111 protein-coding genes, 1 tRNA gene, 1 other RNA gene and 1 pseudogene (1 of these 114 cut by a window edge) are annotated in these 113,410 nt (G+C 63.4%); 48 read left to right on the top strand and 66 right to left on the bottom strand.

The annotated features are described in order from the left end of the window. Positions 1-906, bottom strand: partial view of a type I DNA topoisomerase gene (topA, locus tag INT29_RS14270; protein WP_193072026.1) — the start only. 1,956 nt of this gene lie to the left of the window's left edge; the window shows 906 of its 2,862 coding nt (coding positions 1-906); its start codon is at positions 904-906; the stop codon falls past the left edge of the window. Positions 907-1,041: 135 nt separating this feature from the next. Then, on the bottom strand, positions 1,042-2,643 hold the full coding sequence (locus INT29_RS14265) for a class I SAM-dependent methyltransferase (protein ID WP_319020914.1): 1,602 nt from the start codon (positions 2,641-2,643) through the stop codon (positions 1,042-1,044). Positions 2,644-2,698: 55 nt separating this feature from the next. On the opposite strand from INT29_RS14265, the gene INT29_RS14260 reads away from it, so the two are divergent. After that, complete coding sequence (locus INT29_RS14260) at positions 2,699-4,975, top strand: DEAD/DEAH box helicase (protein ID WP_193072025.1); 2,277 nt, start codon at positions 2,699-2,701, stop codon at positions 4,973-4,975. 28 nt (positions 4,976-5,003) lie between these two features. Here the strand turns inward: INT29_RS14260 and INT29_RS14255 are convergent, their stop codons facing one another. The 9 genes from INT29_RS14255 to INT29_RS14215 all read right to left on the bottom strand — a co-directional run bounded on the left by INT29_RS14255 (position 5,004) and on the right by INT29_RS14215 (position 13,430). Next, entirely contained in the window at positions 5,004-5,321 is a 318-nt protein-coding gene (locus INT29_RS14255; protein WP_101570698.1) for an Rv3654c family TadE-like protein, read from the bottom strand. Next, the gene (locus tag INT29_RS14250) at positions 5,318-5,740 is read right to left on the bottom strand and encodes a TadE family type IV pilus minor pilin (RefSeq protein WP_193072024.1); all 423 of its coding nucleotides are present in this window, start codon (positions 5,738-5,740) and stop codon (positions 5,318-5,320) included. Before INT29_RS14250 ends, INT29_RS14255 begins: the two co-directional genes overlap by 4 nt. 1 nt (position 5,741) lies before the next feature. Next, positions 5,742-6,062: a DUF4244 domain-containing protein gene (locus INT29_RS14245; protein WP_193072023.1), complete on the bottom strand. Its 321-nt coding sequence runs from the start codon at positions 6,060-6,062 to the stop codon at positions 5,742-5,744. Positions 6,063-6,295: 233 nt separating this feature from the next. Continuing rightward, positions 6,296-6,898, bottom strand: coding sequence for a GNAT family N-acetyltransferase (locus INT29_RS14240; RefSeq protein WP_101570704.1), 603 nt, complete (start codon positions 6,896-6,898; stop codon positions 6,296-6,298). A gap of 119 nt (positions 6,899-7,017) precedes the next feature. Continuing rightward, positions 7,018-7,638 carry a type II secretion system F family protein gene (locus tag INT29_RS14235; RefSeq protein WP_193072022.1) on the bottom strand — a complete coding sequence of 207 codons (621 nt, stop codon included), beginning with the start codon at positions 7,636-7,638 and terminating at the stop codon, positions 7,018-7,020. A 5-nt stretch (positions 7,639-7,643) separates the two neighbouring features. Next, complete coding sequence (locus tag INT29_RS14230; protein WP_193072021.1) at positions 7,644-8,321, bottom strand: type II secretion system F family protein; 678 nt, start codon at positions 8,319-8,321, stop codon at positions 7,644-7,646. Further along, entirely contained in the window at positions 8,321-9,490 is a 1,170-nt protein-coding gene (locus INT29_RS14225; RefSeq protein ID WP_193072020.1) for a TadA family conjugal transfer-associated ATPase, read from the bottom strand. The genes INT29_RS14230 and INT29_RS14225 overlap by 1 nt, the downstream gene beginning before the upstream one ends. After that, positions 9,487-10,494, bottom strand: coding sequence for a septum site-determining protein Ssd (gene ssd, locus INT29_RS14220; protein WP_193072019.1), 1,008 nt, complete (start codon positions 10,492-10,494; stop codon positions 9,487-9,489). The genes INT29_RS14225 and ssd overlap by 4 nt, the downstream gene beginning before the upstream one ends. 245 nt (positions 10,495-10,739) lie before the next feature. Next, positions 10,740-13,430: a hypothetical protein gene (locus tag INT29_RS14215; RefSeq protein WP_193072018.1), complete on the bottom strand. Its 2,691-nt coding sequence runs from the start codon at positions 13,428-13,430 to the stop codon at positions 10,740-10,742. A 326-nt stretch (positions 13,431-13,756) separates the two neighbouring features. On the opposite strand from INT29_RS14215, the gene acs reads away from it, so the two are divergent. Further along, entirely contained in the window at positions 13,757-15,691 is a 1,935-nt protein-coding gene (gene acs / locus INT29_RS14210; protein ID WP_101570717.1) for an acetate--CoA ligase, read from the top strand. A gap of 181 nt (positions 15,692-15,872) precedes the next feature. Next, positions 15,873-16,280, top strand: coding sequence for a phage holin family protein (locus tag INT29_RS14205; RefSeq protein ID WP_101570719.1), 408 nt, complete (start codon positions 15,873-15,875; stop codon positions 16,278-16,280). Between the two features lie 77 nt (positions 16,281-16,357). On the opposite strand, the gene INT29_RS14200 is transcribed toward INT29_RS14205, so the two are convergent. The 3 genes from INT29_RS14200 to nth form a co-directional block, all read right to left on the bottom strand. Further along, positions 16,358-17,848 carry an HNH endonuclease gene (locus INT29_RS14200; protein ID WP_193072017.1) on the bottom strand — a complete coding sequence of 497 codons (1,491 nt, stop codon included), beginning with the start codon at positions 17,846-17,848 and terminating at the stop codon, positions 16,358-16,360. A 77-nt stretch (positions 17,849-17,925) separates the two neighbouring features. Then, positions 17,926-18,708 (bottom strand): NUDIX hydrolase, encoded by a 783-nt coding sequence (locus INT29_RS14195; protein WP_101570723.1) that lies wholly within the window; start codon positions 18,706-18,708, stop codon positions 17,926-17,928. After that, complete coding sequence (nth, locus tag INT29_RS14190; RefSeq protein ID WP_193072016.1) at positions 18,705-19,445, bottom strand: endonuclease III; 741 nt, start codon at positions 19,443-19,445, stop codon at positions 18,705-18,707. The genes INT29_RS14195 and nth overlap by 4 nt, the downstream gene beginning before the upstream one ends. Positions 19,446-19,691: 246 nt before the next feature. Here nth and INT29_RS14185 point away from each other — a divergent pair, with 246 nt between their 5' ends. Continuing rightward, complete coding sequence (locus INT29_RS14185) at positions 19,692-20,369, top strand: Crp/Fnr family transcriptional regulator (protein ID WP_101570727.1); 678 nt, start codon at positions 19,692-19,694, stop codon at positions 20,367-20,369. Between the two features lie 163 nt (positions 20,370-20,532). Next, positions 20,533-20,667 carry a hypothetical protein gene (locus tag INT29_RS20440; RefSeq protein ID WP_257930094.1) on the top strand — a complete coding sequence of 45 codons (135 nt, stop codon included), beginning with the start codon at positions 20,533-20,535 and terminating at the stop codon, positions 20,665-20,667. Between the two features lie 199 nt (positions 20,668-20,866). Here INT29_RS20440 and INT29_RS14180 read toward each other — a convergent pair whose 3' ends face one another. The 15 genes from INT29_RS14180 to INT29_RS14110 all read right to left on the bottom strand — a co-directional run bounded on the left by INT29_RS14180 (position 20,867) and on the right by INT29_RS14110 (position 37,672). Then, positions 20,867-21,631 carry an MBL fold metallo-hydrolase gene (locus tag INT29_RS14180; RefSeq protein ID WP_193072015.1) on the bottom strand — a complete coding sequence of 255 codons (765 nt, stop codon included), beginning with the start codon at positions 21,629-21,631 and terminating at the stop codon, positions 20,867-20,869. Further along, on the bottom strand, positions 21,628-22,605 hold the full coding sequence (locus INT29_RS14175; RefSeq protein ID WP_193072014.1) for a hypothetical protein: 978 nt from the start codon (positions 22,603-22,605) through the stop codon (positions 21,628-21,630). The genes INT29_RS14180 and INT29_RS14175 overlap by 4 nt, the downstream gene beginning before the upstream one ends. Next, entirely contained in the window at positions 22,595-23,068 is a 474-nt protein-coding gene (locus tag INT29_RS14170) for a RidA family protein (protein ID WP_101570734.1), read from the bottom strand. Before INT29_RS14170 ends, INT29_RS14175 begins: the two co-directional genes overlap by 11 nt. Before the next feature lie 41 nt (positions 23,069-23,109). Continuing rightward, entirely contained in the window at positions 23,110-23,265 is a 156-nt protein-coding gene (locus INT29_RS14165) for a hypothetical protein (protein WP_180958932.1), read from the bottom strand. 243 nt (positions 23,266-23,508) lie between these two features. Further along, positions 23,509-25,848, bottom strand: a complete 2,340-nt coding sequence (locus tag INT29_RS14160) for a transglycosylase domain-containing protein (RefSeq protein WP_101570736.1) — start codon at positions 25,846-25,848, stop codon at positions 23,509-23,511. A 55-nt stretch (positions 25,849-25,903) separates the two neighbouring features. Next, on the bottom strand, positions 25,904-26,860 hold the full coding sequence (locus INT29_RS14155; RefSeq protein WP_101570737.1) for a metallophosphoesterase: 957 nt from the start codon (positions 26,858-26,860) through the stop codon (positions 25,904-25,906). Positions 26,861-26,913: 53 nt separating this feature from the next. After that, positions 26,914-27,825, bottom strand: a complete 912-nt coding sequence (locus tag INT29_RS14150) for a metal ABC transporter permease (RefSeq protein ID WP_193072013.1) — start codon at positions 27,823-27,825, stop codon at positions 26,914-26,916. After that, on the bottom strand, positions 27,825-28,694 hold the full coding sequence (locus tag INT29_RS14145; RefSeq protein ID WP_193072012.1) for a metal ABC transporter ATP-binding protein: 870 nt from the start codon (positions 28,692-28,694) through the stop codon (positions 27,825-27,827). The genes INT29_RS14150 and INT29_RS14145 overlap by 1 nt, the downstream gene beginning before the upstream one ends. Positions 28,695-28,696: 2 nt before the next feature. Next, the gene (locus tag INT29_RS14140; RefSeq protein ID WP_193072011.1) at positions 28,697-29,725 is read right to left on the bottom strand and encodes a metal ABC transporter solute-binding protein, Zn/Mn family; all 1,029 of its coding nucleotides are present in this window, start codon (positions 29,723-29,725) and stop codon (positions 28,697-28,699) included. A gap of 269 nt (positions 29,726-29,994) precedes the next feature. Then, the gene (locus INT29_RS14135) at positions 29,995-31,047 is read right to left on the bottom strand and encodes an aspartate-semialdehyde dehydrogenase (protein ID WP_193072010.1); all 1,053 of its coding nucleotides are present in this window, start codon (positions 31,045-31,047) and stop codon (positions 29,995-29,997) included. Next, on the bottom strand, positions 31,044-32,372 hold the full coding sequence (locus tag INT29_RS14130) for an aspartate kinase (RefSeq protein WP_101570747.1): 1,329 nt from the start codon (positions 32,370-32,372) through the stop codon (positions 31,044-31,046). Before INT29_RS14130 ends, INT29_RS14135 begins: the two co-directional genes overlap by 4 nt. A 268-nt stretch (positions 32,373-32,640) precedes the next feature. Beyond that, positions 32,641-32,874, bottom strand: coding sequence for a helix-turn-helix domain-containing protein (locus INT29_RS14125; RefSeq protein WP_193072009.1), 234 nt, complete (start codon positions 32,872-32,874; stop codon positions 32,641-32,643). After that, complete coding sequence (locus INT29_RS14120) at positions 32,874-33,560, bottom strand: DUF2975 domain-containing protein (RefSeq protein WP_193072008.1); 687 nt, start codon at positions 33,558-33,560, stop codon at positions 32,874-32,876. The genes INT29_RS14125 and INT29_RS14120 overlap by 1 nt, the downstream gene beginning before the upstream one ends. Positions 33,561-33,785: 225 nt before the next feature. Then, positions 33,786-34,391: a recombination mediator RecR gene (gene recR / locus INT29_RS14115; RefSeq protein ID WP_101570751.1), complete on the bottom strand. Its 606-nt coding sequence runs from the start codon at positions 34,389-34,391 to the stop codon at positions 33,786-33,788. Then, entirely contained in the window at positions 34,388-37,672 is a 3,285-nt protein-coding gene (locus INT29_RS14110; protein ID WP_193072007.1) for a DNA polymerase III subunit gamma and tau, read from the bottom strand. Before INT29_RS14110 ends, recR begins: the two co-directional genes overlap by 4 nt. A gap of 116 nt (positions 37,673-37,788) precedes the next feature. On the opposite strand from INT29_RS14110, the gene INT29_RS14105 reads away from it, so the two are divergent. From INT29_RS14105 to INT29_RS14070, 8 genes are read left to right on the top strand one after another with little or no spacing between them, the layout of a single operon-like run. Then, on the top strand, positions 37,789-38,457 hold the full coding sequence (locus tag INT29_RS14105) for a DUF1707 domain-containing protein (protein WP_096158358.1): 669 nt from the start codon (positions 37,789-37,791) through the stop codon (positions 38,455-38,457). Further along, positions 38,454-38,645: a hypothetical protein gene (locus INT29_RS14100; RefSeq protein WP_125177998.1), complete on the top strand. Its 192-nt coding sequence runs from the start codon at positions 38,454-38,456 to the stop codon at positions 38,643-38,645. The genes INT29_RS14105 and INT29_RS14100 overlap by 4 nt, the downstream gene beginning before the upstream one ends. Before the next feature lie 31 nt (positions 38,646-38,676). After that, positions 38,677-39,726 (top strand): GNAT family N-acetyltransferase, encoded by a 1,050-nt coding sequence (locus INT29_RS14095; RefSeq protein WP_096158356.1) that lies wholly within the window; start codon positions 38,677-38,679, stop codon positions 39,724-39,726. 38 nt (positions 39,727-39,764) lie between these two features. Next, positions 39,765-40,382, top strand: a complete 618-nt coding sequence (locus INT29_RS14090) for a DUF4178 domain-containing protein (protein WP_096158355.1) — start codon at positions 39,765-39,767, stop codon at positions 40,380-40,382. After that, complete coding sequence (locus INT29_RS14085; RefSeq protein ID WP_096158354.1) at positions 40,382-40,960, top strand: DUF2617 family protein; 579 nt, start codon at positions 40,382-40,384, stop codon at positions 40,958-40,960. The genes INT29_RS14090 and INT29_RS14085 overlap by 1 nt, the downstream gene beginning before the upstream one ends. Further along, positions 40,957-41,298 (top strand): hypothetical protein, encoded by a 342-nt coding sequence (locus INT29_RS14080; RefSeq protein WP_009883168.1) that lies wholly within the window; start codon positions 40,957-40,959, stop codon positions 41,296-41,298. Before INT29_RS14085 ends, INT29_RS14080 begins: the two co-directional genes overlap by 4 nt. 48 nt (positions 41,299-41,346) lie before the next feature. Further along, positions 41,347-41,772: a DUF350 domain-containing protein gene (locus INT29_RS14075; protein ID WP_096146605.1), complete on the top strand. Its 426-nt coding sequence runs from the start codon at positions 41,347-41,349 to the stop codon at positions 41,770-41,772. Further along, a complete protein-coding gene (locus INT29_RS14070; protein ID WP_096160270.1) occupies positions 41,769-43,397 on the top strand; it encodes a polyamine aminopropyltransferase in 1,629 nt (542 codons plus the stop codon). The genes INT29_RS14075 and INT29_RS14070 overlap by 4 nt, the downstream gene beginning before the upstream one ends. On the opposite strand, the gene INT29_RS14065 is transcribed toward INT29_RS14070, so the two are convergent. The 3 genes from INT29_RS14065 to INT29_RS14055 form a co-directional block, all read right to left on the bottom strand. After that, entirely contained in the window at positions 43,394-43,804 is a 411-nt protein-coding gene (locus tag INT29_RS14065; RefSeq protein WP_096160271.1) for a DUF4190 domain-containing protein, read from the bottom strand. The two genes, INT29_RS14070 and INT29_RS14065, sit on opposite strands and share 4 nt — an antisense overlap. A gap of 125 nt (positions 43,805-43,929) precedes the next feature. Then, on the bottom strand, positions 43,930-44,532 hold the full coding sequence (locus tag INT29_RS14060; protein WP_009883174.1) for a TIGR03085 family metal-binding protein: 603 nt from the start codon (positions 44,530-44,532) through the stop codon (positions 43,930-43,932). After that, positions 44,529-45,458 (bottom strand): Sir2 family NAD-dependent protein deacetylase, encoded by a 930-nt coding sequence (locus INT29_RS14055; protein ID WP_096160272.1) that lies wholly within the window; start codon positions 45,456-45,458, stop codon positions 44,529-44,531. The genes INT29_RS14060 and INT29_RS14055 overlap by 4 nt, the downstream gene beginning before the upstream one ends. Before the next feature lie 42 nt (positions 45,459-45,500). On the opposite strand from INT29_RS14055, the gene INT29_RS14050 reads away from it, so the two are divergent. From INT29_RS14050 to INT29_RS14010, 9 genes are all read left to right on the top strand, one after another. After that, positions 45,501-45,953: a flavodoxin family protein gene (locus INT29_RS14050; protein ID WP_009883176.1), complete on the top strand. Its 453-nt coding sequence runs from the start codon at positions 45,501-45,503 to the stop codon at positions 45,951-45,953. A gap of 121 nt (positions 45,954-46,074) precedes the next feature. Further along, positions 46,075-46,494 carry a hypothetical protein gene (locus INT29_RS14045; protein WP_096160273.1) on the top strand — a complete coding sequence of 140 codons (420 nt, stop codon included), beginning with the start codon at positions 46,075-46,077 and terminating at the stop codon, positions 46,492-46,494. Positions 46,495-46,513: 19 nt separating this feature from the next. Next, positions 46,514-46,873 carry a winged helix-turn-helix domain-containing protein gene (locus tag INT29_RS14040; RefSeq protein WP_009883178.1) on the top strand — a complete coding sequence of 120 codons (360 nt, stop codon included), beginning with the start codon at positions 46,514-46,516 and terminating at the stop codon, positions 46,871-46,873. 52 nt (positions 46,874-46,925) lie between these two features. Next, positions 46,926-48,353, top strand: coding sequence for an amidase (locus tag INT29_RS14035; protein WP_009883179.1), 1,428 nt, complete (start codon positions 46,926-46,928; stop codon positions 48,351-48,353). Between the two features lie 67 nt (positions 48,354-48,420). After that, positions 48,421-49,239: a helix-turn-helix domain-containing protein gene (locus tag INT29_RS14030; protein WP_009883180.1), complete on the top strand. Its 819-nt coding sequence runs from the start codon at positions 48,421-48,423 to the stop codon at positions 49,237-49,239. A gap of 178 nt (positions 49,240-49,417) precedes the next feature. After that, positions 49,418-50,425: an iron-siderophore ABC transporter substrate-binding protein gene (locus tag INT29_RS14025; protein ID WP_226829582.1), complete on the top strand. Its 1,008-nt coding sequence runs from the start codon at positions 49,418-49,420 to the stop codon at positions 50,423-50,425. Positions 50,426-50,443: 18 nt separating this feature from the next. Then, complete coding sequence (locus tag INT29_RS14020; protein WP_009883182.1) at positions 50,444-51,484, top strand: FecCD family ABC transporter permease; 1,041 nt, start codon at positions 50,444-50,446, stop codon at positions 51,482-51,484. Further along, the gene (locus tag INT29_RS14015; protein WP_069599617.1) at positions 51,481-52,566 is read left to right on the top strand and encodes a FecCD family ABC transporter permease; all 1,086 of its coding nucleotides are present in this window, start codon (positions 51,481-51,483) and stop codon (positions 52,564-52,566) included. Before INT29_RS14020 ends, INT29_RS14015 begins: the two co-directional genes overlap by 4 nt. Then, positions 52,563-53,366 carry an ABC transporter ATP-binding protein gene (locus tag INT29_RS14010; protein WP_096146599.1) on the top strand — a complete coding sequence of 268 codons (804 nt, stop codon included), beginning with the start codon at positions 52,563-52,565 and terminating at the stop codon, positions 53,364-53,366. Before INT29_RS14015 ends, INT29_RS14010 begins: the two co-directional genes overlap by 4 nt. 28 nt (positions 53,367-53,394) lie before the next feature. On the opposite strand, the gene INT29_RS14005 is transcribed toward INT29_RS14010, so the two are convergent. Genes INT29_RS14005 through INT29_RS13995 form a run of 3 tightly spaced genes read right to left on the bottom strand, consistent with a single transcriptional unit; the run spans position 53,395 to position 55,692 of the window. After that, entirely contained in the window at positions 53,395-54,066 is a 672-nt protein-coding gene (locus INT29_RS14005; protein ID WP_096146598.1) for a DNA alkylation repair protein, read from the bottom strand. A gap of 9 nt (positions 54,067-54,075) precedes the next feature. Beyond that, on the bottom strand, positions 54,076-55,260 hold the full coding sequence (locus INT29_RS14000; RefSeq protein WP_096146597.1) for an RNA polymerase sigma factor: 1,185 nt from the start codon (positions 55,258-55,260) through the stop codon (positions 54,076-54,078). A gap of 24 nt (positions 55,261-55,284) precedes the next feature. After that, positions 55,285-55,692: a YciI family protein gene (locus INT29_RS13995; protein WP_009883187.1), complete on the bottom strand. Its 408-nt coding sequence runs from the start codon at positions 55,690-55,692 to the stop codon at positions 55,285-55,287. Between the two features lie 275 nt (positions 55,693-55,967). On the opposite strand from INT29_RS13995, the gene INT29_RS13990 reads away from it, so the two are divergent. The 4 genes from INT29_RS13990 to INT29_RS13980 all read left to right on the top strand — a co-directional run bounded on the left by INT29_RS13990 (position 55,968) and on the right by INT29_RS13980 (position 59,140). Then, entirely contained in the window at positions 55,968-56,669 is a 702-nt protein-coding gene (locus INT29_RS13990) for a hypothetical protein (protein ID WP_096146596.1), read from the top strand. Between the two features lie 238 nt (positions 56,670-56,907). Continuing rightward, positions 56,908-57,441, top strand: a complete 534-nt coding sequence (locus INT29_RS13985; RefSeq protein WP_009883189.1) for a type 1 glutamine amidotransferase domain-containing protein — start codon at positions 56,908-56,910, stop codon at positions 57,439-57,441. 124 nt (positions 57,442-57,565) lie between these two features. Further along, positions 57,566-58,015: an LGFP repeat-containing protein gene (locus tag INT29_RS20205; protein ID WP_226831500.1), complete on the top strand. Its 450-nt coding sequence runs from the start codon at positions 57,566-57,568 to the stop codon at positions 58,013-58,015. Between the two features lie 42 nt (positions 58,016-58,057). After that, the gene (locus INT29_RS13980; protein ID WP_226842043.1) at positions 58,058-59,140 is read left to right on the top strand and encodes a SpoIID/LytB domain-containing protein; all 1,083 of its coding nucleotides are present in this window, start codon (positions 58,058-58,060) and stop codon (positions 59,138-59,140) included. A gap of 19 nt (positions 59,141-59,159) precedes the next feature. Here INT29_RS13980 and INT29_RS13975 read toward each other — a convergent pair. Together INT29_RS13975 and INT29_RS13970 are read right to left on the bottom strand one after the other, a co-directional pair. Beyond that, positions 59,160-59,600 (bottom strand): annotated as a pseudogene (locus INT29_RS13975) (LLM class flavin-dependent oxidoreductase); the annotation flags it as partial. Between the two features lie 379 nt (positions 59,601-59,979). Beyond that, positions 59,980-60,067, bottom strand: a tRNA-Ser gene (locus INT29_RS13970). A 161-nt stretch (positions 60,068-60,228) separates the two neighbouring features. On the opposite strand from INT29_RS13970, the gene ffs reads away from it, so the two are divergent. Together ffs and INT29_RS13960 are read left to right on the top strand one after the other, a co-directional pair. After that, positions 60,229-60,324: signal recognition particle sRNA small type (ffs, locus tag INT29_RS13965), an RNA gene on the top strand. Between the two features lie 181 nt (positions 60,325-60,505). Next, positions 60,506-61,963, top strand: a complete 1,458-nt coding sequence (locus INT29_RS13960) for an Ig-like domain-containing protein (protein WP_096146593.1) — start codon at positions 60,506-60,508, stop codon at positions 61,961-61,963. Here the strand turns inward: INT29_RS13960 and INT29_RS13955 are convergent. Further along, positions 61,953-62,981, bottom strand: a complete 1,029-nt coding sequence (locus INT29_RS13955; protein WP_096168475.1) for an iron-siderophore ABC transporter substrate-binding protein — start codon at positions 62,979-62,981, stop codon at positions 61,953-61,955. The two genes, INT29_RS13960 and INT29_RS13955, sit on opposite strands and share 11 nt — an antisense overlap. Before the next feature lie 193 nt (positions 62,982-63,174). Between INT29_RS13955 and INT29_RS13950 the strand changes: the two genes are divergently transcribed. Next, positions 63,175-63,513: a helix-turn-helix domain-containing protein gene (locus tag INT29_RS13950; RefSeq protein WP_009883194.1), complete on the top strand. Its 339-nt coding sequence runs from the start codon at positions 63,175-63,177 to the stop codon at positions 63,511-63,513. An 18-nt stretch (positions 63,514-63,531) separates the two neighbouring features. On the opposite strand, the gene INT29_RS13945 is transcribed toward INT29_RS13950, so the two are convergent. The 5 genes from INT29_RS13945 to INT29_RS13925 all read right to left on the bottom strand — a co-directional run bounded on the left by INT29_RS13945 (position 63,532) and on the right by INT29_RS13925 (position 67,339). Further along, entirely contained in the window at positions 63,532-63,819 is a 288-nt protein-coding gene (locus INT29_RS13945; protein ID WP_101638777.1) for an SHOCT domain-containing protein, read from the bottom strand. Positions 63,820-63,937: 118 nt separating this feature from the next. Continuing rightward, on the bottom strand, positions 63,938-64,612 hold the full coding sequence (locus INT29_RS13940; RefSeq protein WP_101638776.1) for a response regulator transcription factor: 675 nt from the start codon (positions 64,610-64,612) through the stop codon (positions 63,938-63,940). Continuing rightward, entirely contained in the window at positions 64,609-66,009 is a 1,401-nt protein-coding gene (locus INT29_RS13935; RefSeq protein WP_101638775.1) for a sensor histidine kinase, read from the bottom strand. The genes INT29_RS13940 and INT29_RS13935 overlap by 4 nt, the downstream gene beginning before the upstream one ends. A 92-nt stretch (positions 66,010-66,101) precedes the next feature. Further along, a complete protein-coding gene (locus INT29_RS13930) occupies positions 66,102-66,683 on the bottom strand; it encodes a ClpP family protease (RefSeq protein WP_069599611.1) in 582 nt (193 codons plus the stop codon). Beyond that, complete coding sequence (locus INT29_RS13925; protein ID WP_009883199.1) at positions 66,680-67,339, bottom strand: ClpP family protease; 660 nt, start codon at positions 67,337-67,339, stop codon at positions 66,680-66,682. Before INT29_RS13925 ends, INT29_RS13930 begins: the two co-directional genes overlap by 4 nt. 182 nt (positions 67,340-67,521) lie before the next feature. Between INT29_RS13925 and INT29_RS13920 the strand changes: the two genes are divergently transcribed. Both INT29_RS13920 and INT29_RS13915 read left to right on the top strand, forming a co-directional pair. Beyond that, positions 67,522-67,809 carry a hypothetical protein gene (locus INT29_RS13920; protein ID WP_226823736.1) on the top strand — a complete coding sequence of 96 codons (288 nt, stop codon included), beginning with the start codon at positions 67,522-67,524 and terminating at the stop codon, positions 67,807-67,809. 191 nt (positions 67,810-68,000) lie between these two features. Beyond that, entirely contained in the window at positions 68,001-68,813 is an 813-nt protein-coding gene (locus INT29_RS13915; protein ID WP_009883201.1) for a YidC/Oxa1 family membrane protein insertase, read from the top strand. Between the two features lie 84 nt (positions 68,814-68,897). Here INT29_RS13915 and INT29_RS13910 read toward each other — a convergent pair whose 3' ends face one another. The 4 genes from INT29_RS13910 to INT29_RS13895 all read right to left on the bottom strand — a co-directional run bounded on the left by INT29_RS13910 (position 68,898) and on the right by INT29_RS13895 (position 73,778). Further along, positions 68,898-71,450: an ATP-dependent Clp protease ATP-binding subunit gene (locus INT29_RS13910; protein WP_009883202.1), complete on the bottom strand. Its 2,553-nt coding sequence runs from the start codon at positions 71,448-71,450 to the stop codon at positions 68,898-68,900. 89 nt (positions 71,451-71,539) lie between these two features. Further along, positions 71,540-72,361, bottom strand: coding sequence for a DUF3152 domain-containing protein (locus INT29_RS13905; protein WP_319020912.1), 822 nt, complete (start codon positions 72,359-72,361; stop codon positions 71,540-71,542). 59 nt (positions 72,362-72,420) lie between these two features. Beyond that, a complete protein-coding gene (locus tag INT29_RS13900) occupies positions 72,421-73,089 on the bottom strand; it encodes a VOC family protein (protein ID WP_193072006.1) in 669 nt (222 codons plus the stop codon). Beyond that, the gene (locus INT29_RS13895) at positions 73,077-73,778 is read right to left on the bottom strand and encodes a VOC family protein (RefSeq protein WP_193072005.1); all 702 of its coding nucleotides are present in this window, start codon (positions 73,776-73,778) and stop codon (positions 73,077-73,079) included. The genes INT29_RS13900 and INT29_RS13895 overlap by 13 nt, the downstream gene beginning before the upstream one ends. Before the next feature lie 221 nt (positions 73,779-73,999). Here INT29_RS13895 and INT29_RS13890 point away from each other — a divergent pair, with 221 nt between their 5' ends. Genes INT29_RS13890 through INT29_RS13865 form a run of 6 tightly spaced genes read left to right on the top strand, consistent with a single transcriptional unit; the run spans position 74,000 to position 81,750 of the window. Then, on the top strand, positions 74,000-75,709 hold the full coding sequence (locus INT29_RS13890) for a TIGR04028 family ABC transporter substrate-binding protein (RefSeq protein WP_193072004.1): 1,710 nt from the start codon (positions 74,000-74,002) through the stop codon (positions 75,707-75,709). Further along, entirely contained in the window at positions 75,706-76,791 is a 1,086-nt protein-coding gene (locus INT29_RS13885; protein ID WP_193072003.1) for an ABC transporter permease, read from the top strand. Before INT29_RS13890 ends, INT29_RS13885 begins: the two co-directional genes overlap by 4 nt. Next, positions 76,788-77,663 carry an ABC transporter permease gene (locus INT29_RS13880; RefSeq protein ID WP_193072002.1) on the top strand — a complete coding sequence of 292 codons (876 nt, stop codon included), beginning with the start codon at positions 76,788-76,790 and terminating at the stop codon, positions 77,661-77,663. Before INT29_RS13885 ends, INT29_RS13880 begins: the two co-directional genes overlap by 4 nt. Beyond that, the gene (locus INT29_RS13875; RefSeq protein WP_193072001.1) at positions 77,660-79,351 is read left to right on the top strand and encodes a dipeptide ABC transporter ATP-binding protein; all 1,692 of its coding nucleotides are present in this window, start codon (positions 77,660-77,662) and stop codon (positions 79,349-79,351) included. The genes INT29_RS13880 and INT29_RS13875 overlap by 4 nt, the downstream gene beginning before the upstream one ends. A 10-nt stretch (positions 79,352-79,361) precedes the next feature. Further along, entirely contained in the window at positions 79,362-80,405 is a 1,044-nt protein-coding gene (locus INT29_RS13870) for a putative FMN-dependent luciferase-like monooxygenase (protein ID WP_193072000.1), read from the top strand. A 1-nt stretch (position 80,406) separates the two neighbouring features. Beyond that, positions 80,407-81,750 carry an alkylhydroperoxidase domain protein gene (locus INT29_RS13865; RefSeq protein WP_193071999.1) on the top strand — a complete coding sequence of 448 codons (1,344 nt, stop codon included), beginning with the start codon at positions 80,407-80,409 and terminating at the stop codon, positions 81,748-81,750. A 6-nt stretch (positions 81,751-81,756) separates the two neighbouring features. Here the strand turns inward: INT29_RS13865 and INT29_RS13860 are convergent, their stop codons facing one another. Both INT29_RS13860 and INT29_RS13855 read right to left on the bottom strand, forming a co-directional pair. After that, on the bottom strand, positions 81,757-82,425 hold the full coding sequence (locus tag INT29_RS13860; RefSeq protein WP_193071998.1) for an SAM-dependent methyltransferase: 669 nt from the start codon (positions 82,423-82,425) through the stop codon (positions 81,757-81,759). Continuing rightward, a complete protein-coding gene (locus INT29_RS13855; protein WP_193071997.1) occupies positions 82,425-83,390 on the bottom strand; it encodes an NAD(P)/FAD-dependent oxidoreductase in 966 nt (321 codons plus the stop codon). The genes INT29_RS13860 and INT29_RS13855 overlap by 1 nt, the downstream gene beginning before the upstream one ends. Positions 83,391-83,472: 82 nt before the next feature. Between INT29_RS13855 and INT29_RS13850 the strand changes: the two genes are divergently transcribed. Further along, entirely contained in the window at positions 83,473-84,102 is a 630-nt protein-coding gene (locus tag INT29_RS13850) for a helix-turn-helix domain-containing protein (RefSeq protein WP_413463165.1), read from the top strand. A 108-nt stretch (positions 84,103-84,210) separates the two neighbouring features. On the opposite strand, the gene INT29_RS13845 is transcribed toward INT29_RS13850, so the two are convergent. Beyond that, entirely contained in the window at positions 84,211-84,630 is a 420-nt protein-coding gene (locus tag INT29_RS13845; protein ID WP_101570839.1) for a DUF779 domain-containing protein, read from the bottom strand. Further along, entirely contained in the window at positions 84,630-86,153 is a 1,524-nt protein-coding gene (locus tag INT29_RS13840; RefSeq protein ID WP_193071996.1) for an aldehyde dehydrogenase family protein, read from the bottom strand. Before INT29_RS13840 ends, INT29_RS13845 begins: the two co-directional genes overlap by 1 nt. A 184-nt stretch (positions 86,154-86,337) precedes the next feature. Between INT29_RS13840 and INT29_RS13835 the strand changes: the two genes are divergently transcribed. Continuing rightward, a complete protein-coding gene (locus INT29_RS13835) occupies positions 86,338-87,375 on the top strand; it encodes a protein kinase domain-containing protein (protein ID WP_193071995.1) in 1,038 nt (345 codons plus the stop codon). 71 nt (positions 87,376-87,446) lie between these two features. After that, the gene (locus INT29_RS13830) at positions 87,447-87,905 is read left to right on the top strand and encodes a GNAT family N-acetyltransferase (RefSeq protein WP_101570845.1); all 459 of its coding nucleotides are present in this window, start codon (positions 87,447-87,449) and stop codon (positions 87,903-87,905) included. A 59-nt stretch (positions 87,906-87,964) separates the two neighbouring features. Here the strand turns inward: INT29_RS13830 and INT29_RS13825 are convergent, their stop codons facing one another. Together INT29_RS13825 and INT29_RS13820 are read right to left on the bottom strand one after the other, a co-directional pair. After that, positions 87,965-88,540, bottom strand: a complete 576-nt coding sequence (locus tag INT29_RS13825) for a GNAT family N-acetyltransferase (protein ID WP_193071994.1) — start codon at positions 88,538-88,540, stop codon at positions 87,965-87,967. Between the two features lie 41 nt (positions 88,541-88,581). Next, complete coding sequence (locus tag INT29_RS13820) at positions 88,582-88,926, bottom strand: GNAT family N-acetyltransferase (RefSeq protein WP_193071993.1); 345 nt, start codon at positions 88,924-88,926, stop codon at positions 88,582-88,584. 58 nt (positions 88,927-88,984) lie between these two features. Between INT29_RS13820 and INT29_RS13815 the strand changes: the two genes are divergently transcribed. Then, complete coding sequence (locus tag INT29_RS13815; RefSeq protein ID WP_193071992.1) at positions 88,985-89,194, top strand: hypothetical protein; 210 nt, start codon at positions 88,985-88,987, stop codon at positions 89,192-89,194. Positions 89,195-89,218: 24 nt separating this feature from the next. Here the strand turns inward: INT29_RS13815 and INT29_RS13810 are convergent, their stop codons facing one another. Continuing rightward, positions 89,219-90,289 (bottom strand): AI-2E family transporter, encoded by a 1,071-nt coding sequence (locus INT29_RS13810; RefSeq protein ID WP_193071991.1) that lies wholly within the window; start codon positions 90,287-90,289, stop codon positions 89,219-89,221. Between the two features lie 107 nt (positions 90,290-90,396). On the opposite strand from INT29_RS13810, the gene INT29_RS13805 reads away from it, so the two are divergent. Together INT29_RS13805 and INT29_RS13800 are read left to right on the top strand one after the other, a co-directional pair. Further along, positions 90,397-92,991, top strand: coding sequence for a M3 family metallopeptidase (locus INT29_RS13805; protein ID WP_193071990.1), 2,595 nt, complete (start codon positions 90,397-90,399; stop codon positions 92,989-92,991). After that, entirely contained in the window at positions 92,966-93,712 is a 747-nt protein-coding gene (locus INT29_RS13800; protein WP_226842041.1) for a queuosine precursor transporter, read from the top strand. The genes INT29_RS13805 and INT29_RS13800 overlap by 26 nt, the downstream gene beginning before the upstream one ends. 255 nt (positions 93,713-93,967) lie before the next feature. Here INT29_RS13800 and INT29_RS13795 read toward each other — a convergent pair whose 3' ends face one another. From INT29_RS13795 to tgt, 3 genes are all read right to left on the bottom strand, one after another. Further along, positions 93,968-94,321, bottom strand: a complete 354-nt coding sequence (locus INT29_RS13795; protein ID WP_193071989.1) for a hypothetical protein — start codon at positions 94,319-94,321, stop codon at positions 93,968-93,970. Between the two features lie 118 nt (positions 94,322-94,439). After that, positions 94,440-94,901 carry a VOC family protein gene (locus tag INT29_RS13790; RefSeq protein WP_193071988.1) on the bottom strand — a complete coding sequence of 154 codons (462 nt, stop codon included), beginning with the start codon at positions 94,899-94,901 and terminating at the stop codon, positions 94,440-94,442. Between the two features lie 201 nt (positions 94,902-95,102). After that, on the bottom strand, positions 95,103-96,395 hold the full coding sequence (gene tgt / locus INT29_RS13785) for a tRNA guanosine(34) transglycosylase Tgt (RefSeq protein WP_374701020.1): 1,293 nt from the start codon (positions 96,393-96,395) through the stop codon (positions 95,103-95,105). A gap of 21 nt (positions 96,396-96,416) precedes the next feature. On the opposite strand from tgt, the gene mmuM reads away from it, so the two are divergent. After that, positions 96,417-97,367 (top strand): homocysteine S-methyltransferase, encoded by a 951-nt coding sequence (gene mmuM / locus INT29_RS13780; protein ID WP_193071987.1) that lies wholly within the window; start codon positions 96,417-96,419, stop codon positions 97,365-97,367. On the opposite strand, the gene INT29_RS13775 is transcribed toward mmuM, so the two are convergent. Next, complete coding sequence (locus INT29_RS13775) at positions 97,342-98,760, bottom strand: FAD-binding oxidoreductase (protein ID WP_226842039.1); 1,419 nt, start codon at positions 98,758-98,760, stop codon at positions 97,342-97,344. The genes mmuM and INT29_RS13775 overlap by 26 nt on opposite strands. Beyond that, positions 98,757-99,842: a histidinol-phosphate transaminase gene (gene hisC, locus INT29_RS13770; RefSeq protein ID WP_101570864.1), complete on the bottom strand. Its 1,086-nt coding sequence runs from the start codon at positions 99,840-99,842 to the stop codon at positions 98,757-98,759. Before hisC ends, INT29_RS13775 begins: the two co-directional genes overlap by 4 nt. Before the next feature lie 216 nt (positions 99,843-100,058). Between hisC and INT29_RS13765 the strand changes: the two genes are divergently transcribed. Then, a complete protein-coding gene (locus INT29_RS13765) occupies positions 100,059-101,534 on the top strand; it encodes a malate:quinone oxidoreductase (RefSeq protein ID WP_101570866.1) in 1,476 nt (491 codons plus the stop codon). 140 nt (positions 101,535-101,674) lie between these two features. Here INT29_RS13765 and INT29_RS13760 read toward each other — a convergent pair whose 3' ends face one another. The 3 genes from INT29_RS13760 to INT29_RS13750 form a co-directional block, all read right to left on the bottom strand. After that, complete coding sequence (locus tag INT29_RS13760; RefSeq protein ID WP_101570869.1) at positions 101,675-102,499, bottom strand: bifunctional allantoicase/(S)-ureidoglycine aminohydrolase; 825 nt, start codon at positions 102,497-102,499, stop codon at positions 101,675-101,677. 72 nt (positions 102,500-102,571) lie between these two features. Next, complete coding sequence (locus tag INT29_RS13755; RefSeq protein ID WP_193071986.1) at positions 102,572-103,879, bottom strand: DUF6986 family protein; 1,308 nt, start codon at positions 103,877-103,879, stop codon at positions 102,572-102,574. Between the two features lie 105 nt (positions 103,880-103,984). Continuing rightward, positions 103,985-105,364, bottom strand: coding sequence for an NAD-dependent malic enzyme (locus INT29_RS13750; protein WP_193071985.1), 1,380 nt, complete (start codon positions 105,362-105,364; stop codon positions 103,985-103,987). Positions 105,365-105,605: 241 nt separating this feature from the next. On the opposite strand from INT29_RS13750, the gene INT29_RS13745 reads away from it, so the two are divergent. Beyond that, positions 105,606-106,391 carry an IclR family transcriptional regulator gene (locus INT29_RS13745; protein WP_193071984.1) on the top strand — a complete coding sequence of 262 codons (786 nt, stop codon included), beginning with the start codon at positions 105,606-105,608 and terminating at the stop codon, positions 106,389-106,391. A gap of 251 nt (positions 106,392-106,642) precedes the next feature. Here INT29_RS13745 and aceE read toward each other — a convergent pair whose 3' ends face one another. The 4 genes from aceE to uraD all read right to left on the bottom strand — a co-directional run bounded on the left by aceE (position 106,643) and on the right by uraD (position 111,375). Further along, positions 106,643-109,414 carry a pyruvate dehydrogenase (acetyl-transferring), homodimeric type gene (gene aceE / locus INT29_RS13740; protein WP_193071983.1) on the bottom strand — a complete coding sequence of 924 codons (2,772 nt, stop codon included), beginning with the start codon at positions 109,412-109,414 and terminating at the stop codon, positions 106,643-106,645. A 67-nt stretch (positions 109,415-109,481) separates the two neighbouring features. Beyond that, a complete protein-coding gene (pucL, locus tag INT29_RS13735) occupies positions 109,482-110,366 on the bottom strand; it encodes a factor-independent urate hydroxylase (RefSeq protein WP_101570948.1) in 885 nt (294 codons plus the stop codon). Positions 110,367-110,560: 194 nt separating this feature from the next. Next, complete coding sequence (gene uraH, locus INT29_RS13730; RefSeq protein ID WP_101570876.1) at positions 110,561-110,884, bottom strand: hydroxyisourate hydrolase; 324 nt, start codon at positions 110,882-110,884, stop codon at positions 110,561-110,563. After that, positions 110,881-111,375: a 2-oxo-4-hydroxy-4-carboxy-5-ureidoimidazoline decarboxylase gene (gene uraD, locus INT29_RS13725; protein WP_101570878.1), complete on the bottom strand. Its 495-nt coding sequence runs from the start codon at positions 111,373-111,375 to the stop codon at positions 110,881-110,883. Before uraD ends, uraH begins: the two co-directional genes overlap by 4 nt. A gap of 250 nt (positions 111,376-111,625) precedes the next feature. On the opposite strand from uraD, the gene INT29_RS13720 reads away from it, so the two are divergent. Both INT29_RS13720 and bcp read left to right on the top strand, forming a co-directional pair. After that, entirely contained in the window at positions 111,626-112,825 is a 1,200-nt protein-coding gene (locus INT29_RS13720) for a glycerate kinase (RefSeq protein ID WP_226831242.1), read from the top strand. 40 nt (positions 112,826-112,865) lie between these two features. Beyond that, positions 112,866-113,333 (top strand): thioredoxin-dependent thiol peroxidase, encoded by a 468-nt coding sequence (gene bcp, locus INT29_RS13715; RefSeq protein WP_193071981.1) that lies wholly within the window; start codon positions 112,866-112,868, stop codon positions 113,331-113,333. The last annotated feature ends 77 nt before the right edge of the window (positions 113,334-113,410 follow it).

Below are 113,410 nucleotides of genomic sequence, written 5' to 3'. Positions count from 1 at the left end.
TTCCTGCTGCAGGGTCGAGGTCGTGAACGGAGCGGCCGGTTTGCGTGAGTACGGCTTCGATTCGACGGCCGTGACCGTCAGCGCGTCCTTCGCGGTGCCGTTGAGTTCTGTGGCCAAGGACTCGGCCCTGGCCTGGTCGACGACAATGGCCGAAGAGTTCTTCAGTTCGCCCTTGTCGTTGAAGTCGCGGCCCGAGGCCACACGTGAGCCGTCGAGGGTCGACAGATTCGCTGCAAATGGGCTGGTGCCGTCGGGCAGTCCCAGGTCGACGTCGAGGTCCCAGTAGTCGGCGGAGACGAAGGCCATGCGTTCGCGTTCGCGTTCGACGACAAGGCGCGTCGCCACGGACTGGACACGGCCAGCAGAGAGGCCAGCACGGATCTTGCGCCACAGGACCGGTGAGATCTCGTAGCCGTAGAGCCGGTCGAGGATACGGCGAGTCTCCTGCGCGTCGACGAGTGCGGTGTCGATCTCACGGGTGTTCTCCAAAGCCCGTTCGATGGCCTCGGGGGTGATCTCGTGGAAGACCATGCGCTTGACGGGGATCTTCGGCTTGAGGACTTCGAGAAGGTGCCAGGCAATGGCCTCACCTTCGCGGTCCTCATCTGTTGCGAGATAGAGTTCGTCGGCGTCTTTGAGGAGGCGCTTGAGTTCGGTGACCTTCTTCTTCTTGCCCGGGTCGACACGGTAGTAAGGGTCGAAGTTGTTGTCGACGTCGACAGCAAACTTGCCGTACGGACCCTTCTTCATGTCTGCCGGGAGTTCGGACGGGGTGGGAAGGTCGCGGATGTGGCCGACCGACGCCTCAACGTCGTAACCCTCTCCGAGGTACCCAACGATCGTTCGCGCCTTCGTCGGGGACTCGACGATGACGAGACGGCGGGGCTGCTTCTCGGTTGTGGTCACGCTTTCACATTCCTCTCACGGCGCCGGATGATCGAATAAACGGACGATCCGGCCCAATGTAACACTGATGATCGTGCACGACCTGCATCGGGTTGATGCAGTGAATCTCTACGGCAACGGTATTCGATCCTACCGTTATTCCGTCTTCCCACCGTTCACAGGCAGCACTGCGCCAGCGGCGACGAGCTGTCTCACCTGAGCAATGAGCTGGTCTTCGAGCGCGGTCGGGTTGACGTCGAGCAGCTGTGCCAGAGCCACCGCGGTCTGCCGCAGAGACAGGCTGCCGTCGGCAACCGAGACGAAACCGGCTAAGGCCGTATCGAGGTCGAAGACCTGCCCGAATCCGATCCCCTGCTCCAACGTGATCGAGCTCGGATCCGATTCCCCGGGCACATGGTGGCGGTGTTCGACGAGGTCCGGGGATCGGGTGAAGACCGTCTCCGCGATCTCCTCGGCCCCAGCCGTGGCCAGCCACGACTTCAGCTCAAATGTGGTCGCGACGAACTGTCCGAGTCCATGCGGATTGTTCGCAATCGCCGAGGTGGTCCTGACCTTGGTCTTGAACGTGGAGGATGCCTGTTCTGACTTGTGCATGATGACGTAGCCGAAGACGACTTCGCTCACCTCGCGTGTATCGAAGTCGTCCATCCAGGCTGCGGTTGCCTCGTTCCAATCCTGGCCGGCACGAGGAATTCCGCCGTCTCGAATCCACGTCTCCGCATAGGCGACGGGGTCGAGGGCTTCACGTTCGATGACGAGCACTGAGGTGTCCGGGTCGGTAACCCAGGCTTCCGGCCCTGCATCCACCGCCGAGGTGGTCTCCCAGTTCCCGAGGCACACGGACCGTCCTTTCGGTTGGAGATGGTCGGGAATCGCGGTGAACAGGGACCGCACCAACCGGTCGCCGGTCATTCCACCGTCCCGGTACTCGAAGTTGGTCACGGTGGTGCGCGGGGTGATGACGAAGGGAGGATTGGACACGAGCAGGTCGACTGGCTCGGTGAGTGGTTCGAGCATGGACCCTGCCCGGAATTCGATGTTGTCCACGCCGTTGAGTCTCGCGCTGAGTCCGGTCAGGTGCAGGGCTCGCTGTGAGATGTCGGTGGCGATGACGCGGTCGCTGTGGCGGGCCAGAAGCAGAGCTTGGATTCCGCATCCGGTGCCGATGTCGGCGGAGAGTCTGACGTGCTCGCGGGGTGTCAGTGACACGAGTGTGCGTCCTGCCCCTCCGAGGCCGAGCACGAAGTCGCCGTCGAGGACTTCGGGATTGATGAGTGTCCCATGGTCACTGACGAGGTAGAGATTTTCGTCACCGTGACGCAATCCCCGAGGGACGCCGACCGGCAAGTCATAAGGGGTGACCGCGAACGGAGCGGACACGCGTCCATTATCCCCCACCTCGGCGCGGGTGCTGGTTTCGGCGTGGTTGCTCGTCTCGAGCAGTCCACTGTGGATGGCGACTCCGAACGCGTCCTCACCGAGTGCGGCACGCGCCGCTTCGGTGCTGACCGAACGATGGAAGTGAAAGAGCATGGCAAGCGCCGCCAGGTGCTGGTCAAAAGTCGTCTGTGTCTCGGCTGCTTCGAACACCTTCTGGCAGTGGTGGATCGCGGGGGCGGCGTTGTTGCGCACCAGCGCGGAGGCGATGGGTCCACCCCAGAACTGTCGGAGTCGCGGCTCTGTGTATCCAGCCTTGTAGAGTCGGTCTGCCACGAGGGTCATGTCTTGTTCACTCACACACAGATCCTAACGACTGTGCCCCGATGTGTCCGACTGAGCCATAATTGGGGCCATGGCCTCTTCTGCTCTTCTCGACATCGTCACCGGTTTCGGTGCCCGGGATGACCGGATCGTCCACGTGCGCGATATTCCACAGCGGTTCGAACATGAGTCGGACTGGCCGGAGTGGATCGATGAGGAACTCAAACACGCCTGTCATGCCATCGGCGTCGATCAGCTGTGGGACCACCAGTGCGAGGCAGCACAGGCCGCGCGAGACGGATCCGATGTCGTCATAGCCACCCCCACCGCCTCGGGGAAATCCTTGGGATTCTGGCTTCCGGTCCTCGAAGCCATTCAGAGCACCCGCACGAAGCTGCGCACCTCCTCGGCTATCTACATCGCACCGACGAAGGCGTTGGCCGCCGATCAGATGGCGAACTTGGAGAAGCTCATCGTCCAGGGAATGCGGCCGGCGACCTACGACGGTGACACGCCTCAGGAGTCCAAGGACTGGGCCCGGCGGCATGCGAACATCATTTTCACCAACCCGGACATGCTTCATCGTGGGATACTGCCGCAGCATGAACGGTTCTCGCGGCTGTTCAAATCACTGCGCTTCATCGTCATCGACGAGGCCCACCGCTACCGGGGAGTCTTCGGCTCTCATGTCGCACTGATCCTGCGGCGTCTGCTGCGCATCGCCGCCCATTATGGGGCACACCCAGTGGTCATTGGAGCTTCGGCGACGATGGCGAACCCAGATGAGGCGTTCTCCAAGCTCACCGGACGCGAAGTGCACGCAGTCAGTCAGGATTCGTCTCCTCGAGCCCAGGGCAGCTTCGCTCTCTGGGAACCACCGGTCTCTCCGGGAGGCGAGCGCCGCAGCGGACTGGTCGAAGCCGCCGATATCCTCACCGATGCAATGTGTGCAGGGTATCGCTCGATTGCGTTCATCGCCTCCCGTCGCGGCACGGAGGCCCTGGCCTCGACCGTCCGTGACCAGGTCAGTCAGGTCGATGGCTCATTGAAGGACAAGGTCGCGGCCTATCGCGGCGGCTATCTAGCCGAGGAGCGCAGACTTCTCGAATCCGCACTGCGGTCGGGTCGTCTGCTGGCGGTTGCGTCGACGAATGCCCTTGAGCTCGGAATCGACATCTCCGGCCTTGACCTCGTCATCATCTCCGGCTGGCCCGGTACCTTGGCGTCACTGTGGCAGCAGGCGGGACGCGCCGGTCGTGCGGGACAGCGGTGGATGGCCGTGTTCATCGCCCGTGACGACCCGCTGGACACTTATGTTGTGAACCATCCTGAGGTCATCTTCGATGCTCCCGTCGATGCGGGAGTCATCCATCCCGGGAATCCGCATGTTCTGGGAGGGCACCTGTGTGCTGCGGCTGCAGAGGTGCCGTTGCGGGAAGCCGATCTTGTCCATTTTCCGTCCAACTCCGCCGAGGTGCTCGCTGATCTGGTCGAGCGAAAGCTCCTGCGCGCACGCCCTACCGGATGGTTCTGGGCCAAGGATGAACCGGCAGCGAACATGTCTGATATTCGTGGCAGCGGTGGCGGCCAGTTCCGTCTGGTCGAGGCCAGCACCGGTGCACTCTTGGGCACTGTCGATGAGTCCGGGGCCTTCACCGGCGCCCATCCCGGCGCGGTCTACACGCATCAGGGTGCCGATTTCACTGTCCTCGATCTTGATCTCGAGGATCATGTTGCATTCGTGGAGCGCGCCGAGGTCGATTACACGACGCAGGCCCGGTCGCAGACCGAGATCGACATCGTCGGCACCGATCAGCAGCGGGCTCTGCCGTCTGGAGTCACGGTGTGCAGCGGGACTGTCGGCGTGAAAGATCATGTCGTCGCGTACCGGATGCGGGCCAAGCGTGGCGGGGCGATCATCGCCGAACACGAGCTCGATCTGCCCGAACGTTCCTTGGAGACCAAGGCAGTGTGGTGGACGATTCCACAGACCCTGTTGGATGAAGCTGAGATCGTCGCCGCTGACCTGCCCGGCGCCGTTCATGCGGCCGAGCATGCCTCCATCGGCCTATTGCCGCTGTTTGCCGGCTGCGACCGCTGGGACATCGGCGGTGTCTCCACCGCCCGGCACGCTGACACCGGAATGGCCACGGTCTTCGTCTACGACGGTCTTGCCGGTGGTGCCGGATTCGCCGAACGCGGCTATGAGGTCATCGAAGGATGGCTCGGAGCGACACGCGATGCAATCTCGGCGTGCGATTGCGCCGATGGCTGCCCGTCGTGCGTACAGTCACCGAAGTGTGGAAACGGCAATGAACCCTTGGAGAAGGATGCAGCTTTGCGGCTGTTGCGCACCATCTTGGACTGACCAGCTCCTTCATCTCTGACCATCTGTTCTACTTCCCGGCCACGGCCTTCTCCTTCACTTTGGGGAGGGGACCGGGGATGTCGACTTCAACCTGAATATAGGCGCTCTGCTCAGACGTTGAGGCTCGACAGTCGGTGACGGCTGCCCCGTTGCGCTTCGCGACCTCCTTCGCGATGTCGCAGGGTTCACCGGCAGCGAGTCCGCGAACTGCGTCTGCTGCTGCGAGCACGGCCAGATCGGCGGCACTCTGCGCCGTGCTGTGGGCCGCGAAGGCTTGGCTGAGTCCACCGATGGCGGTGACGAGGACCAGGATCATCGAACACAGTCCGGCAACGATATTCGTCACGGCAGTCCGCCTGACGTGTGAGGACCCAGCGCCTCACTGGTAGTGGAGCGGTCGCCCTCAGTTCGCGCCGTTGCCTCGGCCTCGACCTCGTTGATGAAGATGATTGCCGCGGGAAGTTCGATGGTGACGGTCACCGTCGAATATCCGCCTTCGGAACGGACCAGCACTTCGGAGGCCTGTCCGGCGTGCTTCTTCGCTTCGGTCACGACCGCTGCCTGAGGCTCGCCGCGGGCGATTTCCCGGGCCGCAGATCTGGCTGCGTCGAAGGCTCTCAGCTGGGAGAAGCCGACGGCGGCTGCTCCTGTGAGCACGATGATGAGAAGCACGATGGCGGGCATGACGACAGCGAATTCGGCCGTGGCCGTACCCGCATCCCGGTGCTGCTTTCCTCGTCGGTCACAGGAACATCCGGTCGCCACGTCAGGCTCCGAGTCCGAGCGCTGTCTGGATCACGCCGGTGACGAGTTCTTTGATCGGTTCCGATTTCAGAATGACGACCAACAGCGCTGCGAATCCGCAGGCTGCGAGGGTGGTGATCGCATATTCTGCGGTCGTCGCTCCTGCGTCGGGGCCCCATGGTTCTGGGGAGTCGTCCTCTCGCCACGATTCTGCGCTGTCGATGGCGCCTGCAGACGTATCTGGGTCGGTGTCGGTGCTGGTGTCGGTACCGACGCCGCGCGCATCGCCCCATTGCGGGTACAACGGCCCGTCACAGTCCTTCGCCTTAGTTCCTGTGCTCATAGTCTCCTCCTCGTTGAAGCCCCCGTTCGCGGTCTGCGAAGGGAATTTCAGTGTTGGAGGGGACGCGGGCTCACGTCCAGAGCCGACAATCAGGCTGTGGAAACAGGTTCAGCGTCCACAGCCGATACACGCTCGAGTCGAGCCAGACTCCACAGGCTGGCGCACTCGAGTCGGTTCGATCGACTGAGCCTCAACCTGCGAAGCACGGAGTGTGTGGATCAGACGGCCAAGGGTCAGCCTCTGCCTGCCCACTCCTCCTTGAGGATCGCCATCAGGACTTCATCGTGACGGCGACCGTTGAAGAAGACAGCCTCACGACGGCGCCCTTCTTCGACGAATCCGGCCTTCGTGTATGAGGCGATACCGCGAGTGTTGAACGCCCATGTCTGCAGCTCGATACGATTGAGTCCCAACTGCAGGAAGCCGTATTTGATGCCCAAACGCACAGCATCGGAGCCATAGCCGCGGCCGTGGAACTCGGGTCCGAGGATGATGGCCAGGGTGGCGGACTGGTTGACCGAATTCCGGCCGAAGAGTGTCACGTGGCCGACGAATTCTTCGGTCTCGAGCAGTTCGATGCTGAAGCCGACTGCGTTCGTGTCCTTGTTCGCGCTCCACAGCGAGAACTCTTCGGACACTCCGCCTTCGGGACGCGGGAGGACTGTGTGGTTCTGAAGGACCACGATCGAGGGGTCGAACCACCACTGTTCGAGGTAGGGAAGATCCTCTTGCTGGAGCGGACGAAGCCGTACGTGCCGACCTGTGAAGAGGTTGTCAGCGTATGCTTCAGCTTGTTCGACGTTGGACAGTTGATCGAAGGGCGTTACCGGTGCCATCCCCCGACCTTAGCAAGGTCAGCTGAACGGCCGGTCGACGGTCGCTTGAAACAGCCGAAATGGGCACACGACGGGTGGGGTCAGCGAGCGCAGTCGAAGCGTGAAGTCGGCAGGTTGTGTCAGAAGAAGACGGTCGTCAGATCCGATAGCAGCGAAATGACAACGGGAACGACCGATAGCAGCAGGAATGACGGCAGGATGCAGACTCCGAGCGGCACGACAAGTTTGACGCCCAAGGCCGCAGCTGCCTCCTGTCGTCGCCGGCGGGAGGAGTCCCGCAGTTCCTTCGCGACAGACTCGATGAGTGGGGCCGGACCGACGCCCGTGTGTTCAGAGAATTCGAAGACCTCGAGAACGGGAACAAGTCGGTCATCATCGGACAGGTCTTGGCCTCCGATCGTCATGGATCGCGAGATTCGCCCCAGGCGTGATCGGTCGTCTGTCGCCTCGGCGGTCAATGCCAGTGCAACCGGGATCGGCAGCCCGGAGGTGAGGCAGATGGCCACGAGGTCAAGGTCGAAGGCGAGCAGGTCATCGTCTACCCGAGAAACCGGCCGGGTATCAAGCTGCGAATTCCTGCGGGGTTCATCTGCAGCAGTGCGGTCGACGCCATCTCGACCAGAGGAACCGCCAACTCGTACACCCTGCCCGTCGAGCAGACGTCTCAGCCGCCCGTCGGACCTGCCCGACCACAGCAGGGCTCCGATCGCGATGAGTGCGCCCACCAGGACTGCGGTCATATCGTTCAGCGCTCCGCCCGAATCATCATTCGCCTCATCCACCAGCGACCAAGAAAGTAGAGGGCGAATCCACCCCCGATACTCAACCGCCCCGGCAGGCCCGAGAAGAGTTCACCTGGTTGGACGCCGATCAGCAGGCCGAGACCGATACCGATCAGTGGCAGCCAGCTGAGCACGCGGACTGTCGCGCGAGGTCCGGCCATGGCGATACGTCTTTCCCGATCGGCGTCGAGGGCACTGCGCTGTGCCTTCGCATACCGGAGAATCATGTCGGCTGCGGGTGCACCGGACCGTTCCGACACGGTCCACACGGACGACATGCCGGCAAATATTGCGGCCGCTGCCGCTGGCAGTGCCGCTCCCCTGGTGGCAATGGCTCGTCCGGGCTCTTCCCCCAGAGAGATCGCACGTGAGATCGGTGCCAGTTGTGCATTCTGCCTGCTCAGAGTCGCCATCACTGCCTGCGGAGTCATGCCCACCTTGAGCAGATGCGCACAGTTCTCCACCGCTGAAATCGCCCATAGTTTCTCCTGCTCTGGGTCCTCTTTGGTTTGTCGTCGACCCCGGCTGGAGTCGTCTCGGTCCTGACGTGGGCGGAGCAGATCCTGCAGTCGCGCTGCCGGATCCAGCGGTGCGCTGAGGATGATGCTCAGTGCCATCAGCACTCCGAGGGCGGCGATCATCAGGCTGCCTTCTGCTCGAGCACTGCTTCGAATCGGCTCAGCGCACGACGATTGAACGTTCCCTCGGACAGCGGAGAGGGACGACCCCAGACGGGTTCCATCGTGACCCCGCTGCTGTTCTCCCGGATCGGGATTGCCAGTTCCGTGATTCCTCGATCCGCTCCGATTCGTCGCAGGTGGATGACGAGGTCGATGGCGGTGGAAAATTGTGAGAACACGGCTTGTGGACTCATGTTCGCCAAGGCTCCCAGTGCTGCCACGCGGCTGGGTACGGCTTCGGCCGTGTTCGCATGGATTGTGGCGCTGCCGCCCTCGTGGCCGGTGTTCAGTGCCGTGAGCATGTCCCGAACCTCGGCTCCGCGACACTCTCCGACGACGAGGCGGTCGGGGCGCATCCGCAGGGCGTTGCGGACGAGGTCCGTCAACGTCACCTCACCACCGCCTTCGACATTGGCTTGGCGCGCGGCGAGCTGGACCACGTGGGAGTGTCCGACGATGAGCTCCCGAGAGTCCTCGACGATGACGATGCGGTGATCCGAGTCGACAAGCCCCAGAAGCGCGCCGAGGAGGACCGTCTTTCCGGTTCCTGTGCCACCGGAGATGAGGATGTTGGCGCGAGATCGGACCGCTTCGATGAGGAGTTCGTGCACCTCGTCGGGAATGAATCCGCCCGCGCACAGTTGGTCAAAGGTGAAACCAGCGTGCCGGGGAACGCGGAAGGAGATCGTGGTGTGCTCACCGGAGATCGGTGGCACGATCGCGTTCATGCGCACCCCGTCGGGCAGTCTGACATCGACGAACGGCGAGGAATCATCGAGACGCCGGCCGCCCAGAGCCGCCAAGCGCACGGCCAAGGACCGTACTTCGTCCTCGGAGCCCAAAGACAGGTCGAGTAGCTGGGGGCCCGTTCCGGTGTCGGCGAAGATCTCACGTGGTCCGTTGACGAAGACATCGGTGGTGTCGGCAACTTCGAGCACCGATTGGAGGGGGCCGGCACCTGAGAGTTGCGCGGACAGTCGGTTCACAAGTTCGAGGAGGGCGCTGGAACCGAGCACCCGACCGGTCCGTTGAACCGCCTCGGCGACGGCTGCTGTGGTCACTGGTCCCGGATTGTCGAGCAGAGTCTTGCGCACCTCCGCCACGAGCGTGGCGTCGAGCCATTCGCTCAATCCACCCACTCCCCCAGGAGTCGGTCGACGAGCTTTCCCAGCCGTGCCCCGCCCGGTATGCCCTCGCCGCGGTCGACGGCCGCGGACAGACCGCGGTCGTCGCGGATGCTGCCGGCGAGGTCGAGGCCGATGGATTCCGCGAGGAGCTCGGCATCGAGCCCTCCGGCGCCGGTGTCACGAACGACGAGACGAACGTCAGGATGGGATTGGGACAGTCGTTTGGCGACTTGAGATGCCGCCACTGCCGACCTGACCCGTGCCGGGGAGACAAGGAGAACATGATGGCAGCGGCGAGTCCACTGCGGTGGGGCGTGGCGTGGCAGATCCACGATGACGAGTTCGAACGCCTGCCCGGCAGCGGCCAGGAAGTCATCGAAGACATCCGGGTCGAGATCGAGGATGTCGTCCCGGCCCCAGGACAGGATCGCCAGGCCCTCGTGGCGTGGCAATGCCTGACTCAGAGTCGAGGGGCGAAGCTGTCCGCGTGAAGCGCTGAGATCGGCCCAACGGGGTCCGGGGACCTGCTCTGCTCCGAGCACCAGATCGAGTCCACCGCCCAGGGGATCGGCGTCGACGAGGACGGTGCTCACATCCGGTCCGGCGCGGCGGGCGAGAGCACACGAGAGCACCGAAGCGCCCGCTCCTCCGCACCCGGCGACAACTCCGACAGTCACACCAGGTGTCACAGGTGGTTCGACGGCTGCGATCATGCGTCCGCTCAGCCATTCGGCGGCAGAGGGCAGAACCGCCAATTGTTCGACGCCGAGGTGGGCCGCACGTTTCCATGCCGAGCTGGGTTCATCCCCGTCAAGGACGACGAGGATGCGGTCCGCATGGTCGGTGGGCGGGGCTTCGCGAACGTCCTCGCCGAGGAGAATGAGCGAAGCGTTCTGCCAACCGCCCGAATCCGGAGGCAGAACCTTGAGTGAGATGCCGATGCTTTCGGCCACTCGTGCGCATTCGTCGGTGATGGCGCCGAGGTCGGTGATGAGTGCTACCTGCATGTTCACAGCGTGGTCCTGCCCTCCTCGTTGAGGACAGCACGGATAGACAGCCTGTGGACAGAACACAGAAGGGGCGGCTCCTGTGCGCTTAAGTCACAGGAGCCGCCCCTGTCTGGTCGGCTTGAGCATCTGGCCTGGCCATGTGCCCCACGGGCGCGGTTCGGCGCTTTCAGCTCAGTTGGTCAGACGTCGTGTGCTCGGATCATTGTCCACAAGCCCGAGCACACGAGTCGACCGATATGGAATCAGCCCCGCTGGACACCTTCGGTGTTGCGCAGGAGTCCTTCACGACCGTCGGAATCACGGACCTTGAACCACGAACCGTTGTCCTCGAGCCCGAGGAACCAGTCTCCCGGGTAGATCGTGAACACCGGCATACCGGTGGTCGCATCCACGGCTTCGCGCGGTTCGGGAACGGCGAACCAGAACGCTTGGATGACGGTCTGGCCATTTCCGTGGTTGGCCCCGCCCTGATCAGCGTCATTCCGGTTCTCACCCGCCCCGTCCTCGCGGTCGTCAGGATTATTGCCGGGCTGAACTGCGCTCTGGACGACAGTCTCGTCCTCGTCGACCGTGGAGGTGTTCGACGACGAATTCGATGAAACGTTCGCAGCTCCGAACTGTGGAGCTGAGGGCGCATTCTCGGCGTTGTCTCCGGCACGTCCCCTTGCTTCTCCGGTGTCCGAGCCGCTGCCGCTGTGACCGTTATTGCTGCGGTCGTCATTGCTGTGACCGCCGACGGGCACATACTGCGTCGGTTCGTCAGCTTCCGGATGAGTCTGACGTTCCGAATCGGACTCTGCAACGCTGGTTGCGGCGGATCCGTTGACGACAGTGGCGTCGCCTCCTGTCGTGCTGCCCTCGCTGCGGTCGGCATTCGCAGAGTCGGCTGAATCGGCTGAGTCAGTCGAGCCGTTCGAATCGTTCTCCGGCTTCAGCGCTACTCCCTCGGAGGCACGAACGTTGGTGTCCGAGTCGTGAGCGTTGACCTTCGTGGCGAACGAACTGCCCTCCGCAGGAGAAGCAGAATCGTCGCCGATCAGTGCTGAGGACTCTTCCGGAGACGATGTCGCGGTCTCACCTGCAACATGATCGGTTTCGCTGTCGGTCTGTGCGCCAGTTGCCTCGGAATCGGTGTCCGTGCTCGGGGCGGCATGCCGTCCGCGCCGACGTTCCGATTCAGAACCGTTTTCGGAATCCGAGCTCCGGTCCGAATCCGAGCTCGCGGATGCTGCTCCGGCAACAGCTGCACCGGCGCCCAAGACGCCTGCACCTGCGACAGCAGCAGTCGTGCCCGCTCCCGACGAATCGTTGTCACCGCTGTCAGACTGTGGGGCGCTGACGTTTGAACTGTCAGCAGGCACCGGAGCCTGAACTGCTGTTTCACCGTCATTGCTCCACGGCGACTCTTCACGATGAGCACCGAAGCCAAAAGTCTGCGTCGGTTCACTCTGAGTGTGCTGTGGGTCTTGTGGGTGCTGGTCGCCCAGGTAGGTCTGACCTGACCCGGTGTTCTGCACTGCCTGGTCCGCCGAGTCATCGGCAGCCGCTGCAGAGTCAAAAGACGACTCCTGCGCCTGCTGCTCGGGTGGAGCATATGGACTGTTGCCACCGGTTCCGATCGGCTGACCGAACTGGTCTTGTCCACCGGGCTGGCCGTTCTGCTCCGGCGCAGCGAACTGCCCCGACTGGCCTGGCTGGCCGAACTGCCCTTGCTGATCGTGCTGGCTGAACTGATTCGCTCCACCCTGCTGACCGGGCTGTCCGAACTGATCGGCGCCACCTGGCTGACCGGGCTGTCCTGGCTGTCCCCCTGCGCCGAACTGGTTCTGTCCATCGTACTGTCCGGGGCCGCCTGGCTGTCCCGGATGCATAGGGGCACCTGGCTGACCCTGCGAACCGATCGGACCGTTGGGCTGGCCGCCATTGGGCTGGCTACCGTAGGGCGCACCGAACCCACCCGGGCCGTTGTGGGCACCTGGCATATTCGCTACTGGGGCTGGGTGCGGCACGCTCTTGGTCACCGGGCGTGCCTTCGGATGCGCGGCAACGTCCTCGCGAATCACGAACTCCTTGTTGAAGAAGGGGAGCATTGTGAATACGCCCGCAAAGAAGGCAATCAAAGCTGCGAAGAACGCGAGGTACGCTCCGACGTGCCAGAACTGAACCGAGGTCAGCAGATGAACGAATGCGAAGGTGAACGCAGCACCGGAGAGAACCGAGATCGCCTGATCAAGACTGAGGGAACCGACCTTGAGACTGCCGTTGCCGAATTTGCCGACAAGGACAGCAGCCACGATCAACCAGATTCCGAACACATCGAAAGTCAGGGTGCCCATAGCGTCGATGGACCACTGCCACATCGACCACGAGACGAATCCAGCGGTCTTGAACGGCACGAAGAGAACAACCAGCGAAAGAAGTCCCGCGAAGAGCAGGAACAGATCGCGCAGGGTCAGCGGACCGAGAAGACCCGGTCCGGTGCGAGGACTCTTCTGAACGCCAGGCCCCGCAGAGCCGAACTGACCAGGCGCAGAACCATAGGGTCCCGGTCCTCCCGAACCATATGGCCCCGGCGCTGAGCCGTAGGGACCGGGTCCTGGAGCTGAACCGTAAGGGCTCGGGCCGGTGTTCTGCGGGACTGGACCCGAACCGTAGGGTCCTGGTCCGGCTGAACCGTAAGGCCCTGGGCCTCCTGAACCATAGGGTCCCGGTCCACCTGAACCATAGGGACCTGGGCCAGCCGAACCCACAGGACCACCGCCGTACCCTCCGGGCCCGGACGACTGAGATTCATGGCCGGCACCGAAAGCAGGTCCTGATCCGTACGCCGGCCCCTGGCCGAACGGTGGTTGGTTACTCGGCCCGGGGTTCTGCGCGTGCGGATCGTGCCACTGCTGTGGTCCCGATCCGGTGGGGTGCTGCGGCGAACTCATCGATTGCTCCAGTCGCTCGTGGGGACAGGGTCGTCAAACTTCATGTGTCTGTCTAGTTTCCATCCTGACAGACTCCGACCCCATCCTTGCAGAACAGGACCCCCTGCGCACTCCTTCTGTGCCGCCTGTCAGCTGTCGTTGAATATCAGGATGGGCCTCGCTCCCGTTTCACTCGGCTCATAGAGTGTGCCGTATAGCACAGGCTCTGTGCGATTGCTACCCCCGCAAACCACCGTTCATCGAACGGACGACGGTGCCCCCGGGGCCCTTCTCGGGTATACAGTGCAACTAGAATTTTCGATCCATCAATGAAGCCGGAGGGAAAAATGACCGACAGCACAGCAGAATCCGAAACCTTTGCCCCATCTGAAGAGTTCGTTGCTGCCGCCAATGTCAAGGCCGACGAATACGAACGTGCCGATGCCGATTACCTGAGCTTCTGGGCCGAGCAGTCTCGTGACCTCGTTGACTGGAACGAAGACTTCGGCGAAGTGCTCGACTGGACTGACCCTCCATTCGCCAAGTGGTTCATCGGCGGCAAACTCAACGTGGCCTACAACTGCCTCGACCGCCACGTCATCGCGGGCAACGGCGATCGCGTTGCCATCAACTTCGAGGGGGAACCCGGCGACTCCCGTTCCTTCACCTACGCAGAACTGCTCGCCGAAGTGTCCAAAGCGGCCAACGCCCTCACCGACCTCGGGGTCAAAGCCGGAGATCGCGTGGCAATCTACCTGCCCATGATCCCTGAAGCGATGATCTCAATGCTCGCCTGCGCCCGCCTCGGCGCAGCCCATTCTGTTGTCTTCGGCGGCTTCTCTGCCGACGCGCTGCGCTCACGCATCATCGATGCCGAGGCACGCGTGGTCATCACCGCGGACGGCAGCTACCGCCGCACCAAGGCCACCAGCCTCAAACCCGCCGTCGACGAAGCTATGTCGCACGGAGACACTCCCGTCGAAACCGTTCTCGTGGTCCGCCGCACCGGTCAGGACGTCGAAATGGTCGACGGCCGGGATCAGTGGTGGGACGAGACCATGGAAACCATGAGTCCTGAACACGAATGCGAGTTCTTCGATTCCGAGAACCCGCTGTTCATTCTCTACACCTCGGGAACGACAGGTAAGCCGAAAGGCATTCTGCACACTTCAGGCGGATACCTCACTCAGGTGCTCTACTCCATGAAGGCCGTCTTCGACATCAAGCCCGAATCCGATGTCTTCTGGTGCACGGCCGACGTCGGCTGGGTCACCGGACATTCCTACGTCACCTACGGTCCGTTGGCCGCTGGCGTCACGCAGATTGTCTACGAAGGCACACCCGACACTCCTCACCAGGGCCGCTGGTGGGAGATCATCGAGAAGTACAAGGCAACGATCCTCTATGCCGCACCGACGGCGATCCGCACGTTCATGAAATGGGGCGAGGAGATCCCAGCCAAGTACGATCTCTCCAGCCTTCGCCTGCTCGGCAGCGTCGGCGAACCGATCAACCCGGAAGCCTGGCGCTGGTACCACCGCGTCGTCGGCGGTGAGAATTGCCCCATCGTCGACACCTGGTGGCAGACGGAGACCGGCGCGCATATGATCGCTCCGCTTCCCGGTGTGATGTCGACGAAGCCAGGATCCTCGCAGCGTCCCATTCCCGGCGTCTCCGTCGATGTCGTCGACGATGAGGGCAACAGCCCCGCCGGCCCAGAGGGCGGGCTGCTCGTCATTCGTCAGCCGTGGCCGTCCATGCTGCGCGGTATCTGGAAAGATCCCGAGCGCTTCAAAGAGACCTATTGGTCACGCTTCGAGGACACCTATTTCGCAGGGGATGGTGCCAGGCGCGATGAAGATGGTGACATCTGGTTCCTCGGGCGTGTCGATGACGTGATGAACGTGTCGGGGCACCGTCTGTCGACTACTGAGATCGAGTCCTCCTTGGTTGCTCACCCCTATGTCGCCGAGGCAGCTGTGGTCGGAGCTGCCGACGATACGTCCGGTCAGGCCGTCGTCGCGTTCGTCATCGTGGGCAACGATGTCGAGGACTCTCCGGAAACGTCCGAGACGCTGCGGAAGCATGTCGGCAAGGACATCGGGCCGATCGCGAAGCCGAAAAAGGTTCATATCGTGTCCGAACTGCCGAAGACACGCTCCGGCAAGATCATGCGCCGCCTGCTCAAAGACGTCGCCGAACACCGCAAGGTGGGAGACTCCTCGACCCTGGCCGACTCCTCGGTCATGGACCTGATCGAAGAATCTGTGTCGAAGGACTGATCCTGCTGCATTAAGGCGACACTGAGGCAAACCCGCCGGTGAGAACGGATGCTCGCAAAGAGCCGTTCCGGATTCATCTGGCGGGTTTTTCTCGTTTTACTGCCCGTATTTCTTTGGTCACCGGGCGCGTTCAGACTACTCTTAAGAAAGATTGTCCAAGTTTTTGTCGATAGGAGCACTCATGGCTGAGAGGTCGATCAGCGAACTGATCAAAGGCATCGGCGACGATTCCAAAGCGATCGCCGAGGAAGAAATTGCGCTGGCCAAGGCTGAAGCCACAGCCGGGGCGAAGAACTTGGGCATTGGATCGGCACTTGCTGTCGTGGCCCTGTTTTTCTTGTTCTTGTCATCGTTCATGGTGATTTTCGCCGGGGCCGCCGCATTCCACGAGGGCCTGGGTTGGCCGTGGTGGGGAAGCTTCCTCATTGTCTTCGGCATCCTCGCGGTGCTCGCCATCATCCTCGTTCTGATTGCCCTGCCGCTGTTCAAGAAGGGCAACCCGGTTCCGGGCACAGCGATCGATTCGGCCAAGTCGTTGTTCGCCTCGGTCAAGCGCGCACTGAAGAACCCTTCAGGTCCGCGTTACTGACAGATCTCGCAACAAAGCACAGCAGAACAGCTCCACACTCGGTGGCGTCGGGCTCGGCCCGGCGCCACCGAGTGCATTCACTCGGCAGGCATTGTGATGATGTACGCGCAGATCTTTTCGCCGAACAGGAATTCGACCGGGCTGCTCTCGCGACGTGATCGTGGCTTGTCATGTGGCTGTCTTCGTTTTTTCGGCGGGCCGTGGGCCCGGCTGGTTTCCGGGCGACGTCGTCGCTTCGTCACGTCGAACTCACCCTCGGCTGCCTCAACCTCACCAGGTTTGCTCTCGGCTGCCTCAACCTCACTGTCGACTGCAGAGGACTTGCCGGCGCGGGAGTCGATGGGTTTGGTCCGGGTCTCGTAGCGGTTGCCCGTCGGGGTCTTCACAATCAGCTTCTCGGGAGTCGCTAAGTGCTTCCGACCGTTGAGTTCCTTGACGAAGTTACAGGCGGCGCACAGGCCCGAGGCGTTGTCCCAATCCGTATCGCCGCCGGCGGCGAAGGCTCTGGCATGGTCGGCGTGCTTGATCTGTGCATCGCACCACGGTGAGCGGCAGACGTCGTCACGAATGACGATCATGCGTCGCAGCAGCCCGGGGAACTCCCTACGCCGGGAATCCATGCGCACCAGCTGGCCGTCGTCGGGGCGTGCATAGAGCCTGCGCAGGAAGACGGCCGCTTCGTTCCCTGCCACGAACTTCCGGGCGGCTCCAGCGGGTACGGGGCCGAAACCCGGAAGCCAGGCCGGCTCCTCGCCGGCGCACACCAAGCTGTCATCATTCATCACAAGATGGATCTCGGTCGGAACCGCGGCGGCACACTCCTGGCCAGTTGTCCGCTCGACGAGCAGGTCCGCTATCACCTGGGACTGTGAGCGTTGGCCTGCATCTCCCGTCCCAATCAGGGAGGCCGCCGACTTCTTCAGGTTTGTGTACACGGCCACGGCCTGGAGCATGGGCAGCAGTGCACTGAGATAGGCCATGTTGCCTGGGGCCGGACGAACCGAGACTGCCCGTTCCTCAGTGCATTTCTCAAGGTGCTCAACGGCGGCCTTCTGGTCGACCTGCTGTGCCAGAGCCCGGACTTCGTTGCCCAACCGCCCGACTCCCACCTCGGCGAGGCGATCGGCCATCCGCTCGTCGATCTGTCGACGTTTGTCCCGGGGAAGCCCATCGGTTTCCTTCGCAACGGCACGAGCCTTCTCTTCGGATGTGCGGCCGGATTTCAGCGCCGAATAAGTCTGGGGCAGATCGATGAGCAGGGAGCGCGAGAATTTCAGCAGCGTGCTGCCTCGGGCTCGGGAGACTTTGCGGGCGAGTGCGATCTCTGCGCCGACACTCTTGCCCTGCATTCTGCTTGGCACTCCGTCTTCGGCTTCGCTGTTGCGTCGGTGCATGTCGAAGGTCAGGGTTTCCCTGGCTTGGGCAGCGGTCGCGGCAGACGTCAGTTCCTCGAGTGCAGTGATCCGAGCGATCGCCTCAACCTCGCTGAGGGCCGGAGGCAGATTCGACAGCACCTCATGCCACCGGTGGATCTCGGTGGTGACGTCGGGAACCGTCTCTGCTTCCATACCAAACAGGCTAGTACTCGCCAATGACACGACATTTGCCGCGAGCCCTCACCGCCGAAACGAAGGAAGCACCGGCCTCAGAAGTCGATATCGATATGGACGTCGCGGTCCCAGTCCGTCGCCCAGCCGAGGTGATCGAGAGCGAAGTCGAGGATGCCCGCTGTGAAGCCCCACACCTTGAGCACTCCGACGTCGAAGGCCGGAGTGGTGAGCTTCAGATCCGGCCGGGAGAACGTGCCCCGATTGGCCGGTGCCACCAGGTCAGCGGCAGAGATTCGGTAGACGGAATACGACTCTGACTTGTCCATCACTCGCACCGCCCCCGGCTGCGCCCAGTACCCGATGACAGGGGTGACCTGGAACTTGCTGACGGGAATGTAGAGCGAGTCCATCTGCCCGAGCACCTCGACCGTCGAGGGCACAATCCCAGCTTCCTCCTGCGCCTCACGCAGTGCCGCAGCGGCCAAGGAGTCGTCTTCCGGGTCCCGCCCGCCACCGGGAAAAGCCACCTGCCCGGGATGGTTGCGAAGCGTGCTGGCCCGCTGGAGCAAGACGATATCGACATCGTCGACGCCGAAGTCAGCCAAGCGTGATGACTCGGCTCGGCCGGCGTCTGTGCGCGGTTGCCCTCCCCTGCCGAAGAGCATGAGGACGGCGGCATCATGCACCGAACCGTCGTCGGGAGCCTGAGCGAGTCGCAGCCATTCGGGTGAACCATTCGAGGCAGCCAGGTGTTCCAGTTGGGTTCGCAGCGTCTGATCGTGTGCGACGGAGTCATGCCCGCTCATCCCTTGCCCAGAGGTTCCCTGCCCGGTCAAACTCTGTCCCACCTGCGAATGCTCATACGCTTCGGCGCTCATGCTTCAGGCGCCATTTCGAATCGGAGCATCGCGCGCGCCTTCTCCGGCTCCAGTTCCCCGGTCCCGAACGAGGGACACAAAGCCATCAGTGGGCAGACTCCGCAGGCGGGTCTGCGCGAGTGGCAGATGCGCCGTCCGTGGAAGATGACGCGGTGGGAGAGCAGGGTCAGTTCTTTCTTCGGGAACAATGCCGCGATGTCGTGTTCGGCCTTGACCGCATCAGTTTCGTCGGTCCAGCCGAGCCTGCGTGCCAATCGCCCCATGTGCGTGTCCACGGTCAGGCCGGGGGTGTCGAACGCGTTGCCGAGCACCACATTCGCGGTCTTTCGTCCGACACCGGCAAGCTTGACCAGCTTGTCCAAGGAGTTCGGAACCTCGCCGTCGTAGGTGTCGACGAGTTCGTTGGCGAGTTTGACGATGTTGCGGGACTTCGCCCGGTAGAAGCCGGTCGAGTGGATGAGCTCCTCGACCTCGATGAGGTTGGCCACCGCGAGGCTGTGCGCATCAGGGAAGACAGAGAACAGTCCCGGTGTCACCGCATTGACCCTGATGTCTGTGGTCTGCGCGGAAAGGACCGTGGCGATGAGGAGTTGGAACGGGGTCTCGAAGTCGAGCTCGCATTTCGCATTCGGGTACACCTCCGCGAGGATGCGATGAATCTTCCTGGCCCGTCGGGTCTTGCCCAATGGGGTTTCCTTGGCGAACTTCCGCGCGCTCTTCTCTGCCACCGTCAACACGACTCACCATCCTAATCCGTGCCCCGGATTTCCGCAGTTGCGTGCCTCACATCGCCGAGGTGGCCCTACACTGACCCGGCGAACGGGAACGTTCGCACGCAACCGTGGCCCACCTCGGCGAGGGCGGAAGAAACGCAACCAAAACCCCTTGTTTTGCACTAATGCCGCAAACTCCCGCGCCTTTGCTGGTATCAGCACCGTTGACCAGGTAGATTTATCTGTGATTACCACGACAAGGAGGACACAGTGGATATTGAAGTTGTGCGGGGCGCAACGCTCTTCGCAGGTTTGGACGATGAATCGACGAGCGCTTTGATGAAGTTCATGAACCCGCGGAGTCTCCGTCGGGGAACCGTGCTCTTTCACGAGGGCGATGCCGGTGACGAACTTTATATCGTCTCCAGTGGCAAGCTCAAGATCGGCCGCGAGTCCTCCGACGGCCGCGAAAATCTGCTCTCGGTCATCGGGCCGGGCGAGATCATCGGTGAGCTCAGCCTCTTCGATCCGGGTCCACGCTCGACCTCCGTCACCGCTGTCTCTCAGTCCGAGCTGCTCAGCCTCAAGCACGAGGACCTCACGACCTGGCTCGATGAGCGTCCCCGGGCCGCAATGAACCTGCTCAAGGCTCTCGCACAGCGTCTGCGCCGTACGAACGAGACCGTGGGCGACCTCGTGTTCTCCGATGTCCCCGGTCGTGTTGCCAAGGCTCTGCTGGACCTCGCGTCTCGCTTCTCGAAGCCGGCACCGGACGGTGTCCTCGTCGCACACGATCTGACGCAGGAAGAGCTCGCACAGCTCGTCGGCGCCTCACGTGAGACCGTGAACAAGGCCCTCGCCGACTTCGCAGCTCGCGGCTTCATTCGCCTCGAGGCTCGTTCCGTCGTCATCCTCGACATGGAGCGCATGCGCAACCGCGCCCGCTGATCACTGCGCGAATGCGGCTGAGATCTCAAGCCGCGGTCGCACGACAAGGAACTCCCCAGCTTTATGGCTGGGGAGTTCCTTGTTTTAAGAGTCGGCGAGAAGGTTTTATGAGTCGGTCAGAAGCCGGGAGGTTGTTGCCCTCCGGAAAAGGACGATCACACTGATGACTGCGATTATCCCGGCGACGGACATGATCGTGAAGTCGAGGGGCAGCACAGTGAAGCGTTCGTCCGACCATTCGGTTCCAGTGGCACCGACGCTGCACCTGATCCCCGGCGGGAAGAAGCTCGTGTCATAACCGAGTCCATGCTCGAGAGGTATGCCCTCTGGCGTGGCGGGACACCATGGCTGATCAGGGCTGCCGCGGTTGCTCAGCGAGTATCCGAGGCCCCACGTGTGGAAGAGCGTGAGCACGATGGCAGGCACGCTGAGCCCGAGATACAGCCGCGGACTGGCCCAGATTCGCCGTCTTGACCGTCGCTTCGTCCGACCGCCGCTCATCCGTCCTCGGGCATGAGCGCGCCGAGGTAGTTCAGCTGCGCCCGCACGATCTGCTCGGCTGCCCCACGGACGCTGGGATCAACGTCGTGGTAGACGATGTCGCAGACCGCAGATGCGGTCCTCGCTCCTTGCGCCAGGGCTGCCTTGACCTGGTCGATCCGCTCAAGCCGGTGGCTTCGGTAGTAGGCGAGAACCTCGGCGGGAGACTCGATCGTGGGGCCATGAGCCGGCTCGATGCTCACGAACACACCGTCACCGTGGAATCGGATCAGCCGGTCGAGTGACTCAAGGTAGTCGCTCAGAGACCCTTCCGGGTGGGTGACGATCGTCGTCCCCTCCCCCAGCACTGTGTCGCCGCTGTAGAGCACGTGATCGTGGATGAGGCTGATGCTGTCTATCGTGTGCCCCGGCGTCGACACGACCTCCATCATATCGGCCGTGTCAGTGCCGAATACGATCATGTCACCATCGGCTACAGGAGAGCTCAGGCGGGAGAACTTCTCAAGGACTGCGTACACGGGCACGTCCGGTGCCCATGCCTCCACGCTGCCCAGCATCTCCGAGTGGTCGGCATGCTGATGGGTGAGGATGATGGCTGAGAGCTTCCGCTCACCGATCTGAGCCAGAAAATTTTCCCGGTGCTCAGCCAGCTCGGGGCCCGGATCGATGAGTACTGCCGAAGTGTCGTCGGCTGAGGTGATGACGTAGGTGTTGGTGCCCGTCAGCGTCATCGGGGATGGGTTGTTCGCGCGGATCCTCATGATTCCTCGGTCTCTTCCTCGCCGGTTTCGGCATTGTTATCATCGTCGCTCTGGGATAGGAACCCTGGACTCTGGTCGTTCTCGTCATCGCCGACGGCGACCGCATAGTCACGCAGAGTGCCTTTTCGGTAGAGGTCGCGTCCCGGGTGGATGACGACTCGCCATTCACCGTCGTCATCGGTGACCTCGGGCCGCAGCGGATGCAGGTCACGGACCTGGGCCATGGCGGCTCCCACGCTGGGCACATCGACCAGGCTTTCGGCGATGATGCGTGTGCTCGCGCTGATCTTATCGGGGTCCCCACCGGCCTCGGCGAGGATGTCTGCTGGCCGTTTCCACCCGCCCGAGGTCTCATTCGGAGAGAGGAAGTCGATGTCCTGGCCGAAGGGCACTGTGGCCACAAAATAGGTGGTATCGAAGCGATGCAGCTGAGTTGGCGTGTTGATCCACCGCAGCCAGGGTTTGCAGAGATCCGGACGCAGCTTGAGATCACGTTCGCGCAGGATCTGAGACCAGGAGATTTCGCTGGAGAACAGCCGTGAGCGTGTTCCGCGCCAATCGGTCTGGGGTGCGGCGACAATGTCACGGTCGACGTCTTCGGCCAGCAGGACCCCCGTTGCGGCGAACGAGATGCGGGCCGCTGCTGAGAAGTGGTGCAGTGCCCGTGACTTGTTCTCGATGCTCAGAGTCCGTGCGCAGCGAGCCGAGTTCCATCCGGCCAGCGGCAGGTTGCGCAGGTCGCCGAGACGCAGATTGCTGACCGGGTAGGCCCAGCGGTTACGGTCTTCGACTCCTCTGGCATCAAGTTGTCGGGTGATGAAGGTTTCCAAGCCTTCGAGGGAGTCCCTGATCAGCACGATCGCCGAGGCGGGGCGTGGTGCTTCGGGGACCGGGAACCGCCCGTCGGACTGCCATTGGTCCAAGAGCCAACGCAGCTCCGACGAGACGGCCAGGGTACGTCCGTTAAACGGCATCGTCCTCGACCTCGACGACGACCTCGACCTCGACGGGGGTGCCGAGAGGAAGAGTGTTCACACCAACGGCGCTGCGCGTGTGCTGGCCGCGGTCGCCGAAGATCTCACCGTAGAGTTCGGAGACTCCGTTGATGACGGCTGGCTGCTGTGTGAAGTCATCGGCCGAGTTCACGAACCCGGTGACCTTGACGATGCGGACGATCTTGTCGAGGTCGCCGATGACGCCGGCAACCGCTGCGAGAGCGTTGAGTCCTGCGGTCCGTGCCAGGTCGTACCCGGTCTCTAGATCGACATCCGAGCCGATGTGGCCTATCGCGGGAAGTTTCCCATCGACGACGGGCAGCTGGCCCGAGGTGTAGACGTAGTTGCCGGTGCGCAGCGCCGGTACGTAGACGCCGGCGGGTGCGGCGACATCGGGCAGGGTGAGACCGAGTTCAGCAATGCGGTCTAGGGTCTTCGACATGGTAGGTCCTTCGATGAGGGTGTTTCAAGTCAGTTGGGTGCTCAGGCTTTGGGGCGCTTGAGGTAGGCCACGAGCCCGTTGTTGTCGGGACCCGGAATAACCTGAACGAGCTCGTAGCCGTCTTCGCCCCACTGGTCGAGGATCTGCTTCGTCGCATGGACGATGAGCGGCACTGTGACGTATTCCCACTTGGTCATGATTCTCCTTGAGTATCTGTGTGCCCGCGTCCCCGATGCGTCACCGGAGCGAGCGTCTGCATGGACGAAACGCCGATCGTTCTGCACGAGCGCGACCGGCGATCTTCGTCGTTTCCAACACTAGCCGAGAACCCGCAGCCCCACAGCCAGCCGTGCCACAGTGTGAAAGCCCACAGTGACGAGAACGGGGTGGAACGATCGTAAAGATCGTCCCACCCCGTTGTCTCTCAGGATGCCCGGCACTCAGTTGCCGCCGAGGCCCGGTGCTTCGTCCTCGTCGCCGCCACCGCCGCCGTTACCGCCGTCTCCTCCGCCACCGGTGCCGCCTCCGCCGTTGTTGCTGCCGCCGCCACCGCCGCCGGTTCCACCGCCGCCGTTGCCGCCGCCACCGTTCTGGCTGCCGGTGCCACCGCCGCCGGTGCCACCTCCGCCGCCGGAGCCTCCACCGCCCATGTACTTACCGCTCGGCTTGGGGAAACCGGTGTTGCCCTTGGTCTCCTTCACAGCCTGGCTCATATATGCCTGCCAGGTCTTACCGGAGATCGTGGCACCGTAGACGAAGCCGCGGACCGCACCCTGACCGTTAGTCCGCCAGTCGCGAGTGCCCACGGGGTCACCGGTCCACACGGCGGTCGACAGTGTCTTGGTGAAGCCAAGCAGCCAGGTGTGTCCGACATCGAAGTTCGTAGTACCAGTCTTGGCTCCCGCCGGAACGCCGATCTTCAGCTGACTTGTGGTGCCTCCGTTGAACGTCTGCGTCAGAGCGTAGGCAACGCCCTTGGCGACCTCCTTATCGAGGACTCGCTTGCAGCCTTCACCGGGCACATCGATGCTCTTGCCGTTACGGTCCTTGATCGAAGTGATCGGCTTCGGACCGCAGAACTCACCCTCGTTGGCGAAAGCGGCGAATGCCGCTGCCATGGCGATCGGGGTGGTCTCTGTTGTACCCAGGATCGACGACGGTGACAGCGCCTGAATAAATCCCTGCTTGTTCTTGAAATCGAGTTTCTCGCCGCTGCCGTAGCGAATGCCCAGGTCCATGGCTGTGTCCATGATCTTGCACATGTTGAGCTGGTTGCCCATTGCTGCGTAGCCGGTATTCACGGAGTGCTTCGTGGCTTCCAGCGCGGTCATCGAGCCCTTGCCCTCACCGTCCCCAGCGTTATTCGGGTCCCAGTCACCGCCCATGTTCGGGCAGCCATCGTACTTCCATGAACTCGCTGGGAAGTTACGCTTCGTGGCGTTGACTGTGGTGTTGAGGCCCTTGCCGGATTTCAGCCACGTGGCCAGCACGAAGGGCTTCCACGTCGAACCGACCTGGAAACCGCCCCCGCCGTTGTGCTTCCGGTCGACGGTGTAGTTGATGGACGTCTTCTTGTTCTTATCCTTCTTTTTGACATCACCGACCGTGTATTCGCGGTTCTCGGCCATGGCGATGACTTCGCCCGTGCCCGGTTCAATCGTCACCAGAGCATGTCCGGCACCGGACGGATCGCCCACGGGGACACGGCTCTTGATCTGCTTGTCCGCGATCTTCTGAATGTCAGGATTGAGGCTGGTCTTGATCGTCAGTCCGCCGCGCTGCAGGAAGGCGAGGCGTTCTTCAACGGTCTTGCCGAAGGTGTCGTCGTTCTTGATGACGTTTTCAACGTAGTCGCAGAAGAATGCCGCGTTGTTCTTCGCCGCCGAACAGCCGTTGGGAGTCTTGTGGATGTCGAGGTCGAGGTCGGTCTTGACCGCCTTGTCGTATTCCTTCTGAGTGATGTGCTTGTATTTGAGCATCTGTCCCAGCACCGTATTGCGGCGTTTGAGCACCTGGTCAGGGAACCGCTGCGGGTTGAAGGCCGAAGGGTTCTGCACAATGCCGGCGAGCATCGCAGACTGCTGAATATTCAGGTCCTTCGCGTCGATGCCCCAGTATTTGTGGGCCGCCGCCTGGACTCCATACGCGTTAGGTGAACCGGAGTAGTTGTTAATGTTCATGTAGCGATTGAGAATGTCCTTCTTCTCATACTTCTTCTCAACTGCAACAGCGAGCTTGGCCTCACGCAGCTTACGTGCGTAGCCGGCCGTGCCCTCTGACTCCTTGGCCGCAGACACGCCCTCTTTGTTCTCTTTGGCATGGGCGTTCTCTGCCAGCACGTTCTTCACATACTGCTGAGTCAGCGTTGAACCGCCCTGCGTCGTCGAGGACACCATATTGTGCACCGCTGCACGGGCGATGCCCTCGATATCGACACCGCCGTGTTCGAAGTACCGATAGTCTTCGACCGCGATCGTGGCGTTCTGCATGTTCTTCGAGATCTTGTCGAGGGGCACCTCGACGCGGTTCTGCCAGTAGAACTCCGCAATCTCCGACCCGTCGGAGGCAAGCATCGTCGATTTCTCCCCCAGATCCTCTACCTCCAGGGTCGCGGGAAGAGAGTTGAAGATCTCGACGGCACTGTTTGCGCTGGCAGTAGCTACACCGACTCCGGGGATGGCAAGACCAGCTGCGACGATTCCTGCCACCGCACTCACTGCGACGAACTGGAGGAACGCACCGGCCTTGGTCGGATTCGGATTTGACTCAGGAGACACCATGCCAACCAGTTTAACTAATATGAGTTGTGCAAATTCTCAAAAATCGTTGAGAACGTCAGGCTCTGGGAACCAAGGTCAGGAGGCTGACCTCGGGACGGCAGGCGAAACGCACCGGTGAGAAGGGCGAGAATCCCAATCCTGCGGATATTTCGACGAGAGATTTCCGGTAGGGAAACAGACCTCTCGCGCGTGTCCGATCGAGGTCGCAGTTCGTTACCGGTGCACCCCAGAACGGCACTCGGATCTGTCCCCCGTGAGTGTGCCCGGTCATGATGAGGTCGGCCCCCGCCGAGGCGAACGCCTCCAATGTGCGCGAATACGGCGCATGGGTCACGCCCACCTTCACGCCCGCCTCGGCGGCAAACCGCGGAGACGCAAGACTCTCGCCATTTGCGGCGACGTCGTCGCTGAACCCCTCCTCGGGGCTGACCCGGATCCTGTCGCGGTCGATGTGGGCGTCACCCAACCCGCAGAAATCTATTCGGGTCCCACGGATATTCATGGTCGCCTCGGCGTTGTCGAGGAAGTGCCATCCCCGGGACGCAGCGGGCGTGTCACTGCCTTCGAACCCGCGGATAAGCGCTTTGACATCAAGATCGGGCTCGACGCGGTGTTTCACCTCAGAGGGTGAGCGCAGGTACTTGGCTGGATTCTTGGCCGTGGGTGAGAAGAAGTCGTTGGACCCGAGGACGAAGACGCCGGGAACATCGAGGAGTCCGTCGAAGACGTCGAGGACGTCCGGCACGATATCGGCAGAGAGGTTGTCCCCGGTGTTGACGACGATATCTGGCTCCAGGCGTGTCAGCGCCTTGACCCAGGCGGCCCGGTGTTTCTGCCAGGGGGCCAGATGCAGATCAGAGACGTGCAGCATCTTGATGCGCTCTGCCCCGGCAGGCAGGATCGGCAGGGTGTGGCGTCGGATGGCGAAGAGGTGCGGTTCGATGACCGCACCCCAGATGCCGGCCGCCGCGGGGATCGCGAGGGCTCCGGCGAATAGTGCACGCTTCTTCATTCGTCCAACTCTAGTCGGACTCAGGGTCTGCACTCGCCCAGTTGGGACCGGGCTCAACTGGGGAACGCCACCGGCTTCTCATGCTCATCGGCGGCACGCGCCGTGCGGCGACGATGCAGATGCTTCATCCGGCGCTGCCCAACGAGACGGCAGACGACGTAGATGAGGAAGGAGATCGTGGTGACGAACGGGCTGATCGGCACGACCGGAGAGCCGAGTGCGATGAGGATTCCACCGACGGAGGACGAGACGGCGAAGATGACGCTGAGCACCGGAACCCACACCGGGGATGCCGAGAGCTGGGTGGCCGCCGCGGCCGGAGTGATGAGCAGAGCCAGCACCAGAAGGACGCCCACGACCTGCACGCTCAACGCCACGGCCAGGCCGAGGACAAGCATGAACACGATCGTCAGCCCGGACACCGGCACACCTTTGGCACGTGCCACCTCGGGGTCGAGGCTGGCGAACATGAGGGGCCGCCAGATCACAACGAGGACGAGGAGCACGATCAGCGAACACACGACGAGAGTCATGATCTGGCCCGGCGTGATTGCCACGATCTGGCCGGTCAGCAGCCCGAATTTGCTGGCGGCACGGCCATCGTAGAGAGCGAGGAACAAGATCGCGAGGCCCAAGCCGAAGGGCATGAGCACACCGATGATGGCGTTCTTCTCTGATGCTTTGGCCCCTCCCACGCCGATGATGAGCGCGGCGATGATCGAGCCGATGATGGATCCGCCCACCACGTCGAAACCGATAAGAAGAGCGAACGCGGCACCGGCGAATGAGAGTTCGGAGACTCCGTGGACGGCGAAGGGAATGTCGCGGGCCATCACGAAGACGCTGATGAGACCCCCAACGACGCCGAGCAGTCCGGCTGCGATGAGCGAGTTGGACAGCAGCGCCACCAATTCGCTGTAGTCCTCGAAGGTGAACAGACTGCCGAAGATCTCCTGAGCCGTCATCAGATCGCACCTCGTTCCGTGCTCATCTCATCCTCGTGGATGTGGTGGTCAACGCATTCGGCTTCGCCGCCGACGACGATGAGTCGCCCGCCCACGCGGACCACCTCGACCGGGGAACCATAGAGCCGGGTCAGCGATTTGGTGGTCATCACCTCGGCGGGAGTGCCGACGAGGAAGTGGCCGCCGACGATGTAGAGCACCCGGTCGACGTAGGGCAGTATCGGATTGATCTCGTGGGTGACGAAGACGACGGCAGTGTTGCGTTTGAGTCGCTGCTCATGGAGCAGGCTGGCCACAACCTTCTGATGATGGATATCTAAGGACAGCAAGGGTTCGTCGCACAGCAGCACTGAAGGGTCGTTGGCCAGGGCTTGAGCCACGCGCAGGCGCTGCAGCTCACCGCCGGAAAGCGTCCCGGCCGGAGCGTCTGCATAATCGCAGGCACCGACTGACTCAAGAAGTTCATCGACCTGTTGGCGACGTCGCTTCAAGAACCGACCTGGCCCCCAGCGGTGGCCGTCGATGCCCATCCGGACCAGATCGCGACCGCGCATCGGGGTGTGCGGATCGATTCCGCGCTGCTGGGGAATGTAGCCGATGGCCGAGTTTCCCGCGTGGACGTGCCTGCCGTTGACCTCGGCCGAGCCGGTGGACAGCGCATGCTGGCCCAGCAGCACCTTGAGAAGCGAGGTCTTTCCTGTCCCGTTCGGGCCCAACACCGCTACGAACTCCCCCGGTGAGACATCGAGGTCGAGGTCGTGCCAGAGCACACGCTCTCCGAACCGCAGCTCGGCATCGCGCAGTCGGATCACCGGTGGGTGCTCGGCACCTGCGGTTCGCTGGGGAGAAACGTCGTGATCAAGGGCCATTCTCAGTGTTCATGTCCTTCGAGCGCAGTGGAGATTTCGGTGATGTAGTCGCCCATCCAAGCCGCATAATGCGCACCGGCCGGCATCGTCTCACCGAGGTCGACGACCGGAACATCGGATTCCTCAGCCGTGGATTTCAGCTGCTCTGCCTGTGGACCTGCCGCCTGAGTATTGTACCCAAGCAGCAACGCGTCACCAGATGAGATCTGTTCCTCGGCCTTCTTCAGAACCAGCGGCGGCACATCATTGCCCTCCTCCACGGCTTCGAGGAACTCATCGGAGGTGATGTTCTTCAGTCCCATGTCCGCAAACAGCCACAGCGGCACGGGCTCAGTGGTCGCAACCTCATCACCCTCATGCTGGTCCCGAGCGTCATCGATCTGTGACTGCAGTTTCTCCAGCGTCTTCGTGTAGTCGTCTGCGTTGGCTGCGAAGTCATCCTTGTGTTCGGGATCCGCCTCGCCGAGGTGGGTCGCGACCTCGTCAACCAGCTTCGTCATCGTGGGGACCGAATACCAGAGATGTTCGTTGAACTCCCCGTGTGCGTGATCGTGGCCTTCGTCGCCATGATCGTGGCCTTCTTCTTCGCCATGATCATGGACGTGGCCGCCACCGCTGGCTTCCTCATCACCGTGCTCATGCGATTCGTTGCCGACACCTTCAGAACCGGGCAGTCCGGAGATCGAGACTGTGTCGATGGTGTCGACCTCGACGTCGGATGCTTCAAGCATCGTGGTCATGAACGAGTCATAGCCGCCGCCGTTCTGGACGACCAGATCGGACTTCGACAACATCAGCCGGTCATGTGTCGTCGCCTCATAGGAGTGCGGATCCTGATTAGGATCGTCGATGACTGCACTCACCTTCGCGAAGTCGCCCGCCACCTGGGACACGATGTCGGCGTAGACGTTGGTTGAGGCGACGACCGAGAGCTCTGTGGACCCAGAGGCCTGCCCTCCGCACCCGCTCAGTGCGGCAACAGTGCTCAGAGCGATAGCCCCGGACATGATGCCGAGTAGGGAAGAGCGCATGAAGTGCCTTTCAGAGAGTGAGCGAAGATCGGTATGTCAACGACGTTCACATTACTCAGCCCGAAGGCTCACCACTAATATAAATATTTATATATAGCAACTTGTTTATGTGTACCGCTGTCGGGGGTCGATCAACGCCGATCTCGAAAAGATCGTCGCCGGCGACGATGAATTCCGACTCCGCGTTGATCGCCAGCTGCGCACCGGGCCGCGCAACGTCGAACCGCCCGGGAGCATCGGCTCCCGGGCGGTTCGTTTCAGCTCAGAGCTCAGGCCGCCTGTGACTCGACCTTCTTCGCCAGCAGCGCCGCGATCTGAACCGTGTTCAGAGCAGCACCCTTGCGCAGGTTGTCGTTGGCAACGAACAGGACGAGACCCTTGCCTGCCGGGGCAGACTGGTCGGCGCGGATACGGCCCACGAAGCTTGAATCCTTGCCTGCCGCCTTCAGCGGTGTGGGCACATCATCAAGCTCGACCCCGGGCGCCTCGGTGAGCACTTCCGTGGCCTGGGCAGGGGTGATCTCGGAGTCGAACTCCGCGTGGATGCTCAGGCTGTGTCCTGTGAACACGGGAACGCGCACGCAGGTTCCTGCCACGAGGAGATCGGGCTTGCCCAGGATCTTGCGGCTCTCGTTGCGCAGCTTCTTCTCTTCGTCGGTCTCAAGTTCACCGTCATCAACAATGGACCCGGCCATGGGCAGAACGTTGAACGCGATTGGTTCGACGTAGTTGTCCGGGGCAGGCAGGTTCACGGCACTGCCGTCGCGAGCTAGCTTGCGGGAGTCGGCGACGCCGGCCTCGAGCTGACCGGCAAGTTCCTCGACTCCGCTCACGCCTGAACCGGACACTGCCTGGTAGGTGCTGACGATGAGTCGCTGGAGGCCAGCGACGGAATCGAGCGCCTTGAGGACCGGCATTGCGGCCATCGTGGTGCAGTTCGGGTTGGCGATGATGCCCTTGGGTAGTGTGTCGAGGGCCTCCGGGTTGACCTCGCTGACGACCAAGGGAACGTCAGGGTCCGAGCGCCAGGCCGAAGAGTTATCGACGACGATGGCGCCCACTGCCGCGAATCGCTCCGCCTGGGCACGGGATGTGGCTCCACCGGCGGAGAACAATGCGATGTCGAGCCCGCTGGGGTCCGCCTCGGCGGCATCTTCGACGGTGATCTTCTCACCGTTGAACTCGATGACCTTGCCCGCTGACCTCGCCGAGGCGAAGAGCCTCAGGCTGTTGATCTCGAATCCAGGATTGTCTGCCAGCAGGTCAAGCATGACGCCGCCTACCTGGCCTGTTGCTCCGATAACTCCGATATTAACGCTCATCGTCCGGTACCTCCGTAAACCACTGCTTCGTCGTCTTCACTGTCGAGTCCGTACGCGGCATGCGCGGCACGGACGGCGTCGTCGAGGATGTCTGCTCGTGTGACGACGCTGATGCGGATCTCCGAAGTGGAGATCATGTCGATGTTGACCTGGGCGTTGCTCAGGGCCTCGAACAGGATGGCGGTCACGCCGGGGTGAGAGCGCATGCCCGCACCGACGACGGAGAGCTTGCCGATCTGGTCGTCGTAGCGCACCTGGTCGAAGCCGATCGAGGCCTTCACCGCGTCCAGGGCTTCGAGCGCCTTGGCGCCGTCATCCATCGGCAGGGTGAAGGAGATGTCCGTCTTGCCGGGCTCGCGCGTGGAGATGTTCTGGACGATCATGTCGATGTTGATCTCCGTGGTGGCCATGGTGGTGAAGATCTCGGCGGCCTTGCCGGGAACGTCGGGAACGCCGACGATCGTGACCTTGGCTTCCGAGCGATCATGGGCGACTCCGGAAATGATTGCCTGTTCCATGTTGGACTCCGTTTCTGATACCGCTGGTGCCGGGGCCTTCGATCCCTTTGCCGGCCGGAAGGCTTCAGGAATGGGTGAGTCGGTCACCCAGGTGCCTTGATTTCGTGAGAATGAGGACCGCACGTGCACCGGCACGTTGTAGCGGCGGGCGTATTCGACGCACCGTAGCATGAGGACCTTGGCGCCCGAGGCCGCCATCTCCATCATCTCCTCGTAACCGATCTCATCGATCTTGTGTGCGCTCGGCACGATGCGGGGGTCGGCGGTGAAGACACCGTCGACGTCGGTGTAGATCTCACACACGTCGGCACCCAATGCCGCCGCAAGGGCAACCGCAGTTGTATCCGATCCGCCGCGTCCCAGTGTGGTGATGTTCTTCGCTGTCTGGCTGACCCCCTGGAACCCGGCCACGATGGCGACATATCCCTGATCGAGTGCCGAGCGGATGCGACCTGGCGTGACGTCGATGATGCGCGCTTTGCCGAACTGCTCATCGGTGATCACACCGGCCTGCGAACCGGTGAATGACTGTGCTTCCTCGCCGAGGTTGGCAATCGCCATGGCCAGTACTGCCATGGAGATGCGCTCACCTGCAGTGAGCAGCATGTCGAGTTCACGGGCTGGGGGCATCGGAGAGACCTGTTGGGCCAAGTCGATGAGATCGTCGGTGCTGTCTCCCATGGCCGACACCACGACAACAACTTCGTGACCGGCCTGACGGTTCTCGACAATTCGCTTGGCCACCCGCTTCACCGATTCCGCATCGGCTACCGAGGACCCGCCAAACTTCTGGACGACTATGCTCACTGCAGTCTCTTCCTTATCGCTGATAAGTTCCGTGCCGGGCGATCGATTCCATGATTCCAAACATGGTTGCCTCGTGCTTGCATCGATCAGGATTTCAGCCGTGTCGGCTCTCCGGCACCTCGACCATTGTATGAGGTCAGCCGCTTCACTTCACCTTCGCCCATCATTCAGACACCGCTCAGGTCCTCAAGATTCACGTGGCGGATCAGCCGAAATCCCCGCGCTTTCGGCGATCTCGGGTGGGCGCCGATGATGCAGCCTGCTCGTCTCATTCGGGTCTGACGTTGACGGTGAAAAGGTCGCCAGGCTGACAATCCAGCACTTGGCACAGTGCGATGAGCGTGGAGTATCTGATGGCTTTGGCGCGGTTGTTCTTGAGCACCGATAAGTTGGCTAAGGACACGTCGACGAGCTTCGACAACTCGGTGAGGCTGAGCCCTCTCTGTGTCAGCAGTGAGTCAAGATGACAGACGACGTGCAGCGATTCGAATTCCTCGACCATCAGACGAGTCCCTCGAGCTCTTCCTGGGCCTTCTGCCCCGACTTGAAGCAGCGGCGCAGAAGCTCAAGTCCGCCGAGTATTCCCATCACAATGAAGGCCTGCACAGTTGATATACCAGGGCCGACATCCTTGGCGATATCGAGATCACGAGAAACCAGGTTGCTACCGAGAACCATAGCGATGAAATACACCAGCCATCCGCTGGCGATGCACCATTCGAGAACCCCCAGCGCCTTAATCGAGCGGGTGGTAAATGGATCGCCTTTGGCGATATCCCTGATCACCGGCACAATCGTTATCGCGCCGGCGAGGAGTCCGAGAATGAGGCCGATCTTCGCGACGAGGAGAAAGACTATCGCCTCGGTGGCGAGATCGGTCGTCGACGCAGTGATCTGAGTCAGGCCGCTCAGTGTTGCAGTGGCTCCGGGGAAGTCCAGTGCCGCCACAGTCTCGGATTCGAATTCGAGCGGCAGCTTGATTTGCCGATGGACCAGATCGGCAATCAACTCTGTCACGGCATAGATCACGTAGAAACTGATCGCCATCCCGACCCAGAGTTCGTAACCCGACCCCAAGGCCTTCCGCTCGGCAGCGCTGTCTCCCCGCTTCATCCCGCCCTTGGGGTTTCCGATGACGGTATCGTCTGGTTCCTCGGGCGGTTCGTCGCCTCCGTTTTCCTGTGTCATGATCCTGCCTTGTCTCTTCGGCAAACCTCTGTGGACCTCCGAACCGTCGGCCCGAATCCACCGCATCGATTTGCAAATAGTTATCGCTAGTCGATATATCGATAAACAATATATTTCACGATAATCGATATGGCGTCAAGGACGGGGCTCGAACGATCAATGACAGAAGGAGACGCTCCCTGACGACAGGAAAACGATCAGCAGAGGCGGGGCTCTGGAGTCAGCTCAGTCCATTTCGCGACGGCCGGAGAACGCGCGGCCCAAAGTGACCTCATCGGCGTATTCGAGGTCGCCGCCGACCGGCAGTCCCGAGGCCAGCCGCGTCACAGTCACACCTAGCGAGTTGAGCAGCCGCACAAGGTAAGTGGCCGTGGCTTCGCCCTCGAGGTTGGGGTCGGTGGCGATGACACATTCCTTGACTTCGCCGTTTTGCAGACGCGGCATCAGTTCCTTGATGCGCAGGTTGTCGGGACCGACTCCTGCCATGGGGTCGATCGCGCCGCCGAGGACGTGATAGAGCCCCCTGTATTCGCGAGTGCGCTCGATGGCGACGACGTCCTTCGGTTCTTCGACGACGCAGATCATCGAACGATCGCGGCGCGGATCCTGGCAGACTGTGCACTCAGTCTCCTCAGAGACGTTGCCGCAGATATCGCAGAAACGCACGCGCTTCTTCACATCGGTCAGAGCCTGGGCCAGGGCGCTGACATCGGCCGATTCGGACTGGAGAATGTGGAACGCCAGCCTCTGCGCAGACTTCGGGCCGATGCCCGGAAGTTTGCCGAATTCCTCGACCAGGTCCTGCAGGGCACCTTCGTAAACCGCGCTCATACTTCTCTTTCATCAATGATTTCGCCGCCGAGGACTCGTGCGATCACAGCCACTCCGATCTGTGGGGCCTCGGAGATGTCAAGGTCCGTCTCCGGATCATACTCGTCCTCGTCGGAGCCGGAGGCCTGGGGTTGGGCATCCGCGTCGGCGTCAATCGCCGCGTTTCCAGTCAACGAACCGTCCGCATTCTGCGGGTATCCGTTCCCTCCCGAGGCGGCCTGGGGCTGTGGTGTGCTGCCGCCGTGCTTCTCGGCAAGAGCAGCGAACCGGGATTTGAATGGCTTCGCACCCCCATGTCCCTGCGGTCGTGCAGCCTGTGGTGGCGGTACCTGAGGCTGTGACTGTTCGGGTGGCTGTGCCGCAGAATCCGACAATCCCATATCCGCATCCGCGTAGTCACCGAGGAAGTCGAGATCATCATCTTCCGGTGGAGGCACAACCAGTGCCCCGACTTCCACAGCACCCGACCCCGCACTCGTGGCCTCGTCGCTTGGATCTGGCGACTGAGCTTCACGGTCTGGGGACTCGCCGAGGTTCGGTGCCCCATTGCTTGGCCCGTCGCTTGGTCCATCGTGCCAGGTCGGTTCCTCCCACTGTGGCTGCACGTACTCCATCGGCGCTTCCGATGCCGCTTGCGCGACAGTGGGTGCTTGGGACGTAGTCTGCGTCGGCGAGTCCGATTGCTCATCCGTTGCGTAGTCGGAGGGTCCGCTGAAGAAATCATCGTCAGAGAGATCGGGTACGACGATATCCGAGTCCGGGGCTGACTCTTCCGACACTGGGTCAGCGGACGCCGCTGGCTCTTCGCGCGTGGACGATGGGGTGTCTGGCATGGCAGCACTGTCCGAGGCCGGCCCAGCAGCACTGTCCGAGGCCTGATAGGCATCCGGTGTGAATTCGTCGGCCGAAGCAGGCGCTCCTGCCGGAGCGTCGTTGGCGTCGCTGGGTGTTTCCGCCGATCGATCGGGTTCGGAGCCAGTCGGTGACGGTGGTGCCTCATGTGTCGCCGGCGGTTCTCCCTCCTCGTCGTCATCGGACCATGGGCCCTGAGGTGAACCGCTGGTCTCCCAGAATTTCTCGTGATCGACCTGTGGCTTGTCGACCTCGCGAGTACCGACGACCGCGGCCACTTCCTGCGGACTGGGTCGTCTCTGCGCGGGGGCTGGCCCCCGGTTGCCGGTGGTCTCGTTCACAGTCGGCACCGAGGCACCCTTGCCGCTGGTTCCGCCTCCGGCACCCGTCTGACTCGAACTTCCGCCGATGCGACCGACATCGCCGATGTCGATGCGCGCCTGAATGCCGAGGACATCGTTGATCGCCATCGCCAGTTTCGCTGCGTGGTCTCTCTGCTGGAAGCCCTGAACCGAACCCGCGTTGTTGAATCCGAGGTAGACAACACCATCGGAGTACGACTGCGGGATTGCATTCGCAGCAATGATCGCCCTGGTCAGGCGGCTGCGTTTCTCGACGGCGGCAAGGATGCTCGGCCAGGCCCGTCGAATCGCTTCGATTTCGCCACCGATGTTTCCGGCACCAGCCACAGTTCCAGTCTCCGAAGCAGAGTCTGCTTCTGACGCCGACTGTTCAGACGGCCCGTTCGTCTCCTGCTCATTCTGGGGCTGAGGCGTTCGGGCCTGTTCAGACGGAGGCTGAGTAACCGGAGGCTGGGTAGCCTGGCTCGCTGGTGCAGGAGGCCGCGAAGTCTGCTCCTGAGGCGCAGGCTCGGCCACGGGCTGTTCGCGAGGCTCTTCCTCGGGGACGGACGGCCGAGATTCCGAAGATTCCTGAGGACTGTCCGCGGGAGTCGAGGCCGGTGGCTCGTTGAGCATGGATTCCGCAGCGGCAGCCATCTCGGCAAGGTCGTCGAAATCATCGCGCGGTGCTGGACTCGAGGACTGCGCCGCAGGCGCCTGACTCGGCGCTGACTGCCCCTGACTTTGCGCTGGCTGCCCCGAATTCGGCTGCGCTGTGGCGTTCTGCCCTGCATCCTGTGGGACAGCTCCGGCCTGCGGAGCGACTGCCGTCTGTGGTGCGGCTTCTCGCTGCTGGACACCGACATCCGGCTGAGCTGCTCCCTCTTGCGGGGCAGGGGGAATGTTCGCGGCCGTTCCCGAAGCGGACATGCCGATGCGGCGTTCCATCCGTTCGACACGGCTGAGCACGGCGTCGCGACTGCGACCCGAGCCGGGCAGAAGGATGCGCGCACAGATCAGCTCGAGCTGCAGCCTCGGCGAGGTTGCTCCTGACATTTCGGTCAGGCCCTGGTTGAGCAGGTCCGCCGCTCGAGAGAGCTCTCCCTGGCCGAAACCTCTGGCCTGCAGGGTCAGTCGCTCGAGGCGGTCCGGAGGGACCTCCGGCAAGAAGGCATGAGCCGCCTCGGGGGCAGCATTGATGACGATGAGGTCGCGCATGCGTTCGAGCAGATCCTCGACGAAGCGACGCGGGTCCTGTCCCGATTCGATGACCCGCTCGACGGCACGGTAGACACCGCCGCCGTCGCCGGCGGAGAAGGCATCGACGATGTCACTGAGCAGGGAGTCAGGTGTGTACCCCAGGAGCGCGATGGCTCCGGCGTAGTCGACGCCGTCGGGACCCGAACCGGCGATGAGCTGGTCGAGCACGGACAGGGTGTCACGCACGGATCCGCCGCCGGCGCGCACGACGAGCGGCAGCACACCCTTGGCAACCTGCACACCTTCGCGGTTGCACAGGTCTTCCATGTAGTTGCCCAAAGCCTCGGGCGGGACCAGGCGGAACGGGTAGTGATGGGTTCGCGAGCGGATTGTGCCGATGACCTTCTCAGGCTCGGTCGTCGCGAAGATGAACTTGATGTGAGGCGGCGGCTCTTCGACGATCTTGAGCAGCGCGTTGAAGCCCTGCGAGGTCACCATATGGGCCTCATCGAGGATGAAGACCTTGTACCGATCACGGGCCGGGGCATAGATCGCGCGCTCACGCAGGTCGCGGGCATCGTCGACGCCGTTGTGGCTGGCTGCGTCGATCTCCACGACGTCGAGCGAACCCGGGCCGCCGTTGGCCAGGTCCTCACAGCTCGGGCACTCACCACAGGGCACCGGAGTCGGCCCCTTGGCACAGTTGAGACACCTCGCCAGGATCCGTGCCGAGGTGGTCTTGCCACACCCTCGGGGGCCGGAGAACAGGTAGGCATGGTTGATGCGGCCACGTTCGATCGCGGCCTTGAGCGGATCGGTCACATGCTCTTGACCGATGACCTCATCGAAGGTCTCTGGGCGGTATCTTCTGTACAGTGCGGTGGACACATGCTTAGCCTAATGCCAACGGCTGACACGACACACGCACCCGTTCCTCGTCGCCATCGTGAGCTTGCGCCCACTGTCGTTGTGGACAAGCGCGTGAATCGGGCACGATAGAGATCATGAGCAACTCCTCCTCCCATTTCCCTGACGACGATCATGCCGAAAACGATCCGGCGAAGACCTACCGCATCGGGCACAAAGAGCGTGACGAAGCGATCGAAGTCCTGCGCGAAGCCGCCGGCGACGGTCGCATCACGGTGGAGGAGCTCGACGAACGCATGGAGAAGGTCCACGCTGCCCGCTTCCCGGTTGACCTCGACGAGGTCCTCTCCGACCTCACCATCCAACTGCCCTCTGATCGATTCCGTCCCGGTAGCGCTGTCGCCCGATCGACTCCTGCGGGCCGGGCCATCGACTCAGGCAAGCCGTTGGTCATCAAGGCCGGCTGGGAGAGCGACCTCCGCCGCGGGCGGTGGCAGGTCCCGCCCTACATCAGGTGCGAGCCGTCGATGTCGAACGTCGAACTGAACTTCCTCGAGGTCGAGACCGACCTTGAGGTCATCCATGTCGAAGTCGTCGCCGGAATGGGGTCGGTCGTCGTCGTCGTTCCCGATGACTGGGCCGTCAACGTCGACGACCTGTCCAAGTCCTGGGGCTCGGTGAAGTCCGTGGTCAACGCTGTTCCAGAGGGCCGCAAGCCGATCATCGAAGTCACCGGCTCGATCGGCATGGGTTCCTTCCGGGCCCGCTTCGCGAATTTCCTCGACCGTCGTCGGATGGCCAAGTGATGGAGCCGGGTCTCGGCGCCGTCATCTTCCTCATCCTGACCATCATCGTGGTCTTCAGCGTGGGTGCCTTCCTCGTCTACCGGGTGATGAATCGTCCCAACGCACACATCGGCTCCCGCCTGCCCACAGAGGATCCCAACGCCGAGGTGGGACCTGAGGACGGATCGGACCCTCCCTCGAATCCTTGAAATCCGGGTCGAAGCGTGGTCGACTCAAGTCATGGTCGATGTCCAGATCGCCCGCATCGAGCCCGACGACGTCGACGGGCTCACGCAATGGCGTGCGCTCATGTGTGAGGCCTACACCGTCGGCCGCACCGCCGCCTGGTGGCAGAGCCTCGAGTCGACCCTCACCCAATTCGCACAGCCGCGCTCCGACAAGGCCGACATCGCACTCGTGGCCCACCTCGGCGAAGTACCCGTCGGCGGCGCCGAGATCAACATCGTCACCGACGCCCCTGCCGATGTCGAAATCGGGATCCTGCCCGCGCACCGACGACAGGGACACGGCACGTCGATCGCCGGAGCCGTCGCGGATCTGCTGCGTGGACGCACGGAGCTCGTCCAGACCGAAACCTACTGCCCGGAGGGGGTGGCCTTCGCACAGGCACAGGGACTGATCATCGGCAATGAGGAACAGCGGCTGCTGCTGGACCTGCCGGCCTACCTGCGTGATGATGCCAACCGCTACAGGGACCCGGCTGTGAAGTCACGGCTGGCGATAGACCCCGATCCGAATGTGTCCATCACCTCGTGGATCGGTGGCTGCCCGGACGAAGCAGTCGAGGACTGGGCACGGCTGCGTCAGCAGATGGACGAGGACGTCCCGGTCGGTGACCTCACGCGCACGCTCAAGCATGCCGGTGCCGACGCGATCCGCACCCATGAGGAGCGGATGGCCGACCAGGGCTGGATTCTGGTCAGCTCGATCGCCCACGTCGACGACCACACCGCCGAGGTCGACGACAATGCCGCTGACGGGCCGGTTGCTGTCGGGTACACGGAGATCATGGTCTCTCGCCACGAGACGGACATCGTCGTCCAGGAGGACACCTTCGTCGAGGCAGCGTATCGCGGTCGTGGCATCGGACGCGGGCTCAAGGTCGCGAACATGCGCCAGCTCCACGAGATCCCGGAAGTCGCCCAGGCCGACTGGATCCAGACCTACACAGCCACGGGCAATGGGCCGATGCACGCGCTCAACCGGGATCTCGGCTTCTTCCCTGCGGATTCCATGACCGCGCTCGAGGGACGTTTCGACTACAGTTGAGTGTGAAAGTTCCGGCTATCTGATCGAAGCAGGCACCCGTGTCATCGAATATCCTCATCACCGTCTTGGTGTTCATCATCGTCGTTCTCATCACGGTGATCGTCATCCGCAGGCGTGCTGCCAGCCGCCCCAAGTTCGAAGAGAATGCGGCCGCACCCCGCCGACCACAGGATCCGTTCGCGCCGGAGCAGAACGCAGGCGGGGATCCGGAGACGATCAAGGCCGGTGACCTGCTCGAATTCGGCAATGAGAAGTTCTTCGTCCGCGGCACCCTGCGCATCTCAGAGGGCGGCTACGACTGGGCCGAGCACTTCTTCCAGGCCGACCAGTCGGCTACCCGCCTGTGGCTGACCGTCGAGAATGATCCCGATCTGCAGGTCTCCCGGTGGAGTGATCGCCCCGAGCTCGACATCGAGCCCAAGGCCAAGACCATCACGATCGAGGGCACCGAGTACAAACTCGTCGAGCACGGCACCGCCTCCTATCGCTCCGAGGGCACCACCGGCCTCAATGAGAAGGGCGGCGTCGACTACGTCGACTACGAGTCCGATGACCACAAGCTGCTCGCCTTCGAACGCTTCGACCACGGTCGTTGGGAAGTGAGCACCGGCGAATCGATCCCGGTCGGTTCCTTCACCATCTATTCGGGCAGCTGATGACACTCACTCCCCCATTGACACACCCGGTGCCGGCCCAGCACCTGAGCGTCGACGTGGCCTTCGCCGATACGTCTGCCCAGGCGCTGACCTTCAGCCTCAACCATGGCCGCATCACCCCTCTGGCCTCCGACTTCATCGACCTGCCGTCGTCGAATGGGCAGGATCGTTTGCAGCTCGAGCTCCACGTCATCGGCTCCTCCCACCAAGTGATCCTGAGCGACAACAACACTGACGCGTTCATCGAAACCTTCGCCTGCCTCGGCGAGGATGAGCGTCCCGGCTGGGACACGACCCGCACCACCGCTGGAACCTGGTCGGGATTCACCCGACATCAGTTCCGCTGCGAGCTCACAGATGTTCCCGGCAGCTTCAGTGATGCCGCCGCCGAGGTGGTGGCCCGTTCGAGTGCCCACGACCGTCACCTCGTCGTTGACTTCCCCGGTGAACCAGGTGCGCTGACGGCGCTGGCCCTGACCGACTGCAGTTCCGAGCAACTCTCCTGGCGGAGCTGGCACTGCTATCCACAGCACCGACAGATCGTGCACAGCCACAGCGAACTGAGGAGGAGATCATGAGCCGCGATCCCAATGTCTCCATGGGCGGAGGCTCCTTCAACTTCGACGCCGAGAACGGGCGCGGCTCCGGCGGCGGAGACCGCGGCTCCGGACCCTCGAACAACAATTCCGGCGGCCCGAAGAAACGCTCCGGCTGCGGCACCGTCATCGCACTGGTAGTCATCGTCCTGATCCTCGGCAACATCATGAATGGCTGCACGGATGACTCGGACGGCTCGGGTGGCGGTGGCGGCGGATTCTTCTTCCTGCCCTTCTTCGGCGGCGGCTCCAGCAGCGTCGGATCGAACTACGGCGACGGCTCGGGATTCCGCGGCGGCGGACCCGGCACCGGCAAATGACAGCGTTCGCGGCAAATGACAGCACCGACAGCACTCTGAAAGGCAATCATGTTGGCAGAACTCTTCCTTGAGATCGGGATCGTCCTCTCCTACGCCGTGAGCGGCCTCGCGCTCATGCTCATCGGCTACTTCGTCGTCGACCTCCTCACCCCGGGAAAGCTGCACGTCATCCTCTGGCAGCAGAAGTCGAAGAATGCCGTGATCCTCGTCGCGTCCGACCTCCTCGGTGTGGCGATCATCGTCATCGCCGCGATCCGTGCCAGCGCGGATGACTTCGTCTTCGGCATCATCTCCACCCTGGTCTTCGGCATCGTCGGCATCATCCTCATGGCCCTGAGCTTCCTGCTCATCGACGCCTTCACCCCCGGCAAGCTCGGCGACATGATCAAACCCGATGCGTTTCACCCTGAAGTGTGGGTCAATGCCTCCGCTCATGTGGGCATCGCGGGCATCATGGCCGCAGCGCTCCTTTGAGTTCACCGACAGAATCCGCTGACGCCGATAGCATCGGCGGCAGCAAACCGATCACGCTGCCGCTGAAGCCAGGACCCGCCCGCTTCTTCGTGCTCCTGGCCGTCTTCATCTGCGCCAGCTGCGGCATGGTCTACGAGCTCGCGCTCGTCGCACTCGGCTCCTACCTCCTCGGCGACACCATCGTTCAGGCCTCGATCGTCCTTTCGGTCATGGTATTCGCGATGGGCATCGGGTCCCTGGCCACGAAGCGCCTGACCGAGTTCGCCGCAGTCGCCTTCGCCCTCATCGAGGCCGCGCTGGGCATCATCGGCGGCCTCTCGGTCATCCTGCTCTACCTCGCCTTCGCCTTCGCCGACATCTACACAGTCGCGATGGTCGCCCTCGCCTTCGTCATCGGCGCGCTCATCGGCGCGGAGATCCCCCTGCTCATGGAGCTCGTCCAACGCATCCGGGCGCAGAAGGCCTCCAGCGCCGTCGCCGATCTCTTCGCCGCGGACTACGTCGGCGGGCTGGTCGGCGGGCTCGCCTTCCCCTTCATCCTGCTCCCGATCTTCGGTCTGCCCAGAGGCGCTCTGGCGGTGGGGATCACGAATGCCGTCGTCGGCATCCTCATCGTGCTCTGGCTCTTCCGCACCGAGATCCGCACCCGCACACAGGTGATCCTGGCTGGCCTGCTCGTCTTCATCGTCGGCGGACTCACCGTGGTCTGGGTGTTCACCGACGACATCGAGATGACGACCCGGCAGCGCCTCTACCGGGATCCGATCGTCTATTCCCAGCGCACGGACTACCAGGAGATCGTGCTCACCGAGTCACAGAAGACCGGGGACACGCGGCTCTACCTCAATGGAGATCTGCAGTTCGCTTCGGCCGACGAATATCGCTATCACGAGTCCCTGGTCCATCCGCTCATGGATGGGCCCAAGCGCAATGTCCTCGTCCTCGGCGGCGGGGACGGTCTGGCTGTGCGGGAGATCCTCAAATATCCCGATGTCGAATCGGTGACACTCGTCGACCTCGACCCCCGCGTCCTCGAACTCGCCAAGACATCGGACCACTTCACTGACTTCAACGAAGACTCCCTCGATGATCCCCGAGTGAAGACCATCGCCGCCGATGCGTTCACCTGGCTGCGCGAAGCCGAGCACACCGCCTACGATGCGGTCATCGCCGATCTCCCGGATCCGGACGATGTCGCCACCTCGAAGCTCTACAGCATCGAGTTCTACGGACTGATCAAACAGGTCATGTCCCCCGAGGCCAGGCTCGTCGTCCAGGCTGGCTCCCCGTACTTCGCTCCGGAGGCCTATTGGGGCATCGGGGAAGCCGTCGCCGAGGCGGGCCTGGCCACCACGCCCTATCACGTCGATGTCCCCAGCTTCGGTGACTGGGGCTATTTCCTGGCCGATGCCTCCGAAGGCAGTGGAGCCGAGGAGCAGGGTCCGAACGTGACAATCCCCCGGGATGCTCCCGAGGGATTGAAATTCGCGACGGCTGAAGTGCTCGCGTCCTCCACCACGTTCGCGCCCGACCGTGATCGGGCTTCCGTCGGTGATGTTGAGGCCTCGACCCTGCTCCACCCTCGCGTGCTCGACCAGGAGCGCGGAGCCTGGGTCGGGTACTAGGCCCCGAGGAGTCCTGCCAGTCCGGCGAATCCTGCGATGGACAGCCCGAGCAGTCCGCCCAGCACCGCCACTGAGATGAAGACGATGCCGAGGATGAAGCCCCATTTGCCCATCTCGTTGTCGCCGAAACCCGCGCTTCGTGAGTTCTTGCGCGCCATATGGCCGGTGATGATGCCGACGATGGGGCCGAGGAAGTTGAAGCCCAGGAAGGTCGAGAGGGTCGCGACGAGGGAGATGATTCCCAGGACCTTGCCCGGATCTTCCTCTGCCCGGGCGCGGTAGGACTGCGGTGGCTGTGCGCCGGTGGCGTAGCCCTGGTTCGGTTCCAGGTAGCCCTGGCTGCCGGTGTTCGAGGGGTAGTTGGTCTCTGCTGTGTAGTCGGAGTTGGGGGTGGGGGTGGGGTTCATCTTTCTGCCTCTGCTTGTGCGGCTGCTGTTGGTATCAGCTTAGGAACTTGCACTTGGCAGGGGAATGATACAAACCGTTCAGCTGTTCGGGGGTTTTCCCCCGCCTCGCCCAACGATGCGGTCCCTCACTTCACATCGACGAGGGCATGGTCCTCTCGGCCCATGAGGTAGAGCAGGATCTCCACGGGTTCACCGGTGATGGTGAGCCCCTGGGCACCGCCCTTACTCCCGCCGGATTTTCTGCCCGTGCTGTGCTGGCCGAATCCGGGGCTGACGATCGTGACGCGGCCCTCGGCCTTGGCAGCGAAGGGTAGGAGCGCGGTTCGGCACGCTGTCCACACGGCACGGTTCTCCGGCAGGGACAGCCTGCGTGGGATCCATTCGATCTCCGCGCGTCGGATGTCCTCGTGGTGGACGATGTATTCGGCGGTGTTCATCACGGATTCGACGCCGGGCCACCGACCCGGGGTCCACCTCGGCGGGGATGCCACGAGACCCAGCAGACTCGAATACGGCATCGCGGCATACACACGTTCCTGCTCCTCGCGCTTGCCTTCGAGCTTCGGCATGAAGATGCCGAGGGCGGCCACGGGGTGGCGTTCGCGGATGACGAGGTGGGTGGCAAGGTCACGTGTCGTCCAGCCCTCGCACAGCGTCGGGGCGTCTTCACCGGCCCTGTTGGCTGTATCGACGAGGCGGAGGCGTTCGGTTCGGGCAAGATTGCTCATGCCTGAAGCTTGTCATCATCGCCTTGGATTCCTCTGAGTGCCCACCCCTTGACGAAGTCGCCGACGCGGGAGATCGAGCGGTAGTCAGCAAGCTCATCTCCCCTGGTGGGACCGTCTGTGACGATGACCACCGGCTTCCCGGCCTTCGCCGCCGCCCGCACGAAACGCAGCCCCGACAACACCGCGAGCGAGGATCCGAGCACGACGATTCCACTCGCCTCAGCGCAGATGCGATTCGCCTCCTGCAGCCTCGCCGGAGGCACGGAGTCACCGAAGTACACGACATCGGGTTTGAGGATTCCACCGCAGCGGGGGCAGTCGGTGACCACGAAGTCCGCCGTCTCCTCCAGATCCACGTCACCGTCGGGGGCCGTCTCGACATCGATCGGATCGATTCCCACGAGTTTCGCGAACTCGGGGTTGAGCTCGCTCAACTGGATCTGGACCCAGTCTCGGTCGAACATGTGCCCTTCCTTGAGGCAGATGACACGATCCAGGCTGCCATGCAGATCGATGACCGGACTGCGACTGCCCTCCTCCCGTGCCGCGGCCTGGTGGAGTCCGTCGACATTCTGCGTGACGATGCCGGCGACGGGCAGCTGAGCGAGCCCCAGATGTGCCGCATTAGGCCGGGCAGAGCGCATCCGCGGCCAGCCCACCCAGGAACGCGCCCAGTAGCGGGCTCGCTGGTCGGGATGGGATAGGAAGGTCTGGATCGTCATCGGCTGGCGGGGAACGGCGTCGGGTCCCCGATAGTCGGGGACTCCCGAATCCGTGCTCATCCCGGCCCCGGTCAGCACCGCCCACCCGGAAGTGTCGATTCCCACGGCCCCGGCAGCGCCGGTGAGCACGTCGATGATCTCATCATCGCTGTGGCTGGGCTCGGGTCGTGTCCGCCCGCGGAGCGGATCAAAGATGACTGCCACGAATCCTCCCTCGTCGAAATGCTGCAGGGTTAGTCTGGTCCCATGGTCAGCATATTGCTCGTTCATCATTCCCCGTCACAGGCAACGACTGAAATCGCCGAGGCGGCCCTGTCCGGACTGCGCATGCCGGAGCTGGGTGACGTCGACGTCATAGTCCGTCCCGCCTTGGAGGCGACGGCCGAGGACGTGCTCGCCGCCGATGGGTTCGTCCTCGGCACGACGGCGAACTTCGGCTACATCTCCGGAGCCCTCAAGCACTTCTTCGACACCACGTACGACGCGGTCAGGGAGCCGACCGCCGGTCGCCCGTTCTCCTATTGGATCCACGGCGGCTACGACACGACCGGAGCGGAGACCGCGATGAAGCAGATCACGACGGGTCTGGGCTGGAGGCTCGCCTTCGACCCGCTCATCGTCACCGGCGAGGTCACCGCCGACCACCTCGGCGCGACCACCGAGCTTGCAGCCACAGTGGCTGCTGCGGCTTCTGCCTGAGCCCTGCTGCGAGAACAACTTCGCGAAAGTACTTTCCATTATGGAAAGTACTTGCTAAGCTGTAATTACTTCCATCAGGAAGTCACCGTTTCTCGGTGAGGACAGCAACAAAGGAGTTGTCATGACCACGCCCACCCCGCAGCAGGCCAAGGACCTTCTCTCACAGGTCGAGTCGAATCAGGCCCACGCCCGATCCAGCGATGCCTGGCCGCTGGTCACGATGCTCTTCGTCTACAGTGCGGCCATCTCTGTGGGGATCCTCGCCGTCGGACTCATCGAGGACAATACGATCCAACTGATCATCCTCGGCGCCGGCGGCGCCTGGCTGGTGCCGGCCCTCATCGTCTATTCCGTGAAGGCCCTGAGCTGGAGTCGCCGGTCAACCGTCCTGCTCTGCACCTGGCTGCCGCTGACCTTCGTCGCCCTGTTCACAGCGATCATCGTCGACTCGTTCACTCCCACGTCGTGGGTGCCGTTCGCCGCTGCCGGCTTCATCTGGGTCCTCTCCCCCATCATGGCCCTTGTCGGACTGCGCCGCTGAGAAAGGACGAGGCACGATCATGAATCCCTACATCAGCACCGACGACGAATCCGATGACACGATGGACAACCTCGGCGAGTCCTTGACTCGGATCGAATCAGATCTGAACAATCCCACTCGACTCGGCATCGTGGCGAGTCTGAAGAATCGGGACCGCGCGGAATTCAAACTCCTGCGCGACTCCCTCGGCGTTTCCGACTCCGTGCTCTCCCGCCACATCTCCGCCCTCGAGAAGGCGGGGCTGGTCGAGGTCCGAAAGGGCTATGTCGGCAAACGCCCCCGCACATGGGTCGCCATCAGCACAGACGGGAGCGCCCGACTCGACGCTCACGTTCAGGCCCTGCGGGAGCTCGCCGGGGGCGGCGCTGACCAGCAGTGACGTTCTGAGATTTCCCGGTTAGCATGGGGACAACCGATGCAAGGAGGCGTCCATGGCCAGCAGCACAACCACCTCGGCGAACAGCGGACTCGAGTTCCGTGAGCTGCACGAGGTCTCGGAACTCATCAGATCCGGGCGGCTGAGCTCCAGGGCAGCCACCGAGGCCATGTTCGACCGGATCGACGAACTCGACCCTCACCTCCTGTCCTTCGTCACCCTGATGCGCGAATCGGCCTTGGCCGCCGCCGACGACCTCGATGAACGTCTGGCGCGCGGGGACTGGCTGGGTCCGCTGCACGGTGTGCCGCTGGCGATCAAAGACCTGGCCTACACCCATGACGCGCCGACAGGTGCGGGCACCACGATCCACGCCGACTTCCAGCCCGACTTCGACGCCACCGTCGTGGCTCGCCTGCGGGCGGCCGGGGCGGTGATCCTGGGAAAGCTGCGGCTCACCGAGGGTGCGTTCACCGGACATCATCCCGACCTGCCGACCCCGGTCAACCCTTGGGAGCCCAACACCTGGTCAGGGGTCTCCTCGAGCGGTTCGGGCGTCGCGACCGCAGCCGGCCTCTGCTACGGCTCGTTGGGCTCGGACACCGGAGGTTCGATCCGACTGCCGTCCTCGGCCAATGGGGTCACCGGACTCAAATCCACCTGGGGCCGGGTCTCACGCAACGGCATCTTTCCCTTGGCGCCGAGCCTTGACCACATCGGACCGATGACGCGCAGCGCACGCGATGCCGCCATCATCCTCGAGGCCATCGCCGGCCATGACCCGAACGACCCGACGTCGGCGCTTGAACCGGTGCCCCGCTACAGCCGGCAGCTCAGGCTCGAGACCACCCCGGTCGTCGGATTCGACCGCGAACTGGCAGCCGAACATTTCGATGACGTCACCAACGAGATGCTCGAATCCACCATCGAGGTGCTCCTCGACCTCGGTTGGCGCGTCCTCGACGTGCGCACCCCCGGATTCGCCGAAGCGGCACAGGAATGGACTGCCCTGTGCGGAATCGAGACCGCGGGCGTTCACGCAGAGAACTACCCGTCGAGGTCGGCCGAGTACGGTCCCGACCTCGCCGGCCTCATCGAGATCGGGCGCGGCCTCAGCGCCATCGACTACCACGAGCTGCTCGAATCCCGGCGAGCATTCACCGGTCGCATGCGCGCTCTCATGTCCGACATCGACCTGCTGCTGCTTCCAGGCATCGGAGCCGCCTCACCGACGATTTCACAGATGGAGAATCTCGGCTCCGACGCCGAGCTGTTCGCCGGAGTCACGATTCCGACGGCACCGATCGACAACTGTGGCATGCCCTCGATCACTCTGCCCGCCGGCTTCACCGAGCGCGGCACCCCGCTGGCTGCTCAGTTCGTCGCCGGTGACTTCAAGGAGGGCCTGCTGCTGGCCGCTGGGCATACCTTCCAGCAGGCCACCGATTTCCACCGACAGCACCCTCACATCGTGGCCGTCTAGTCGAGGCTCACTGCGCCTGCCCAGGTCGGGGGCGCAGATCGCGGTCGGCTGCGCCTATCCTGGTGAGGTGCCCACGATCAGACCCTTCCGCTCCAAGACCGCACGCGTGGCGACGGCCTCCGAACGGACGCTGCCGAGCTACACCGCAGGTCAGGTGGAGATGCCGCTGCGGATCATCGGCTCCCAGGAGGCGATGGAGCACGAGACCTACTGGTCCGAACATTCGCATCCGACACATGAGCTGCTCTGGCGCGAGGCCGGGGTCGGCACGGTCACGATCGATCAGCGCACGTGGACGATCACCCCGCCCTTAGGGATGTGGATTCCCGCAGGAGTACGGCACTCCGGATGGACGCCCGCCGGCGTCGTCGTCTACGCCGCGCAGTTCAGCCTCGACAACCCGCTTGTCAGCGATCGGCCCACTGCCATCGCCATCACCCCTCTGCTCCGGCTCCTTCTCGATCGACTTCAGCACACCGATCCGGGGACTTCCTCCTACTCACTCACCGAGGCGATGATCCTCGACGTCATGACGCCAGCGGACAACGAGCTTCTGCTTCACATGCCGAGCAATCCGCTCATCGCTCCGATCGCCAACGCGATCATCGAGGGCCCGGCGGATGCCTCGAGTCTCCAGGACTGGGCGAGGAAACTGGGGATCAGCGGCCGCACCATCACCCGCGCCTTCGAGGCAGAGACGGGTCTCGGCTTCGGGCGCTGGGCGACGACGGCACGGGTCCAGCACGCGGTGAGCATGATCAGCCTCGGCGGAGAGGTCGACGAAGCGGCCGCCGGCGTCGGCTATCGCTCGGTCAGTGCATTCACGACTGCATTCAAGCGCATCACGGGCACCACACCGGGACAGTTCCGCCCCAGCGCGAACTGAGGAGCACGCGAGCTGAAGATCACTCGTGTCCGTTTCGCGAAATCATCTGTCGTAAATACGCCATTGCGCGCAGGCGATTCCTCCGATAGTTTGTTTAGGCACACCTAACTCAATCTCGCTTCTGGGGTGTGCTGAGAAGCACCTCCGAAAGGAAGAGATGTCCCGTCCGCTTCGCGCAATGACCGTTGCAGCAGCCATGTCCACCGCACTCGTGCTCACCGCCTGCTCATCTACCGAGACCCCCGCAGATGCGAAGGGCGGCGACGAGTCCTGGACACCGGTGACTATCGAGCACGCACTCGGCACCACCACGATCGAGGAGAAGCCCGAAAGGGTGGCCACCGTCAACTGGGCCAACCACGAGGTGCCGTTGGCACTGGGCGTCGTCCCGGTGGGCATGGCCAGTGCCGACTTCGGCGACGATGACGGCAACGGCGTCCTCCCCTGGGTCGAAGACAAGCTCGAGGAGCTGGATGCAGAGACTCCGGCTCTCTTCGACGAGACCGACGGCATCGACTTCGAGGCTGTCGCCGATACCCAGCCCGACGTCATCCTCGCCGGGTATTCCGGTCTCACCCAGGAGGACTACGACACCCTCAGCGAGATCGCGCCCGTCGTCGCCTACCCGGAGACCGCTTGGGGAACTCCCTGGCGAGAGATGATCGAGATCAACAGCAAGGCGATCGGTCTGGCAGAGGAAGGCGAGGAGCTCGTCAAGGACCTCGAGACCGAGATCGACTCGGCGGTCGCCGACCACCCTGCGATCAAGGACATGTCGACGATGTTCCTGACCCACGTGGATCCCTCGGACCTGTCCGAGGTGAACTTCTACACCACGCATGACACCCGCGCCATGTTCTTCGAGGACCTGGGCATGCAGGCACCCGCCAGCATCCAGAAGGCCTCCGACGAGACCGATCAATTCTCCTCGACCGTCAGCGCCGAACAGGCCGACGTCTTCGACGATGTCGACATCATCGTCACCTACGGCGGCGACGACCTGGTCACGACGCTCGAAGACGACGAGCTGCTGTCTCAGATGCCCGCGGTCAAGAACAAGTCGATCGTCAACCTGCCCGGTGATGCCCCGCTCGGCACTGCTACGAACCCCACACCGCTGTCCATCTCCTTCGTTCTCGATGACTACCTCGACGAACTCGACAAGGCCGCCACGGCAGCGAAGTAGAAGCGGACACTTCACACGATGACGTCACAATCGACAGTCGAGTCGACCGCCGCCAAGCTGCGGCGGTCGACTCATGTCCGCCTCGCATGGATGCTGGCCGCTCTTGCAGTGGTTGCCGTCCTCATGATCCTGTCCACGATGATCGGCTCCCGCAACGTCGGCCTCGACGACGTTCTTGCCGCCTACGGCGGGTCGGCCGCGGGATTCGATCAGGCCGCGGTCGCCAAACGCATTCCGCGGACCCTGCTCGCCGTGTGCGTGGGAGCGGCTCTGGGCATCTCCGGGGCTGTGATGCAGGGCGTGACGAGGAATCCTCTGGCCGACCCAGGCATCCTCGGTGTCAACACCGGCGCGTCCCTGGCCGTGGTCATCGGCATCGCCTTCTTCGGACTGTCAACGGCCGACGGCTACATCTGGTTCGCCATCGTCGGCGCCACTCTCACCGCGGTGTTCGTCTATGCGGTCGGGTCACTCGGGAGGCAGGGTGCGACCCCGCTCAAGCTGGCCCTGGCCGGGGCGGCCACCGCCGCTGCACTGTCGTCGTTCATCAGCGCCGTGGTCCTCCCCCGCGGAGACATCGCGGATCTGGCACGCGATTGGCAGATCGGCGGGGTCGGGGGTGTGACGTTCGATTCGGTCACACTCATCCTTCCCTTCCTCATCGTCGGCTTGCTCATCAGCGTCTATTCGGCGCCTGGCCTCAATGCCCTGGCCCTCGGCGATGAGCTCGCCGCCGGGCTGGGACAGCACGTCGGCACCACCAGAATGGTCTCCGCTGCAGGTGCGGTCCTCCTCTGCGGGGCAGCCACCGCCGTCGCTGGACCGATCGGCTTCGTCGGGCTCGTCATCCCCCATGCCTGCCGTCTGCTCATCGGCATCGATCACCGCTGGCTGATCCCGTTCTCGGCAGTCACCGGAGCCGCACTGCTCACAGCCTCGGACATCCTCGGTCGCATCATCGCTCGACCGGCCGAACTCGACGTGGGCATCCTCACCGCGCTGATCGGCGCCCCGTTCTTCATCGCCATCGTCCGCAGACAGAAGGTCCGTTCGCTGTGACCCCACCGAACCCCGCGAACCCACTCCTCGCGCCGACCAGCACGGCAGAATCGACATCGACGATCGCTGCCGTGGCACAGCTGCGGAGACGACGCTCCGCCCGTTGGACCGGCTTCGTCCTCATCTTCAGCGGGCTGGTGCTGCTTACTTTCCTGCTCAGCCTCATGGTCGGTCAGACCTTCTATTCCTTCGACAAGGTCCTTCGCGTCATCGGCGGCGATCAGGTCCCCGGCGCCACCTTCACGGTCGGGCGCCTGAGACTCCCCCGAGCCGTTCTCGCGCTCCTCGTGGGTCTGAGCTTCGGCCTCGGCGGGGTGACGTTCCAGACCATGCTGCGCAATCCCCTGGCCAGCCCCGACATCATCGGGATCAGCTCCGGAGCTTCGGCCGCGGCTGTGTTCGCGATCGTGACTCTGGGCCTGGGCAGCACGGGAGTCTCGGTCATGGCCATCGTCGCCGGTCTTGCGGTGGCGTTGGTCATCTACATGTTGTCCTACCGGAATGGCGCGGCCGGTATCCGGTTGATTCTGGTGGGCATCGGCGTCTCCTCAATGCTCAATGCGCTCATCAACTGGGAGCTGACCCGGGCCGCGCAGTGGGATCTGCAGGAGGCGCTGCGGTGGCTGGCCGGAAGCCTCAACGGGGCGAGCTGGGACAAGGTCGTGCCGCTGCTGTGCGCGCTCATCGTGCTGGTTCCCATTCTCTTGGGGCAGTCGAGGAACCTCTCCATCACGCAGCTCGGGGACGAGACCGCGGAAGCGTTGGGAGTGCGTGTGTCGAGGACCAGGCTTCTCGTCATCGTCGCCGCTGTCGGCCTCATCTCCTTCGCCACCGCCGCTGCCGGACCGGTCGCCTTCGTCGCCTTCCTCTCGGGCCCGATCGCCTCTCGACTCATCGGGCCGGGACCCTCGCCGCTCATCCCCGCCGCACTCGTCGGAGCCCTGCTCGTGCTCGTCGCCGACCTCGTCGGACAGTTCGGCCTCGGCACCCGTTACCCGGTCGGAGTCGTCACGGGCATCCTCGGTGCCCCCTACCTCATCTATCTCATCATCAGGATCAATCGTTCGGGAGGTTCCCTGTGACCAAGGACCATTCGCTTGCCGCCCAGGACCTGCATCTGGCCTACGGTGACACAGAGATCATCAAGGGACTTGATCTGACCCTGCCGCCCGGCCAGATCACGGGCATCGTCGGGGCCAACGCCTGCGGCAAGTCCACGCTGCTCAAATCGATGTCCCGACTGCTGACGCCCAGATCCGGCGCTGTCATCCTCGACGGCAGACAGGTACACACGATGCCGGCGAAGCAGCTCGCGCGGGCCCTGGGACTCCTCCCACAGACACCGATCGCTCCCGAGGGCATCACGGTCGCCGATCTCGTCGGACGCGGTCGCCATCCCCACCAGGGGGCCTTCTCACGATGGAATGCCCAGGACGATCTCGCTGTCGCCCAGGCTCTGGATACCACCGGAACCGCGGACCTGGCCGACCGTCCCGTCGACGAACTCTCCGGCGGCCAACGGCAACGAGTGTGGATCGCAATGGCCCTCGCCCAGCAGACCGACATCCTCCTGCTCGATGAACCGACCACCTTCCTCGACGTCAACCATCAGGTGGAGGTCCTCGATCTGCTCACCGAACTCAACCAGGGTTCAGGCGTGACTATCGTGATGGTCCTGCATGATCTCAATCTGGCCGCACGGTACTGTGATCGGCTCGTCATGATCGCCGACGGCGGGATCCATGCCTCCGGGGCTCCCGCCGAGGTGCTCACCGAAGACAATGTCCGCAACGTGTTCGGTCTCGAGAACAGGGTCATCGAGGATCCTGTCTCCGGTCAGCCGCTGATGCTCCCGATCGGCCGTCACCGCACTCTGAGCTGATTCCTGTGCGTCAGACTTCTGATCTGACTCAGGCCCCTGCTCTGCGGGCCACGATCTCCGTGATCCAGGTCGGGGCGAAGGGCGACGTGCAGTTCGGCGGGGTCGGATAGTCCTTGAGGACGCCGAGGCGGTTGCCGATGTCGATGGCCCGTGGCCGCAGGTCCTCGTTCTCGATGCCGATGTAGGACAGGGTTTCGTTCATCGCCCACTGCAGGCGCTCATCGGCGCCGAGCATCTGCGCCTCGATGGTGTCGAGGAGACCGGACAGGTCAAGGCCCTCGGGTGACTTGTTCACACGCTCGCTGGTCAGTGCCCAGCCTGCCGACGCCACGATCGGATCAGGGTCGTCCATCCAGTCCAGGCGCAGCGATTCGGCATGCTTCGACTTCTTGACGATGTAGTTGACCAGCCAGCCGTGGACCTTCGGCACACGCGCCTCGCGCAGCATGGCATCGAGATGCTGTGCGTCATAGCTGCGGGGACGCATGATGAGGATCGCGACGAGGCGCGCCGCGGTATCGCCGGTGGTCCACAGTTCGACGGCGAGCTCGTCGTTCTTCTTCAGCTCCTTGGCCACGGCCCGCAGCTTGCTCAGATTCACACCGTGATCATCACCGTGCTTCTCGTTGACGGCACGAGCCTTGGGATCCTCCATCGCCGCCAATGTCTCCATGACGCTGTCCACGTTCGCTTCGACCATGCGCTCAGATTACCGCGAGTTCAGGCGAGCTGCCTGACGCATGAGGTGGTCGCGTTCGGCGAGGTTGCTCGCCTTGGCCGCGGCTTCGACGTAGAGCTTCGCCGCCGCCTCGTCTTCTCCTGCCCGTTCTCGCAGGTGGGCCTCGACGGCGAAGTAGCGCGGCAGCGTCTCATCGAGTCTGCCCAGTTCGGCCAGTCCGGCCACCGGTCCGTCGGCTTCACCGATCGCAACGGCACGGTTGAGGGACGCGATCGGGCTCTCGTTCAGCTTGAGGAGTTCGTCGTACCACTCCACGACCTGCACCCAGTCGGTGTCCTCGACCGTCTGCGCATCGGCGTGGAGTGCCGCGATGGCGGCCTGTGCCTGATACTGGCCGAGTTCGTCCCGACCAAGGGCTGCCTGCAGGATCTCGATGCCCTCGACGATGAGCCGTTGATCCCACAGGGTGCGGTCCTGATCGGCCAGCGAGATGAGGCGACCGTCGGCGCCGAAGCGGGCATCGCGGCGGGCGTGGTGGAGGAGCATGAGGGCGAGCAGTCCGTCCACCTCGGCGGAGTCGATCATCGACGCAAGCGTGCGGGTCAGTCGGATCGCCTCGGCGACGAGGTCGACCTCGCCCGAGTGCCCTTCGTTGAACACGAGGTAGAGGGTGGTGAGCACCGAGGACAGGCCGCCGGGTCGGTTGAGCCGGGACCCTGCGATCGTGGATTTGGCTCGGCTGATGCGTTGAGCCATCGTCGACTCGGGCACCATATAGGCTGCGGCGATCTGCTTCGTCGTCAGTCCGCCGACCGCCCTCAGGGTCAGGGCCACCGCCGAGGCGGGGCTGAGGTCGGGATGGGCGCAGAGGAAGTAGAGGTCGAGGGTGTCATCGGCGTTCGGGACGCCGTCCGTCCCGGGTTCGGACGAGGTTTCGGGCTCGGCGAGAGTGGCGGCCATGACCCGTTCCTCGCGTTTCATCCGCGATCCTTCAGATCGCACGATGTCGAGGAACTTCCGCCATGCCACCGTCACGAGCCAGCCCCGCCGGTCACGGGGCGGGTCGGACGGCCACGATCGCAGGGCTTCGATGAGCGCGTCCTGAACGGCGTCCTCGGCGGTCGCGAAGTCTGCTCCACGACTGACGAGGATGCCGATCACGGCGGGGACGAGCTCACGCAGCTCCGCCTCGGCGAGGGGATCCCGATCGATCATCGCGAACTCCGTTCGCGTCCCTGATCATTCGTCCACGCTGGGTGCGTGGTCGAGGAAGGGGCGCAGTTCGAGCCATTCGTTGATCGGCTCTCCTCCCTTGCCCGGTGCGGCGGACAGCTCACCGGCGAGTTCGAGAGCGCGGTCGTAGTTCTCGACGTCGATGACCATCCACCCGGCGATGAGGTCCTTCGTCTCGGGGAAGGGACCGTCGGTGACCGGAGGCTTGCCCGGTCCGCCGGATCGGACGAAGGTGCCCTCGGGCGAGAGTGCCTGGGAGTCGACGAATTCGCCGGAGTCCTTGAGTCTGTCGGCGAAGGCGTTCATGTACGCCACATGCGCGTCGACCTCGTCGGGACTCCACTGATCCATCGGGGTGTAATCCATATACTGCTCCGGCATCCGATAGTGCTTGAGCATGAGGTACTTGGCCATGATGGTCTCCTTGTCTCGTGCCGCTCGCACGGGATGTGCTCGCTGACATGTCTGGGACGCAGCCGGACTCGTGTTCTCGACATCGGCGGCGAAGTTTTCTCGTTTCTCTTCGGCTCCGGTCATCGAACACAGTCCCAGAATAGGCCGATGTGTCCGTCCTGGAACATGCGTCACCGGATCCGAACACGAATCGGCCCAGGTCACGGCTCCGCGCTGAGAGGCTTGTCTTGTACGAAACACCGACCGCTTTTTGCACACGAGACCAGGAGAAGATCATGAAGGCACAGACACTTCTCAAAACCATCACCGTTGCCGGAGCTCTCGCCGCGACCCTGACACTCTCGGCCTGCGATATGAACATCACCTTCGGCCCAGAAGGCCAGGGGCAGGAACAGGGCCAGGAGCAGGACGGCCAGCAGGCGCAGCAGACCGAGGACACCGAGACGACCGCCGAAGAACCGGCATCGGATTCGGGCTCCACCTCGGACTCCGCCGGTTCGGGTTCGTCCGGCACGAGCGATAGCGGCACGACGGACAACGGCACCACCGGCAGCGGCGGATCCACCGATTCGTCCAGCGCCTCCTCGGCGAGTGGCTCCTCCACCTCGAACGGCTCGTCGTCGACCGGATCGTCGTCCTCGAGCGACTCCACCTCGAGCGGATCATCGTCGTCGAGCGGCACGACCGACAACGGCTACCAGGGCCCGCGGATCGGCGAAGACGGAGTCGAACTCGACGCCGACGGCAACGGCAAGATCCCCGCCGACGTTCTCGAGGCGGACATCAAGAACGCCTACGCCAAGCAGGGCACCACGGTCGACACCGTCGACTGCTATTCCGACCTGCGGATCTTCTCCCACAGCGGATCGCAGAACTGCACCGTCACCGCTGCCGGCAAGAATCACTACGGCACTGTGAAGATCACCTCGGCGTCGCAGTCCGGCATCGGCTACAGCCTCGAGTTCCCGAACATCTGAGCCGTCCGCCGAGCCCGCGAAACGTACCCCTCGAGCGTCTCGCATCCCCGAATCGCATTCCCCTGGTCATCCCGACCAGGGGAATCCGTTCGTCGCGATCTGGAACAACTCTGCACTTTCCGTTGTTGTGTCCAATGTAGGCGTCGGCCCAGCTGCACGTCGGCCTCGAGGTTTCGGCCAGCCGAGCCCATGTCAGATTCGACAACCTCACCAATCACAACCGACAAGGAGCACCATCATGGCACTCTCTGACAAGAAGATCGCATTCCTCCTCACCAGCGGCGTCGAGCAGGTCGAACTGACCAGCCCCCGCACAGCCCTCGACGAGGCCGGAGCGACGACCGTCATCGTCTCCCCCTCAGAGGGGACTCTGCAGGCGATGGAAGGCGATTGGGAGCACGCGAAGACCTTCGACGTCGACGTTCCCGTCGCCGAGGCCTCGGTCGATGACTTCGACGCCCTCGTCCTGCCCGGCGGCACCCTCAACTCCGATGCCCTGCGTCTGAATGAGGACGCCGTCAACCTCGTCAAGGCGTTCTTCGCCGCCGACAAACCGGTCGCGGCCATCTGCCATGCTCCGTGGATCCTCGCCGAGGCGGGAGTGGCCAAGGGACGGAAGCTGACGTCCTTCATCTCGACGAAGACCGACCTCATCAACGCCGGAGCCGACTGGGCCGACACCGAGGTGGTCGTCGACGGCAACCTCATTACCTCCCGCAGCCCCGACGACCTCGACGCCTTCAACAAGGCAATCGCTGATAAGTTCAGCTGACCTGGAACGATGCCTCTTTCGCCGAGGCGGAACCACCTCGGCGAAGAACTCCCCGGAACGATCGTTCCGGGGAGTTCGTCTGTTCGTCACCTGGGGTCTTGACAGCCGCGCTTATGACCTACTCATGCCAGCTTCCCCGTTTGTCAAGGCGACGACTCCTACCCTCGCGGCACTGCTCATCGGGTTCCTTCTCGTTCTCTGCTCCACACAGCCTCCGGCACATGCTGCCTATGCGACTTCGGGTGCGATCGGAACGATGCACAAATCGCTCGGTGGGAATTCCGGCAAGCTCGGCCCAGCGGTCGGCCCACAGCGGTGCACGCTGATCCAGAAGGGCTGCTATCAGTCGTTCAAGCACGGCAGCATCCATTGGACGAAGGCCACCGGCGCCCATGCGACTCTGGGCGCGATCCGCACAGCATGGAAGAAGTCCGGGTGGGAACGCGGTCCGCTCGGCTATCCGACGAGCAACGAATACCGCTCAGGTTCGGAGGCCCGGCAGAAGTTCCAGAACGGCATGATCGTGTGGACGGCGAAATCCGGGGCGAAGGTGACGCTGACGAAAGCGCCGTAGTCGTTCACGATCAAGGGGTCGGGGTTCGGCCATGGGGTCGGGATGAGCCAGTACGGAGCGCGCGGAATGGCGACAGCCGGAAAGTCGTCGACGCAGATCCTGCAACACTACTACACGGGTGCCAAGGTCACGACGATGTCGAAGAACGCCGACGCCAGTCTCAAGGTGCAGCTGCTGACCGGTAAGAAGTCCGTGACGGTCACTCCGCGGTCCGGCCGTCTGCGGGTCAAGGTCGGGTCGAAGACCATCGAATCGGGCTCGAAGGTCACGATCGAACGGACGTCATCCGGTTCGGTCAAGGCGACCGTCGGGTCGAAGAGCTATTCGGGGTCGAAGCTCACCCTCGAATGGCAGAGCACCCGATATTGGAAGAGTTCGTCGGCGACGACGGTGTCGGTCAGCGGTGCCCAGAACGGGGCGACCGGCACCTACCGACACGGACGGCTCGAGATCGGTCAGCTGAAGAGCTCGCTCAACGTCATCAACGTGGTGGGTCTCAACAAGGAATATCTGCCGGGCATCGCCGAGATGCCGGCGTCGTGGCAGTCCGAGGTCCTGCGCAGTCAGGCCATCGCTTCGCGCACCTACGCCTACCGCAATCTCGGTGCGGTGAAGCCGGCCTGCGGGTGCAACGTCTATGACGAGGTGGCCTCGCAGCGTTTCCTCGGGTGGACTCATGAGAATGCAGGCGATTCCGGTCCATGGCGCAAGGCCGTGGCCGCGACACAGACCACGAGCGGGTCGACGGTGAGGTCGGCGCGCCTCATCACCTACAAGGGCGGGCTCATCGATGCTGTCTACTCGTCGTCGGCCGGGTCGAAGACGCATTCGGCTGCCGAGGTGTGGGGGTCGGCCGTGCCGTACCTGGTCTCGGTCGATGACTCTCCGTCGAAGTATGCCTCTGCGCAGAACCCGAACGCCTCGTGGTCGGTGACGGCCAAGCAGGCCGACATGGCACGGGCCTTCGGGCTGGCAGACGTCCGGTCTGTGGCGGTGGCGAAGACCGGCTCAGGTCTGGTGAAGACGGTGAAAGCCACCTCGGTGAAGGGGAAGACCGCGAGCCTCACCGGCGATCAGCTGCGAACGAAGCTGAAGCTCAAGTCCGCGTCATTCAGCGTGGCCTGAGGGAAACCGACTGGCTGACTCAGACTCCGGCAGGGGTGAGCAGTCCCCTGTTGACGAGTTCGGCTTCCTTCTCGCGCACGATCGGGATGACGGTCTTGCCGAACGCTTCAAGTTCCTCCTGGAAGTGGAGGAAGCCGGTGAGGATGAGGTCGACGCCGATCTTCTTGTATTCGATGATGCGGTCGGCGACCTGTTCGGGGGTTCCGATGAGCTGGGTACGGAAGCCGTCGTTGTACTGCACGAGGTCTTCGAAGCTCGAATCCGCCCACATGCCTTTCTTATCCGAGGTCGCGGCTCCGGCGGTCTGCACGGACTCGCGGAATCCTTCGACCGCCTCGGCGTCGGCGTGTGCGATGATCTCGCACAGCTGGTCGCAGGCTTCGGCTTCGGTGTCGCGGACGATCACGAACCCGTTGAGTCCGAAACGGACTTTCCGATTGTGGGCGCGGGCCACCTCCGAGTGCTGTGTGCGGGCGAGCTGTGCCAGATTACTGAGACACAGACCACACACGGCGAGCAGATTTCGCGGGCCGCCGCGCACCGTCACAATGAGGCATTCCGCCACGGGGCGTCATGCGATTTGCGCCTCGGGCAGCGGTCCTGCGCTGCGGCCCACTCAGCATCCCTCACCCTCACCGGCGCACCACCCCGTTGCACCGGTGCGTAGTGCTGCGAATGGTGAGGGATGCGGAGGCACCAGTAGGAAATGCCACGGCCAATCCGGATTGCCACGAACGGTGAGGGATGCCCGAAAGGCGACGGCGAGGCCCGCGCTCGGCTCGAAACCGGGTGAATCGACGAAGTCCCGGCCCGCAGAAACTGCGAGACCGGGACTCCCGTGGCGGAGGATAGGGGATTCGAACCCCTGAGGGCGTTAACCCAACCCGCGTTCCAGGCGAGCGCCATAGGCCACTAGGCGAATCCTCCGCGAGCCAGCCTATATGAGTCGTGTCGACAATGCGAAATCAAGATGGCCAAGTGTGAACCATCACACTAATCGCAGATAGAATCCCCTCCAGTCCCTGCCGCACCGGACCTGGCTTCGGACCTCGTTTTGTGCCTCGAGGATGCTCTCGACTACACTGATCGATGGCTCCCCGTGCGGCGTCATCTTGTGAACTCCCCCAGGGCCGGAAGGCAGCAAGGGTAAGCGAGCTCTGGCGGGTGCACGGGGAGTCCTTCGATTCTCAAGGTTACAATTCCACAACTCCCCCTCCCCTATGTCAGTCCAGGTCAGGGCCCATCTCAACGACGATAAATGGCCTTTTCCCGAGGAATTCAGCCACTGCTTTAATACTTTCGTGATTTGGCTTCACTAGCATGGTCTGCAGCTCTCATCCCTTTGCTCGAACGAGGATCCCTGTTTTGTCACCCAAGAAGATTCACGGGGCGGTTGCTGCCCTTTCAGCACTCGCTCTACTCACGGCCTGCACCCCGGCAGACTCTGACCCCGACGCGACTCGCGATGGTGCGAAGACGGCCGAAGCCGAGGCCGCAGCCGAGCCGGTGTTCCGAATAGGGAGCGTCTCCGAAGCCGAGGCAGCCCAGGCGACGGAACAGGGCTCGTCGGCGAAGGCTTCGAACTCCACCGCCTCGGCTACGCCCACCAGCACACAGACTTCTGCTCCCCAGCAGACCGGCGAAGTGGTCGAACCCGGTGCAGAGACAACAGCTGCCCCCGGCGAGCGCATCAGCCTCAGCGTCGAGAACGCGGCGCTGAGCGACATCTCCATCACCGAATCCGACCACCCGCGCATCAAGACCGATCCCGGAGTCTTCTTCGACACCGCCGGGAGCGAACTCGAAGCAGCAGACAGCACCGAAGACGCGAAGGCGGGATCTTCGACTCCAAGCGAATCAGCCTCAGAAGACTCAGACGCGATCACCGCCCCCGACGACGCCGCGGCCTGGATGTCTGCCTACGACCTCGTCGCCGACAGCACATACGAGCTCTCGGCCACAGCCACCTCGGCGGATGGAGAGGAACACGATTTCACCTCCACGGTCACGGTTTCGGCCGGCGACGCCTCGCCGATGGCGGTGCGCACGATCCTCTCCGATGACCAGACCGTGGGCGTCGGAGCTCCGATCATCCTCACCTTCGGATCCACGGTGGCCAAGAAGTACCGTGACGACGTCGAGCACCGCTTGTCGGTCAAGGTCACGGACAACGATGGGAAGAAGCGCAAAGTCGAAGGCTCATGGGCCTGGCTGCCTGATGACCCGCAGTCGCGACTGCACTTCCGTCCCAAGGAATTCTGGCCCGCGCATTCGAAGGTCTCCGTCGACGTGCCGCTGAAGAACGTTCCCACGACCGATGACACCGTCGGCCAGAACGATCTCACACTCGATTTCGACATCGGCCGCAAGCAGGTCGTCAAGGCCGACGCCAAGACCCACCGCATGGTCGTCACGCGCGACGGCAAAGAGGTCATGAACTTCCCGGCCTCATTGGGTGCTGCGAAGTCCCCGTCCTACAACGGAACCCATGTGGTGATGTCCAAGGCCTCGGACTACACGATGACCTCCGAGCAGTGGGACTACGAAACCGATGTGCGCTGGGCCGTGCGCATCCACAACAACGGAGAGTTCATCCATGCCGCGCCCTGGTCGACCGGGGTTCAGGGGTCGGCGAATGTCTCCCATGGCTGCATCAACCTCTCGACCGAACGGGCCAAGCAGTACTACGACTCGGCGATCTTCGGCGACCCGGTCGAGATCACCGGTTCGAATGCCACCCTGTCGACCGCAGCCAGCGACATCTCCGACTGGGTCTATGAGTGGGATGACTGGAAGAAGATGAGCGCGCTGCCTACTTCTTGACGTTCTCTGCGGCCTTGTCGATCATCGGCACATAGCGCTTGAGCGTCCATGGGACGGTGAGCGGGTTGATGATCGATGAGGCTGTGACGAACGGCTGGTCTTCGGGCGCGACGACCGCGCCGGACTTGATCGCCGGAATGTTCGCGTACACGCTCTGTGCCTTGATCTCCTTCTTGCTCTTCTCATCGGAGTAGAACGTGAAGATGAGGTCGGAGTCGTCGAGTTTGTCCGCGTTCTCCAGCCCGATGAGCGCGGAATCCGTACCCGGGGCGTCATAGTTCTTCTTGAGTTCGTCGACGACGGGGTCAGGAGTCAGACCCAGAGCCGAGACCATCGCCACTCGCTGCTCGTTGGGGTAGAAGACTCCGAGGGTGCCCGGTCCGTCGTTGTAGATGTAAGAGAACGTCAGTCCCTCGTATTCGGGCCGCTTGGCCTCGGAGAGCTGCGTCTTGATGTCATCGACGAGCCCCTCGGATTCCTTCTCCTGTCCCAGGGCCTTGCCGATGGTCGTGATCTGCTCGTCCCATTCGATCGTCCACGGCTGCTTGGGGTAGGCGACCGTGGGTGCGATGGCGTCGAGCTGCTTGTACTGATCTGCGGTGACGCCGGACCATGGTGCGAGGATGACATCTGGTTCGAGTTCGGCGATGGCTTCGACATCGAGCTCGGTATCTCCCTGGAACTGCTTCGGCAGCTCCTCGCCCTTCTCTGTCACGGCTTCATGGATCCACGGCATATAGCCGGTGTCATCGCTGCCCCAGGCGTACTCCTCCATGCCGACAGGTGTCTTGCCCAGCGCGATGGCGGTCTCGGTCGACCCCTGCCCGAGGGTCACGACGCGCTTGGGCTCGGCCTCGATGACGGCCTTGCCCAGTGCGTGTTCGATCGTGACGGTCTGGAAGTCGTCGGAGGCTGACTTCGCAGAATCCGCCGAGTCCTGGCTGCAGGCGCTCGCGCTGAAGGCGAGTGTGACGATGGTGCCTATGGCCATGGCCCGGCGAGTGAGATGAGCTGACATTCCTGCCCTTTCGTCGGTGAGGGTCGTGGTCGACCTCTCCACTTTAACAAAGGACAGCCTAACTTAACTTCGCGGCCTGGATGCAACTCGACCGCGCGTTGGTCCCGCTCAAGGACATGGCGGGGCAGCCGGCATTCGTCTGCTCAGAGCAGAAATCCGCGTCAACCTCGTCGATTCCTCCTAGGATCGCATCATGGATGCACTTCACGTCACAGATGCGTACGCCGACCGGACTCCGGCGCTCCTGTGGCGCGAGATGCTCGGGAGGGTGCTGCGGCTGCGCCGCACCGAGCTGGGCCTGACCCTGGCTCAGGTCTCACGCCGCTCGGGAGTCTCGACCCAATACCTGTCCGAGGTCGAACGCGGCCTCAAGGATCCCTCTTCGGAGGTCATCGAGGCAATCGCCATAGTCCTCGGCCTCGCACTCCCCCAGGTGCTCGTCCTCGCCGCCGGCTCAACGCCGACAGCCGCGCCCGCGACGGTGCCCGCATTCGGGCTCACCGGACGGGCGCAGCTGTCCCTCGTGGCCTAGTCACACCGGCCGGGTGCCTCAGCTTGTACCCGAATCGAGGCGATTGGCCCTGAGAACCTCGAGTCTGCCTCGGTACTCGGCCTCGTCGATGTCACCTTGGGCGAAACGCTCGGACAGTGTCGCCTCCGCGTTCTTCGTCGACCCGAATCGGCCCTGACCATCTGCCCAGGGCGGTCCCCCGGCTTGGCGCCAACGACGCCGAGTGAGCGTGATGATGAGAGTGACGACCAGTCCGATGATGAGCACCCAGAAGATCGGGATGAGGAACAAGAACGGCCAGGCCGCGGGTCCGTGTTCCATGTTCATAATGCCTCCTTGTCAGGAATCCACGTCGCTCGTGGATATGACATCAATCCAACTCCTGCAGCCGCCTCGGCGAATCCCCCGCTGGGAGTCACTTCGGGTACTCGCTGAGGATGAGCTCCTACTGTTCGCGCAGCCAGCCCGGGGAGACCAGCCCGGACTCATAGGCGAGCACGACGAGGTGGACCCTGTCGCGTGCGGCGACCTTGCTCATGATGCGCGAGATATGGGTCTTCGCCGTCAGCGGTGAGAGCACCAGCTGCGCCGCGATCTCGTCGTTCGACAGTCCCTGCCCGACGAGGGCGAGCACCTCTCGTTCACGTTGTGTCAGCACGTCGAGATGCTTCGCCGGCTCCGCCCGCAGTCCCAGGGACATCCTCGACAGGAGGTATCGGGTCACCTCCGGTGAGAGCAGCGCCTCCCCCTCGGCGACGACGCGCACCGCTCGGATCAGGTCGACCGGTTCGGTGTCCTTGAGCAGGAATCCGCTGGCACCCGCCCTGACCGCGCGCACGATGTACTCGTCGAGGCCGAAGGTCGTCACCAGCACCACCCGAACGTGCCCGAGGTCGGGATCGGCTGCGATCGCCTCGGTGGCCCACAGTCCGTCACCGTCGGGCATCCGAATGTCCATGAGCACGACGTCGACCGGCGTCGCTGCCAGTTTCTCCAACAGCTCTTCCCCGCCGGAGGCCTGCACACTCACGCTGATGCCCGGTTCCGCATCCAACAGCGAAGCGAAGCCGGCGCGAACCAGCTGGTGATCATCGGCAATCGCCACCGAGATATCGTTCATGCCTGAGCCTGCCGATCTGTTCGTCCGTGTCCGCTGGTCCAGGGCAGCCGGACGCTGATGTGCGTGCCGTCCCCGCTCGCCGAGGTGATCGCGAAGGTTCCGTGGAGAAGTTTCGTCCGCTCCCGCATCCCGATGATTCCGGTGCCTTCGTCTCGCCCGTGCATCGCGTTCTCTGTTCCCTGGCCATCGTCACTGATCTCGAGGTGCAGGAACTCGCCTTCACGGAAGACTCTGACGTTCGCCTGGCTGGCGGCAGCGTGGCGGACCATATTCGTCAGCGCCTCCTGCACGATCCGGTAGGCGGCCGCATCCGCGGCACTGCCGGGATTCTCTCGAGTACCGTCGGCTCGGAGCTCGCGCCGGTCATCGAGGTGGATGGCTGGTCGCCCGGTCATTGCGGCGATGAGTGCCGGCAGCTCGTCGAGGCCCGGCACTGGGGCCAGCGGCTCGGCTGCGCCTGCGTCGGCACTGGCCGCGTCAGTGCCGGCCGCGTCGGAGTCGAGATCGCTTGGGCCGGCAGCATCCGAGCGCATCGTGTGGAGCACTGAACGGACCTCGTTGAGTCCCGTTCGACTCAGCTCCTTGATGGCGGCGAGCGCCCGTCTGGCCTGCTCGGGGTCCCGGTCGATGAGGTGTTCGCCCACACCGGCCTGCACGTTGATCTGGGACAGGGAATGGCCCAGCACATCGTGGAGGTCCCTGGCGATGCGCAGCCTTTCGGCCGCAATCACCTCCTGGTGCCGGGCCTGCGCCTCCTCGGCCGCGAGCCTCCTGCCTTCGTGCCTGCGCCGAGCGAAGGCTCCGATGCTCAGGGTCATCAGCAGACCGATCGTCGCAGAGGCCACACGCCCCACCGACCAGTCGACACCGAGGAAGGGACCGAGCAGCAGGGCACCCAACCAGACACCGGCCGCCGAGGCGATGGCCCAGATCTGATGACCGCGGACCATGGCCACGACGAGAGCGAAGAGGAACGCCGCATAGAACGGTGTCATCTCAGGTCCGGTGAGCCCCTGCGCCCACATTCCGCCCGGACCCTCCCCAGACCAGGGACGATTACTTGGACCGTGGCTCCACGCACCGGACAGGCTGGATCCCGCCAGTGCGGCCCAGACGACGAAGTCAACCAGCGTCAGCCCGGCGATGATCGCGACTCTCGGGCCCGGCCATCGTGCACAGAGTAAGAAGATCATCGGGGACAGCAGGGCCACGGCGATGCGCACGCCCCCGGCCAGGGCATCGACACCATCGTGGGTGGCCATGAACACGGCGAAGGGCAGCTGCAGGAGCAGGGCCAGGACGCTCAGGGCAACCAGGAGCAGCCGAGGTCGACGACGGACGCGACGATCAGCATCGGGATCGCTCGCCTCGGCGGCGGCACGCCAGGATCGGCTCATCCTCCGATCGTAGTCACTGACACCGGATTCAACGTCGTACCACGGGAGTATCCGACCGGACTTCCCGCGGAGTACCGCGGCCCGGGAGCAACTCAGAGGATCTGATCGACGAGGCCGAAGTCCCGGGCCGCCTGCGCATTGAGCACGAGATCCCGGTCGAGGTCGGCATGGATCTGGTCCACACTGCGCCCGGTGCCCTTCGCCAGCATCGCCTCAACATCTCGGCGCTGCCGGGCGATCTCGTCGGCGGCGACGATGAGATCGGGGATTGCCCCGCGAGCACCCTCGGCATGGGGTTGGCGCAGCACCGCTCGAGCGTGTTCGAGCATCGAACGCTGACCGGGTTCGCCAGCTGCCAGGAGCACCGCGGCATCAGCGGCCGCCTGCCCCACGCAGATGGTCGCCACGGGCGCACCGATGTGGTGCATCGCGTCGTAGATGGCGGTCATGGCCGTCAGCGATCCGCCCGGTGAGTTGATGTACAGCTGGATCGGGAGTTCTCGGCTGCTCGCCTCGAGGTGGAGCAGCTGGGCGATGATCGTATTCGCCACCCCGTCATCGATCGGCACTCCGAGGTAGATGATGCGGTTGCCCAGCAGGTGGGAATACACGTCGACGATCTTCTCCCCGCCACCCGAGCGGTCAACGACATTCGGAATCGTGTACTGGCTCATGGCGCACCGATCCCGCCGCGCAGATCGGCCGGGGACTCGACGATGCGGTCGATGAGCCCGTAGTCCAGTGCCTGTTCGACCGTGAACCACCGATCGCGCAGGGAGTCCTCGAAGACGCGCTCATAGGTCTTTCCCGTCGCCTCGGCGATGCGATGCAGGACCGTGTCCCGGACGGTGCGCAGGTCCCCGGACTGCAGCTCGATGTCAGCGGCCGCTCCCCCGATGCCCGATGATCCCTGGTGCAGCAGGATCCGGGCGTGGGGCAGGGCGAGTCGTTTGCCGGGGGTGCCCATCATGAGCACGAACTGCCCCGCCGAGGCGGCCCACCCGAACGCCACCGTGACCACATCGTTGGGCAGAGTCTCGATCACATCGGCGATCGCGTGCATCATCGGCACCGATCCGCCCGGTGAGTTGATCCACAGGTGGATGTCACTGTGGGAGTCTTCGGCGGAGAGGAGGATGAGTCGCGAGATGATCTCCATGCCGTTCTCATCGCGCAGCTCCCCGTTGAAGACCACCGAACGGTAGGCGTAGAGCATTCTCTGGGACTCGGGGATGCGGGTCGTCGTCGTGGACTCGTCACCGTCGGCGAACCTCGGCGATGGTGAGGTGGGTCGGTTGTGAGCATTCTGATGTGCGATTCGTGTGTTCATGCCTCCACACTGGAGCTGGCTGTGCCGAGTCGGAAGTCTTTTCCGCCTTGAGCAGGAGGGTGCCGCTGTGAGCGGACGGCGTGCCTGTGCGCCCGGTGTGATGGTGCTGCCGTGATAAAATCGGGCGAGAAACCCCGACTGTGTCAAGGGAAGGCCGAGACGGAATGATGCTGAATCTGTGGATGACAGTTCAGTTCATCGTGGTGCTTCTCAGCGCCGATGCCGATACGGTCATTCCTCAGTCGTCGATGCATCTGATCGTCCTCGTGCTGCTCGGTGCGGCACTGCTGTCGCCGGTCGCACCGTGGTTGGCAAGGGCTCTCTTCAGGTTCCTTCCTCAGTCTCCTCGCGGTCTTTGGGGACGGGGAGAGCGAACCGAGGTTCGCGAATTCCGCATGCCCGAGGAACCCGGCACTCCGGGCACCGCTCAAGCCAGAGCCCCCTCCTTCGTCGTCCGCTCCTTCGCCTGACCGACGACGTGATCTCCGTGCTCCTCAAGCACGGTCGCCGACGCCACTCCTGCCTGTTTCCCTAACGGATCCCGCCTGTGGTGTCGCCCTGCGTCGTTCGGTCGTTGAACGTCCATGACGACATCACCACTGCTGCTCAACGCTGCACGGCCGAATTGCCTGCATCGGCAGCGCCCAGGAGGGCCATCACCATGAACATCTACGAATTTCCACCCATCGAACTGCTCGTCAACGCCGCCTATTGGGTCGTCACCTGGCTGACGACTCTGCTCGAACCATTGGCTGGCACCGCAAGTGCTGCGCTGGCGATCGTGGTGCTCACGATCATCGTCCGCGCCGTGCTCATCCCCGTCGGGCTCTCACAGGTCAGAGCCGGCATCACTCGCAAACGCCTCGCACCGAAGATCACCGAGCTGCAGACCCGGTACAAGAAGACCCCCGAGCTTATGCAGCAGAAGATGATGGAGCTCTACAAGGAGGAAAAGGCCTCCCCGATGGCCGGCTGCCTGCCCGTGCTGGCCCAGATGCCGGTGCTCATGGCCGTCTATGGAATCTTCATCCAATCCACGATCGGCGGGCACGCCAATGACCTTCTCAACCATTCCCTGCTGGGCGTCCCCCTCAACGCCGGCTTCGTGGGTCTCCTGACCGGAGGGAACCTGAGCGTGGTCTCGGCCGCAGTCTTCGGCGTCATCGTGATCATCATCGCCGTCGTCGCTGCCCTCTCGCGGCATCTGCTCACCCCCGATATGCCGCAGACCCCGCCCGTCCGGGCGTCTGGCAGCCAGAACTCCACCACCGAGGGACCCGCCATGCCGGACCTCTCAGGCGTGACCAGGGTGCTGAGCTTCATGCCCTTCATGACCGCGGTCATCGCACTGTTTGTGCCTCTAGCTGCCACGCTCTACCTGATGACGACGACAGCCTGGACCCTGACAGAGCGCCTCGTGCTCAACCGTGTCCTCAAGGTTCACGAGCAGGAAGAGGCAGTTCCTGCCGCATGAATGAAGCGGGGCCGGACCGGAAGACATCGCTTCCGATCCGGCCCCGTGCCGTGCAGGTGATCACCCTGCACAGGCGGCTCTGCCTCAGACTGCCACAGGAACCTCGGGTGATTCCGCGACCACTCGCAGTGTTCCGTCGTCAACCGTGGCGCTGACCCTTCCGCCTTCGGACACTGTCTCGTTGACGAGGAGGTCCGCAATGCGGTCATCGAGCTCACGCTGGATCACGCGGCGCAGCGGACGGGCACCGAACTCGGGTTCGTACCCGGTATCGGAAAGCCACTCCACAGCATCCTCGGACACGGTCAGGCCGATGCCCTGGTGCGCCAGACGCTCGACCGAACGCTCCAGCTGAAGACGGACGATGACGCGCAGCTGCTCACGATCGAGCCGCGAGAACATCACGGTCTCGTCGATCCGGTTGAGGAACTCGGGACGCATGAACTCCTTGAGCTTGCCCATCACCTTTGCACTCAGGTCCTTCTCGGTGACCTTCGCATCGGTGGAGCTGAAGCCCAGCGGGGTGCTGCCGGACATGAACTCGGAGCCCAGGTTGCTCGTCATGATGATGACGGTGTTCCGGAAGTCCACGGTCCGGCCCTGACCGTCGGTGAGACGACCGTCGTCGAGGACCTGGAGCAGCAGGTTGAAGGCGTCCGGGTGAGCCTTCTCGACCTCGTCGAGGAGGATCACCGAGTACGGCTTGCGCCGAACCTGTTCGGTCAGCTGTCCCGCTTCGTCGTAGCCGACGTAGCCGGGAGGCGAACCCACCAGGCGTGAGACGGTGTGGCGTTCCCCGAACTCGCTCATGTCGAATCGGATCATCGCCGACTCGTCATCGAACAGGGTCGCGGCCAGAGATTTCGCCAGCTCGGTTTTGCCCACGCCGGTGGGTCCGAGGAAGAGGAAGCTGCCGATGGGACGGTTCGGATCTCCCATTCCCATCTGGGACCGGCGCACGGCCTTCGACACTGCCGTCACCGCGTTGTCCTGACCGATGACGCGACCGTGGAGGATCTCTTCGAGCTTGGCCAGCTTGGCCTTCTGACCCTGGGTCATGCTCGCCGCCGGGATTCCGGTGGCACGGGAGACGACCTGTGCGATCTGGTCAGCATCGACGATGCTCGGCTTGGCGTCAGCCTCAGCGCGCTGCGCGCCGTCGTCCGGGTTCTCGGCTGCATGCAGCTTCTCCCCGAGACTCATGACCTCGTCGCGAAGTTCCCCGGCACGCTCATAGTTCTCTTCGCTGATCGCGGTGTTCTTCTCGGTCTCGAGTCGTTCGATCTCCGTGCGCAGGGCCTGGGTGTCGACCTTGGGCCCACGACGCAGAGACAGTCGAGCACCGGCCTGGTCGATGAGGTCGATCGCCTTGTCCGGCAGGAACCTGTCGTTGATGTAGCGATCGGAGAGCTCGACCGACGCGCGAATCGCCTCGGGCGTGTAGGTCACATTGTGGTGCTCGGCGTAGCGGTCCTTGAGTCCGTCGAGGATTGCCACGGCATCTTCGATGTTCGGCTCCCCCACGCGCACCGGCTGGAACCGACGTTCGAGGGCCGAGTCCTTCTCGATCGTGCGGTATTCCTTGAGCGTGGTTGCACCCAACAGGTGCAGATCACCACGGGCCAGCCGGGGCTTGAGGATGTTGCCGGCGTCCATCGAGTTGGATTCGCCGTTGCCGCCGGCACCGACGAGGGTGTGGAGCTCATCGATGAAGACGATCATCTCGCCGTCCTCGGCGACTTCGTCGAGGGTCCCGGTCAGGCGTTCCTCGAAGTCACCGCGGTAGCGTGTGCCTGCCAGCATGCCCGGCAGGTCGAGTGCGACGACTCGCTTACCCGAGAGCTGTGCTGGGATCTCGCCGCTGTGGATGGCCTGAGCCAGTCCCTCGGCGATCGCGGTCTTGCCGACGCCGGCCTCACCGAGCAGCACCGGGTTGTTCTTGGTGCGGCGAGCCAGGATCTCGATCGTCTCCTGGATCTCCTCGGCGCGTCCGATCACCGGGTCGAGTTCACCGTCGGCTGCCAGTGCCGTGAGGTCCGTGCCGAAACGCTCGAGCATGGTCTCCTCCGGCTGGCCCGCTCCGGGACCGCCCTGCGGGTCGCCTGCCTCGGCGGCTTCGGCTCCGGCCTGCAGCCGTTCCTGTGTCACGCCCGCCTGGGCGAGGATGCGGCCTGCTGGCATCTCGTGGTTGAGCACGAAGGCGAAGAACAGGTGCTCCGGGTCGACGTAGGTCGAACCGAACGCCCGTGCCACCTGGTAGGCGTCGAGGAGCGCGCGCTGACCGGAACCGGTAAGGGTCAGTGCGCCTTCGGGCTTGGTGTCTGAGGATGCGGGCAGACGGTCTTCGACGGCGCGGGCGACCTGCTCCGGGTCAGCTCCGGCCTGACGGATCGCCGAGACTCCGGGCTCGGTCTCTGCCATGGTGCGCAGAATGTGCAGGGCATCGACCTCCGCCTGACCGTGCTCTCTGGCATAGTCAGCGGCGTTGTCGATGACCTCGTGGCTGCGCTTGCTCAGCAGCTTGTTGATGTCGACGCTGCGCCCCTGGCGCGCGCCCTGCTGTCCCTGCAGAAAACGGGCAAGGAACTCGTCGAATGAATCTCCGCCAGAACCGGCGGATCCGAAGAACGTAGCCAATCTGATCTCCTGTCGAAAGTTGAGCCTATACGACTCAATCAACGACGAAGGAGGTGGTCTTATTCCCGAGTGCCGTCCCGATTTCCCGACTAGCCCTTCGAAGGCCAGCCGTTGGGCTCGCAGCCCTGCAGGCCTTTGGTCTGCTGCTGCATGAGCGGGGCCGTCTCGCCGGGCCCCGGGCACGATTCATGGCTGTGGCCAAGTGCGTGACCGACCTCGTGGTTGATGAGGTACTGACGGTATTGGGTGATGTCGTCGAACTCATCGGTGGCAGACACCCAGCGCTTGGCATTGAGGATGACGTTGTTGCCGTTGCGGCACGAGAGTTTGCCCAGGGTGCGCAGCGGCAGGCACATCGAATCCACGGTGTCGGGGCTGGCGATGGAGATCATCGCGTCCTCACCCTCGTCGACCATTTTGATCGACACATCGTCCAAGTCCTGCCAGCCGCGCTTGTCCTGCAGCGTCTTGATGATGAAGGCGCCCGCCGCATCGACGTCGATCGGCAGATTGTCCTCGACTCGCAGTGCGACCTTGAACGTTGAGCCCTCGTCCCGGTTCGGTCCGGTCTCCTTCTTCGGACGGTCCCAATCGCTGCTTCCCTTCATATCGATGTCACCTTCGCTGACACCGGCCGAACCAGCCGACTTCGCAGCGGCCGCCGCAGACTCCGATGCACTGGTCGTGCTCGGCTGACTCGTTGCACTCGGCGTCGAGGTCTCGCCGACTGCGACGGTCTCGCTCTGGGAAGGACCAGGTCGCGTCTCCTGCCCCGAGTCGGGTGCGCAGGCGCTGAGCCCGAAGAGCAGAGACGCCGCAACCACCGCCGAGGCGGCTCGCCGCTGACCAGTCGTGATCAGGTGACGTGTTGTGAGCAGTGGGCGCGGTGAAAGGCGGGGAAGTCTCGACACTCTCATGAGTCTAGCGTTTCCTCTCCGCCCACCGACGAAGATCGTCGCCTAGTCTGCCCTCAGAATTCGAGGACACCGCCGGGACCGCGCAGGCGTGCATGCAATCGGTGCTCGTTGCCTTCAACTACCTGGGTATCGCTGGCACCAAGCACCTCAAGAACACGGCGGGTCGCCTCGGCGTCCGAGGATTCTATGGAGAACTCTTCCAGCTCCACCGTCGGCAGAGCTGCCTCGGCGGGGTGGGTCGACTCGCCCCAGTCGATGAGGAAGGGCTGTGTGCCCTTGGCCGGCAAAGGGGCCCGGGAGGTCAGACGCCATTCCAGCAGCTCCCCCTCGGCAGTCTCCCGAGACATGTCGCGGACCTCACCGAAGTCGATTCCCTCAGTATTGGCTCCGGCGACCTTCGCGAGGAATGCGTGCGGATGGATAGCCCAGGTCTGCAGGGTCAGGCCATCGGCCAGATGTGCGTCCAGCGGCAGCGTGCCGTCTGCCGGTGGCGTCTGCTGTGGATCCGGGCCCAGGATCTCAAGGTAGGTGTGGGTGCCGGCAGATCCGCCTGCAGAGTTGAGACCGACAAGATAGTTGGCGGTTCCTCGGCCAGGGTGTCGCCCACCGGCGACGGCGCGGACTCCGGTGATGCGCTCGAATTCAGCGACCCCGGCTTCGAGCTCGGGCACCGTGATGATGAGGTGGTCAAGATTGGCGGGAATCGTACTCAGATCGTCCATGATCCACCGGGACCTTTCAGTGTGGCGTGCAGGGCTTCTGTGACCCCTGCCTCAACCTCGATGGTAGCCCCCAAGGATCTCAGAACTCTGGATGTTGTGTCTACATCCGTACTCGTCGCCCAGAACCGCTCGAGGCCGACCACAGGCATCGGTTGCCGCGCGGGGTGCGGAGAATCCTTCCAATCAATGAGGAACGGCTGAATTCCACCCAGCGCCAATGGTGCCCGCCTCGTCAATCGCCACTCAAGAAGCGTGCCCTCCGGTGTGCGGCGGGACATGTAATGCACCTCGCCGAGGTCGACGTTCGGTTCTTTCGAATGCGCGGCCGGCTGCAGGGAACGTGCACACGAAGTCACGACTGCGTCGAAATCGGCCGGATGGATGGCCCACCGCTGCACCGTGGGCTCGGTGATCCCCGCTAAGCGCGAGGCGGCAAGGGCTGGGTCCTGCTCGGGGTCGGGTCCGAGGATTTCGATGTAGCTGTCGCGATGAGCGTCGACGCTCACGTCTTCAGCCTCGAGACTGCCAGCTTCGACCTTGAGGCCGAGCAGGGCGTTGGCCGTACCCAGGCCCGGATGGGTCCCGCCAGGAATAGCCTTCACCCCAACGAGATCGTGATATTGCTCAACACTTTGTGCAAGATTCGGAACGGCAATGACAAGATGGTCGAAATCTGGAGGCAGCGACATGACTCAATATTAAGCGATCGGATTGACTGCCAGTATGCCGATGCGCTTAACTCAAAGCATGCAGACACACTCAGGGCCCCAAATGCTGTGGCGCCGACTTCACATCGACCTCCAGAAGGTCACCAGCTCCAATTGTTGAGCTATATCAACGACTAGTTGAGCGACCTGAATAACTGTCCACAGCCCGATCTCGGTTTCATCTGCACAAAGGACCACATTCCATGACGGACCTCCGTCCCTCCACCTCGGCGAGCCCCGGCCGGACCTACGGCCGACGCAATTTCCTCAGCCTCGGGCTGGGCTTGGGCACCATCATCACGCTCAGCGCGTGCACCCCCACCGACGACGCTCCTCTGCCCAAAGACGGCAACCCGGTGCAGGGCGGTGTCCTCACATACTTCGAGCCGCAGACGTGGACGCTGCTCTACCCGCCCTCGGTCGGGTTCTATCCCAATGGCGGCATCATGAACAACATCTCCGCACGGCTGCTGTGGCAGGATCCGGAGACCCTCGAACTCCACCCCTGGCTGGCCACGGAACTGCCGGAGATCAACGAGGATGCCACCGCGTTCACCTTCACGATTCGTCCGGGCGTGACCTACTCCGACGGCTCAGCGCTGACGGCGAAGAACGTGGCGAAGAACTTCGACCTCTTCGGCAAGGGCGATGAGGCGCGCACGCTTCCGGTCTCCGAACAGATCTCGAACTACGATCGCAGCGAAGTCCTCGGTGAGAACACGGTTCGCTTCCACTTCAGCGCCCCCTCCCCCGGCTTCGCGCAGGCGACATCGACGATGAATGCAGGCCTGCTCGCAGATTCGACTCTGAGACTCGACGCCGAGGGCTTCGGTCCCGGCGGTGCCACCGGAATCCACACCTGCGGGCCCTTCCACATCACCGAGGAGACCATCGGCACGAAGCTGTCTGTGCGGGTCCGCGAGGACTACGACTGGGCGCCACCGCACCTGAAACATCAGGGCCGGGCCCACCTCGACGGCATCGACTACCTGACCAACAACGAGTACTCGGTGCGCATCGGCGCCGTGCTCTCCGGGCAGGCCGACGGCGTCCGCGACGTCCAAGCTCCCGACGAAGCACGAGTGACCGAGCAGGGTCTGCGCCTCTATGCCAAGGCCACGAACGGCATCAACAACAGCGTCAACTTCCGGTTCCGGCACAAACTGCTTGCCGACCTCAGGGTCAGGCAGGCGATCATCGCCGCCGTTGACCGGCAGGAGATCGTCGACAAGCTCTTCACCCCCAACTACCCCTTGGCCACCGGACTCCTGGCCAAGGGTGCGATGGGCTACAAGGATCAGTCGGGATCGTGGGTCCACGATCCGAAAGCGGCGAACCGACTCCTCGACGAGGCGGGCTGGGGCGAGCGCAATGCCGCCGGCTTCCGCATCAAGGACGGCCAGGTTCTGGAACTGTCGGTCAACATCGCGTTGCCGCAGCCACGGTCGAATGAGGTGCAGACGCTCATCCAGCAGCAGCTGCGCCACGTCGGCGTGCGCCTGTCCATCAACCCCGGTGACCAGTCGAAACAGACCCTGGATGCTCTCGACCTCGACCGCGTACAGATCTACCATTCGATGGTTGCCCGCGCGGACTTCGACAATCTGCGCTCGAACTACTCCTCGGTCAACCGTGACGTCTTCCTCAATGGCAAGGACCGCGACGACGCCGCTGATGAGAGCATTGATCCCGAGGTCGACCGACTGCTGGACGAACTTGCCTCGGAGCCTGTGACGAAGAATCGGCAGAAGGCTGCGGAGAAGGTCCAGGACTACCTCGTCGAGAACGCCTATGTGCTGCCGTTCTTCGAAGAGCCGCAGGTCTTCTCCTTCCGTCGCCGGGTCAACGGTTTCGCGACCGAACCGGTGGGCCGTCCCGACTTCTACAGCACATGGTTGGCAGGTCAGAAATGATCCTCGATATCCGCTACCTCTTCCTGCGCCTGGGCCAGGCCCTGCTGGTCCTGCTCTTGGCGTTCACGGCCGCATTCATCCTGCTCAGCCTCATCCCCGGCGACGGTGTCACCGCCCGGTTCGCGGACCCCGCACTGGGCCTCTCGGCCGATCAGATCGCAGCGATCCGCACCGAGACCGGGGCCGATGAATCCTGGATCAGCCGCTACTTCCTCAGCCTCGGCGGGTTCCTCACCGGCAACTTCGGCTTCTCCGTCCAGACAGGTGCGGCCGTGTCGACGATCATCGCCGCCGCCCTGCCCTCGACCGCTGTGCTCGCCCTGTCCGGATTCGTCTCCGCCCTAGTGCTGGCAGTGGTCATCGCGGTGCTGGCGACCTACGGCCCCTTTGCCTGGCTGCGGAAGGTCCTCGACTCGGTGCCCAGCCTGTTCATCTCGATTCCCGTGTTCTGGTTGGGGATCCTGCTCATCCAGATCTTCTCCTTCCAGTTCGGTCTGGTCTCCGTCGTCTCCCCCGGCCCCGCCGAGGCACTCGTCCTTCCGACCCTGACCGTGGCAGTCCCGCTCTCGGCTCCCATCGCGCAGGTCCTCATCCGCTCCATCACCGACGTCAAGGCCTCCGGGTTCGTCAAGGTCACCGCGGCGAAGGGTGCCAGTGAGCTGTGGATCCTTGTCCATGCCGTCGCCCGCAATGCGGTCCTGCCCGGGCTGACGATCATCGGTCTGGTCTTCGGTGAACTCGTCGCCGGTGCCGTGGTCACCGAGACGGTGTTCGGCCGCAACGGCATCGGACAGATCACAGCCCAGGCCGTGACCCACCGCGACAATCCGATCCTCTTGGCCGTCGTCGCCATCGCGACCCTGGCCTACGTGAGCATCAACCTCATCGTCGATCTGCTCTACCCCGTCATCGACGTGCGTCTGCGCACTCAGCCAGGCGTCACCTCGGCGGGCAAGAAGCCTGCCGACGAACCCACCCGCCGAGCGCTGACGACGACCGCTGCCAGCGTCGGAGTCGACCTGAGCTGGGACGAGGCACCCGGAACACCCGGGACGTCCACGACGAAAGGCGGGGACTCATGAGCCTCATCGACACCTTCTCTCGCGCTCCGGGCACCTGGACTTCGCGCCCGGAAGCGCAGCGACGCGGCCGCACTCGCAGAAGCATCGGTCCCACCACGGTCATCTCCGCTCTCGTCCTGCTCATCGCCGTCCTGTGGGCACTCTTCCCGGGACTGTTCACCCACCATGATCCCAATGACGGAGGAACCACTCCTGCACTGTTGGCCCCGAGCCTCGACCATTGGTTCGGCACCGACCAGACCGGGCGTGATGCGTTCACCCGCGTTGTCTACGGCGCGTCCCAGTCGCTGCTGGCCGCCCTGGTGGCCGTGGGTGTGGGTCTCGTGGTGGGAACGGCGATCGGACTCATCGCCGGCACTCGCCGCGGCTGGCTCGACGATGTGCTCATGCGCTTCATTGACGTGCTGCTCTCGATCCCCGCGATCCTGCTCAGCCTCTCGATCGTCATCGTCTTGGGCTTCGGCACCATCAACGCGGCCATCGCCGTCGGCGTCACCGCCATCGCCCAGTTCGCACGTCTCTCAAGGTCAGAGGCGGTGCGGATCAACACCAGTGACTTCGTGGCTGCGGCTTACGGTTCGGGCGGCACCTTCTTATCCGTCCTGTTCCGCCACATCCTGCCCAACTCGATTTCGCCCGTGCTGTCCCTGGCAGTGCTGCAGATCGGGTCCGCGATCCTCCAGATCTCGACGTTGGGCTTCCTGGGCTACGGCACTCCCCCGCCTACACCGGAATGGGGCCTCATCATCGCTGAGGGCCGCAACTTCGTGGCCACCGCCTGGTGGCTGACGGTGCTGCCCGGTTTCGTCGTCATGGCCATCGTCCTGGCCACCCACCAGATCGGCAACACCCTGCGAAAGGCGACATCATGACCGAGTCCGTCCCCCTGCTGTCCGTCGAGAATCTGCGTGTCGCCTACTCACTCCGAGATGAACCTGCAGCACCAGCCGTCGATGGCGCCTCCTTCGCCGTGCGGCCCGGGTCGATGACCGCGGTCGTCGGCGAATCCGGGTCCGGCAAGTCCACGACCGCGAATGCGGCCATCGGCCTGCTCCCGGAATCCGCGCTGATCACGGGTGGGCACATCCGCCTCGGCGAGGTCCATCTGGGTTCACTGGGGGCCAGCGCCTGGCGTGGGATCCGCGGCAGCCAGATCGGCTATGTGCCCCAGGACCCCGGCAGCTCGCTCAATCCTCTGCAGACCATCGGGAAATCCGTCGCCGAGGCGCTGCGGATCCACAAGCGCGCCGACCGGAAGTCCGCCCGTGCCCAGGTCATCGACCTGCTGGCCAAGGTCGGCATCGATCGGCCCGAGATGCGCGCCGACCAGTTCCCACACGAACTCTCCGGCGGCATGCGTCAACGAGTGCTCATCGCCTCCGCCATCGCTCTGCGCCCGCGTCTGCTCATCGCCGACGAGCCGACCTCGGCGCTCGACGTGACCGTGCAGAAGCAGGTCCTCGACCTTCTCGATGAGCTGCGGGAAGAGACCGGGATGGGTGTCCTCTTCATCACCCACGACCTGGCTGTCGCCGGTGAACGTGCCGATGAGGTCGTCGTCATGCAGACCGGACGCGTGGTCGAGACCGGCCCGGCGGCTCGAATCTTCTCACGGCCCGCCACCGACTACACCTCACGACTCCTCGCCGACGCTCCGGCATTGAAGACGAAGTCACGCCACCGGTCTGCAGCCCCCGATGCACGCGCCGAATGGGAGGCCTCCTTCGTCTCTGTCGAGGGCCTGACCCAGGTCTATGCCCGAAACGATGACCAGGTTATCGGCGTCGACGATGTGTCACTGAGCGTCGAACGCGGAACCACCCACGGGATCGTGGGCGAATCCGGGTCAGGGAAGACGACGACAGGCAAGGCACTGGCCGGCTTCCTCACCCCTCAGGCCGGACGGATACGCATCGGCGAATTCGACACCACCGACACGTCACGGGGCCACGGTGCCCGGGCTCGCCTCCGGGACTTCCGACGCACGGTCCAGCTGGTGCACCAGAACCCGTATTCGGCGCTGGACCCCAAGCATTCGATCAGGCAGATCCTCACCGAGCCACTGCGTAACTTCCGCATCGGGACCCGCAGTTCACACCCTTCTCTTGTCGCCGAGGCTCTGGACAGGGTGGCATTGCCGATCGACTTCCTTGACCGGCGGCCCCAGGAACTCTCCGGCGGTCAGCTGCAGCGTGTGGCGATCGCCCGTGCCCTCATCGCGGGGCCGAAGCTCGTCGTCTTCGATGAAGCGGTTTCGGCCCTCGACGTCACCGTGCAGGCCCAGATCCTGACCCTCCTCGACGACCTTCAAGCGGAGCTGGGTCTGACTTATGTCTTCATCTCCCATGATCTCGCGGTCGTGCGACAGATCGCTGATACGGTGTCGGTGATGTCGCGGGGGCGCCTGATGGAGAACGGACCGACGGAGGACCTCTTCGCGCGCCCGCAGACCCACTACACACGTTCCCTCCTCGCTGCGATCCCCCGCCCCGTGATGCTCCACGGCGACGGGGAGAACATCGCGAAGAATCCGACAGTGCTCGCAGCAGCAGAAAGATGAGACCCAGACGATGACGAACAGCTCCACAGCACCCCGGCTCGGATTCTTCACACGCCTGCTCGAAGATGCACCGGCTGACCAGCGCTATCGGTTCGCGCTCGAACAGATCCAGGCGGCCGAAACCCACGGCTTCGACTCCGCCTGGGTCGCCCAGCACCACTTCTCTGCGGCCGAAGGCGGACTGCCTTCCCCACTCGTGTTCCTCGCCCATGCCGCGGCCCAGACCTCTCGGATCAGGCTCGGCACGGCGATCATCACCCTGCCCATGGAGAACGGTGTGCGCGTGGCCGAAGACGCCGCAGTCACAGATGTGCTCTCCGGGGGACGCCTGGAGATCGGACTCGGGTCCGGTGGAAACCCGAAGTCCTTCCCGGCCTTCGGCACCAGCTTCGACGAACGCCGCGAAGTCTTCGCCGACAACCTTTCCGCGTTGAAGACCCTCCTCGCCGGTCAATCCTTGGACACCGGGCACACCCTCTACCCCCAGGAGGCTGGTTTGTCTGAGGGTCACGGACTCTCCGAACGCCTCTGGCAGGCCACCTTCTCCGCTGGCGGGTCCGGAGCGGCCGGTGCCGCCGGGGATGGCCTCATGCTCTCGCGCACCCAGCCCCGCCCCCAGGACAAGCCTGAGGCGAGCCTCGACGAGGTGCAGCTGCCGGTCATCGACACCTACCTCTCGAAACTGCCAGCCGGAGTCGAACCCCGCATCCTCGCCTCCCGCACCGCCGTCGTTGCCGACTCCGAGGACCTGCCTGAGCTGCGTGCCCTGACCGAGCCGGCGCTGCGGGCCGAGGCCGACCGCCTCGTCGGCTACGACACCTCGGGGCTTAGCCTCGACGAACTGCTCATCGCCACCGACACTTACCTCGGCACACCCGAACAGGTCATCGAACGCCTGTCCACGGACCGTGTGCTCTCACGAGCCACCGACGTCAGCTTCCAGGTACACTCGGTGCCGGCAACGAACGAAACGACACTGCGGTCCATCGAACTTCTCGCCACTAAGGTGGCGCCGGCCCTGGGACTGATACTGACGACAGAACAGGCGGCCTGACATGACCGACATCATCAACACCCTCGCGGGAATCGCCGCGCATGACCCACTCGATGTCCTTCGCGATCATCGTGCACAGGCCAAGGAGAATGCGCAGCGCAGCTTCGAGGCTCTCTTGGAACCCGCCGAAACCGGCGGAATCTCCTACCGCGATCGCTACGCCGTCGCCGCCTTCACCGCTGGCCTGCTGGGCGCACCCGCCGCCGAGGAGTTCTACCGCGACCTCCTCCGTGACGAGGACGAAGTCGCTTCCTGGGCGATCGCCGAACTCCTCGACGAGGCTCTGGCCGAACTCGACTCCCGGTCATCGGTGCGCGGTCCCTATGGGACCTTCGAATCCGCTGACCTGGCGGCAGAGAACGTTGTCGGACCGTGGTTTACAGTGGAGAAGAATTCCATCGAAGTCCTCGGTCCGCTGTTGGCCGCCGGACTAGAATTCGCGCACCTTCTGGCCCTCCATCCGCGCGACGCTCGGCCCGAACACATGGCACTGCTGCTCGACGCCGGCTGGGACGAGGACTCGATCGTCACGCTCGCACAGCTCGTATCCTTCCTCAACTTCCAGATCCGCATCAGCACAGGCCTGACTGCACTCGCCCACGCCCCGGCCGCAGCCCAGGCCCCAGTCGCCGACGAGGCGCCGGAAGCGGTCAACGATGTCGGCGAGACCACCTCGGCGAGGGAACCGGCCGCTTCTTCCAAAGGAAGTGAGGCCCTGGCTCGGGTGGGCGAACGTGTCAGCGCCCACCCTGAACTCAGTCGCCCGAAACTCTTCCAGCAGTCCGGGTTGGGATGGGTGCCCTGGATCGCCCCCGTCGCCGAGGCGGACCTCTCCGATGCCCAGCGCGAGGCCCTCATCGAGGCGGGGCGGGCGAAGAACCCCTACTTCCGCCTCCTGGCCAGGGACCCGGCGGCTCTGCAGGCACGGACGCTGACCGACCTCGACATCTTCTTCAACACCACCGACGGGCTCGGTCGGGCCGAACGCGAACTCGCGGCGACCGTGGCCTCACGACTCAACGGCTGCCTGTTCTGCGCCTCGATCCACTCGGACCGGGCCACCGAGGAATCCGGGCGCCGGGACCTCATGCAGACTCTGCTCGACATGGGCATCGAAACGCCGTCCAACCTCGGCGATCCTGTCTGGGATGCAGTCGTCGACGCTTCTGTGGCGCTCACGCTCACACCTCAGACATTTGGCCCGTCGCATGTGAACGCACTACGCGAAGCCAGCCTCGAGGATGGGGACATCATCGATGTCCTAGGCTGTGCGGCGTTCTTCAACTGGGCCAATCGCCTCATGCTCTCCCTCGGCGAACCAGAGGTGCTGGCACCCGGGAAGTGACGTGACTCAGCTGCGGCGGGCCGCCCGGAGGACGACGTCGTCGATGATGTCGGGTCGACCTCCTGGACCGATGACGGACCGATGCGATTCCTCGGCTGTGATCACGGTCCAAACCGTTGGATCCAGACGCTCTGTCATAGCGGCTGCCGTGGATGAGGCCTCGACTGGCGGGTGAGTATGGCCGTGTTCGCGGCGGTGAGCGCCCTCGCTGATGGTGCTGTGTGCTGGGGTGCTGTGCTCGTGATGGAGGTGGCCGACGATGAGCAGCGTTCCCCCCGGCGCCACCCAGTCTGCGATGCGGTCATAGAAGTCCAGCTGAGGCATTGCCGGGTGTGCATAGTGGGTGGTGACCAGGTCATATTGCATGTCTGGCTCCCATGTTGAGAGATCAGCCTGAACCCAGCGCAACTGGTCGTTCACTCCAGCGGCCGCCGCGCGGTCCTTCGCGTACCCAAGCGCCGCGTCCGCGACATCGGCCCCGGTGACGGCCCAGCCCTGTTTCGCCAACCAGATCGCTTCTGCTCCGGCACCGCAGCCGGCGTCGATCGCGGTACCTGGTTCGAGTCCGCCGACCTCGTTGATCAGGTGGGGGTTCGGATCGCCTGCGCTCATCGCGGGTGCTCGTTCACCGCTCCAGGTCTTGTCCCAGTAGTTCTTGTCGAAAGAGTGTGTCATCAGTTCGCCTTCTCTGCTTGTTTGGTCTCCAGCTCTGCCACTGCGTGGTCCAGGTCTGTGAAGGTGAGGTTGGTGTTGATGTGCTGAGCGGCGAGCGCACCCGCCGCTGCCGCACCGCTGACCTGGGCTCCGATATCGGTAGCGTTGCCAGCCACCCAGACGCCGTCGACCGCGGTCTGCCCGAAGGCCTCTGTCTCGATGAACGCACCGGCAGGATGGGCCGTGGGCTCGAGACCGATGCCTGCGAACAGTTCGGTGCGGGCAACCATCGGCGTGGCCACAACTGCAGCGTCGACGGCAATGACCTGCCCGTCGTCTAGTCGCACACCCGTGAGCTTGTCATCGGTGATCTCCAGGCTGTCGATGCCGCCGTCGATCACGGGGACGTCGAGAGCTTGAAGTCTGATCTGATCTTCCTCGGTGAGCTGCTGGTCTCCGGAAAAGAGCATCACGTGAGGGCTCCACTGCTTGAACAGAAACGCTTTGTGGACAGCCATCGGACTGGTGGCAAGGATGCCGATGCGACTGTCCCGTACCTCCCAACCGTGGCAGTAGGGGCAGTGGATGACTCCGTGCCCCCACTGTTCGCGGACGCCGGGAATCTCAGGCAGCTCGTCGACGAGGCCAGTCGCCATGAGCAAGCGTCTGCCGACGATCTCGTCTCCGCTGCCCACGGTGAGCGTGAACCTGTCGACTTCGCCGCTGACCTTCGTGACCTGGTCGTCGACGATCTCGCCGCCGTAGCTCAGAACTTCGTCTCGACCTCGGGCCAGCAGCTCCGTGGGACTGATGCCTTCATGTGCGAGCAGCCCGTGTACGCCGTCAGCCGGGGCATTGCGAGGTTGGCCGGCATCGATGACTGTCACTGTCCGGCGGGCACGTGCCAGCGTCAGCGCCGCGCTCAGTCCTGCTGCGCCAGCTCCGACGATCACGATGTCTCTGATCGCACTCTTCTTCTCTGTCATGTCTTCGTCCTCCCACGATTGTGGAGCCACCGCAACGGCGCTCCGATACTTCGATGGTGACGACACCAGGAGCCAATTGCAAATGAGTTTGCCGAATGGCAAACTCATGGGTATGGATGAACACATGGACCGCACCCTTGACGCTGTCGGGCCGCGGCTGAAGCAGCTGCGACAACGCCGCGACATCACCCTCACCGACCTCTCCGAGGAGACCGGAATCTCGATCAGCACTTTGTCCCGGCTTGAGGCCGGGCACCGCCGCCCCAACCTCGAACAGCTGCTGCCGCTGGCGCGAGCATTCGGAGCCACTCTCGACGAGCTCGTCGACGCGCCGCCGACAGGGGATCCGCGCATCAATCTGCGCCCCCTGCCCACCCGCGACGGCCGAACGATCCTGCCGCTGACACGTCGCGCCGGAGGAATCCAGGCCTACAAATTCGTGCTGCCGACGGGACTGGATGAAGCGAAACCCGAGCTGCGCAGCCATGAGGGCTACGATTGGGTCTTCGTTCTCAACGGCAACCTCCGCCTTGTCATCGGCGAACACGACCTCATCCTCGAGCCCGGCGAAGCCGCCGAGTTCGACACTCGCACCCCGCACTGGTTCGGCGCCACCAGCGCAGGGCCGGTCGAGTTTCTCAGCCTCGTCGGCAAGCAGGGCGAACGAGCCCACATCCGTGCGGCACCGAAACGCCACCTCGGCGCCGAGTAGAGTAGCCGCCAAGCCCACACCGAAATACGGGCGTCGCACAGAGCACCAGGTGTGAAAACCCGCAACTCGGCGCGACGCCCGTATGTCGGCGAATCTGAACGTATAGTGTCAGCCGATGTCCATGAGCGTGGACCGGATGATGAAGCGGTTGCCCGTCGGTGATTCGACGCTGAAGCCGCCTCCCCGTCCAGGAACCACATCGACGGTGAGGTGGGTGTGCTTCCAATACTCGAACTGCTCGACCGACATCCAGAAGTCGAGGCCCGCCTTCTCACTGTCATCGATGGGCAGTTCGAAGTGGCCGAGCAGAACGTCGGCGTCTGAGGTCAGGAAATCGCCTTCGGGGAAGCACATCGGCGAGGATCCGTCGCAGCAGCCACCCGATTGGTGGAACATCAGTTGGCCATGTTTGGCGACCAGTTCGCTAAGGAGGTCGACGGTGGCCTGTGTCATGGCCACTCGCGACTTCTCCTCACCATCGATGGTCGGTGTGGATTCGAGGACTGCTGTTTCGGTTGATTCACTCATCAGAAAAATCCTTGCGCGTTCTCCGAGTAGCTGACCAGCAGGTTCTTCGTCTGCTGGTAGTGGTCGAGCATCATCAGGTGGTTCTCTCGGCCGATTCCCGATGACTTGTATCCGCCGAACGCGGCATGGGCCGGGTAAGCGTGATAGTTGTTCACCCATACACGACCGGCTTGGATGTCTCGGCCAGCGCGGTAGGCGATGTTTCCGGTCCGAGCCCAGACGCCGGCACCCAGTCCGTAGAGCGTGTCGTTTGCCGTGGTGATGGCGTCGTCATAGTCCTTGAACGAGGTCAGGGCGACAACGGGACCGAAGATCTCCTCCTGGAAGATCCGCATATTGTTCGTGCCCTTGAAGATCGTCGGCTGGACGTAGAACCCTCCGGCGAGGTCGCCTTCGAGTTCGGCCTTGTCACCGCCGATGAGCACCTCGGCGCCTTCATCCTTACCGATCTGCAGGTAGGACATGATCTTCTCGTACTGATCGTTCGAGGCCTGCGCACCGACCTGGGTGTCTGTGTCGAGGGGGTTGCCCTGTTTGACGGCTCGGACCCGTTCGACGCCTGCGGCCACGAAGTCGTCGAAGATCGACTCCTGGACGAGAGCTCGTGATGGACAGGTGCAGACTTCGCCCTGGTTGAGCGCGAACATCGCGAAGCCTTCGAGCGCCTTGTCGCGATAGCTGTCGTCAGCGGCGAGGACGTCTTCGAAGAAGATGTTCGGGGACTTTCCGCCGAGTTCCAGGGTCACCGGAATGATGTTCTGCGAGGCATACTGCATGATGAGACGACCGGTCGTGGTCTCACCGGTGAAGGCGATCTTCTTGATCCGCTTGTTCGAGGCCAGCGGCTTGCCCGCCTCGACGCCGAATCCGTTGACGATGTTGAGGACGCCGGGCGGCAACAGGTCGCCGACGAGTTCGGCAAGGATGAGGATCGATGCCGGGGTCTGCTCGGCAGGCTTGAGGACGACGCAGTTTCCTGCTGCCAGGGCCGGTGCCAGCTTCCATGTGGCCATGAGGATGGGGAAGTTCCACGGAATGATCTGGCCGACAACGCCGAGCGGTTCGTGGAAGTGATAGGCGACGGTATCGTCATCGATCTGGGACAGACCGCCTTCCTGTGCCCGCATCGCCGAGGCGAAATAGCGGAAGTGGTCGATGGCCAGTGGAATGTCAGCGGCCAGCGGTTCGCGGATGCCCTTGCCGTTGTCCCAGGTCTCGGCGACCGCGATCATCTCAAGATTGGCTTCCATGCGATCAGCGATCTTGAGAAGGATGTTCGAACGCTCCGTCACCGAGGTCTTGCCCCAGGCGGGTGCCGCTGCCCAGGCCGCATCGAGTGCGGTTTCGATGTCTTCGGCGGTGGAGCTGGGAATCTCTGTGAATGCCTGTCCCGTGACGGGGGTGATGTTTTCGAAGTAGTTGCCGTTCTTCGGCGGCACCCACTCCCCTCCGATGTAGTTCTCATAGCGCGGTTTGAACGTGACGAGAGAACCTTCGGTACCGGGTGCTGAGTAGACTGCCATGACACTCCTTCGTGTGAGTCCAGCCGCTCACCCGGGTCTGTATATCGACCCGACCGAGCAGATGTGTCCGTGTCTTCTCACCATAGGTCTCAGAGCGCGAGTGGACAATAGTCTGAGTGACTTCCTATCGCCGTGCAGGCTGGTGTCACGTTTGCGTTAGCGGTTCTGCGCCTAGAGTGTGGTGATGACCGCACGACTGGAAAGTGCCCGAAGAATCTCTGCCGTGATCGCCGGACTTGAGGACTCGGAGGTGCGCGCGCTCGTGGCCACGGCCAAGAAGGTCGGGATCGGCATCGGCGGAACCACCCGGACGACGCACATTGATGGAGCACCTGTCTTTATCAAGCAGCTGCCGATCACCGTGGCAGAACGGGCCGACCCTCTTGCTACCGTCAATCACAATGGGCTTCCATTCGTCTCCCACTACGGGAACGGCAGCCCCTCGCACGGGGTCGGCCGAGAACTGGCAGCTCACCAAATGACCTCGTCCTGGGTCTGCGCCGGAGCGGTGGACTTCTTTCCGCTGCTGCTCGGGTGGCGAAACATCGACCTGAAGACTGAAACCGATCTCAGCGAATTCGCCGGAGATGGTCCGCAGCATCGGTGGGGATCCTCGTGGCCTCAGGTGGCGAAGAAGCTCGCCGAGATGATGGCCGCCCGGTCGAGTATGGTGCTCTTTCTCGAATACGTTCCTGGGACTCTTGGCTCTTCGATACGCACAAGCTTGGCCGGGAACACCAGGGAGTTCGATTTCACCCATACGGTGAAACAGATCATCGAAGCCACAGCGTGGATGAAGAAGCAAGGGTTTCAGCACTTCGATGTCCACCCGGGAAATATCCTCGTCAATGAAGGCAGACTGCTGTTCACCGACTTCGGGTTGTCACTGCATCCTGATTTCGTCCTCACTCCGGACGAAGAGTCCGCAATGCCCTCACACGCAGACTTCGACCGGGACACCGCGCTGATGCACCTGTTCCACTGGGTGCTGTTCGAACTCGGCTACTCCAGCGCAGACGGACGACTGGCTCTGTTGCGTGCCGCTGCCGGAGACGGCTCTGCCTCTGAGCTTGATCCGGTTCGAGTTGCTCTAGGTTCAGGTGCCGATCTCATCGCCGACCACGCGGGCGTCGTCGTTCGCATGACGGAGATGTTCGCCCTCCTCATTCGGGATGCGTTCGGGGCGAGGTACGAGGGTGCTGAGCAGCGAGGCGACCGGTGAGTTTCATCTTCTGTTCCTCCACGACCTGATCGAGCAAACGGAGAAGATGTGGGTCTTGGTAGTTTGTTGACATGACTGGACAGCTCCCCGAAATTGAGGCTCTTACGTCCCTCACATCCGATGACGTGGATGATCTTGCTCTACTCCTCGGCCAGCTCTCGACCACAACGACATTCGACCGAGGTCGCCTGGAGGCGGTCGTCGAACATGAAGCAACTGAACTTCTCGTGGCACGCCTCGACGGGAAGATTGTTGGCACTGCAACATTCGTCGCAGTACCACTGCCAACCGGTTTGCGCGGCCATGTCGAAGACGTTGTGGTCGATGCTTCCATGCGAGGAAGGGGCATTGCCAGATTGTTGCTTACACGGATGACGACGTTGGCAACGGAACGCGAACTAAGATCACTTGACCTCACCTCGCGGTCGTCGCGCGAAGCCGCCTTACAGCTGTACCAATCGGTCGGTTTCGTGCGAAGAGACACGAACGCCTTACGCTTCACCCCTCGACATGACGACATAACGAACTGATTCCAAATTCCAAACTGATCAACTTGCGATGACAATAGCTCGATACGTGCCTCCTCACTCTAGAAATTCCTACCTGCCTTCGCCCGCTTCGGAGCCCGAACGGCCACATACAGAAGCACGTCCCGACTCTGACCACCGATCATCTGGTAACCAACCAGGAGCCTCTTACGACGGTATCCAGCGCGTTCGGCGGTGCGGATTGACGCGGCATTCCACGGTTCGATGAACAGTTCGATCCGCTGAACGCCCGGGACAGACCAAGCGAACTCAGTCAACGCGGCGAGCGCATCAGCGGCGTATCCGCGACCGCGTTCAGCTGGAGCAATCGCGTAGCCACCGCTTGCCCGACCTTCCTCGAGGCCTTTCAGCCACAGACCGCAGTGACCGACCGCGTCACCGTCAGAACGCCGCGCAATAGTGAACGAGAAGCCTGCCCCCTCTGCATGACGACCCTGGTGGCGTACGACCCACGCACCGGCCTCCGACGCGGAGGCATCGCCCGGAAGGGAGCCCGTCTGCGGAACGTAAGGATCGGTCGACAGCCGCCGGGCCATTGCACCATCCCGCGCCTCCACTGCTCGCAGTCGAACTTGCCCAAAGGTCGGAGGGTCCGCGGGCCACGGTGGCAGCGTCATACTAACGGCATGACCATGATCAGGCAGGGCGTCGCCTCGTCCTACAGGTCGGTCTCCTCCAGCGGGAGGAACCCCATCTTCTCGTAGAAGTGACGGGTGAGGTCATAATTGGGATCGGGGCTCGAAGCACCCAATGTCTTGACCTGCAGCAGTTGCGCGCCCCGCGCCCGCACATCGGCTGCGACCGCGCGCATCATCGCAGTGCCGACTCCGACGACCTCGCCGACGTCACTGCGCACCGTCCATGTCTCCATGGTGCGTGCATCATCGACGTACTCGGCGTTGGATTCCGGTCTCCCGAACCACTCGGGAACGCTCAGCAGCAGGCGATCCACATCGTCAGAAACCTGGTTGTCTCGGACTGCACTCCATCGTGACTGTGTCATGGCCTCCACCCTAGCGCCCACCTCGGCGCGGGGAGCCTGCCTTGATATCCTGACAAGCATGAGTGACATCGACAGTCCGACTCTCCGCCTGATTCCCTATCTCGCGGCGATCACCGTGACGATCTTCGCGACCCTCGCGTTGACCAGCGGCGGTGAGAGCAACCTGCTGATCACTCTGGTCACGGCCGCCGTCTGCTATTTCGGAACGTACTTCATCGTCCGGTTCGTCATCGCACTCATCGTCCGCAGCCGAAGCGGCGAGCGCTAAGACCCAGACCGAAGAGCGTAGCCTCTACTTCTCGTCCTGTGCGGGCACGACGACCTTGCGGATGATGATCAGTCCCGAGGCTGCCACCGGCACGGCGACCACGGCGCCGAGCACTCCGCCGAGGGTGCCGCCAGCGATGGCCGCGATGATGACCAAGGCACCTGGCACATCGACGGCCGCCTTCATGATGCGCGGGCTGAGCAGGTACGCCTCCACCTGCATGTACACGAGGTAGTAGATGCCGACGGCGATCCCCAGCCCGGGAGAGACCATGAGGCACGACCCGGTGATGATGATCGCGCCGGTGATCGGGCCGACGAGTGGGATGAGTGAGGCGAGGAACGCGATGAACGCGAGCAGCGCCGGCAGCGGGGCACCGATGATGGTGAGGAAGATCGCCGAGCACACACCATTGACAATGCCCAAGGACACCTGCCCCAGAACGTAGCGCCCGATGGATCGGGTGACCTCCTCGGTGACAGATTCGACAGTCGAACGCGAACTCGCCGCGACGAGGGAGAGCATGGCTGCCTTGATCGTCGGCATCGTCACCGCAAAGTAGATGGTGAGGATGACGACGATGACGACACCGGTGAGGAAGCTGAGGATCCCAGCTCCGATGGACACGACGCCGCCGCCCAACGACACCACGTTCTTCGGATCGGATGCCCAATCACCGAGGTTGGCGAAGATCTTGTCGAGATCGACGGCACCGGTGAATCTCTGTTCGAGGTCGGCCACCCACCCCGTGGACGCTAGGTTCGCGACGATGTCAGGAAGATCGCCGATGAACTGCTGGATCTGGCTGATGACGGCAGGAGCGATGAGCAGGACAGCGCCCGCGACGACGATGAGGAACGCCAACACCACGAGGACGACGGCCAGGGACCGGGGCAGCTTGCGCTCGACCAACCACAGCACGATCGGCTCCAGGCCGAGAGCAAGGAACAGAGCCAGGCCGATATAGATGAAAACGGTCGCCACGGACTGCAGTGCCGTGATCAACCCGAATGCGAGCCCCACTCCCAGTGTTCCAGTGAAGCCCACCCGGAATGCGCTGTTGAGAGTGAGGGATTTCCCCTGCTCTTTGGCCATGGTCCCAAGTGTAACCAGCGACCATGCACTTCAGCGCGTACACGCGTTAGGATCGAGGGCGAGACCAGGCACAATCATTCAACCGTGAAGAAAGTGGTACGTCGACGATGAGCTCCGATCCGAACAGCATCGATGTCTGGGAGGCCTTCCTCGATCCACAGGGTGACTTCTACCTGCCCGACTTCTCCGCCGTGACTCCCGCGTCGCTGATCGCCGCTGTTCGAGCAGCCACGGACTTCGCCCGGTCCGAGGTCGAGGCCATCATCGTTGATGAGAACGAGCCGACGTTCGTCTCAACCACTGTCCGTTTCGAGTCCGCGACCATTCCCATGGCGCGGATCGGTGCCGTGGTCTCCGCCGTGGAGTCGAATCATTTCCGTCCCGAACTCGCCGATGCCGTCGCCGAGGTGTGGGATCGTCTGTCCGCGGCCCGAACCCGGATCTTCCTCGACGTCGAACTCTTCCACCGCATCGAACAGGTTCCCTCCACCGATCTCAACCCTGAGGACAAACGTCAGCAGGAGCTCACAGTCGAGGAGTTCGTACGTGCGGGAGCCCGGCTCGGCGAGGAAGAGCGGAACCAGATGAGCACGATCGCGGCCGAGCTCACGACCCTAGGCACTTCTTTCTCCCGAGCCCTGCAGAAGGACACCCGGGATCTGGCCGTCCACCTCGACGATCGGCAGCAGCTGGCTGGCCTCAGCGAAGACCAGATCGCGGCAGCAGCGAACCGAGCCGCTGAACGCGGCACGGACGGGTACCTGCTGACCCTGAACAACTTCACCCAGCAGCTCATCCTCGAATCTCTGGAATCCGCCGAGACTCGCAAACAGGTCTTGGACAATTCGACCTCGCGCGGCGCCAGAGGCGGCGAGGGCGACACCCGAACCCAGGTTGCCGACACCACTGCCCTGCGTGCTCTGCAGGCGAAACTGCTCGGATACCCCTCGTACTCATCGTTCGCTATCGACAACCAGACCGCCGGCGGGCCCGATGCCGCCGCTGACATCGTCTCTTCGCTCATCGCTCCAGCCAACGCCCAGCTCGCGGAGGAATTGGCCCAGGTCAAGGACCGCTACGGCCTCGATGACGTTGCCCCCGAAGACGTCAAGCACCAGATTGCGCGGTACCGGGCCGATGAATTCGACATCGACGCCGACGAGGTCGCAAAGTACTTCGAATTCGACACGGTCCTCACCGAAGGTGTCTTCCGCGCCGCCACGGGACTCTACGGCGTCACCTTCGCCCCACGTGATTCAGTCATCGGCTGGCACGAAGATGTGCGCACCTTCGAGGTCACCGATGCGAACGAACGCACCCTCGGCCTCATCCTCCTCGACCCCTATTCCCGGGACACGAAGCGCGGCGGCGCCTGGATGGGCGAGCTGGTTCCGAGTTCACGGCTGACCGGACACCTGCCCGTCGTCACACTCTCACTCAACTTGGCCAAGCCAGGTCCGGGCCGCCCGACTCTGCTCAACCCCACTGAGCTCAACACCCTCTTCCACGAATTCGGCCACGTCCTCCACGGCCTGTTCGCGAACTCGACCTACCCATCGACAGCCGGCACAGCAGTGCCGCGCGACTACGTGGAGTTCCCGTCCCAGCTCAATGAGATGTGGCGCTTCCACCCGCAGGTCCTCCCCCACTACGCCAAACACGTCGACACGGGTGAACCGATGCCCGAAACTCTGGTCACCGCACTGATCGAGAGCGAGAAGTTCGGTCAAGGCTTCAATACCACCGAGTATTTGGCAGCGGCCATGCTCGACCTGTCATGGCATTCCCTGGAAGCCGGTGAACACATCACCGACGTCCTCTCCTTCGAATCAGAGGTCCTGGCCGCCGCCGGATTCTCCACACTCGTTCCCCCGCGCTATCGCACCACGTACTTCGGCCACATCTTCGCCTCAGGCTATGCTGCCGGCTACTACTCCTACCTCTACTCGGAGGTCATCGCGGCCTGGGTCAGCGAATGGTTCGAGGCCCAGGGAGGCCTCAATCGCGAAGCAGGCGACGCCTTCCGCGAGGCGATACTGGCCCCCGGGTACTCTGTCGATCCGATGAACGCGATCGAACGGTTCTTCGGCACCCGCCCCGACGTCGCACCCCTGCTGCGCCGCCGCGGACTGGCAGAACCGGTCAACGAATCCGCGGCCGAGGACGAAGAATCCGCCGAGGTGGTCGAGCCTTCAGCAGTCTCTGAGGTCGAGCCGAAGGAACACCGCAATCATGCGGAAGTCGCTCAGGTTCTCGAGGCGAAGGGAATCGAACCACAGATCAAGCTCTTCACCGATGCCACGCCCACGGCAGCCTCGGCGGCGGAGAAGGTCGGCGTCGAGGTCGGCGCGATCGCGAACAGCCTGATCTTCGCATCCGGCGGCGAACCGGTGCTCATCATGACCTCCGGACGCCACCGCGTGGACACTCAACACGTAGCCACGCTCATCGGAGCGGACTCTCTCGACCGGGCCGATAAGGATCTGGTGCGCACAGCGACGGGACAGGTCATCGGCGGAGTCGCACCGTGTGGTCACCCGCGGGCGATTCCCACGTATGTCGACGTGGCTCTGAAGGACTATCCTGTTCTCTGGGCTGCCGCCGGCACACCGAACTCGGTGATGCCGCTGACGTATGAGCAGCTGCTGGCGATCACCGGAGGGAAGGAAATCACTGTTGTCGAAGAAGGTGCCGAAGGCTGAGGGCTCGGATGAGCCGAGTGCTGAAAGTCCTGATGGCCTGAGCGCTGCAGGCAGATTGGCGGCCTTCGCCTCCTCCCGAGGACGCTACTACGCGGTGATTCTGGCCATATTCTCAGCGATCCTCATCATCTCCAACATCTCCGCGACGAAGGTTATCGGCTTCGGGCCCATCGTCACCGACGGCGGCGCCTTCCTGTTCCCCATCGCCTACATCCTCGGCGATGTGATCAGCGAGGTCTACGGTTTCAAGGCCGCCCGCAAGGCCGTCATCACCGGATTCGGACTGCAGATACTGGCGACCTTCGTGTTCTGGCTCGTGCTCATCTCACCGCCGGGTCCCGGCTATGAGAACCAAGACGCGTTCGCCGCGGTCCTCGGCTTCTACCCGCGCATCGTCGCAGCGTCCCTGGTCGGATACTTCTTCGGACAGCTGCTGAACTCCTATGTGCTCGTGGCCGTGAAGAAGCGGATGGGCGAGCAGAAACTCTGGGTCCGGCTGCTGACGTCGACCGGCGTCGGCGAGTTCGTCGACACTCTGCTGTTCTGCGTCATCGCCTTCGCCGGCGTCATTCCCGGCCTCGACTTCATCAACTACATCGTCTTCGGCTTCGTCTACAAGGTCGGAGTCGAAGTCATCCTCATGCCCGTCACCTACAGGGTGATCAAGCTCGTGAAGAAGCACGAACCCAGCTACGAACTGTCTGGCGAGGGCGACCGCTAGCGCTTCAAAACACAGAGCGTCTGGCTGGATCAACGCGGAGCTCGAATATGTCGTCGCTGGCGACGACATATTCAGCGTTCGCGTGGATCGGTGCGAGCGAGACGGCCTAGCCGTAGACGTGCTATTGACCGGTCAGCCCATGTCCTCCCTGCCCGCATCGCCAGGTCGCATCGCCGAGCCAGAGCAGGACGGTGGATAACCTGAATCTGGTAAGAGGCAGCTAGCTCGCCACGTCGTGCGCGTTTCGCATCTTATTCATGCCAACTTGGGTGTTTCGAACCAGATGCGCAAATTGTCCTCACACATCGTCAGGTCGAGATATCGGAGGACGGTTCCTGCATGATCAATTGCCGCATATCTACCGACTGGCACGTTCATAACTGGAATGACCAATCGCGCTGCGTCGCCGAGAGTTAAAGTCGACAGATCGTCGACCAGCAAGACTGGCCCGACACCTAGATCGCGCTCGGTCAAGTCGTCTTCGACCATGACGCACGCACGCTGGTTCGCTCCCAACAGTGTTGTATGAGAATCCGGGTGCCACAGCACCTCGAGACCGCCGGCAACATGCGCGGCGATGGATTCGCTGAGATCGGTTGTCGGAACCATCGTGAACGCCTGCCTGATTATTCTCATTTCAAACCTCAAATTGAGTGGAACTCAGGCTTGCGGTGTATTCCAGCGAGCGCCGCTCATGTGCTGTCAGCTGAGTCGCATGGAACACTTCCTACCGAACGGGGAAGTCAGAGAACTGTGAACCGTCGTTCACTGAGGTTCCTCGATACTCCTGCTGTTGCCCGGACGGCACGAGGTCTTCGTAGTACCCGAGCTTGTTGCCCCAGGGGTCCGCGAAGTCAACGAAAGCCACTACACCCGGTAGATGAGACGGTTCGGAGTGCGAAGTTCCCGTAGCCTCCAGGAACCGGACGGCTCGAGACAGATCCATCACGCGAAATCGAATCCTGTTGTTCAGAACTTCGAAATCGTCACGCGCACCCACCTGGAACCAACACTCCTGTCCGGCGATCGGAGCCCATTCAAAAAAATCATCGTGGGGCTCAAACTCCGGCTCGCGTCCGAATAATTGACTGTAATACTCTCTGGCAGTGCTCGTCTCTTCAGTTGGCACGTAAACCTGGAGGGTGACCCCTGCCGTCTTCGGAGCTTTGCTCCTTGCCTCATCCGCCATAGTTCCCAGACTCCCGCAACACCTCTGAGACGTTAACCACTCGACGAGACTCAGATAAACAGCCCGGATGCCACCCTCGGTGCCTCATATACTTTTGCCCGCGAAATGGTGGACCCTTAGAAGCTATGGCGAGCGAACGCCGCAGGGACGTAACGTCACACGTGTTCTGCGCCCTCGGAGGCCCGACGGCAGCGAAGAAGCTTAGCCGCGCTGCTTGGCGTAGTAGCGGCCGAGCACCTCGGTCTCGAGTTCGGCGAAACGACCCTCTTCCATGGCCCGACGGATCTCAGCGACGAGGTTGACGATGAAGTACTCATTGTGGACCGTACACAGCGTGGAGAACAGCATCTCCTTGGCCTTGTACAGGTGGCGCAGGTAGGCCCGCGAGTAGTTCTGGCACGTGTAGCACTTGCAGTCGGGATCCAGCGGTCCGAAGTCCCGGCGATACTTCGCGCCGGTGAGGTTGTAGCGGCCGTCGCGGGTGTAGATCGCGGCATTGCGGGCCACACGTGAGGGTGAGACGCAGTCGAAGGTGTCCGCACCAGTCTTGATCGCCTCGAACAGGTCATCGGGTTCGGAGATGCCCAGCAGGTGGCGGGGCTTGTTCTCCGGCAGCTCCTCACACACCCAGCGGATGATCGTGCCGAGGTTCTCCTTCTCCAGGGCTCCCCCGATGCCGTAGCCGTCGAAGTCCATCGCACCCAGATCGTGGGCGGCCTTGCGACGCAGGTCCTCGTACTGCGCCCCCTGGAGTACACCGAACAGTGCCTGGTAGGGCCGGTGCGAGCGGGCTTCGGTCAGACGCTGGTGTTCCTCGATGCAGCGCAGCGCCCACAGGCGGGTGCGCTCGAGAGATTCGACCTGGTAGCCGCGGGTGTTGATCAGGGTCGTGAGCTCGTCGAAGGCGAACATGATGTCCGCGCCCAGCTCGTGCTGGACCCCCATCGAGACCTCGGGGGTGAAGCGGTGCATGCTGCCGTCGAGATGGGATTTGAAGGTCACACCATCGTCGTCGACGTTCGACATGCGCTCCTTGCCCACGGCAACGAGATCGTCGTTCTGCTCCCCGGTCGACTCCATCGAGATGACCTTCTTGAAGCCCGAGCCCAGGCTCATCACCTGGAATCCGCCCGAGTCCGTGAATGTCGGGCCGGACCAGTTCATGAATTTGCCGAGTCCACCGGCCTCGTCGACGATGTCGGAGCCCGGCTGCAGGTAGAGGTGGTAGGCGTTGGCCAGCACGGCCTGTCCGCCGAGCTCGGCCACCTCGTCGGGTCGCACGGCCTTGACCGTGGCCTTCGTGCCGACGGGGATGAACGCCGGGGTCGCGATATCCCCGTGCGGGGTGTGGATGACGCCGGTGCGTCCACCCTCATCGAGCCGGGTTCCGATCTCGAACCCGAATCGGGAGCGGTCGTTGATGGCCGGGACGTCGACGCTGCCGTGGTTCGAGGCAGCTGTCTCAGATTCTGCGGGGGATTCGATTCGGGTCACCAGACCAGTTTAACTGGGAGCATGTCGACAACCTTCATCCAGATGCTCCAGGCCGCTGAGCGCTCGGGCCAGCCCATCATCATCGACGGTGGCCTGGGCACGGCGCTCGAGTCGCGCGGCATCGATCTGGGCCACGAGCTGTGGTCGGCGGCCCTGCTCAGTGAAGCTCCGGACACCCTCGCCGAGGTGCACGCCGACTTCATCCGCGCCGGTGCCCGGATCGTCACGACCGCCAGCTACCAGGCGAGCCCGCTCGGCTTCGAAAGAGCATCGATTACCGCCGAGGACGGCCGGCGTCTTATCGCCGCCAGCGTTGAAATCGCTGCAGAGGCGAGCGTTGGCGTGGAGTCTGCCGGCCCTGTCCTCGTGGCCGGTTCTGTCGGGCCCTATGGGGCCGCTCTCGGCGATGGTGCCGAGTACACCGGTGATTACAACCTCAGCGACGACGACTTCGAGGCCTTCCACCGTCCTCGCATCGAGGCTCTGGTCAGTGCCGGTGCAGACCTGTTGGCGATTGAGACTCAACCCAGCCTGTCCGAGGTCAAGGTTCTCGCCGGTCTGGCCGATGAGTTCGGTGTTCCCGCGTGGCTCAGCGTCACTCTCTCGGATGGTCGGCACCTTGCCGACGGCTCGCACCTGGCCGAGGTCGCGAAGGTGACGTCCGCCTCGGCGATGGTCCACGCGATCGGCGTCAACTGCGTGCGCCCCTCGCTCGTGGCCTCGTCGTTGAGAGCGCTGCGTGAGCACACCGATCTGCCGTTGATCGCCTACCCCAATTCGGGTGAACGCTATGACGCGACTGCAATGCAGTGGTGGGCAGGTCCCGACTTCGAGACAGGCCCGGAGATGATCGCTGAGTGGACGAAGGCGGGTGCCGCGCTGATCGGCGGTTGCTGCCGAACGACGCCGGACGATATCGCCGGACTGGCCGCCTCCGCGAAGAAGCTCAGCCGAACATCTTCCCCGGATTGAGGATCCCCAGCGGATCGAGGGCGTCCTTGATCTGTGTGTGCATGAGCTTGGCACCGTCGTCGAGTTCATGCCCGAGCCATTCGCGTTTGAGGTATCCGACGCCGTGTTCGCCCGTGATCGTGCCGCCCAGATCGAGTCCTAGCTGCATGATCGCGGCGAAGGCCTCCTGCGCCTGAGCCACCTGCCCCGCGTCACCGGCGTCGAAGACCACCGAAGGGTGCATGTTCCCGTCACCGGCGTGACCTGCCGTGGCAACCTCGACGTCGAAGCGGGAATCGATGGCGGCCAGACGTTCGAAGAACTCCCCAAGTGCAGAGCGCGGGACGCACACATCATCGACGAGCTCTCCCCCACCGCGAGTGTGCGCGTACTTCTCCATCGCCGGGGCCACGGCACGACGGGCCGCGACGAGCATCTCGGAGTCGGACGGATCATCGGAGACGAAGACCTCAGTGCCGCCGTTGGACTCTGCGACCCGGCGGAAGGCTTCGAGTTCCTCCATCGCACCGGCGCCCCGTGCATCCGACTGCACGAGCAGGAGCGCACCGACATCCTCGGGCAGACCGAAGTCGCCGTAGTCATTGATCATCGCCACGCTGGCCCCATCGATGAACTCAAGCATCGACGGGTTCGCGCCCGATCCCATATATTCGGTGACCGTGCGCCCGGCCGAGGCGGTGTCGGGGAAGATTCCGACGGCAGTGATCGGCGGGGTCAGTGCCGGTTTGAGGGCCAGGGTCACCTCGACGATGGTGCCCAAGGTCCCCTCGGAACCGACAAGCAGAGCCGCCAGGTCGAGTCCCGCGACGCCCTTGGCGGTGGCTCGACCCAGCTTCGTCACAGTCCCATCGGCGAGCACCACGTTCATGGCACGCACATAGTCCTTGGTCACGCCGTACTTCACGCAGCACATTCCGCCGGCGTTGGTGGCGACGTTGCCGCCGATCGTCGAGATCGCCACCGACCCAGGATCGGGAGGATAGGCCAGCCCGTGTTCGGCCAACGCCGCCTTCAGATCCTGATTGATGACCCCGGGCTGGACCCGGCACGTCTGGTTGACCGGGTCGATGGCCACGATCTCATCCAGCCCTGCCACGTTGAGCAGCAGGCAGCCGTCGACCGCATTGGCCGCACCAGAGAGTCCGGTCCGTGCACCTTGGGTGACGACGGGAATGCGATGCTTCGTGGCGAAGACCATCACAGCCACCACATCATCGACGCTTTGGGCTCTGACCAGGGCCACAGCCTGACCGGCGGGGCAGAACAGGGCCTTGTCGAAGGCATAGCTGTCGATGACGTCGCGGTCGGTGACGAGGACACCGGGGCTCAGCTGAGCCTCCAGATCTTGGATCGGAGGCTGTGCCGAAGTCTGCATCGAGTCGCTCACGCTCATGCGGTCCTGGAGGCCGCGAAGGTCTTCGCCACCTCGCGCACACGGTCAAGTGCTTCGTCGGGGCCGATGCTGATCCGCACGCCACCGCTGAGCTTGCGGACGGCCACGGCCTGCTCTGCGCATGCCTCTTCGAAGGCCTGTGCGTCGTCAGTCCCGAGGGCGACCCACACATAGTTGCCCTGCGAATCCGAAACCGTCAGGCCGGCATCGCGCAGGTCCTGTGCGAACTGGTCACGGGTGGCCGCGACCTCCTTGGCCCGGACGAGGACCTCATCGGTGCGCGAGAGAGATTCCACGGCTGCGACCTGAGCCGCCGAGGTGACGCTGAACGGTGCGATCACCTGGCGCAGTGCGGTCGCGATCGTGGGATCGGCGACACCGAAGCCCACACGCAGACCGGCCAGGCCATGGGCCTTGGAGAAGGTGCGTGCCAACACCAGGTTCGGGAACTTCTGGTAAGCCGCCATCCCATCGACCACCTCGGCGTCGGTGGCGAATTCGAAATAGGCCTCGTCGAGGACGACGATGACCTCGGGCGGGACCTCAGCCATGAAGCCCTCGAGCTCGGCTGTCGAGATGGACAGACCCGTCGGGTTGTTGGGCGAGCAGAGCAGGATGAGTCGGGTCGTGTCATCGATGGCCGCGACCAGACCCTGGAAGTCGTGCCGGCCGTCTTCGAGCAGGGGCACGGGGCGCTTCTCGGCACCGCGCGCCGAGGCGAGGATCGGGTACATCTCGAATGAGGGCCAGGGGTAGACCACCGAGGTTCCGGCCTCGAGCGTGATGTTCGTCAGCGCCGACAGGATCTCAGAAGCGCCTGCTCCGGGAACGATCTCGGCCTCAGCGACGTCGAGGTGGGCCGCGATGTCTGCGACCAGCTTCGTCGACTTCGGGTCGGGGTAGTTAGCAGGCACTTGCCCGGCATCTGCGATCGCGTCGGTGACACCCGGCAGCGGTGCCAGATGATTCTCGTTCGACGACAGCTTGTACGGTTTCAATCCTGGCGTGGTGGTCGGGGGTTTGCCCGGCACATAGGGCGGGAATTCGGCCAGGGCATCACGAAGAAGGAAGCTATTCGACATGTGCCCATATTTGCACATCCTGTGGCAGGCGACACAAGGCGTCCAGGAGCTAAACGTCCGAATGGTCGGAAAATGTGTGTGACTGCGGACGATCAGGGTCTGTGAGGTTGCTCGCACGAGACTCCTGTGCCCGGGGGCGGGTTACTGGTTCGCCTGAGGCGGAGAGTAGTCTGTGAGTCGAATACATGTAGTCAGTGACGAGGAATGAGAGTCGAAATGCCCTCAACGCAGGAAAAGGTTGACGTTGTCTTGATCGGCGGCGGCATCATGAGCTCCACTCTTGGTGCCATGCTGACCGAGCTTCAGCCCGAATGGGATATCCGGGTCTACGAGAAGCTCGACTATGTCGCCGAGGAGAGCTCCGATCCGTGGAACAACGCCGGCACCGGCCACGCCGCCCTGTGCGAGCTCAACTACACTCCTGAGGATGAGAACGGCCACATCGATCTCGCGAAGGCCTCGCAGATCAACGAGCAGTTCCATCATTCCCGTCAGTACTGGTCGCACCTCGTCGACAACGGCGTCCTGGCGGAGCCGAAGTCCTTCATCAACCAGGTCCCTCACATCAGCTACGGCCGTGGTCAGAAGGGACGCGACTACATCAAGAACCGCTACGAGCAGATGGTCCGCAACCCGCTGTTCTCCGAGATGGAGTACACGGACGACCCGAACACTCAGGCCGAGTGGCTGCCGCTGATGTTCGAAGGCCGCGGACCCGGTCAGGTCAACGGCATCTCCCGCACGAAGGTCGGCTCAGACGTCGATTTCGGATCCCTGTCCCATCAGCTGCTCAACTACGTCGGCGACAAGGGTGCCACCATCCGCACCAGTCACCAGGTCACCGACCTCGAGCGTTCCTCCGACGGCTGGGTCGTCACTGTCAAGGACCTGCTCTCCCACGAAACTCACAAGGTCAACGCGAAGTTCGTCTTCGTCGGTGCCGGCGGCGGTGCTCTGCCGCTGCTGCAGAAGTCGGGCATCCCCGAAGGCCGCGGATACGGCGGATTCCCCGTCTCCGGCATCTTCCTGCGGACCTCGAATCCCGATCTCGTCGCCCGTCACCAGGCCAAGGTCTACGGCCAGGCTTCCTTCGGTGCTCCGGCCATGTCGGTGCCTCACCTCGACACCCGTGTTGTCGACGGCAAGGACTACCTGCTGTTCGGACCCTACGCCGGCTTCTCGCCGAAGTTCCTCAAGGGCGGCCGCTTCACCGACCTGCCCCTCTCGGTGCGTGGAAACAACCTGCCCACGATGCTCAATGTGGCCAAGGACAACACCGACCTCGTCACCTACCTCGTCTCCGAGCTGGCCGCGTCGAAGAAGGCCCGTTTCGAGTCGATGCACGAGTTCATTCCGAACATCGACCCCTCCGACTGGGAGTTCATCCAGGCCGGTCAGCGCGTGCAGGTGATGAAGAAGGATTCGAAGAATGGCGGCGTCCTCAGTTTCGGCACCGAGCTCATCTCCTCGGCAGACGGTTCGATCGCCGCTCTCCTCGGTGCCTCCCCCGGTGCGTCGACGGCAGTGTCGATCATGCTCAACCTGCTCAAGACCTGCTTCCCTCGCCAGTACAACGGCTGGGAGCCTGCGATCAAGGACATGGTGCCTTCGCTGGGCCGCAGCCTCGCCGATGACGAGACCCTGCTCAAGGAACTCTCCGAGTACACGGCTCGCACCCTGGAGCTGATCTGAAGCTGAGGCGACAACTGGCGGCACTTGACCGCTGACAGCTGAACAGAAGAAGAACGGTGGACCACCTCGGTCCACCGTTCTTCTTCTGTCTGCAGCTGTCTGCAGGCAGGAGCCTCAGGGGCGAGCGCCGGCTCAGCGCCTCAGAGCTCTACTTGGCGGTTGACGTCCTTGTAGAGAAGGTAGCGGAACCGGCCCGGCCCACCGGCGTAGCAGGCCTGTGGGCAGAAGGCGCGCATCGAGATGAAGTCACCCTCCTGCACCTCGACCCAGTCGCCGTTGAGCCGATAGACGGCCTTGCCCTCGAGAACGTAGAGGCCGTGCTCCATCTCGTGAGTCTCGGCGAAGGGAATCACCGCACCGGGTTCGAAGGTCACGATGTTGACGTGCATGTCATAGGCCAGATTCTCGGGATCCAGGGGGCGCGTCGTCCGCCACCGGTTGTCGGTGCCCGGCATCGAAGCGGGTTCGACGTCTGATTCCTGGCCGAACTTGGCCTCCGGGGTCAGCCCAGCCACGGGCTGGTAGCGCTTGCGCACCCAATGGAAACGGGCCGCCTCGGTGCCGGTGGACTTCACGCTCCACGTCGAACCGGCGGGCAGGAATCCATAGCCCCCAGGGGTCAGGGTGTGAGCCTGGCCCTCGTGGGTGATCTCGAGCTGACCGCCCATGAGGAAGATGAACCCTTCGACCTCGACCTGCGGTTCGGGCTTCTCAGAGCCACCACCTGGGGCGACTTCGAGGATGGTCTGTGAGAACGTCACCGCTCCCCCGGCCACCGGCTTACTCAGCACCCAGGACCGGGCCCCCGTCCATTCGGGCAGATTCGAGGTCACGATGTCACGCATGACTCCGCGCGGAATCACCGTGTAGGCCTCAGTGACGATGGCACGGTCGGTAAGCAGATCTGTCTGCGGCGGGTGGCCGCCGGTGGGCGCCCAATAGGTGTAGGGGTCGGTCGTCGTCATGTGTACGTGTTCTCCTTCGATTCGGTGCTGGTCAGTGCAAGCTGATGCGGTATCGCCGAGGTGGTCGGCAGGTCACTCGGCCGCGCCGGTGGCGGCGATTTGGTTGAGGGTCGCGATCGACATCTTCGTGCGGTCCGTGACGAAGTCCTCGGTGTGGGCACCGCAGGAGAGTCCGCGGCCCAGATAGCGGGCCAGTGCCCGTGCCGTTGCCGGCTCGTCGAGGACGGACGAGTCCTCCTTGAACACATAGTTGCGCAGCCGGGTCGCCGCCTTCTCCGCTCCTTCGCGGTAGAAGCGGAAGGTGGCGAGGAAGCGTGTGGGCAGCTGGTGCGGGTGCATATCCCAGCCCTGGTAGATGCCGCGCTTGAGGTGCCTGCGGACCAGTCCGGCGTGCAGGCTCCAGGCGCGCTGAATCTCTTCGGACTCACCGAGGGGCAGGATGTTCGTCGAACCATCGGAGAGGTGGACGCCGGTGCCGGCGACCGCGAGCATCATCTGGTTCTTCGCGAAATCGGCCACCGGGTGATCCATCGCCTGGTAGGCGGCGGCGACACCCATCGATGCCGAATAGTCGTAGGTGCCGTAGTGCAGGGAGGTGATGCGCCCTTCACCGGCGTCAAACACCGGTGCCAGCGGAACCCTGCCGTCGGCGCCGAGGATGAGCTGCGGCGTCTCGACCTGCACCTCGAAGGTGATCGAGCCCTCGGCAAGACCGTGTTGGGACTCCAGCGCACGGCAGGCCAGGACCATGGCGGACACTTGGTCGACGGTGCTCACCTTCGGCAGCGTGAGGACCAACTGCGTCGGCAGGGATCCGTGGGCGGCGATCACCTCGGCGAGGAACAGGTCCAGGGTGCGCAGTCCGCGCGCCCGGGTATCGGCCTCCATGCATTTGAAGCGGATGCCGAAGAACGCCGGTGCGCCCGCCTCTGACAGGCCTGCAACGGCGTTGCGTGCGGCCTGGCGGACGCACTCGTCCTCGGTCTCGTCGCCGCGGTCGCCGAACCCGTCTTCGAAGTCCAATCTCAGGTCTTCGATCGGTTCGGTGTCGAGCTTGTTCGTGACCGCCTGGGCGAGCATTTCCGCTTCCCGGGCGACCTGGTGCAGGTTGGGCATCGTGTGGTTGTCGCGGGCGTGGGTCTCTTTGCGGGAGGCAATGATGACGCGTTCGGCCAGCTGGACCATTCCGCCGTTGGCCTCGACGCATTCGAGGGCCTGCTCACCCCACTCGCGAGGCAGGGGCGGGGTCGAAAGGTGACCTGGGACGTAGACGGTGTGCACGGGTTGCCGGACATCACGCTCACCTGGATAGCGCGTACTCAGCAGCTCGTCCGTGTCCGCCAGGAGTGAGTCGATGTCGGCCAACGTTGAGTGATCCAATTTCACATTCTCTTTCGTAGCATCATTGCGCGCGGGTGGTGGTCACCCAACATTATCTCTCATAGAACAGCGACCGGCCTCCTGTTTCAGGAGACCGGTCGAGGTTCAGGAGGAGACGGCGGCGACGGCCTCCGCCACCTTCTTCGCTACCTCGGGGTCGAAGACCGAAGGCACCACGTAGCCCGGGTGGAGTTCGTCCTCTGGGATGCATGAGGCGATGGCGTCCGCTGCGGCGACCATGATGTTCTCGTCGATATCGGTAGCCTCGGCGTCGAGGAGGCCGCGGAAGATGCCCGGGAAGGCCAGCACATTGTTGATCTGGTTCGGGTAGTCGCTGCGCCCGGTGGCCACGACGGCCGCGTATTTGAGCGCCTCCGCGGGGTCGACCTCAGGGTCGGGGTTGGCCATTGCGAAGACGAGCGCGTCCTTGTTCATGGCCTGGATGTCGCTGCCGTCGAGCACGTTCGGGGCGGAGACGCCGATGAACACGTCCGAGCCGGCGACAGCTTCCTTCAGTGCGCCCTCGAAGCCCTGGGGGTTCGTGTTGGCCTGCAGCCACACCTTGTGTTCGGTGTCGACGGTCGAATTCGGTCCGATCGCGCCGTTGCGACCGCAGGCGATGATGTTCTTCGCGCCCGCGACCTGAAGCAGCCGGATGATCGCATTGCCCGCAGCACCGACGCCGGAGACGACGATGCGCTGATCCTCGAGCTTTCGGCCAACGACCTTGAGCGCATTCTTCAGCGCGGCGAGCGTGACGATGCCGGTACCGTGCTGGTCATCGTGGAAGACCGGGATGTCGAGTTCTTCGCGGAGCCTGGCCTCGATCTCGAAGCACCTCGGCGCCGAGATGTCCTCCAGGTTTATTCCGCCGTAGGCCGGAGCGATGGCTTTGCAGATCGAGATGATCTCCTCGGTGTCCTTCGTGTCCAGTGCCACGGGCCAGGCGTCGACGCCTGCGAACTGCTTGAACAGCACTGCTTTGCCCTCCATCACGGGCATCGCGGCTTCGGGTCCGATGTCTCCCAGACCCAGGACCGCGGTGCCGTCGGTGACGACGGCGACGGTATTGCGCTTGATCGTGAGGCGCCGGGCATCGGCCTTGTTCTCCGCGATGGCCATGCACACACGGGCCACGCCCGGTGTGTAGGCACGTGAGAGATCATCACGGTTGCGCAGGGGCACCTTGGGTGCGGATTCGAGTTTGCCGCCGAGGTGGAGCAGGAAAGTCCGATCGGAGACCTTGTGGACCTCGACACCGTCGAGTGCATTGAGCGCATCTGACACCTCATCGGCGTGTGCGACATCGCGAGTATCGGCACTGACATCGATCATCACCGTGTGCGGGGTAGATTCGACGACGTCGAGCGCGGTGATCGCGGCACCGGTCGCTGCGGCGGCGGCCACGAGGTCGGACGTCGATGTCCGACCGACCGCGGTCTCCACCCGAAGAGTGATTGAGTATCCGGGACTGGGAACAGCCATGGGAGTTATCCTCTCTGATAAGTCTTTTCCGTATTACGGATAATATCTTCTGTATAGTGGAAAATCTAGCCAGAATGCCTCTCAGCGGAAACTTTCTTCCATTTGGTGACTAGACTGAGGGACAGTTTCGCTGAGCGATCCCTTGTTCAGCGATCCGCGCTTTCAGCCGGCGGCACTCAGCGTCGAGCCTGTCCGGCATGTACATGAACACGAATCCGATGGACGAGGAAGAGGAACTGGGATGACCAGCAATGATGAGAAGGCCCCCGCGATCCGCCAGACGAAGGGCGGCGTCCAGTCAGTCGAACGCGCCTTCGGGCTCCTCGAGTGCATCGCGAACTCCTCCGGCTCGGCCACGCTGAGCCACATCGCCGCCGAGGTGAGCCTCCCTCTCCCGACGATCCACCGTCTGCTCAACACTCTGGTCAACCTAGGCGTGGTCCGTCAGCTGCCCAACCGCGGCTATGCGCTCGGGCCGGGATTGATCCGCCTCGGCAACCTCGCCGGGTCCCAGCTGGGTGCCATCGCCCGCCCCTATCTGCGCACACTCGTGGACGAACTCGGCGAGTCTGCCAACGTCGCGACCATCGACGGAGACATGGTCGTCTACGTCGATCAGGTCTCCTCACAGCGACAGATGCGCATGTTCACCGAGGTGGGCCGGCGCACGCACATGCACGACACCGGCGTGGGCAAGGCGATCCTCGCTGGCCTCGACACCGAGCAGGTGCGTCACATCGTGACGACCGCCGGGATGCCAACGCCCACGGAGTACAGCATCGGCACCATCAAGGACCTCGAGGCCGAGCTGGCGCGCATCCGCGACCGCGGGTACTCGATTGATGAGCAGGAGCAGGAGCTGGGTGTGCGCTGCTTCGCAATGTCGATCCCCGATGCCCCCGCTCCCCTGGCGATCTCCGTGTCCGGGCCGATCAGCCGCGTTGACCAGGCCTTCGCCGATCGCGCGATCCCACTGCTGCGCTCAGCCGCCGAGGCGATCTCCGAGGACATGCGCGGCACCGCCTGAGCTGGCTGTGGCGCCTGAGCAGCCGGTGTCCCCTGGCTTTCAGGCTGCACCAGCTGCACCAGCTGCACCAGCTGCACCAGCTGCACCGGCTGCATGGTGCCAACACTCGGGTGTTAACTCGAGCTGAGTATTGAAACACGGGTGGCGTGTAGAGAAACGTATGTGCAATCACGTTTCTCTACACGCCACCCGTGTTTCGCCGCTGGCTGCAGTAGCCAGCACCAGCTGCCTAACTGCCAGAGGCAACTATCTCAGGAATCGCCTCCGGCTGAGCCTGAGGTTCCTGCGTTGACCTCGTTCAGGCGGTACTTCTTCGCCGCTTCGACGGGTACGGAGCGGGCAATCTCGCCCCGGTCGGCCAGAAGCTGCAGGGTGCGGACGACCATCGAGTGGGCATCGATCTTGAAATGGCGCCTGGCAGCGGCGCGTGTGTCGGAGAATCCGAACCCGTCGGCTCCCAGTGTCGCGAAGTCCTGGCTGAGGAAGGGTCGGATGAGGTCCGGCTGCGTGGAGTCGAAGTCGCTCGTGGCGACGATCGGCCCTGCCTCGGCGCCCAAACGCTCACGCACATAGGGCGTTCGCGGCTCGGCCTCGAAGTCCTCAAGCTTCTCGGCCTCGCATTTCAAAGCATCGCGGCGCAGTTCGGCCCATGAGGTGACCGACCAGACAGCCGCATCCACACCCCATTCCTGAGCCAGCAGGCCACGGGCCTCAAGCGCCCACGGGACGGCGACTCCCGACGCGAGCAGCTGAGCCTGCGGACGATCGCCCGCCCCAGCCTCGGCGCCGGTGCCGGCCGCTGCACCTGTCCCGGCTTCTGCCACGCGATGGATACCGCGCAGGATCCCGTCGACGTCGACATCCTCGGGTTCGGCCGGCTGAAGCATTGGCTCGTTGTACACGGTCAGGTAGTACATGACGTTGCGGGCGTCATCGCCGAGGTCGTGCTCGCCGTACATGCGGTGCAGGCCATCGCGCATGATGTGGCCGATCTCGTATCCGTAGGCCGGGTCGTAGATCCGCACCGCAGGGTTGGTCGCGGCCAACACAGGAGAATGACCATCAGCGTGCTGCAGGCCCTCACCGGTCAGCGTCGTGCGACCGGCTGTGGCGCCGATGATGAACCCGCGGGTCATCTGGTCACCGGCGGCCCAGAAGGCGTCGCCGGTGCGCTGGAAACCGAACATCGAGTAGAAGACGTAGATCGGGATCATCGGCTCACCATGCGTCGAATACGCGGTTCCGGCGGCGGTGAAGCCCGCTGCCGCACCGGCCTCGTTGATGCCGACGTGGAGCAGCTGCCCACTGGTGGCTTCCTTGTAGGAGAGGAAGAGCTCACGGTCCACGGCGAGGTAGTTCTGCCCGTTCGGATTGTAGATCTTCGCAGTCGGGAAGAACGCATCGATGCCGAAGGTGCGTGCCTCATCCGGGATGATGGGCACGATCCGGTTGCCGATGCCTTTCTCGCGCATGAGGTCCTTGAGCAGTCGCACGAAGGCCATCGTGGTCGCAGCCTGCTGCTGGCCAGAGCCCTTCTTCGTCTGCGAGAAGGCCTTGTCGGACACGGCGGGCAGAGTCTTCTTGGAGTTCTCGGGCTTGCGACTGGGCAGAAACCCACCCAGCTTGGACCGCTTCTCCAGCATGTACTGGACTTCCTCAGCGTCGTTGCCCGGATGGTAGTAGGGCACGGCATAGGGATCTTCGTCGATGACCTTATCGGTGATCGGGATGTCCATCCGATCGCGGAAGGCCTTGACGTCGGCAGCGGTGAACTTCTTCATCTGGTGGGTGGCGTTGCGCGACTCGAAGGTCGTGCCCAGGCCATAGCCCTTGACCGTCTGGACGAGGACGACGGTCGGCTTGCCCTTCGTGTTCACGGCCTGCTGGTAGGCGGCGAAGACCTTGTGATAGTCGTGGCCGCCGCGCTTGAGGTTCCAGATGTCATCATCGGACAGATGCTCGACGAGGCCCTTGGTCACCGGTGAGCGGCCGAAGAAGTTGTCGCGGATGAATCCGCCGGATTCGGCCTTGAAGGTCTGGTAGTCACCATCGAGGGTCTCGTTCATGATCCGGACCAGTTCACCGGTGTGATCAGCGTCGAGGAGGGAGTCCCATTCGCGACCCCACAGCACCTTGATGACGTTCCAGCCGGCGCCGGTGAATACGGCTTCGAGTTCCTGGACGATCTTGCCGTTGCCGCGCACCGGACCATCAAGTCGCTGCAGGTTGCAGTTGATGACGTAGGTGAGGTTGTCGAGACCTTCGTTCGCGGCCAGCTGGAGGGCACCGCGTGATTCCGGCTCGTCCATCTCGCCGTCGCCGAGGAAGGCCCAGACGCGCTGATCGGAGGTGTCCTTGATGCCGCGGTTGTGCAGGTAACGGTTCATCTGCGCCTGGTAGATCGAGTTGATCGGGCCCAAGCCCATCGACACGGTCGGGAACTGCCAGAACTCCGGCATCAGGCGCGGGTGGGGGTATGAGCTCAGCCCGTCGGGGGCCTTCGAAGCCTCCTGCCGGAAGCCGTCGAGCTGCTTTTCGTTCAGACGGTTCTCGAGGAAGGCCCTGGCATACATGCCGGGTGAGGCATGTCCCTGGAAGAAGACCTGGTCGCCCCCGCCGGGGTGGTCCTGGCCGCGGAAGAAATTGTTGAACCCGATCTCGTAGAGGGTGGCGGCACCCGCATAGGTCGAGATGTGGCCGCCGACGGAGATCTCTGGACGCTGGGCTCGGTGGACGAGCATCGCGGCGTTCCAGCGCAGCCATTTGCGGTATTTGCGCTCGAGGCGCTCATCCCCGGGGTACTCGGGTTCCTGATCGGCCGGGATCGTGTTGACGTAGTCCGTGGTCGTGACCTTGGGCTGAGCCACGGAGTTCGAGGCGGCACGTCGGCGCAGCGCCTCCATGATCTCGCTGGCACGCAGGGTACCGCGCTGGCTGACGAGCCCCTCCCAGGACTCCAGCCATTCGTCAATCTCTTCGTCACCGGTTCCCCTCGGGATTGCCGAGGTTGTGTCCTGGGTCATAGTCGTCCCTCTCAAACACGTCAGGTCCACGGGAAGGTGCTCCCGTGGACCCGACTATGAAAATTTATCAGCAGAAGCCGGCGATCTGCGCCCAGGCGTCCTTGTTCTCCTCCACACCGTCACGTGTGAAGGTGGCTTCGATCAGCCCGTAGGGCCGATCGGCGACGATGAGCACTTCGTTCGGGTTCTCCAAACCGAAGCGTTCGATGTCGTAGAGGAAATGGTGCTTATTGGGGCAGGAGAACCGGATCTCGTCGATCTCCGGCACAGCGTCGATGACCTTCTCACCCATCTGGTAGAGGGTGTGCTGCAGGGCATGCGAGTAGTGGTCGGTGAACGAGTCGAGGATGATCTCCTTGACCTTTTTGTACACGCCTTCGAAGTCGAGATCCGTTGTGTTGTAGATCCAGCGGGTCGCGATGTCGGTAGCGAGAATGCGGTCGTCGGTCTCCGGCAGGGTCGTGTATTTGTCCTTCGGGTAGCCGACGAAACCTGATTCGGTGGTCTTGAGCACGGTGAGCCCGTAGAAGCCGGAGATCAGGGTGGTCGTGTCGCTGTCGCGGGTTAGGACCGCGGTCCGGGTTTCGGGTGCGGACTTGTAGAACGAGTGGTTGTGATCGTTGATGCGCGACCAGCCGTATTCCTCTGCCGCCCAACGCCCACCGGTGACCCAGTCGAAGCTGGAGGTGAAGTGCTCGCCGAGGCCGAGGAGGAACTGTTCGGGTGAGCTCACTCCGAGTTCCTTGGCTTTGGCGAAGACCGTATTCTTCTGGGTGTCGGTGGCGACGACGTGCTCGTTGTTGCCCTCGGTGTGGGCGGTCTCGAAGTCGCCCCACAGCTGTGAGGTGACGTTGAGGTCGCGGATCTCGTGACGTTCGGAGTCACGGTAGACCCTCATCAAACGGTTCTCCGCCTTGCCGTACTGGTTCGTTGTCAGTTTCACCTTGCTCATCTTCTTGCTCCTGTTGCTGAAACCAGCGACCGCGCCGCGCTCGTAGCCGAGTGCAGCATGGTCTCTGTGACCAATTGATTTGCGAGATTGCCGGACGACTCGTCCTGCGAACTTCGGCGGTTTGTTGAGGATCTTCATCCCGCAGGGGGCCTGCTTCCCCTGGTGCTTGTGGGTGGTGCTGCCCGCTCAGCTTCTCAGCTTCCCCGGTAGGTGCTGTACGCGAACGGGCTCAGCAACAATGGTATGTGATAGTGCGCTTCTCCGGCTTTGACCGTGAAGTCGATCGTCACCTGAGGATGGAAATGATCCTGCCCCTGGGTCTCGAAATAGGCGCCGGTACCGAATACGATCCGATAATCCCCGGCGCCGAGGTGGTCCGGTCCGAATTCCGAGACACGACCGTTTCCGTCCGTGCGGGCGTTCGCAATCACCTCGGCGCCGGAATACAGCGTGACCTCAAGGTCGGCGGCAGGGGTACCGAGCGTGGAGTCGAGAGCGTGGGCGGAGATGAAGCTCATACGAGGAGTCCTTCGAGTCTGAGTGCGGCGATCTGGATCAGCTGCTCGCCGACCTCGGCGAGTTCGTCGGCGGCGGTGTTGGCCATGCGGCGGTTGAGTTCCCCGAGGATCTCCTCGGGGTCTCGACCGGCGGCGCGGATGAGGAAGACACGGTCGAAGCGCTCTTCGTAGGCGGCATTGCCTGCTGCGAGTCGCTTCTGTACGTCTCCGCCGAGGGCACCCAGACCCGCCTGTTCGCGGGAGGAATGAGCCGCCTCGGCGCCGGAGCCCTTGGATTTCTCACCGATCCGGGGATGGTGGGACATGGCCTGGTTGATCTCATCATCAGACAGTGGATTCGCGCTGGTGCGGGCGGCTTCGACCGCGGACTCGGCATCGGGATACGGCCTGGCCTCGACGACTCCGTCGATCCACCGATCCACGTCGAGACACGGGCGCAATGCCGTGCGGGCGTCGTCGGCAGGGAGCCGATTGAACTCGTTCAGGTCCACACTGACCTCCTAGACATCGAGATCTGAAGCCTCATGTAAGGCGTTTCACATCTCGGAAGTATATTTCCATTTAACTGGTTCGAGTTTGGCCCGAGGGGTTCTCGATGTCAAATCTCGACCGACGACGCGGAGTGGGAATTTGGAAAACTTCTTCCGCAGAGTGGATAATGGATGAGCGTGCAGTGACAACGGCCCGTCCGACTGCCGAACGCTCTCCGCCGATATCACGACAATGAGGTTGAATGACGTCATGAGCAGGGAAACCCCGACGATCGTCTGCGCCCCCGATTCCTTCAAGGGCTCCGCCAGCGCCCCCGCAGCCGCAGCCGCCCTGGCTCGCGGTGCCCGCCAAGTGTTCCCCGAGTCGCAGATCACCGACCTGCCCTTCGCCGACGGGGGCGAGGGAACCCTCGACGCGCTGCTCGCCGTGTGGGGCACCCCGGCTCGCTCGGTCGACATCGTCGATGCCCTGGGACGGCCCGCAACTGCCCTGTTCGGCATCTCCGCCGATGGGAAGACCGCTGTCATCGAGGCCGCTCAAGCCAATGGCCTCCCGCAGGTCTCCGACGTTGCCCTCCAGCCTGAACGCGCCGACACCTACGGCGTCGGACTCATTGCCGCCCATGCCCTTGACCAGGGGGTCGAGGAGATTCTGCTGTGCATCGGCGGATCAGCGAGCACCGACGGCGGAGTCGGCATCGCCTCCGCTCTGGGCGCCGCCTTCACCGACTCCGCGGGCTCACCGATTGCGCCTGGCGGCGGAGGGCTTACGTCCCTGACTGCAATCGATGGCTCGGGCCTTGATCCGCGTGCCCGCGAGGTGCGCTGGCGCATCGCCGTCGACGTCGACAATCCACTCACGGGACCTCGCGGTGCCGCGGCAGTCTTCGGCCCCCAGAAAGGTGCCGATGCCGCGTCTGTATCCGTCCTCGACTCCGGCCTGGCCCACCTCGCCGAGGTGCTCGCCGGCTCTGAATCGGAGGCCTCGTCCTTGGCACTGACGCCCGGCTTCGGTGCCGCGGGCGGAATTCCTTTGGCGCTGACGACCCTGTTGGGCGCCGAGGTGGTGCCCGGGTCGACGATGGTCGCCGAGGCGGTAGGCCTGACCGAGGCCCTGGCGAAGGCCGATATCGTGCTCACAGGTGAGGGCTCTTTCGATTCCCAGTCCCTCGGAGGGAAGGTCGTTGCGGCAGTACGAGACCACGCCCCCGCCTCGGCGAGGATCATCGTCGTCGCCGGACGCGTCGCGCTCAGCCCCGCCGAATGCCGGGAAGCGGGCATCACCGCCGCACTGTCCATCGCACCTGGCCCGGCCGAGCTCGCTGAGCTCTCCGACCACGCCGAAGAGCTCATCGAAGCCACCGCCGCCCACGCATGCGCCCTCGTCCACGCCGGCGCGGGCGTCGCGGGCGCGGGCGCTATGGGCGTCACGGGCGCACGACAGAACTGACCACCAGCACCAGCAGTCACCTACGAAAGGACACATCATCATGAGTGCACAGCTCGAAGTCGGACAAAACGCACCGGACTTCTCCCTGACCGACGCCAAAGGCAAGACCTACTCGAAGGCGGATTTCGCCGGGCAGAAGGTCATCCTCTACTTCTATCCCAAGGCCGCAACGCCTGGCTGCACGACCGAAGCCTGCGATTTCCGCGACAACCTCTCATCGCTGGCAGGTGCCGGATTCCAGGTGCTCGGAGTCTCTCCCGATGACGCCGAGGCACTGCAGTCCTTCACGGACGACCAGCACCTGACCTTCCCGCTGCTCTCGGATCCGGGGGCAGCGCTGGCAAAGACCTACGGGTCGTTCGGTGAGAAGACCGTGGGCGGCAACACCTTCGAAGGCACCCTGCGCTCGACATTCGTCATCGCCGAAGACGGCACGCTGTCCGACGTCGAATACAACGTCGACGCCGAGGGCCACGTCGCCCGTCTCCGCGAGAAGCTCGGCGCCTGAGGGACAGCCTCTTCGACTAAACCTCCCTGACGTCACTAAATGCCCCCGGCGCCGGGGGCATTTAGTGACGTCAGGGA

It is taken from the genome of Brevibacterium sp. FME37 (genome assembly GCF_014897485.1).
Taxonomy (GTDB): domain Bacteria; phylum Actinomycetota; class Actinomycetes; order Actinomycetales; family Brevibacteriaceae; genus Brevibacterium.
The sequence above is the reverse complement of the archived record's forward strand: the minus strand, read 5'-3'. Positions and strand labels throughout refer to the sequence as shown.

What these genes read in the sequence shown, in the direction of transcription:
- aceE (WP_193071983.1), bottom strand. Translation starts at nt 109,414, where the DNA reads ATGACCCAGGACACAACCTCGGCAATCCCGAGGGGAACCGGTGACGAA.
- INT29_RS14240 (WP_101570704.1), bottom strand. Translation starts at nt 6,898, where the DNA reads ATGGCACCGGTAACGCCCTTCGATCAACTGTCCAACGTCGAACAAGCT.
- INT29_RS13805 (WP_193071990.1), top strand. Translation starts at nt 90,397, where the DNA reads ATGAGCTCCGATCCGAACAGCATCGATGTCTGGGAGGCCTTCCTCGAT.
- INT29_RS13765 (WP_101570866.1), top strand. Translation starts at nt 100,059, where the DNA reads ATGCCCTCAACGCAGGAAAAGGTTGACGTTGTCTTGATCGGCGGCGGC.
- INT29_RS13940 (WP_101638776.1), bottom strand. Translation starts at nt 64,612, where the DNA reads ATGAACGATATCTCGGTGGCGATTGCCGATGATCACCAGCTGGTTCGC.
- INT29_RS13830 (WP_101570845.1), top strand. Translation starts at nt 87,447, where the DNA reads ATGACTGGACAGCTCCCCGAAATTGAGGCTCTTACGTCCCTCACATCC.
- uraH (WP_101570876.1), bottom strand. Translation starts at nt 110,884, where the DNA reads ATGAGCTTCATCTCCGCCCACGCTCTCGACTCCACGCTCGGTACCCCT.
- INT29_RS14050 (WP_009883176.1), top strand. Translation starts at nt 45,501, where the DNA reads ATGGTCAGCATATTGCTCGTTCATCATTCCCCGTCACAGGCAACGACT.
- INT29_RS13875 (WP_193072001.1), top strand. Translation starts at nt 77,660, where the DNA reads ATGACCGAGTCCGTCCCCCTGCTGTCCGTCGAGAATCTGCGTGTCGCC.
- INT29_RS13895 (WP_193072005.1), bottom strand. Translation starts at nt 73,778, where the DNA reads ATGTCGCTGCCTCCAGATTTCGACCATCTTGTCATTGCCGTTCCGAAT.
- INT29_RS14205 (WP_101570719.1), top strand. Translation starts at nt 15,873, where the DNA reads ATGGCTGAGAGGTCGATCAGCGAACTGATCAAAGGCATCGGCGACGAT.
- INT29_RS13880 (WP_193072002.1), top strand. Translation starts at nt 76,788, where the DNA reads ATGAGCCTCATCGACACCTTCTCTCGCGCTCCGGGCACCTGGACTTCG.
- INT29_RS14080 (WP_009883168.1), top strand. Translation starts at nt 40,957, where the DNA reads ATGAGCCGCGATCCCAATGTCTCCATGGGCGGAGGCTCCTTCAACTTC.
- INT29_RS14165 (WP_180958932.1), bottom strand. Translation starts at nt 23,265, where the DNA reads ATGACCAAGTGGGAATACGTCACAGTGCCGCTCATCGTCCATGCGACG.
- INT29_RS13745 (WP_193071984.1), top strand. Translation starts at nt 105,606, where the DNA reads ATGACCAGCAATGATGAGAAGGCCCCCGCGATCCGCCAGACGAAGGGC.
- INT29_RS14075 (WP_096146605.1), top strand. Translation starts at nt 41,347, where the DNA reads ATGTTGGCAGAACTCTTCCTTGAGATCGGGATCGTCCTCTCCTACGCC.
- INT29_RS13840 (WP_193071996.1), bottom strand. Translation starts at nt 86,153, where the DNA reads ATGGCAGTCTACTCAGCACCCGGTACCGAAGGTTCTCTCGTCACGTTC.
- INT29_RS14065 (WP_096160271.1), bottom strand. Translation starts at nt 43,804, where the DNA reads ATGAACCCCACCCCCACCCCCAACTCCGACTACACAGCAGAGACCAAC.
- INT29_RS13750 (WP_193071985.1), bottom strand. Translation starts at nt 105,364, where the DNA reads ATGGCTGTTCCCAGTCCCGGATACTCAATCACTCTTCGGGTGGAGACC.
- INT29_RS14040 (WP_009883178.1), top strand. Translation starts at nt 46,514, where the DNA reads ATGAATCCCTACATCAGCACCGACGACGAATCCGATGACACGATGGAC.
- INT29_RS14125 (WP_193072009.1), bottom strand. Translation starts at nt 32,874, where the DNA reads ATGGTCGAGGAATTCGAATCGCTGCACGTCGTCTGTCATCTTGACTCA.
- INT29_RS13815 (WP_193071992.1), top strand. Translation starts at nt 88,985, where the DNA reads ATGAGTGACATCGACAGTCCGACTCTCCGCCTGATTCCCTATCTCGCG.
- INT29_RS13820 (WP_193071993.1), bottom strand. Translation starts at nt 88,926, where the DNA reads ATGACACAGTCACGATGGAGTGCAGTCCGAGACAACCAGGTTTCTGAC.
- INT29_RS14000 (WP_096146597.1), bottom strand. Translation starts at nt 55,260, where the DNA reads ATGATCGATCGGGATCCCCTCGCCGAGGCGGAGCTGCGTGAGCTCGTC.
- INT29_RS14245 (WP_193072023.1), bottom strand. Translation starts at nt 6,062, where the DNA reads ATGAGCACAGGAACTAAGGCGAAGGACTGTGACGGGCCGTTGTACCCG.
- ssd (WP_193072019.1), bottom strand. Translation starts at nt 10,494, where the DNA reads ATGCAGGTAGCACTCATCACCGACCTCGGCGCCATCACCGACGAATGC.
- INT29_RS14140 (WP_193072011.1), bottom strand. Translation starts at nt 29,725, where the DNA reads ATGCGCTCTTCCCTACTCGGCATCATGTCCGGGGCTATCGCTCTGAGC.
- INT29_RS13825 (WP_193071994.1), bottom strand. Translation starts at nt 88,540, where the DNA reads ATGACGCTGCCACCGTGGCCCGCGGACCCTCCGACCTTTGGGCAAGTT.
- INT29_RS13865 (WP_193071999.1), top strand. Translation starts at nt 80,407, where the DNA reads ATGACCGACATCATCAACACCCTCGCGGGAATCGCCGCGCATGACCCA.
- INT29_RS14160 (WP_101570736.1), bottom strand. Translation starts at nt 25,848, where the DNA reads ATGGTGTCTCCTGAGTCAAATCCGAATCCGACCAAGGCCGGTGCGTTC.
- hisC (WP_101570864.1), bottom strand. Translation starts at nt 99,842, where the DNA reads ATGTCGAATAGCTTCCTTCTTCGTGATGCCCTGGCCGAATTCCCGCCC.
- INT29_RS13900 (WP_193072006.1), bottom strand. Translation starts at nt 73,089, where the DNA reads ATGGACGATCTGAGTACGATTCCCGCCAATCTTGACCACCTCATCATC.
- INT29_RS14120 (WP_193072008.1), bottom strand. Translation starts at nt 33,560, where the DNA reads ATGACACAGGAAAACGGAGGCGACGAACCGCCCGAGGAACCAGACGAT.
- INT29_RS14025 (WP_226829582.1), top strand. Translation starts at nt 49,418, where the DNA reads ATGACCGTTGCAGCAGCCATGTCCACCGCACTCGTGCTCACCGCCTGC.
- recR (WP_101570751.1), bottom strand. Translation starts at nt 34,391, where the DNA reads ATGAGCGCGGTTTACGAAGGTGCCCTGCAGGACCTGGTCGAGGAATTC.
- INT29_RS14200 (WP_193072017.1), bottom strand. Translation starts at nt 17,848, where the DNA reads ATGGAAGCAGAGACGGTTCCCGACGTCACCACCGAGATCCACCGGTGG.
- INT29_RS14135 (WP_193072010.1), bottom strand. Translation starts at nt 31,047, where the DNA reads ATGAGCGTTAATATCGGAGTTATCGGAGCAACAGGCCAGGTAGGCGGC.
- INT29_RS14175 (WP_193072014.1), bottom strand. Translation starts at nt 22,605, where the DNA reads ATGCCGTTTAACGGACGTACCCTGGCCGTCTCGTCGGAGCTGCGTTGG.
- INT29_RS13810 (WP_193071991.1), bottom strand. Translation starts at nt 90,289, where the DNA reads ATGGCCAAAGAGCAGGGGAAATCCCTCACTCTCAACAGCGCATTCCGG.
- INT29_RS13890 (WP_193072004.1), top strand. Translation starts at nt 74,000, where the DNA reads ATGACGGACCTCCGTCCCTCCACCTCGGCGAGCCCCGGCCGGACCTAC.
- INT29_RS14045 (WP_096160273.1), top strand. Translation starts at nt 46,075, where the DNA reads ATGACCACGCCCACCCCGCAGCAGGCCAAGGACCTTCTCTCACAGGTC.
- INT29_RS13935 (WP_101638775.1), bottom strand. Translation starts at nt 66,009, where the DNA reads ATGAGCCGATCCTGGCGTGCCGCCGCCGAGGCGAGCGATCCCGATGCT.
- INT29_RS13930 (WP_069599611.1), bottom strand. Translation starts at nt 66,683, where the DNA reads ATGAGCCAGTACACGATTCCGAATGTCGTTGACCGCTCGGGTGGCGGG.
- INT29_RS14060 (WP_009883174.1), bottom strand. Translation starts at nt 44,532, where the DNA reads ATGAGCAATCTTGCCCGAACCGAACGCCTCCGCCTCGTCGATACAGCC.
- INT29_RS13985 (WP_009883189.1), top strand. Translation starts at nt 56,908, where the DNA reads ATGGCACTCTCTGACAAGAAGATCGCATTCCTCCTCACCAGCGGCGTC.
- INT29_RS20205 (WP_226831500.1), top strand. Translation starts at nt 57,566, where the DNA reads ATGCCAGCTTCCCCGTTTGTCAAGGCGACGACTCCTACCCTCGCGGCA.
- INT29_RS13790 (WP_193071988.1), bottom strand. Translation starts at nt 94,901, where the DNA reads ATGGCGGATGAGGCAAGGAGCAAAGCTCCGAAGACGGCAGGGGTCACC.
- acs (WP_101570717.1), top strand. Translation starts at nt 13,757, where the DNA reads ATGACCGACAGCACAGCAGAATCCGAAACCTTTGCCCCATCTGAAGAG.
- INT29_RS13945 (WP_101638777.1), bottom strand. Translation starts at nt 63,819, where the DNA reads ATGAACATGGAACACGGACCCGCGGCCTGGCCGTTCTTGTTCCTCATC.
- INT29_RS13860 (WP_193071998.1), bottom strand. Translation starts at nt 82,425, where the DNA reads ATGACACACTCTTTCGACAAGAACTACTGGGACAAGACCTGGAGCGGT.
- INT29_RS13950 (WP_009883194.1), top strand. Translation starts at nt 63,175, where the DNA reads ATGGATGCACTTCACGTCACAGATGCGTACGCCGACCGGACTCCGGCG.
- INT29_RS14215 (WP_193072018.1), bottom strand. Translation starts at nt 13,430, where the DNA reads ATGAGTTCGCCGCAGCACCCCACCGGATCGGGACCACAGCAGTGGCAC.
- INT29_RS14005 (WP_096146598.1), bottom strand. Translation starts at nt 54,066, where the DNA reads ATGGTCGAAGCGAACGTGGACAGCGTCATGGAGACATTGGCGGCGATG.
- INT29_RS13795 (WP_193071989.1), bottom strand. Translation starts at nt 94,321, where the DNA reads ATGGTTCCGACAACCGATCTCAGCGAATCCATCGCCGCGCATGTTGCC.
- INT29_RS13720 (WP_226831242.1), top strand. Translation starts at nt 111,626, where the DNA reads ATGAGCAGGGAAACCCCGACGATCGTCTGCGCCCCCGATTCCTTCAAG.
- INT29_RS13850 (WP_413463165.1), top strand. Translation starts at nt 83,473, where the DNA reads ATGAGTTTGCCGAATGGCAAACTCATGGGTATGGATGAACACATGGAC.
- mmuM (WP_193071987.1), top strand. Translation starts at nt 96,417, where the DNA reads ATGTCGACAACCTTCATCCAGATGCTCCAGGCCGCTGAGCGCTCGGGC.
- INT29_RS13925 (WP_009883199.1), bottom strand. Translation starts at nt 67,339, where the DNA reads ATGAACACACGAATCGCACATCAGAATGCTCACAACCGACCCACCTCA.
- INT29_RS14095 (WP_096158356.1), top strand. Translation starts at nt 38,677, where the DNA reads ATGGTCGATGTCCAGATCGCCCGCATCGAGCCCGACGACGTCGACGGG.
- INT29_RS14085 (WP_096158354.1), top strand. Translation starts at nt 40,382, where the DNA reads ATGACACTCACTCCCCCATTGACACACCCGGTGCCGGCCCAGCACCTG.
- INT29_RS13955 (WP_096168475.1), bottom strand. Translation starts at nt 62,981, where the DNA reads ATGTCAGCTCATCTCACTCGCCGGGCCATGGCCATAGGCACCATCGTC.
- INT29_RS13990 (WP_096146596.1), top strand. Translation starts at nt 55,968, where the DNA reads ATGAAGGCACAGACACTTCTCAAAACCATCACCGTTGCCGGAGCTCTC.
- INT29_RS13995 (WP_009883187.1), bottom strand. Translation starts at nt 55,692, where the DNA reads ATGGCCAAGTACCTCATGCTCAAGCACTATCGGATGCCGGAGCAGTAT.
- INT29_RS13870 (WP_193072000.1), top strand. Translation starts at nt 79,362, where the DNA reads ATGACGAACAGCTCCACAGCACCCCGGCTCGGATTCTTCACACGCCTG.
- INT29_RS13920 (WP_226823736.1), top strand. Translation starts at nt 67,522, where the DNA reads ATGACAGTTCAGTTCATCGTGGTGCTTCTCAGCGCCGATGCCGATACG.
- INT29_RS13980 (WP_226842043.1), top strand. Translation starts at nt 58,058, where the DNA reads ATGAGCCAGTACGGAGCGCGCGGAATGGCGACAGCCGGAAAGTCGTCG.
- INT29_RS13855 (WP_193071997.1), bottom strand. Translation starts at nt 83,390, where the DNA reads ATGACAGAGAAGAAGAGTGCGATCAGAGACATCGTGATCGTCGGAGCT.
- INT29_RS13885 (WP_193072003.1), top strand. Translation starts at nt 75,706, where the DNA reads ATGATCCTCGATATCCGCTACCTCTTCCTGCGCCTGGGCCAGGCCCTG.
- INT29_RS14035 (WP_009883179.1), top strand. Translation starts at nt 46,926, where the DNA reads ATGGCCAGCAGCACAACCACCTCGGCGAACAGCGGACTCGAGTTCCGT.
- INT29_RS14105 (WP_096158358.1), top strand. Translation starts at nt 37,789, where the DNA reads ATGAGCAACTCCTCCTCCCATTTCCCTGACGACGATCATGCCGAAAAC.
- INT29_RS20440 (WP_257930094.1), top strand. Translation starts at nt 20,533, where the DNA reads ATGACTGCGATTATCCCGGCGACGGACATGATCGTGAAGTCGAGGGGC.
- INT29_RS14235 (WP_193072022.1), bottom strand. Translation starts at nt 7,638, where the DNA reads ATGACCGCAGTCCTGGTGGGCGCACTCATCGCGATCGGAGCCCTGCTG.
- INT29_RS14155 (WP_101570737.1), bottom strand. Translation starts at nt 26,860, where the DNA reads ATGAAGAAGCGTGCACTATTCGCCGGAGCCCTCGCGATCCCCGCGGCG.
- INT29_RS13760 (WP_101570869.1), bottom strand. Translation starts at nt 102,499, where the DNA reads ATGACGACGACCGACCCCTACACCTATTGGGCGCCCACCGGCGGCCAC.
- INT29_RS14020 (WP_009883182.1), top strand. Translation starts at nt 50,444, where the DNA reads ATGACGTCACAATCGACAGTCGAGTCGACCGCCGCCAAGCTGCGGCGG.
- INT29_RS13835 (WP_193071995.1), top strand. Translation starts at nt 86,338, where the DNA reads ATGACCGCACGACTGGAAAGTGCCCGAAGAATCTCTGCCGTGATCGCC.
- pucL (WP_101570948.1), bottom strand. Translation starts at nt 110,366, where the DNA reads ATGAGCAAGGTGAAACTGACAACGAACCAGTACGGCAAGGCGGAGAAC.
- INT29_RS14260 (WP_193072025.1), top strand. Translation starts at nt 2,699, where the DNA reads ATGGCCTCTTCTGCTCTTCTCGACATCGTCACCGGTTTCGGTGCCCGG.
- INT29_RS14145 (WP_193072012.1), bottom strand. Translation starts at nt 28,694, where the DNA reads ATGGCCCTTGATCACGACGTTTCTCCCCAGCGAACCGCAGGTGCCGAG.
- INT29_RS14195 (WP_101570723.1), bottom strand. Translation starts at nt 18,708, where the DNA reads ATGAGCGCCGAAGCGTATGAGCATTCGCAGGTGGGACAGAGTTTGACC.
- INT29_RS13775 (WP_226842039.1), bottom strand. Translation starts at nt 98,760, where the DNA reads ATGAGCGTGAGCGACTCGATGCAGACTTCGGCACAGCCTCCGATCCAA.
- INT29_RS14230 (WP_193072021.1), bottom strand. Translation starts at nt 8,321, where the DNA reads ATGATCGCCGCCCTCGGAGTGCTGATGGCACTGAGCATCATCCTCAGC.
- INT29_RS14170 (WP_101570734.1), bottom strand. Translation starts at nt 23,068, where the DNA reads ATGTCGAAGACCCTAGACCGCATTGCTGAACTCGGTCTCACCCTGCCC.
- INT29_RS13845 (WP_101570839.1), bottom strand. Translation starts at nt 84,630, where the DNA reads ATGAGTGAATCAACCGAAACAGCAGTCCTCGAATCCACACCGACCATC.
- bcp (WP_193071981.1), top strand. Translation starts at nt 112,866, where the DNA reads ATGAGTGCACAGCTCGAAGTCGGACAAAACGCACCGGACTTCTCCCTG.
- INT29_RS14180 (WP_193072015.1), bottom strand. Translation starts at nt 21,631, where the DNA reads ATGAGGATCCGCGCGAACAACCCATCCCCGATGACGCTGACGGGCACC.
- INT29_RS13915 (WP_009883201.1), top strand. Translation starts at nt 68,001, where the DNA reads ATGAACATCTACGAATTTCCACCCATCGAACTGCTCGTCAACGCCGCC.
- INT29_RS14150 (WP_193072013.1), bottom strand. Translation starts at nt 27,825, where the DNA reads ATGACGGCTCAGGAGATCTTCGGCAGTCTGTTCACCTTCGAGGACTAC.